The sequence below is a fragment of the Streptomyces sp. NPDC021562 genome, assembly GCF_040640875.1.
In the GTDB taxonomy this organism is placed as follows: domain Bacteria; phylum Actinomycetota; class Actinomycetes; order Streptomycetales; family Streptomycetaceae; genus Streptomyces.
Genome location: NZ_JBFACN010000023.1, coordinates 1 through 114,106, shown reverse-complemented (window position 1 = coordinate 114,106; position 114,106 = coordinate 1). Strand labels below are relative to the sequence as shown.

At 72.7% G+C, this 114,106-nt stretch carries 101 protein-coding genes and 1 pseudogene (1 of these 102 cut by a window edge); 32 read left to right on the top strand and 70 right to left on the bottom strand.

The window, feature by feature from the left end:
- Positions 1–1,114: the 5' portion of a hypothetical protein gene (locus AB0G52_RS30765; RefSeq protein ID WP_361340698.1), read on the bottom strand. 653 nt of this gene lie to the left of the window's left edge; 1,114 of the gene's 1,767 nt are visible here — the first part of the coding sequence; its start codon is at positions 1,112–1,114; the stop codon falls past the left edge of the window.
- A gap of 110 nt (positions 1,115–1,224) precedes the next feature.
- Entirely contained in the window at positions 1,225–2,196 is a 972-nt protein-coding gene (locus tag AB0G52_RS30760; protein WP_361340695.1) for a LysR family transcriptional regulator, read from the bottom strand.
- A 100-nt stretch (positions 2,197–2,296) separates the two neighbouring features.
- Between AB0G52_RS30760 and AB0G52_RS30755 the strand changes: the two genes are divergently transcribed.
- Together AB0G52_RS30755 and AB0G52_RS30750 are read left to right on the top strand one after the other, a co-directional pair.
- Positions 2,297–3,700 (top strand): MFS transporter, encoded by a 1,404-nt coding sequence (locus tag AB0G52_RS30755; RefSeq protein ID WP_361340692.1) that lies wholly within the window; start codon positions 2,297–2,299, stop codon positions 3,698–3,700.
- Between the two features lie 38 nt (positions 3,701–3,738).
- Positions 3,739–4,425 carry a siderophore-interacting protein gene (locus AB0G52_RS30750; protein WP_361340689.1) on the top strand — a complete coding sequence of 229 codons (687 nt, stop codon included), beginning with the start codon at positions 3,739–3,741 and terminating at the stop codon, positions 4,423–4,425.
- 104 nt (positions 4,426–4,529) lie between these two features.
- On the opposite strand, the gene AB0G52_RS30745 is transcribed toward AB0G52_RS30750, so the two are convergent.
- From AB0G52_RS30745 to AB0G52_RS30715, 7 genes are all read right to left on the bottom strand, one after another.
- On the bottom strand, positions 4,530–5,519 hold the full coding sequence (locus AB0G52_RS30745; RefSeq protein WP_132892922.1) for a malate dehydrogenase: 990 nt from the start codon (positions 5,517–5,519) through the stop codon (positions 4,530–4,532).
- Between the two features lie 299 nt (positions 5,520–5,818).
- Positions 5,819–6,883 (bottom strand): DUF2690 domain-containing protein, encoded by a 1,065-nt coding sequence (locus AB0G52_RS30740; protein WP_361340685.1) that lies wholly within the window; start codon positions 6,881–6,883, stop codon positions 5,819–5,821.
- Between the two features lie 181 nt (positions 6,884–7,064).
- On the bottom strand, positions 7,065–7,526 hold the full coding sequence (locus AB0G52_RS30735) for a helix-turn-helix transcriptional regulator (protein WP_361340682.1): 462 nt from the start codon (positions 7,524–7,526) through the stop codon (positions 7,065–7,067).
- A gap of 143 nt (positions 7,527–7,669) precedes the next feature.
- Positions 7,670–8,347, bottom strand: coding sequence for a response regulator transcription factor (locus AB0G52_RS30730; RefSeq protein ID WP_132892928.1), 678 nt, complete (start codon positions 8,345–8,347; stop codon positions 7,670–7,672).
- Complete coding sequence (locus tag AB0G52_RS30725) at positions 8,344–9,507, bottom strand: sensor histidine kinase (RefSeq protein WP_361340678.1); 1,164 nt, start codon at positions 9,505–9,507, stop codon at positions 8,344–8,346. The genes AB0G52_RS30730 and AB0G52_RS30725 overlap by 4 nt, the downstream gene beginning before the upstream one ends.
- 186 nt (positions 9,508–9,693) lie before the next feature.
- Positions 9,694–10,164, bottom strand: coding sequence for a DUF3017 domain-containing protein (locus AB0G52_RS30720; protein WP_132892931.1), 471 nt, complete (start codon positions 10,162–10,164; stop codon positions 9,694–9,696).
- On the bottom strand, positions 10,154–11,008 hold the full coding sequence (locus tag AB0G52_RS30715) for a bifunctional methylenetetrahydrofolate dehydrogenase/methenyltetrahydrofolate cyclohydrolase (RefSeq protein WP_132892933.1): 855 nt from the start codon (positions 11,006–11,008) through the stop codon (positions 10,154–10,156). The genes AB0G52_RS30720 and AB0G52_RS30715 overlap by 11 nt, the downstream gene beginning before the upstream one ends.
- 230 nt (positions 11,009–11,238) lie before the next feature.
- On the opposite strand from AB0G52_RS30715, the gene AB0G52_RS30710 reads away from it, so the two are divergent.
- A complete protein-coding gene (locus AB0G52_RS30710; protein ID WP_132892935.1) occupies positions 11,239–11,838 on the top strand; it encodes an RDD family protein in 600 nt (199 codons plus the stop codon).
- A gap of 88 nt (positions 11,839–11,926) precedes the next feature.
- On the opposite strand, the gene purH is transcribed toward AB0G52_RS30710, so the two are convergent.
- Both purH and purN read right to left on the bottom strand, forming a co-directional pair.
- Positions 11,927–13,510, bottom strand: a complete 1,584-nt coding sequence (gene purH / locus AB0G52_RS30705) for a bifunctional phosphoribosylaminoimidazolecarboxamide formyltransferase/IMP cyclohydrolase (protein WP_361340674.1) — start codon at positions 13,508–13,510, stop codon at positions 11,927–11,929.
- The gene (gene purN, locus AB0G52_RS30700) at positions 13,507–14,136 is read right to left on the bottom strand and encodes a phosphoribosylglycinamide formyltransferase (RefSeq protein WP_132892938.1); all 630 of its coding nucleotides are present in this window, start codon (positions 14,134–14,136) and stop codon (positions 13,507–13,509) included. Before purN ends, purH begins: the two co-directional genes overlap by 4 nt.
- A gap of 374 nt (positions 14,137–14,510) precedes the next feature.
- Here purN and AB0G52_RS30695 point away from each other — a divergent pair, with 374 nt between their 5' ends.
- Positions 14,511–15,272 (top strand): hypothetical protein, encoded by a 762-nt coding sequence (locus AB0G52_RS30695; protein ID WP_361340671.1) that lies wholly within the window; start codon positions 14,511–14,513, stop codon positions 15,270–15,272.
- 78 nt (positions 15,273–15,350) lie between these two features.
- Here the strand turns inward: AB0G52_RS30695 and AB0G52_RS30690 are convergent, their stop codons facing one another.
- The gene (locus tag AB0G52_RS30690) at positions 15,351–16,922 is read right to left on the bottom strand and encodes a DUF6350 family protein (RefSeq protein WP_361340669.1); all 1,572 of its coding nucleotides are present in this window, start codon (positions 16,920–16,922) and stop codon (positions 15,351–15,353) included.
- Between the two features lie 111 nt (positions 16,923–17,033).
- Here AB0G52_RS30690 and AB0G52_RS30685 point away from each other — a divergent pair, with 111 nt between their 5' ends.
- Positions 17,034–17,879: a sigma factor-like helix-turn-helix DNA-binding protein gene (locus tag AB0G52_RS30685; protein WP_361340661.1), complete on the top strand. Its 846-nt coding sequence runs from the start codon at positions 17,034–17,036 to the stop codon at positions 17,877–17,879.
- Positions 17,880–18,032: 153 nt separating this feature from the next.
- On the opposite strand, the gene sucD is transcribed toward AB0G52_RS30685, so the two are convergent.
- From sucD to AB0G52_RS30650, 7 genes are all read right to left on the bottom strand, one after another.
- Complete coding sequence (gene sucD / locus AB0G52_RS30680) at positions 18,033–18,917, bottom strand: succinate--CoA ligase subunit alpha (protein WP_046733150.1); 885 nt, start codon at positions 18,915–18,917, stop codon at positions 18,033–18,035.
- 27 nt (positions 18,918–18,944) lie between these two features.
- Positions 18,945–20,126 (bottom strand): ADP-forming succinate--CoA ligase subunit beta, encoded by a 1,182-nt coding sequence (gene sucC / locus AB0G52_RS30675; protein ID WP_046733149.1) that lies wholly within the window; start codon positions 20,124–20,126, stop codon positions 18,945–18,947.
- A 420-nt stretch (positions 20,127–20,546) separates the two neighbouring features.
- On the bottom strand, positions 20,547–20,966 hold the full coding sequence (locus AB0G52_RS30670) for a hypothetical protein (RefSeq protein ID WP_132892946.1): 420 nt from the start codon (positions 20,964–20,966) through the stop codon (positions 20,547–20,549).
- Between the two features lie 221 nt (positions 20,967–21,187).
- Positions 21,188–22,078 (bottom strand): hypothetical protein, encoded by an 891-nt coding sequence (locus tag AB0G52_RS30665; protein ID WP_132892948.1) that lies wholly within the window; start codon positions 22,076–22,078, stop codon positions 21,188–21,190.
- A gap of 203 nt (positions 22,079–22,281) precedes the next feature.
- Positions 22,282–23,484, bottom strand: a complete 1,203-nt coding sequence (locus AB0G52_RS30660; RefSeq protein ID WP_132892949.1) for a VWA domain-containing protein — start codon at positions 23,482–23,484, stop codon at positions 22,282–22,284.
- Positions 23,481–25,931, bottom strand: coding sequence for a DUF5682 family protein (locus AB0G52_RS30655; protein WP_361340655.1), 2,451 nt, complete (start codon positions 25,929–25,931; stop codon positions 23,481–23,483). The genes AB0G52_RS30660 and AB0G52_RS30655 overlap by 4 nt, the downstream gene beginning before the upstream one ends.
- Complete coding sequence (locus AB0G52_RS30650; RefSeq protein WP_361340652.1) at positions 25,928–27,046, bottom strand: AAA family ATPase; 1,119 nt, start codon at positions 27,044–27,046, stop codon at positions 25,928–25,930. Before AB0G52_RS30650 ends, AB0G52_RS30655 begins: the two co-directional genes overlap by 4 nt.
- A 132-nt stretch (positions 27,047–27,178) precedes the next feature.
- On the opposite strand from AB0G52_RS30650, the gene AB0G52_RS30645 reads away from it, so the two are divergent.
- Entirely contained in the window at positions 27,179–28,534 is a 1,356-nt protein-coding gene (locus AB0G52_RS30645) for an SWIM zinc finger family protein (protein ID WP_361340649.1), read from the top strand.
- Between the two features lie 50 nt (positions 28,535–28,584).
- Positions 28,585–30,201, top strand: a complete 1,617-nt coding sequence (locus AB0G52_RS30640; protein WP_132892957.1) for a DUF5691 domain-containing protein — start codon at positions 28,585–28,587, stop codon at positions 30,199–30,201.
- A 92-nt stretch (positions 30,202–30,293) separates the two neighbouring features.
- Here the strand turns inward: AB0G52_RS30640 and AB0G52_RS30635 are convergent, their stop codons facing one another.
- Positions 30,294–30,710: a cobalamin B12-binding domain-containing protein gene (locus tag AB0G52_RS30635; protein ID WP_132893081.1), complete on the bottom strand. Its 417-nt coding sequence runs from the start codon at positions 30,708–30,710 to the stop codon at positions 30,294–30,296.
- 245 nt (positions 30,711–30,955) lie between these two features.
- Between AB0G52_RS30635 and AB0G52_RS30630 the strand changes: the two genes are divergently transcribed.
- Together AB0G52_RS30630 and AB0G52_RS30625 are read left to right on the top strand one after the other, a co-directional pair.
- Entirely contained in the window at positions 30,956–31,855 is a 900-nt protein-coding gene (locus AB0G52_RS30630) for an alpha/beta fold hydrolase (RefSeq protein WP_361340645.1), read from the top strand.
- A 185-nt stretch (positions 31,856–32,040) separates the two neighbouring features.
- Entirely contained in the window at positions 32,041–33,429 is a 1,389-nt protein-coding gene (locus AB0G52_RS30625; RefSeq protein WP_361340642.1) for a M23 family metallopeptidase, read from the top strand.
- Positions 33,430–33,486: 57 nt separating this feature from the next.
- On the opposite strand, the gene pcrA is transcribed toward AB0G52_RS30625, so the two are convergent.
- Complete coding sequence (gene pcrA, locus AB0G52_RS30620) at positions 33,487–35,973, bottom strand: DNA helicase PcrA (RefSeq protein ID WP_132892962.1); 2,487 nt, start codon at positions 35,971–35,973, stop codon at positions 33,487–33,489.
- A gap of 479 nt (positions 35,974–36,452) precedes the next feature.
- Between pcrA and AB0G52_RS30615 the strand changes: the two genes are divergently transcribed.
- Positions 36,453–37,619: a C40 family peptidase gene (locus tag AB0G52_RS30615; protein WP_132892964.1), complete on the top strand. Its 1,167-nt coding sequence runs from the start codon at positions 36,453–36,455 to the stop codon at positions 37,617–37,619.
- 67 nt (positions 37,620–37,686) lie between these two features.
- On the top strand, positions 37,687–38,655 hold the full coding sequence (locus AB0G52_RS30610; protein ID WP_361340637.1) for a tellurite resistance/C4-dicarboxylate transporter family protein: 969 nt from the start codon (positions 37,687–37,689) through the stop codon (positions 38,653–38,655).
- A 16-nt stretch (positions 38,656–38,671) separates the two neighbouring features.
- Here the strand turns inward: AB0G52_RS30610 and AB0G52_RS30605 are convergent, their stop codons facing one another.
- Complete coding sequence (locus AB0G52_RS30605; RefSeq protein ID WP_132892968.1) at positions 38,672–39,025, bottom strand: hypothetical protein; 354 nt, start codon at positions 39,023–39,025, stop codon at positions 38,672–38,674.
- 424 nt (positions 39,026–39,449) lie between these two features.
- Between AB0G52_RS30605 and AB0G52_RS30600 the strand changes: the two genes are divergently transcribed.
- Complete coding sequence (locus AB0G52_RS30600) at positions 39,450–40,520, top strand: NlpC/P60 family protein (protein WP_361340634.1); 1,071 nt, start codon at positions 39,450–39,452, stop codon at positions 40,518–40,520.
- Positions 40,521–40,535: 15 nt separating this feature from the next.
- Here AB0G52_RS30600 and AB0G52_RS30595 read toward each other — a convergent pair whose 3' ends face one another.
- A complete protein-coding gene (locus AB0G52_RS30595; protein ID WP_361340631.1) occupies positions 40,536–40,736 on the bottom strand; it encodes a DUF397 domain-containing protein in 201 nt (66 codons plus the stop codon).
- Positions 40,733–40,975: a Scr1 family TA system antitoxin-like transcriptional regulator gene (locus AB0G52_RS30590; protein ID WP_361340628.1), complete on the bottom strand. Its 243-nt coding sequence runs from the start codon at positions 40,973–40,975 to the stop codon at positions 40,733–40,735. The genes AB0G52_RS30595 and AB0G52_RS30590 overlap by 4 nt, the downstream gene beginning before the upstream one ends.
- Before the next feature lie 54 nt (positions 40,976–41,029).
- Here AB0G52_RS30590 and AB0G52_RS30585 point away from each other — a divergent pair, with 54 nt between their 5' ends.
- Positions 41,030–41,344, top strand: a complete 315-nt coding sequence (locus tag AB0G52_RS30585) for an ATP-binding protein (RefSeq protein ID WP_361340625.1) — start codon at positions 41,030–41,032, stop codon at positions 41,342–41,344.
- Between the two features lie 7 nt (positions 41,345–41,351).
- On the opposite strand, the gene AB0G52_RS30580 is transcribed toward AB0G52_RS30585, so the two are convergent.
- Entirely contained in the window at positions 41,352–42,065 is a 714-nt protein-coding gene (locus AB0G52_RS30580; protein ID WP_361340622.1) for a response regulator transcription factor, read from the bottom strand.
- Positions 42,062–43,354: an ATP-binding protein gene (locus tag AB0G52_RS30575; protein ID WP_132892977.1), complete on the bottom strand. Its 1,293-nt coding sequence runs from the start codon at positions 43,352–43,354 to the stop codon at positions 42,062–42,064. Before AB0G52_RS30575 ends, AB0G52_RS30580 begins: the two co-directional genes overlap by 4 nt.
- 231 nt (positions 43,355–43,585) lie before the next feature.
- Here AB0G52_RS30575 and AB0G52_RS30570 point away from each other — a divergent pair, with 231 nt between their 5' ends.
- Positions 43,586–45,016, top strand: coding sequence for a PspC domain-containing protein (locus AB0G52_RS30570; RefSeq protein WP_361340618.1), 1,431 nt, complete (start codon positions 43,586–43,588; stop codon positions 45,014–45,016).
- Entirely contained in the window at positions 45,003–45,227 is a 225-nt protein-coding gene (locus AB0G52_RS30565) for a hypothetical protein (RefSeq protein WP_132892981.1), read from the top strand. The genes AB0G52_RS30570 and AB0G52_RS30565 overlap by 14 nt, the downstream gene beginning before the upstream one ends.
- Positions 45,228–45,233: 6 nt before the next feature.
- Here the strand turns inward: AB0G52_RS30565 and AB0G52_RS30560 are convergent, their stop codons facing one another.
- Together AB0G52_RS30560 and AB0G52_RS30555 are read right to left on the bottom strand one after the other, a co-directional pair.
- The gene (locus tag AB0G52_RS30560) at positions 45,234–45,767 is read right to left on the bottom strand and encodes a DoxX family protein (protein WP_132892983.1); all 534 of its coding nucleotides are present in this window, start codon (positions 45,765–45,767) and stop codon (positions 45,234–45,236) included.
- A 184-nt stretch (positions 45,768–45,951) separates the two neighbouring features.
- Positions 45,952–47,229: a hypothetical protein gene (locus tag AB0G52_RS30555; protein WP_132892985.1), complete on the bottom strand. Its 1,278-nt coding sequence runs from the start codon at positions 47,227–47,229 to the stop codon at positions 45,952–45,954.
- Positions 47,230–47,417: 188 nt separating this feature from the next.
- Between AB0G52_RS30555 and AB0G52_RS30550 the strand changes: the two genes are divergently transcribed.
- Positions 47,418–48,305, top strand: coding sequence for a DUF4429 domain-containing protein (locus AB0G52_RS30550; RefSeq protein ID WP_361340614.1), 888 nt, complete (start codon positions 47,418–47,420; stop codon positions 48,303–48,305).
- 11 nt (positions 48,306–48,316) lie between these two features.
- On the opposite strand, the gene AB0G52_RS30545 is transcribed toward AB0G52_RS30550, so the two are convergent.
- Positions 48,317–49,111, bottom strand: a complete 795-nt coding sequence (locus AB0G52_RS30545; protein WP_361340611.1) for a class II aldolase/adducin family protein — start codon at positions 49,109–49,111, stop codon at positions 48,317–48,319.
- Positions 49,112–49,250: 139 nt separating this feature from the next.
- Between AB0G52_RS30545 and AB0G52_RS30540 the strand changes: the two genes are divergently transcribed.
- On the top strand, positions 49,251–49,730 hold the full coding sequence (locus AB0G52_RS30540; protein WP_361340608.1) for a pyridoxamine 5'-phosphate oxidase family protein: 480 nt from the start codon (positions 49,251–49,253) through the stop codon (positions 49,728–49,730).
- A gap of 27 nt (positions 49,731–49,757) precedes the next feature.
- On the opposite strand, the gene guaA is transcribed toward AB0G52_RS30540, so the two are convergent.
- Positions 49,758–51,338: a glutamine-hydrolyzing GMP synthase gene (guaA, locus tag AB0G52_RS30535; protein ID WP_132892992.1), complete on the bottom strand. Its 1,581-nt coding sequence runs from the start codon at positions 51,336–51,338 to the stop codon at positions 49,758–49,760.
- A 284-nt stretch (positions 51,339–51,622) separates the two neighbouring features.
- Between guaA and AB0G52_RS30530 the strand changes: the two genes are divergently transcribed.
- A complete protein-coding gene (locus AB0G52_RS30530; RefSeq protein ID WP_361340604.1) occupies positions 51,623–51,943 on the top strand; it encodes a chorismate mutase in 321 nt (106 codons plus the stop codon).
- Between the two features lie 732 nt (positions 51,944–52,675).
- Positions 52,676–53,701: an LAETG motif-containing sortase-dependent surface protein gene (locus tag AB0G52_RS30525; RefSeq protein WP_361340602.1), complete on the top strand. Its 1,026-nt coding sequence runs from the start codon at positions 52,676–52,678 to the stop codon at positions 53,699–53,701.
- Positions 53,702–53,773: 72 nt separating this feature from the next.
- On the opposite strand, the gene AB0G52_RS30520 is transcribed toward AB0G52_RS30525, so the two are convergent.
- The 3 genes from AB0G52_RS30520 to AB0G52_RS30510 all read right to left on the bottom strand — a co-directional run bounded on the left by AB0G52_RS30520 (position 53,774) and on the right by AB0G52_RS30510 (position 58,331).
- Entirely contained in the window at positions 53,774–55,594 is a 1,821-nt protein-coding gene (locus AB0G52_RS30520) for a GMC family oxidoreductase (protein WP_132892998.1), read from the bottom strand.
- Positions 55,595–55,676: 82 nt separating this feature from the next.
- A complete protein-coding gene (locus tag AB0G52_RS30515; RefSeq protein WP_132893000.1) occupies positions 55,677–57,302 on the bottom strand; it encodes a succinic semialdehyde dehydrogenase in 1,626 nt (541 codons plus the stop codon).
- 105 nt (positions 57,303–57,407) lie between these two features.
- A complete protein-coding gene (locus AB0G52_RS30510; protein WP_361340597.1) occupies positions 57,408–58,331 on the bottom strand; it encodes a serine/threonine-protein kinase in 924 nt (307 codons plus the stop codon).
- A 133-nt stretch (positions 58,332–58,464) separates the two neighbouring features.
- On the opposite strand from AB0G52_RS30510, the gene AB0G52_RS30505 reads away from it, so the two are divergent.
- The gene (locus AB0G52_RS30505) at positions 58,465–60,378 is read left to right on the top strand and encodes a glycosyltransferase family 2 protein (protein WP_361340594.1); all 1,914 of its coding nucleotides are present in this window, start codon (positions 58,465–58,467) and stop codon (positions 60,376–60,378) included.
- Positions 60,379–60,409: 31 nt separating this feature from the next.
- On the opposite strand, the gene AB0G52_RS30500 is transcribed toward AB0G52_RS30505, so the two are convergent.
- The 5 genes from AB0G52_RS30500 to AB0G52_RS30480 all read right to left on the bottom strand — a co-directional run bounded on the left by AB0G52_RS30500 (position 60,410) and on the right by AB0G52_RS30480 (position 71,172).
- The gene (locus tag AB0G52_RS30500; RefSeq protein ID WP_132893005.1) at positions 60,410–62,002 is read right to left on the bottom strand and encodes a serine/threonine-protein kinase; all 1,593 of its coding nucleotides are present in this window, start codon (positions 62,000–62,002) and stop codon (positions 60,410–60,412) included.
- A 93-nt stretch (positions 62,003–62,095) separates the two neighbouring features.
- Positions 62,096–63,820 (bottom strand): serine/threonine-protein kinase, encoded by a 1,725-nt coding sequence (locus AB0G52_RS30495; protein WP_361340590.1) that lies wholly within the window; start codon positions 63,818–63,820, stop codon positions 62,096–62,098.
- Positions 63,821–64,001: 181 nt separating this feature from the next.
- The gene (locus tag AB0G52_RS30490; protein WP_361340587.1) at positions 64,002–67,031 is read right to left on the bottom strand and encodes a protein kinase; all 3,030 of its coding nucleotides are present in this window, start codon (positions 67,029–67,031) and stop codon (positions 64,002–64,004) included.
- 137 nt (positions 67,032–67,168) lie between these two features.
- The gene (locus tag AB0G52_RS30485) at positions 67,169–69,322 is read right to left on the bottom strand and encodes a serine/threonine-protein kinase (protein WP_361340737.1); all 2,154 of its coding nucleotides are present in this window, start codon (positions 69,320–69,322) and stop codon (positions 67,169–67,171) included.
- Positions 69,323–69,465: 143 nt separating this feature from the next.
- Positions 69,466–71,172, bottom strand: coding sequence for a glycerol-3-phosphate dehydrogenase/oxidase (locus AB0G52_RS30480; RefSeq protein WP_132893011.1), 1,707 nt, complete (start codon positions 71,170–71,172; stop codon positions 69,466–69,468).
- Positions 71,173–71,420: 248 nt separating this feature from the next.
- On the opposite strand from AB0G52_RS30480, the gene AB0G52_RS30475 reads away from it, so the two are divergent.
- A complete protein-coding gene (locus AB0G52_RS30475) occupies positions 71,421–72,629 on the top strand; it encodes a nucleotide sugar dehydrogenase (RefSeq protein WP_132893013.1) in 1,209 nt (402 codons plus the stop codon).
- 122 nt (positions 72,630–72,751) lie between these two features.
- Here the strand turns inward: AB0G52_RS30475 and AB0G52_RS30470 are convergent, their stop codons facing one another.
- The 4 genes from AB0G52_RS30470 to AB0G52_RS30455 all read right to left on the bottom strand — a co-directional run bounded on the left by AB0G52_RS30470 (position 72,752) and on the right by AB0G52_RS30455 (position 77,114).
- Positions 72,752–73,876, bottom strand: a complete 1,125-nt coding sequence (locus AB0G52_RS30470; protein WP_132893015.1) for a GuaB3 family IMP dehydrogenase-related protein — start codon at positions 73,874–73,876, stop codon at positions 72,752–72,754.
- A 104-nt stretch (positions 73,877–73,980) separates the two neighbouring features.
- Entirely contained in the window at positions 73,981–75,483 is a 1,503-nt protein-coding gene (gene guaB / locus AB0G52_RS30465) for an IMP dehydrogenase (protein ID WP_132893017.1), read from the bottom strand.
- Between the two features lie 154 nt (positions 75,484–75,637).
- Entirely contained in the window at positions 75,638–76,198 is a 561-nt protein-coding gene (locus AB0G52_RS30460; RefSeq protein WP_358981769.1) for a sigma-70 family RNA polymerase sigma factor, read from the bottom strand.
- A 304-nt stretch (positions 76,199–76,502) separates the two neighbouring features.
- The gene (locus AB0G52_RS30455) at positions 76,503–77,114 is read right to left on the bottom strand and encodes a response regulator transcription factor (protein WP_003948568.1); all 612 of its coding nucleotides are present in this window, start codon (positions 77,112–77,114) and stop codon (positions 76,503–76,505) included.
- A 382-nt stretch (positions 77,115–77,496) separates the two neighbouring features.
- Between AB0G52_RS30455 and AB0G52_RS30450 the strand changes: the two genes are divergently transcribed.
- Complete coding sequence (locus tag AB0G52_RS30450; RefSeq protein ID WP_132893021.1) at positions 77,497–77,826, top strand: WhiB family transcriptional regulator; 330 nt, start codon at positions 77,497–77,499, stop codon at positions 77,824–77,826.
- A 96-nt stretch (positions 77,827–77,922) separates the two neighbouring features.
- Here AB0G52_RS30450 and AB0G52_RS30445 read toward each other — a convergent pair whose 3' ends face one another.
- Positions 77,923–78,831 carry a LysR family transcriptional regulator gene (locus AB0G52_RS30445; protein ID WP_361340583.1) on the bottom strand — a complete coding sequence of 303 codons (909 nt, stop codon included), beginning with the start codon at positions 78,829–78,831 and terminating at the stop codon, positions 77,923–77,925.
- A gap of 79 nt (positions 78,832–78,910) precedes the next feature.
- Between AB0G52_RS30445 and AB0G52_RS30440 the strand changes: the two genes are divergently transcribed.
- The 3 genes from AB0G52_RS30440 to AB0G52_RS30430 all read left to right on the top strand — a co-directional run bounded on the left by AB0G52_RS30440 (position 78,911) and on the right by AB0G52_RS30430 (position 81,245).
- On the top strand, positions 78,911–79,579 hold the full coding sequence (locus AB0G52_RS30440; protein ID WP_361340580.1) for an MOSC domain-containing protein: 669 nt from the start codon (positions 78,911–78,913) through the stop codon (positions 79,577–79,579).
- Between the two features lie 97 nt (positions 79,580–79,676).
- Positions 79,677–80,450, top strand: coding sequence for an SDR family oxidoreductase (locus AB0G52_RS30435; RefSeq protein WP_360517679.1), 774 nt, complete (start codon positions 79,677–79,679; stop codon positions 80,448–80,450).
- An 87-nt stretch (positions 80,451–80,537) separates the two neighbouring features.
- Complete coding sequence (locus tag AB0G52_RS30430; RefSeq protein ID WP_132893028.1) at positions 80,538–81,245, top strand: ester cyclase; 708 nt, start codon at positions 80,538–80,540, stop codon at positions 81,243–81,245.
- An 87-nt stretch (positions 81,246–81,332) separates the two neighbouring features.
- Here the strand turns inward: AB0G52_RS30430 and groL are convergent, their stop codons facing one another.
- From groL to AB0G52_RS30410, 4 genes are all read right to left on the bottom strand, one after another.
- Positions 81,333–82,958 carry a chaperonin GroEL gene (gene groL, locus AB0G52_RS30425; RefSeq protein ID WP_132893030.1) on the bottom strand — a complete coding sequence of 542 codons (1,626 nt, stop codon included), beginning with the start codon at positions 82,956–82,958 and terminating at the stop codon, positions 81,333–81,335.
- Positions 82,959–83,095: 137 nt separating this feature from the next.
- Entirely contained in the window at positions 83,096–83,404 is a 309-nt protein-coding gene (gene groES, locus AB0G52_RS30420; RefSeq protein WP_004955293.1) for a co-chaperone GroES, read from the bottom strand.
- A gap of 215 nt (positions 83,405–83,619) precedes the next feature.
- Positions 83,620–84,330 (bottom strand): polysaccharide deacetylase family protein, encoded by a 711-nt coding sequence (locus tag AB0G52_RS30415; protein WP_361340733.1) that lies wholly within the window; start codon positions 84,328–84,330, stop codon positions 83,620–83,622.
- An 89-nt stretch (positions 84,331–84,419) separates the two neighbouring features.
- Positions 84,420–85,340 carry a polysaccharide deacetylase family protein gene (locus tag AB0G52_RS30410; RefSeq protein WP_361340575.1) on the bottom strand — a complete coding sequence of 307 codons (921 nt, stop codon included), beginning with the start codon at positions 85,338–85,340 and terminating at the stop codon, positions 84,420–84,422.
- A 90-nt stretch (positions 85,341–85,430) separates the two neighbouring features.
- Here AB0G52_RS30410 and AB0G52_RS30405 point away from each other — a divergent pair, with 90 nt between their 5' ends.
- Entirely contained in the window at positions 85,431–86,636 is a 1,206-nt protein-coding gene (locus AB0G52_RS30405) for a class I SAM-dependent methyltransferase (RefSeq protein WP_361340572.1), read from the top strand.
- An 11-nt stretch (positions 86,637–86,647) separates the two neighbouring features.
- Here the strand turns inward: AB0G52_RS30405 and AB0G52_RS30400 are convergent, their stop codons facing one another.
- The 5 genes from AB0G52_RS30400 to AB0G52_RS30380 all read right to left on the bottom strand — a co-directional run bounded on the left by AB0G52_RS30400 (position 86,648) and on the right by AB0G52_RS30380 (position 92,091).
- Positions 86,648–87,916, bottom strand: a complete 1,269-nt coding sequence (locus AB0G52_RS30400) for an RNA polymerase sigma factor (protein WP_361340569.1) — start codon at positions 87,914–87,916, stop codon at positions 86,648–86,650.
- 43 nt (positions 87,917–87,959) lie between these two features.
- A complete protein-coding gene (locus AB0G52_RS30395) occupies positions 87,960–88,316 on the bottom strand; it encodes a YciI family protein (protein WP_132893037.1) in 357 nt (118 codons plus the stop codon).
- 141 nt (positions 88,317–88,457) lie between these two features.
- A complete protein-coding gene (locus AB0G52_RS30390) occupies positions 88,458–89,420 on the bottom strand; it encodes an LCP family protein (protein WP_361340730.1) in 963 nt (320 codons plus the stop codon).
- Between the two features lie 188 nt (positions 89,421–89,608).
- Entirely contained in the window at positions 89,609–90,955 is a 1,347-nt protein-coding gene (locus AB0G52_RS30385) for an endo-1,4-beta-xylanase (protein ID WP_361340566.1), read from the bottom strand.
- A gap of 104 nt (positions 90,956–91,059) precedes the next feature.
- Positions 91,060–92,091, bottom strand: a complete 1,032-nt coding sequence (locus tag AB0G52_RS30380; RefSeq protein WP_132893039.1) for a LacI family DNA-binding transcriptional regulator — start codon at positions 92,089–92,091, stop codon at positions 91,060–91,062.
- Between the two features lie 138 nt (positions 92,092–92,229).
- On the opposite strand from AB0G52_RS30380, the gene AB0G52_RS30375 reads away from it, so the two are divergent.
- On the top strand, positions 92,230–94,527 hold the full coding sequence (locus AB0G52_RS30375) for a glycoside hydrolase family 3 N-terminal domain-containing protein (RefSeq protein WP_361340563.1): 2,298 nt from the start codon (positions 92,230–92,232) through the stop codon (positions 94,525–94,527).
- Positions 94,528–94,542: 15 nt separating this feature from the next.
- Here AB0G52_RS30375 and AB0G52_RS30370 read toward each other — a convergent pair whose 3' ends face one another.
- From AB0G52_RS30370 to tsaB, 4 genes are read right to left on the bottom strand one after another with little or no spacing between them, the layout of a single operon-like run.
- Positions 94,543–94,806: a hypothetical protein gene (locus tag AB0G52_RS30370; protein ID WP_361340560.1), complete on the bottom strand. Its 264-nt coding sequence runs from the start codon at positions 94,804–94,806 to the stop codon at positions 94,543–94,545.
- On the bottom strand, positions 94,803–95,891 hold the full coding sequence (tsaD, locus tag AB0G52_RS30365; RefSeq protein WP_132893045.1) for a tRNA (adenosine(37)-N6)-threonylcarbamoyltransferase complex transferase subunit TsaD: 1,089 nt from the start codon (positions 95,889–95,891) through the stop codon (positions 94,803–94,805). The genes AB0G52_RS30370 and tsaD overlap by 4 nt, the downstream gene beginning before the upstream one ends.
- Complete coding sequence (gene rimI / locus AB0G52_RS30360; protein ID WP_132893093.1) at positions 95,884–96,405, bottom strand: ribosomal protein S18-alanine N-acetyltransferase; 522 nt, start codon at positions 96,403–96,405, stop codon at positions 95,884–95,886. The genes tsaD and rimI overlap by 8 nt, the downstream gene beginning before the upstream one ends.
- Positions 96,406–96,422: 17 nt before the next feature.
- Positions 96,423–97,079, bottom strand: a complete 657-nt coding sequence (gene tsaB / locus AB0G52_RS30355; protein ID WP_132893047.1) for a tRNA (adenosine(37)-N6)-threonylcarbamoyltransferase complex dimerization subunit type 1 TsaB — start codon at positions 97,077–97,079, stop codon at positions 96,423–96,425.
- Between the two features lie 169 nt (positions 97,080–97,248).
- Between tsaB and AB0G52_RS30350 the strand changes: the two genes are divergently transcribed.
- Positions 97,249–97,812: a hypothetical protein gene (locus tag AB0G52_RS30350; RefSeq protein ID WP_361340556.1), complete on the top strand. Its 564-nt coding sequence runs from the start codon at positions 97,249–97,251 to the stop codon at positions 97,810–97,812.
- A 16-nt stretch (positions 97,813–97,828) separates the two neighbouring features.
- On the opposite strand, the gene AB0G52_RS30345 is transcribed toward AB0G52_RS30350, so the two are convergent.
- The 8 genes from AB0G52_RS30345 to glmS all read right to left on the bottom strand — a co-directional run bounded on the left by AB0G52_RS30345 (position 97,829) and on the right by glmS (position 106,077).
- A complete protein-coding gene (locus AB0G52_RS30345) occupies positions 97,829–98,026 on the bottom strand; it encodes a hypothetical protein (protein WP_361340744.1) in 198 nt (65 codons plus the stop codon).
- A 130-nt stretch (positions 98,027–98,156) separates the two neighbouring features.
- A complete protein-coding gene (gene tsaE / locus AB0G52_RS30340) occupies positions 98,157–98,669 on the bottom strand; it encodes a tRNA (adenosine(37)-N6)-threonylcarbamoyltransferase complex ATPase subunit type 1 TsaE (RefSeq protein WP_132893050.1) in 513 nt (170 codons plus the stop codon).
- A complete protein-coding gene (locus AB0G52_RS30335) occupies positions 98,635–99,888 on the bottom strand; it encodes an alpha/beta hydrolase (RefSeq protein WP_132893052.1) in 1,254 nt (417 codons plus the stop codon). Before AB0G52_RS30335 ends, tsaE begins: the two co-directional genes overlap by 35 nt.
- A gap of 123 nt (positions 99,889–100,011) precedes the next feature.
- Positions 100,012–101,226, bottom strand: coding sequence for an alanine racemase (alr, locus tag AB0G52_RS30330; RefSeq protein WP_361340552.1), 1,215 nt, complete (start codon positions 101,224–101,226; stop codon positions 100,012–100,014).
- 69 nt (positions 101,227–101,295) lie between these two features.
- Positions 101,296–102,189, bottom strand: a complete 894-nt coding sequence (locus AB0G52_RS30325; RefSeq protein WP_361340549.1) for a L,D-transpeptidase — start codon at positions 102,187–102,189, stop codon at positions 101,296–101,298.
- 122 nt (positions 102,190–102,311) lie between these two features.
- Positions 102,312–103,748 carry an NAD(P)H-hydrate dehydratase gene (locus AB0G52_RS30320; RefSeq protein WP_361340546.1) on the bottom strand — a complete coding sequence of 479 codons (1,437 nt, stop codon included), beginning with the start codon at positions 103,746–103,748 and terminating at the stop codon, positions 102,312–102,314.
- Positions 103,749–103,841: 93 nt separating this feature from the next.
- A complete protein-coding gene (locus AB0G52_RS30315) occupies positions 103,842–104,213 on the bottom strand; it encodes a holo-ACP synthase (protein WP_361340543.1) in 372 nt (123 codons plus the stop codon).
- A 16-nt stretch (positions 104,214–104,229) separates the two neighbouring features.
- Entirely contained in the window at positions 104,230–106,077 is a 1,848-nt protein-coding gene (gene glmS, locus AB0G52_RS30310) for a glutamine--fructose-6-phosphate transaminase (isomerizing) (RefSeq protein WP_361340540.1), read from the bottom strand.
- 141 nt (positions 106,078–106,218) lie between these two features.
- On the opposite strand from glmS, the gene AB0G52_RS30305 reads away from it, so the two are divergent.
- The 3 genes from AB0G52_RS30305 (at position 106,219) to AB0G52_RS30295 (ending at position 108,622) form a co-directional block, all read left to right on the top strand.
- On the top strand, positions 106,219–106,593 hold the full coding sequence (locus AB0G52_RS30305) for a hypothetical protein (protein WP_361340537.1): 375 nt from the start codon (positions 106,219–106,221) through the stop codon (positions 106,591–106,593).
- Positions 106,594–106,659: 66 nt separating this feature from the next.
- A complete protein-coding gene (coaA, locus tag AB0G52_RS30300; protein ID WP_165939532.1) occupies positions 106,660–107,628 on the top strand; it encodes a type I pantothenate kinase in 969 nt (322 codons plus the stop codon).
- Positions 107,629–107,653: 25 nt separating this feature from the next.
- Positions 107,654–108,622: a DUF389 domain-containing protein gene (locus tag AB0G52_RS30295; RefSeq protein ID WP_132893066.1), complete on the top strand. Its 969-nt coding sequence runs from the start codon at positions 107,654–107,656 to the stop codon at positions 108,620–108,622.
- On the opposite strand, the gene glmM is transcribed toward AB0G52_RS30295, so the two are convergent.
- The 3 genes from glmM to rplM all read right to left on the bottom strand — a co-directional run bounded on the left by glmM (position 108,619) and on the right by rplM (position 111,155).
- Complete coding sequence (gene glmM, locus AB0G52_RS30290; protein ID WP_132893068.1) at positions 108,619–109,977, bottom strand: phosphoglucosamine mutase; 1,359 nt, start codon at positions 109,975–109,977, stop codon at positions 108,619–108,621. The genes AB0G52_RS30295 and glmM overlap by 4 nt on opposite strands.
- A 179-nt stretch (positions 109,978–110,156) precedes the next feature.
- On the bottom strand, positions 110,157–110,669 hold the full coding sequence (gene rpsI, locus AB0G52_RS30285; RefSeq protein ID WP_132893070.1) for a 30S ribosomal protein S9: 513 nt from the start codon (positions 110,667–110,669) through the stop codon (positions 110,157–110,159).
- Between the two features lie 42 nt (positions 110,670–110,711).
- Positions 110,712–111,155: a 50S ribosomal protein L13 gene (gene rplM / locus AB0G52_RS30280; protein WP_132893072.1), complete on the bottom strand. Its 444-nt coding sequence runs from the start codon at positions 111,153–111,155 to the stop codon at positions 110,712–110,714.
- Between the two features lie 347 nt (positions 111,156–111,502).
- Here rplM and AB0G52_RS30275 point away from each other — a divergent pair, with 347 nt between their 5' ends.
- Positions 111,503–112,381 (top strand): hypothetical protein, encoded by an 879-nt coding sequence (locus AB0G52_RS30275; RefSeq protein WP_132893074.1) that lies wholly within the window; start codon positions 111,503–111,505, stop codon positions 112,379–112,381.
- Positions 112,382–112,391: 10 nt separating this feature from the next.
- On the opposite strand, the gene truA is transcribed toward AB0G52_RS30275, so the two are convergent.
- The 3 genes and pseudogenes from truA to AB0G52_RS30260 form a co-directional block, all read right to left on the bottom strand.
- Positions 112,392–113,249 carry a tRNA pseudouridine(38-40) synthase TruA gene (gene truA / locus AB0G52_RS30270; RefSeq protein ID WP_132893076.1) on the bottom strand — a complete coding sequence of 286 codons (858 nt, stop codon included), beginning with the start codon at positions 113,247–113,249 and terminating at the stop codon, positions 112,392–112,394.
- A gap of 127 nt (positions 113,250–113,376) precedes the next feature.
- A complete protein-coding gene (rplQ, locus tag AB0G52_RS30265; RefSeq protein WP_132893077.1) occupies positions 113,377–113,880 on the bottom strand; it encodes a 50S ribosomal protein L17 in 504 nt (167 codons plus the stop codon).
- Positions 113,881–113,976: 96 nt separating this feature from the next.
- Positions 113,977–114,106: pseudogene (locus AB0G52_RS30260) on the bottom strand (DNA-directed RNA polymerase subunit alpha); the annotation flags it as partial.

Below are 114,106 nucleotides of genomic sequence, written 5' to 3'. Positions count from 1 at the left end.
GCGCGGTGTACGGCGCCTGGTCCCGGCTGCGCAGCCCGTCGACGGGCAGGAACACGCACTCGTCGATCTCCAGCTGGCGCAGCCGGTCGCGGGCGCCGGGTCCGGCGTACTCGGCCGGGACGCGCAGCTGTTCGAGCAGCGGGCGGACCCGCTCCAGGATCGCGCGGTTGCCGAGTGGCTGCCGCTCCTTCCTCAGCTCGTCCCGCTTCAGTTCGACGGCCAGCACCCAGCTGCTGTAGGCGGCACCGGCCCCGCAGAACGGGTCGGCCTCGTTGTAGATGATCAGCGGCGCGTCCTGTTCGAGCCGGATGCGCTGCTTGAGCCGCTGGAAACGCGGGTTCTCCGCCTTCTCGGCCGGGTCGTTCGCCGCGTCCGGGAAGCGCGCCGGGGACAGTTCGGCGGCCAGGACCCGGGTGAACCGGGTGCGCTGGGCGTGTTCGCACAGCGCGATGCCGGCGAGTACGACGAGGGTGAGCCAGGCGTGCCAGGGCCGCGCCAGCCCGCCGATGTCGCTGAGGCCCGGGACGAGCAGGTCACCCCAGCCGGGAGAGCCGGAGGAGCCGGAGTATCCGTCGTAGGAGTTGTAGGAGTTGTAGGAGTCGTAGGGCGACGAGCCGCCGTCCGAGCCGCCCCCGAACGCGACGACGAGGGTGAGGACGAGGGCGACGGCGAAGAACACCCGGCCCCACCAGCGCACCAGGAAGGCCGCGATCAGCCGGTACGGCGCGGGCACCACGGTGAGCCCGTCGATCCAGGGGGCGACGGCGAGGGCGATGCCGGGCAGCAGGAAGAACCCGAGCAGCCAGCCGCTGAGCGGCATCCCGACCGCCCACAGTCCGAGGATCGCGGCGGCCCAGGCCAGTTCCTGGCGGCGGGCGCGCAGCGCGTGGGCGAGGACGCGGGCCGCGTCGAAACCGAGCGAAGGAGCCGCGATCCGCTGTTCGTTGAGGTGGAGTTCCTCGATGACCCGGTCCCGGTAACCGGCGTCCAGATAGGTGCCTGCGCACAGCAGCCGGGTCGCCTCGCTGGCGTACGGCGGGGTGGGCGGCAGGGCGGGCGGCGCCCCGCCGGGCGCTCCCGGATGTGGCTGTTGTGGCACGTAAGCGGTGCTCACGCGATCCCCCGATGCGTGTGAAATGCGTTGTCATACGTCGTGTTGACAGACCATCAGCATAGAGGGGCGGCCGTGACCGGCGATACGGGTTTCACCGAAGACACCCCTGGTCAGCAGTCGGCCGGCGGTTCCTCCCGGACGCGTGCGGCGGTCAGCAGCTCCCGTACCCGGCCGCGCAGCCAGGCGTGGGCCGGGTCGGCGTCGTGGCGGGGGTGCCAGGCCAGCGCCACGTCGATCGGCGGCAGCGGGAGCGGCACCTCGAAGGTGACCAGGCCGAGCGCGGCGGCCAGCGGCACGCTCCAGGAGCTGACCAGGCCGATCAGGTCGGAGTCGCGGACCACGAAGAGGGAGGCGGGGAAGGTGCCGACGGTGCCCACCACCCGGCGCCGCAGGCCGAGTTCGGCGAGGGCCGCGTCCACCGGGCCGTGCAGCCGGCCGCGCCGCGACACGTTCAGGTGACCGGCCGCGGTCGCGAACCGCTCGGGCGTCGGCTCGCCGTCCAGCAGCGGGTGCCCGGCCCGTACGACGCCGAGCATGCGGTCCTCGTACAGGTGCTCCACGCGCACCTCGGGCAGGGTGGTGTCGACCACCCCGACCTCCAGGTCGGCGGTGCCGTGCCGCAGGACGGGGGCGTCGAGGTGGCTCTCGGCGAGGAAGCGGATGCGGATCCCGGGCGCCTCGGCGGCGGCGCGCGCGAACAGGGCCGGACCGAGGCTGCCGGCGATCGCGTCGTGCCCGATGATCGTGAGGGTCCGGGAGACGGTCCTCAGATCGGTGTCCCGGCCCGGCGCGAACAGCGCCCGTGCCCGCTCCACCACCGCGCTCACCTCGGCCCGCACGGCCAGCGCGTGCGGGGTGGGCACCATGCCGCGCCCGGCGCGCACCAGCACGGGGTCGCCGAGCGCCCTGCGGATCCGGCCGAGGGTGCGGCTCATGGCCGGTTCGGACAGGTGCAGCCGTCGGGCGGCGCCCCGCACGCTCTGCTCCTCCAGGAGCACGTCCAGGGCGGCCAGCAGGTTCAGATCGAGGCCACCGGGTCCGGGGGTGCCGTCCGTCCCCGGTCCGGCGGTTGATTGCGTCACGCGCAGACATCCCTTGCAGAAGTTGCACTGGAAAGCAGGTCGCGGCCGAGCCTACGGTGACGGGGCATCCCACACCACCCACCAGCTCCTGGGAGGAGCCGTGCCCCCGCACGCCCTGAAACGCCCTGTCCTGCTCGCCCTGTGCGCCTGCGTGCTGGTCGCCCAGAGCATGGTCGCCGCCGTCAACCTCCTCATCCCCGAACTCACCGCGTCCTCCTTGCACCCGTCGCACAGCGAGATCCTGTGGACCGTCGACGCGTACGTCGTCGCCTTCGCCGGCCTGCTGATCCCGGCCGGCGCGGCCGGTGACCGGTGGGGCCGCAAGGGCGCCCTGCTCACGGGCCTCGCCCTGTTCGCGGCGGGCGCCGCCACCAGCGCGCTCGCCCCCGCTCCCGCCGTGCTGATCGCGGGCCGCGCCCTGTCCGGCGCCGGGGCGGCCCTGATCACCCCGGCCACCCTGTCGGTCCTGGTCCAGCTGGCCGCCCCGGAGCACCGCGCCCGCGCCCTGGCCTCCTGGACGCTGGCGATCGGCCTGGGCGGCGCGGCCGGCAACATCGGCGGCGGGCTGGTCGGGCAGTTCCTGTCCTGGCGGGCCCTGTTCACGGTGATGGTGCCGCTCGCCGCCCTGCTCGTCCTGGCGGTCGCCGTCACGGTCCCGCGCACCGAGCGCTCCGCGCACGGCAACCTGGATCCGCTCGGCACCCTGCTCCTGACGGCGGGCCTGGTGGCGGTGCTGTTCGGCATCATCGAGGGCCCCCGGTACGGCTGGACGTCCGCCGCCGTCCTGGGCGCGTTCGCGGCGGGCGCCGCCCTGGCCGGGGGCTTCACGGCGCACGCCCTGCGCTCACCGGAGCCCCTCTTCGACCCGCGGGTGTTCCGCTCCGCCCGCCTGCGCTCCGCGACCCTCGGCACGGCCACCGGCTTCTTCGGCCTGTTCTCCCTGTTCTTCCTCAACTCCCAGTACCTGCAGGGCGTCAAGGGCTACGGCGCCGCCGTCACCGGGGTCGCGATCATACCGCTGACGATCGGCATGGCCCTGGTCCCGAGGCTCGCCGCCCGCTGGGCGGACCGGCCGCGTCCGGTCGTCGGCGCCGGACTCGCCCTGATCGGTCTCGGCCTGCTCGGCGCGTCCACCGTCGGCGCGGCCACCCCGTACTGGACGTACGCCTGCTGGCTGCTGGTCATCTCGGCCGGGACCGGGCTGTCCATGCCGGCCCTGACCCTCGGGGTCGTCACCTCGCTCCCGCCGCACCAGGCGGGCCTGGGCTCCGGTCTCGGCACCACGGCCCGCGAGACCGGCGCGGCCCTCGGGGTCGCGGTCACCGGCACCGTCCTGTCCGCCCACACCGACCTGGCCACGGGCATGGGACCGGCGCTGCGCACGGTCGCGCTGCTGGTGCTGGCGGCGACGGCGCTCGTGGTGGCCGGATACGACGGCCGGGCACGGACGCGCAGTATCGCGTCCAACCGCAGACGCGTACTGTCGCGTTCGTCCGACGTCTGAACAACTCCCTTCCCCACAAGGCCCGTCGAGGAGCCGCCGTGCCCGCCCTGCTGAACCCCGTCCTCGATCTGCTGACCCTGCGCGGCACCGTCACCGAGACCGAGCGGATCACCGCCTCGATGCGCCGCCTGCGCATCGACGGCGATCAGCTCGCCGGGCTCGACGTCCGCCCGGGGCAGCAGGTCCGGGTCCTGGTCACCGGTCTGACCCTGCGGACCTACTCCGTCTGGCGCTACGACCCTTCAGGCGTCGTCGAGTTGTGCGTGCTGGACCACCCCGAGGGCGGCCCGGGGGCCCGCTGGGGGCGCACCGTCGAACCGGGGGAACAGGTCAGGCTGCGCGGGCCCGAGGGCACGTTCACCCTGCGCCCGGACGCCGCCCACCACGTCTTCGTCGGCGACGAGACGGCCTCCGTCGCCTTCGGCGCGATGCTCGCGGCACTGCCCCCGCAGGCCGAGGTCTCCGGCTGCGTGGAGACCCGGACGGCCGCGGACCGGCTGCCACTCCCCGGCGCGGACCGGCTCGACTGGACGCTCCGGGGCGGCACCTCCCTTCCGGAGGCGGTACGCAGGCTCGCTCCCGAACCGGGCGGGGTGGCCTATGTCGCCGGGGAGGCGCGGGACGTCCAGGCGGTGCGCCGGGTGCTGGTCCAGGAGGCCGGCTGGGACCGGCGAGCGGTGCTCACCAAGCCGTTCTGGACACCGGGGAAGAAGGGAATGGAGTGACGCTCGGAGCCTCGCTCCGGGCTGCGCCCGACTAGCGGGACGGAGACGGGAACGGGCCCCGTTCCGGAGGAGTCCGGAACGGGGCCCGCGGGGTGCCGGGGGGCTCAGATGAGGCCGAGGGCGCGGACCGCCTCGCGCTCCTCCGTGAGCTCCTGCACCGACGCGTCGATGCGGGCGCGCGAGAAGTCGCTGATCTCCAGGCCCTGGACGATCTCGTACCGGCCGTCCTTGGTGGTGACCGGGAAGGAGGAGATCAGGCCCTCCGGGACGCCGTAGGAGCCGTCGGACGGGATGCCCATGGAGGTCCAGTCGCCGTCGGCGGTGCCGTTGACCCAGGTGTGGACGTGGTCGATCGCGGCGTTGGCGGCGGAGGCCGCCGAGGACGCGCCGCGGGCCTCGATGATGGCCGCGCCGCGCTTGGCGACGGTCGGGATGAACTCCTCGGCCAGCCACTTCTCGTCGTTCACGACCTCGGCGGCGTTCTTGCCGGCGACCGTGGCGTGGAAGATGTCGGGGTACTGGGTGGCGGAGTGGTTGCCCCAGATGGTCAGGCGCTTGATGTCGGCGACCGTCGAGCCCGTCTTCTTCGCGAGCTGGGTCAGCGCGCGGTTGTGGTCGAGGCGGGTCATCGCGGTGAAGCGCTCGGCCGGTACGTCCGGGGCGGCGGCCTGGGCGATCAGCGCGTTGGTGTTGGCCGGGTTGCCGACGACCAGGACCTTGATGTCGTCCGCGGCGTGGTCGTTGATGGCCTTGCCCTGGGGCTTGAAGATGCCGCCGTTGGCCTCCAGGAGGTCGCCGCGCTCCATGCCCTTGGTGCGGGGGCGGGCGCCGACGAGGAGGGCGACGTTGGCGCCGTCGAACGCGACGTTCGGGTCGTCGGAGATGTCGATGCCCTGGAGCAGCGGGAAGGCGCAGTCGTCGAGCTCCATCGCGGTGCCCTCGGCGGCCTTGAGCGCCGGGGTGATCTCCAGGAGGCGGAGCCGGACCGGCACGTCCGCGCCGAGCAGCTGGCCGGAGGCGATGCGGAAGAGCAGGGCGTAACCGATCTGGCCGGCCGCGCCGGTGACGGTGACGTTCACGGGAGTGCGGGTCATGGCGTTCTCCGTATGACAGCTGGCGGTGGGCGTCCTTGCCCTGGGTGCCCTGGGGTGCGGACGTACAAATGATCGATCTCTTGGTATCAAGAGATCCACCGGTCAGGCTATCGCGCATCGCCGATGCCGGAGGTGGAGGGGTGGGTGTGGCTCACCCCACAGCAAAAGAGGCGGCCGCCCGTCCGGGAGAGGGTGGGACAGGTCGGCCGCCATCCGGGGGTGCCGGTGACCGGACTCCCGTGGGGGTTACCGTTCGCCTGCCCGGGATCCGGCGCGGCAATCCCGGACGCCGCGGTTTTCTACGAGGTGCACGCCGTCCGCCCCGACGCCAGCGTGGCGCAGGCCTTCGCCGCCGTCGCGTCCCGCACCGCCACCATCGGCGTGTACGCGATGGTGTCGCCGGTGGCCGTGATGTCGCCGCGCTCCGTGACCGTACCGGCGGTGAGCCGGACCGAGTCGCCCCGGGCGGCGCCGGTGATACGGCCCCAGGCGGCACCGCAGGTCCTGCTGTACCGGACCTCCAGGGTGGTCGCGCCGACGGCGAGGGTCCGCACGGTGGTCGCGAGGTCACCGCTGCATCCCATGGCCTCCGCGTCCTTGCCGGTGCAGCCGGCGCCCGCGCACTTGACCCCGGCCGGCAGGCGGGTGCCCGCGGTCGCCGACGGGGCGGCGGAGGTGCCCGTGCCCTGGTTCTTCCTCCCGCCGTCGCCGTCGCCGGTGAGGAAGAGGACGCCGGCGACGACCACGGCCGCCCCGACGACCCCGGCGAGGAACATGGTCAGCCGCCGGCGCCTGTCCTCTCCCGGCGGCACCGGTCCCCGGGGCGCGGCCGGTCCCCGCGCGCCCGTCCCCCGCGCGCCCGTCCCCTGCCGGTCGCGGCGGTCGGCGTCGGGGGCCGTCGGCTGGGGCGGGATGGTGGGCGAGACCCCCGCGGGTCCGGCGATTCCCGACATCGCGACGGCGCCGCCCGCGCGCCGCGGCGCCCTGCCCCCGGCGGCGGGGCCGGACGTGGCCGGCGGCGCCCCGAACTCGCCGAGCGCGGCCCGCGCCTGGGAGATCCGGATCGCCTCCATGGTCATGTCGTGGCGCATCTCCGAACGGCTCCAGGCCCGCTCGGCCAGCTCCCACATGGTGGTCAGGTGGACGGGGTCGGTACCGGTGACCTCGGCGAGCGCGACGACCGCACCCTTGGGTGCCAGCAGCCGGCCGCCCAGGTACCGCTCCCAGGACGTCCTGCTGTAGCCCGTGCGGTCGGACAGTGCCGCGACACTCAGCCCGCCGCGGTCCACGAGCCGCCGCAGCTGGGTGGTGAACTCCTTGACCTGCGGATCGAGTTCATCCGGCAGGGCCTTCCACCGAGGCATTGCTCCCCCTCTGCACCGTCGCACGCCGACCCGCCCGGGTCCGACGGGCCTCCGGCCCGCCGCCCCCGCCTGGACACGTTAGCCCGGTCGCGAGGTGACACGGCGACCTGCCCGCCGATTTGTCAACACATCGACACAGCGGTCATCCGGTCGTGACCTCCCAGGTCACAGGGGCCTCGGTTCACCCGTGAACCACGACTGCGGTGACCGCCACCAGGAGCAGCACGAGCAACAGCACGATCGCGAGGAGCAGCAGCCGCACGTGCGGGTGCGCGGCGGGTTCCGGCTCCGGGCGGTCCCACCAGGGGAGGGTCGGGTCGTCCTCGTACTCCTCGGTGCCCGGCGGGCGGTCCGGCGCGGTCGCCGGGCGCGGCCAGGCCTGGACGGCCAGTTCCCAGCGCACGGCGTGCCGTTCGGCGTCCGCGCCGGCCAGGCCCGCGACCCGGCACAGCGCGACCACGGCCTGCCGCGGCGGCGGCTGGACGGCGTTGAGGTACCGCTGCCAGGAGGACTTGCTGTACGCGGTCCGGGCACCCAGCGCGACCAGGCTGAGTCCGGTGTCGTCCTTGAGGAGCCGCAGCTGCGCCACGAAGTGCCGCACCTCCGGCGGGAGCCCCTGGGGCAGCGGCTGCCAGCCGCCCATCACACACCTCCACGGCTTGCCTCGCCGCCAGTCCGTCGCGAGTACGTCACCCGTCCGGAGCGGGTGACGACGCCGGGCGCCTCAATGGTTCCCCACAGGCTGCCGCCGTGCGGACGGCCGGCGGGACGGGCCGCCGCGCGGTCTCAGCCACCGTGGCGGCCCGGCGTCACCAGTCCCGTCTCGTACGCCACCACCACCGCCTGCGCCCGGCTGCCCAGGTCGAGCTTGCTCATGGTGCGGTTGAGGTGGGTCTTCACGGTCGCCTCGCTGATGTAGAGCCGGTCGGCGATCTCCAGGTTGGACAGGCCGCGGGCGGTGAGTGTGAGGACCTCGATCTCGCGGGAGGTCAGCACCTGGAGGTCGGGCGGCGGTCCGGCGCCGGGGTCGGGGCCGCGCTGCCGGGCGAACGCCTCGACCAGGCGCCGGGTGACGCTGGGCGCGAACAGGGCGTCACCGCCGTCCACCGCGGTGACGGCGGCCAGCAGCCGTTCGGGGCCGGAGTCCTTGAGGAGGAATCCCGCGGCGCCGGCACGCAGGGCGCCGTACACGTACTCGTCGAGGTCGAAGGTGGTGAGCACGAGGACCCGGGGCGCCGGTCCGGTCGCCTCGGCGAGGATGCGCTCGGTGGCCTCGATGCCGTTCAGGCCCGGCATCCGGATGTCCATCAGGACCACGTCGGGCCGGGTCTCGGCGGCCAGCCGCACCGCCTCCGCGCCGTCCCCGGCCTCGCCGGCCACCTCGAACCCGGGAGCGGCCTCCAGCAGCCCCACCAGACCCGCGCGGATGAGGAACTGGTCGTCGACCACGAGCACTCTGGTCATCCGGTACGGTCGTCCCCCCGCCGTGCGAGTGCGGCCGAGGTCGGCAGGGTCAGCTCGACCGCGAAGCCGCCCTCGGAGCGCGGGCCGACACCGATCGTCCCGCCGTAGAGCTTGGCCCGCTCGCGCATGCCAATCAAGCCGTGGCCTGCGCCTGTTCGCACTCTGTCCGGATTCACCCCCTCCCCGTCGTCGAGGACGGACACGGTCAGCTCGTGTGGGTCGTACCGCAGCAGCACGCGCGCGTGCGCGTGGCCGGCGTGTTTGAGGACGTTGGTGAGCGCCTCCTGGACGACGCGGTAGGCGCACAGTTCGACGCCGGGCGGCAGCGGGCGGGGCTCGCCCTCGACGGTGTACGCGACGGACAGTCCGCCGCTGCGCACCCGTTCGACGAGTTCGGCCAGCCGCTCCAGGGTCGGCATCGGGGCCCGCTCGGCGGCCTCCGGGTCCTGTTCGCGCAGCACCTGGAGCATGCGCCGCAGCTCCTCCAGGGCCTCGCCGCTGGTGTCCGCGATGGTGCCGAGGGCGTCCCGTGCCTTGCCGGGGTCCGACTCGAAGACGAATCTCGCCAGCCCGGCCTGCACCGAGATCACCGACATGTGGTGGGCGACGACGTCGTGCAACTCCCGTGCTATCCGCCCGCGTTCCTCCGCCACCGCGCGCCGCGCCCGCTCGGCCTGCTCGGCCCGCAGCCGCCGGGTGAGTTCACCGGAGCGCTGGGCGAGGTGCCCGAACCAGAGCAGCACCGTGCAGTAGAGCAGCGCCTGCATGACGACGGAGGGCATCGAGGAGCGTGCGGTGACGAGCCCGCCGTACAGCCACGTCCCCGCCATGCACACGGCACAGCCGACGGCGATCCGCACCGGTCGCACGGACGCGACCGTGTACAGCGCCAGCATGGAACCGAAGCTGCACACCACGGGCCAGTAGCCGAAGCCGATGTAGACGATCGACGCGCCCTGCACGACGGCGAACACCTGGAGCGGCCACCGCCCCCGCAGCGCGGTGGGCAGATGCGCGAGACCGACCAGCGCGTAGGCGCGCGCGTCCAGCGGCGGCCAGCCCTGGGCGGGCGACTCCCGCCCCAGCAACACGGCCGTCACGACCGTCATGCACGCGATCAGCGTGTCGACGGCGAGCGGGGGCGGGGTGCGCGGTCGCATCGCCGCAGCGTAACGCGGGGCCCGAAGCGACCGAGTCAGTCGGCGGACGTACCGCGGAAGTTGTAGACGGTTCAATCGCGGGTGGGATTCGCCGGACCCGCCGGATCTCTACTTTCGAACCCGGGGGGAAGCAGGCCCGCACCCACCGGGGGAGGTGCGGGCCACGCCCTGGGTCCCCGACGGCCCCTAGCTCCTCATCGTGAAGTGCAGGGTGTCCTTCAGGTAGGGGATCACCAGCCACGGCTTCGGCTGCGCCATCAGCGCCAGCAGCACGATCACCAGCCCCAGCACCCCGTACGTCACGATGTCGGTGAACCGCGACCGGACGGCCAGCATCCCGACGCTCGGGAGCATCCACCGCATCACGCCCCCGGCCAGCAGCGCCGCCCCGATCAGCAGCGCCCCCACCCGGAACTGGTCCAGCGAGGTCAGCAGCAAACCGACCGCGACGGTCGCCAGCACGATCAGGATCGGCCACTGCCGGGCGGGCGCCGGCAGATCACCCGACGCGGCCCGGCCGCCCCCTTCGGGGCGTGCCGTGTCCCGGGTGAACAGCGGGAAGCGGCGCGTGGTCCGCCGGGGCCGCCCCTGCGCGTCCGGGGCGCTGATCGCGTCGCGGACGGTCAGCTCGTCGTCGTGCGCCTGCTCAGCCGACACTGCGCTCCGCCGCCTCGACCACGTTCACCAGCAGCTGCGCCCTGGTCATCGGCCCGACACCGCCGGGGTTCGGGGAGAGCCACCCGGCGACCTCGGCGACCCCGGGGTGGACGTCGCCGACGATCTTGCCGTCCGCGTTGCGGGAGACACCGACGTCGAGGACGGCGGCGCCCGGCTTGACGTCCTCGGGACGGATCAGGTGCGGGGAGCCGGCCGCGGCGACGATGATGTCCGCGCGCCTGAGGTGCGCCGAGAGGTCCCGCGTACCGGTGTGGCACTGCGTGACCGTCGCGTTCTCGCTGCGCCGGGTGAGCAGCAGCGGCATCGGACGCCCGATGGTCACGCCGCGGCCGACGACCACGACCTCGGCACCCTTGATCTCGACGCCGTGGCGGCGCAGCAGGGTGAGCACGCCGTTCGGGGTGCAGGGCAGCGGGGCGGGCTCGCCGAGCACCAGCCGGCCGAGGTTCATCGGGTGCAGGCCGTCCGCGTCCTTGTCCGGGTCCATCAGCTCCAGGATGCGGTTCTCGTCGATGCCCTTGGGCAGCGGCAGCTGGACGATGTAGCCGGTGCAGGCGGGGTCGTCGTTGAGTTCGCGGACGACCGCCTCGATCTCCTCCTGGGTCGCGGTGGCCGGGAGTTCACGCTGGATGGAGGCGAGGCCGACCTGCGCGCAGTCGCGGTGCTTGCCGGCGACGTACTTCTGGCTGCCGGGGTCGTCCCCGACCAGGATCGTGCCGAGGCCGGGCGTGACACCCTTCTCCTTCAGGGCCGCCACGCGGGCGGTCAGATCGGACTTGATCGCGGCTGCGGTGGCCTTGCCATCGAGAATCTGGGCGGTCATGGGTCCATCCTCGCGGATGCCGGTCTCCCGGTTCCAGTCGGGTGTGCGTTCATGATCGATGATGTTGCACTTGCACAACACCTCGCTAATCGGACTGGACAACCACTCCGCGGTACTTGACGATGAGCGGCGCAGTATCGCGGTCCGGTTGGGGGGCAAACCGCTCAGTTCATGACGTACCTCCGTCCCTGTCCGCGTCGTCCCCGCAGGTCCAACGGAGGAAGACCGCCATGAGTTTCGGCTCGCCCAACAACCCCTACGGTCAGCCGCAGAACCCGCAGCAGGGTCAGCCCGGCTACGGCTACCCGCAGCAGGGTCAGCCCGGCTACCAGCAGGCCCCGCAGGGCGTGCCGCCGCAGCAGGGCTACGGCTACCCCCAGCAGCAGCCCGGCTACCCGCAGCAGGGCGGCTACGGCTACCCGCAGCAGGGGTACGGCGCGACGCCGCCGTACGCGAACTGGGGCCAGCGCTTCCTGGGCACCCTGGTCGACGGTCTGGTCTTCCTGGTGCCGTACATCCTGGTGCTCTTCAGCAGCAAGGCGGCGGTGCTGGGCATCATCGGCGGCCTCGCGTTCCTGGGCCTCGCGATCTGGCAGCTGATCCAGGAGGGCCGTACCGGCCAGACGATCGGCAAGAAGGCGCTGGGCATCCGCCTGGTCAAGGAGGCCACCGGGCAGCCGATCGGCGTCGGCATGGCCTTCGTGCGCCGTATCGCGCACGTCCTGGACAGCCTCGCCTGCTACCTGGGCTGGCTGTGGCCGGCGTGGGACTCCAAGCGCCAGACGTTCGCCGACAAGGTCTGCGGCACGATCGTGATCCGCAGCAACTGAGCGGTCGTACGCACGTCGAGGGCCGTGTCTCCCGGGGGAGACACGGCCCTCGTGTGTCCGGCCGCGCGGTCGCGGCTCAGGCTCAGGCTCAGTGGAAGAAGTGCCGCGTCCCCGTGAAGTACATGGTGACGCCCGCCTTCTTCGCGGCCTCGACGACCAGTTCGTCACGGACCGAACCGCCGGGCTGCACCACGGCCTTGACGCCGGCCGCGGTGAGGATCTCCAGGCCGTCGGGGAACGGGAAGAACGCGTCGGAGGCGGCGTAGGAGCCGCGCGCCCGCTCCGCACCGGCCCGCTCGACCGCCAGCTTCGCCGAGTCGACGCGGTTGACCTGGCCCATGCCGACGCCCACCGAGGCGCCGTCCTTGGCGAGCAGGATGGCGTTGGACTTCACGGCCCGGCAGGCCCTCCAGGCGAAGGCGAGCTCGGCCAGCTCCTCGGGGGCGAGCGCCTCGCCGGTCGCGAGGGTCCAGTGGGCCGGGTCGTCGCCGTCGGCCTGGAGGCGGTCGGTGACCTGGAGCAGCACACCGCCGTCGACGGGCTTGACCTCGACGGGGTTCGCCGGGGCGCCCGGCGCCTTCAGGACCCGGATGTTCTTCTTCTTGGCGAGCGCTTCGAGGGCGCCGTCCTCGTAGTCGGGCGCGACGATGACCTCGGTGAAGATCTCGGCCACCTGCTCGGCCATCTCCCGGCTCACCGGCCGGTTGACGGCGATGACCCCGCCGAACGCGGACAGCGGGTCGCAGGCGTGCGCCTTGCGGTGCGCCTCGGCGACGTCCGAACCGACCGCGATGCCACAGGGGTTGGCGTGCTTGATGATCGCGACGCACGGCTCGTCGTGGTCGTACGCGGCACGGCGCGCGGCGTCCGTGTCCGTGTAGTTGTTGTACGACATCTCCTTGCCGTGCAGCTGCTCGGCCCTGGCGAGGCCGCCGCCGCTCGGGTCGACGTAGAGCGCGGCGGGCTGGTGCGGGTTCTCGCCGTAGCGCAGGGTGTTCTCGCGCTCCCAGGTGGCGCCCAGGAAGTCCGGGAACCGCGACTCGTCGACCGGCGCGTACTCCGAGGCGAACCAGGAGGCGACCGCCACGTCGTACGCCGCGGTGTGCTGGAACGCCTCGGCGGCGAGCCGCTTGCGGGTGGCGAGGTCGAAGCCGCCCTCGGCGACGGCGGCGAGGACGTCGGCGTACCGCCGCGGGCTGGTGACGACGGCGACCGAGGGGTGGTTCTTGGCGGCGGCGCGGACCATCGAGGGGCCGCCGATGTCGATCTGCTCGACGCACTCGTCCGGGGTGGCGCCGGAGGCGACGGTCTCGCGGAACGGGTAGAGGTTGACGACGACGAGGTCGAACGGCTCGACGCCGAGCTCCTCGAGCTGCTCGCGGTGGCTGTCCAGACGCAGGTCGGCGAGGATCCCGGCGTGCACCTTCGGGTGCAGGGTCTTGACCCGGCCGTCCAGGCACTCCGGGAAGCCGGTGAGCTCCTCGACCTTGGTGACGGGGACGCCGGCGGCGGCGATCCGGGAGGCGGTGGAGCCGGTGGAGACGAGCGCGACACCGGCCTCGTGCAGTCCACGGGCGAGCTCTTCGAGTCCGGTCTTGTCATAGACGCTGACGAGCGCGCGACGGATGGCCCGCTTGCCGCTCTCGGCCGTGACAGTGCTCTCGGCGGTCACTGGATAACTACCTTTCGTCCCTCAATGCGGTGGCCGTTGCGGGCGATCCGCCCCACGACCTCGACGAGCAGCCTTCGCTCGACGTCCTTGATGCGCTCGTGCAGAGCGCTCTCGTCGTCCTCGTCCCGGACCTCCACCACGCCCTGAGCGATGATCGGCCCGGTGTCGACGCCGTCGTCGACGAAGTGGACGGTGCAGCCGGTGACCTTGGCGCCGTACGCGAGCGCGTCGCGTACGCCGTGGGCCCCCGGGAAGCTGGGCAGCAGGGCGGGGTGGGTGTTGACGGTCCGCCCCCCGAACCGCGCCAGGAACTCCTTGCCGAGGATCTTCATGAACCCGGCGGAGACGACGAGGTCCGGCTCGTGGGCGGCGACGGCCTCGGCCAGCGCCCGGTCCCACTCGTCCCGGGTCGCGAAGTCCTTCACCCTGGTCACGAAGGTCGGGACGCCGGCGCGCTCGGCACGCGCCAGCCCCTCGATGCCGTCGCGGTCGGCACCCACGGCGACGACCTGGGCGCCGTAGGCCTCGACGCCGGTCTCGGCGATCGCGTCGAGCAGCGCCTGGAGGTTGGTGCCGGATCCGGAGACCAGCACGACGAGGCGCTTGGCCACGGGCTTGGCGGCCACGGCGGGGCCCTTTCTCGGGGGAGCGTCGGTACGGCGGCCGGTCTCGCAACGGTTTGTACATTCGTACGAGTGCTTCGCGCCCCGGGATACGGGGAAGTCTACGAAGCAGCCGACCGTCAGCAACGATACCGGCACACCGGGCGGCCCCCACGGGACGGGGGCGTGGCCGGAAGGTAGCGTCTGCGGGGGTGGCGCGGCGGGAACGCGTCCGGGGCACGACGCGTTCATCAGGTGACCGGCCGTTCGTCCGCCGCACTGCTCAGCCGTACCGAGCAGTGGTGTTCGTCGGTCGCACCCACCGGCCGTACGCACCACGCCGTACCCACCAGCTGTACTCACCAGTCGTAGTCGATCTAGGGGAAGACGCTCAGTTGATGCCGGACCGCAGCCAGGGACTTCGCATGCTCCCCCCGCAGTCGGTACAGGTCGGGACGCGTTCCGCCGTGCTGTTGCGGGAGCGGCCGGCCTCGCCGCCGGACGCGCCCTCGGACCGGCCGAAGGGCGATCAGCGGGACGACAACCCGTTCGCCCCGCCCCCGGAGGGCACACCGGACTCGCCGTGGCGGCCGCGCCGTCCCGCCGGCGAAGGTGACGGTGACGGTGAGGGCGGTCAGGGATCGCCCTGGGGCAGCCAGTGGAGCGACCGCCAGCCCGGACGGCAGTCCGGCGGCTTCGGTGACCGCCGTCCCGAGGGCGGCGGCCCCGGCGGGGGCGGTCAGGACGGCGGGCCCGGCGGCCCCGGCATGCGCTGGGACCCCACGGACCCGGTCCAGCGGCGTGCCCGCTACGCCCTGCTGTGCGGCATGTGGGCCTTCTTCTTCGTGCTCTTCGGCTGGCCGTACGTGGCCCTGCTGCTGGGGGCGCCCGCGGTCTACTGGGGCGTCAGCGCGCTGCGCGCGAAGCCGCGCGGCGCCGACGAGACCGCCGCCGGCCGCCCCCAGACGACGGCGGCGATCAGCGGCCTGGTCACGGCGTCCCTGGCGCTCGCCCTGGTGGCGGCGAACTTCACCGTCCAGATGGTCTACCGCGACTACTACACCTGCGTCTCGGACGCCCTGACCAACGAGGCCAGACAGTCCTGCGACCACCTGCTCCCCGAGCACCTCCGTCCCTTCCTGGGCAGCGCGAACAGCTGACCCAGCCGGGGCCCGCGGGCGCCGCGGCCGTGCGGTTCCGGGCTCCGTCCGCCTCCGCCCGGCGCACCCCGGCCGCTCTCAGCCGAGGGCCCCGCCTCCCTTCCGGGCGTCCTGCTCCTCTGCGGCCGGTTCGGGTGGGTCGGTGGAGGTGAGGGGCGCTCCGGCGACCGGACGGGGCGCGGGCGGGGGAAGGTGGTCGTCGGCGGGGAGGGGGTCGTCGGCGGGGAGAAGGTCGTAGGCGTCTTCGGGGTCCGGGGGCGGGACCGGTGCCGGTCTCGGGGCCGGGGCCGGCGCCGGGGCCGTCCTGCTGGTGGGGTCCGGCTGCGCGGAGCGCCGGCTCCGGACGCGCCACGCCCGCAGCGCCGACGCGGTGGGGATGCCCACCACGAGGAGCCAGGCTCCGGTCGCCGCGCCCGTCTGCCACCACAGGGGGCCGAAGCGGACGAGCGCCGCGACGCCCAGCGGACCGCCGGCCAGTTCGGCGAGCGCCGCCTGCAGCAGCCCGCACAGCACCGCCGCCAGCGCCACCACCCCGGCCGTGCGGCCGCCCGTCCATCCGCGCCGGACCGCCCTGCCCACCACGAACCACGCCACCGTCACCCCGGCCGCCACCGGCACCGCCACGGCCGGCCAGTCGGCCGGCGTGCCCGGCCCGGCGTCCGGCACCGCCGCCAGCAGCGGGAAGGGCGGCAGAAGCGGCGCCGGATGCGACGCCAGCGGGTTCACCACATGTCCGGCGCCGAGCGCGAAGCCGGGACCGACGGCGTACGACGCCGACCACACCGCCGCGTTGGGGATGAGGCAGACGCAGAGCAACAGCACCGCGAACCGGCCCGTCCACCCCTCCGTCAGCTGCAGGAACGAGGTCCGCGCCGCGTCCCCGTGCCCCACCAGCGACACCGCGAGCAACAGGGTCCCGCCGCCGAAGAACACGGCCGCCCCGGCGAGGGACGCGCGCACCGCCGTACCCCACCGCACCGTGGTGTCCCGGCCGCGCAGCCGCCGGAGCACCGGGCCCGGCAGCAGCGCGGCCAGGGCCAGCAGCGGCCCGCGCGGACGGCCGTACGCCGTCCACACCCCGCCGCCCGCCGCACCCGTGACGAGCAGCGGCAGACACACCGTCACCCAGCCCCACGCGGGCCGCAGTTCCCCGCCGGACGCGTAGAGCGCGGCGCACCCGCCCACGCCGAGGTAGCCGGTGACGACGCCGGCCCACGCGGTGGGGGCGCGGACCGGCGGCGGCGCGTCGGCGTCGTCGCCGTCCGTCGGGTCCGCCGCGTCCACGGCGTCCCGCGCCCCCCGGTACACGAGCAGCACCGGCACCGCCACCAGCAGCAACGGCGTGACGCCGACCGGGGCCGGGGCGCCGGAGAGGGTGCCGGTGCGGACCAGGTCGACGCCGTGGGCGAGCAGCCACAGGGCCGCCGCGACGTGCAGCGCGCCGCCCGGACCGCTGTCGGGATACGGCGAGCTGACCCACAGGGCGATCGCCAGTACCGCGAACGCGCCGAGCCCGAGCCCGGCCGCGAGCGCACCGGCCGCCAGGCTCGCCGCGAAGCCGGGGGAACGGTCGCGCACCCGGTCGCGGACCGGCCTGAGCAACAGGGACAACGACGGTCGGCGGGCGGTCATCCGAATCACGCTCGCCATGCTCCCAACGACACGCGCTTTTCCGGCGTAACAGGCGAACCACCGTAGTGTCGCTCAATATACGTTTATGTGTTTTTTTGGCAGATAGAGCAGATAGATAGGAAGATACGCATGGTGACGCGGAGTCCTGCCCCCACCGACGAGGCCGCCTCCTCCCCGGCCCTGACGCCTGCTCAGGCCTTCGACGCGCTCTACGCGTTCTGCGCCCCGGCCCTGGTACGGCAGACCTACCTGCTCACCGGGCGCCGGGAGCTGGCACAGGAGGCGGTCGAACGGGCCTTCCAAGTGGCATGGCAGAACTGGCCGGAGGTGGCCCGTGACCGGGACCCCGCCGGCTGGGTGCGGGCGGTGGCGCACGAGTGCGCGCTCTCCCCCTGGCACCGCTTCCGGCTGCGCCACCGCCACCCCGAGTCGCCGCCGGCCGACGCGGCCGACCGCGCCCTGCTGGACGCGCTGCTGAAGCTGCCGCCGACGTACCGCCGGACGCTGCTGCTGTACGACGGCATCGGCCTCGACCTGCCGGAGACGGCGGCGGAGACGGAGGCGAGCACACCGGCGGCCGCCGGCCGGCTGACCCGGGCGCGGCGGCTGGTCGCCGACCGGGTGCCGGAACTCGCCGACCCCGCCGCGCTGCACCGGCGGCTCGCCGAACTGGCCTCGGCCGAGCGCCTGGGGGCGGCCCAGCCGCCCACCGTGCGGACCTGCGCCGAACGCCGGACCCGCTTCTGGACCCGCTCCGCGCTCGCCTTCACGGCGACGATCATCGCGGCGACGACGTTGACGCTGCGGACGGCGCCGACCCACTACGAGGCGCCGATCGGCCCGGCCCAGGCGATCAGCGGGGTGCCGCCGGAGGCGGGGCTGGGGCCGCTGTCGGAGGGGGAGCTGGCGTTGCGGCAGAAGCTGCGGAGGGCGGTCGAGAAGGGGCCGGAGAGATTGGTGCCGGTGCCGAGGTAGTGCGGTCGGACGCTGCCCAGCCGCGGGCAGTCGTGCCGCTGGGGCGGCACGGGTGGGCGCGGGCGGCGCCCACTCGGCGTGGCCGGCGCAAACGCCGGTAGGCCCGCCCCCACCCCGGGGAACGGGCCTACCGGCGCACAGTCACGGAGTCGTTCAGCCGGCGAGGATCTCGCGCGCCAGCTTCGCCGTCTCCGTCGGGGTCTTGCCGACCTTGACGCCCGCGGCCTCCAGGGCCTCCTTCTTCGCCTGGGCGGTGCCCGACGAACCGGAGACGATGGCACCGGCGTGGCCCATGGTCTTGCCCTCGGGGGCGGTGAAGCCAGCGACGTAGCCGACGACCGGCTTGGTCACGTTCTTCGCGATGAAGTCCGCGGCCCGCTCCTCGGCGTCGCCGCCGATCTCACCGATCATGACGATCAGGTCGGTGTCGGGGTCGGCCTCGAACGCGGCGAGCGCGTCGATGTGCGTGGTGCCGATGATCGGGTCGCCACCGATGCCGACGGCGGTCGAGAAGCCGATGTCCCGCAGCTCGTACATCATCTGGTACGTCAGCGTGCCGGACTTCGAGACCAGGCCGATACGGCCCGGCTTGGTGATGTCGCCCGGGATGATGCCGACGTTGGACTGGCCGACGGTGATGATGCCGGGGCAGTTCGGGCCGATGATCCGGGTCTTGTTGCCCTTCTTGCCGGCGTACGCCCAGAACGACGCCGAGTCGTGCACGGCGATGCCCTCGGTGATCACGACGGCCAGCGGGATCTCGGCGTCGATGGCCTCGACGACCGCGTCCTTGGTGAACTTCTCCGGCACGAAGATGACGGAGACGTTGGCGCCGGTGGCCTCGATGGCCTCCTTGACGGTGCCGAAGACCGGTACCTCGGTGCCGTCGAAGTCGACCTTCTGACCGGCCTTGCGCGGGTTGACGCCGCCCACGACGTTGGTGCCGTCACCGAGCATGAGCTTGGTGTGCTTCATGCCAGTGGCGCCGGTCATGCCCTGGACGATGACCTTGCTGTCCTTGTTGAGCCAGATAGCCATGGTGTGTTGTGTCCTCGTCCTGAGTGCTTACTTGGCGGCGTGGGCCAGCTCGGCGGCCTTGTCGGCCGCGCCGTCCATGGTGTCGACGCGCTGCACCAGCGGGTGGTTGGCGTCGGTGAGGATCTTGCGGCCCAGCTCGGCGTTGTTGCCGTCGAGACGGACGACCAGCGGCTTGGAGACGTCCTCGCCGCGGTCCTCCAGGAGCTTCAGGGCCTGCACGATGCCGTTGGCGACCTCGTCGCACGCGGTGATGCCGCCGAAGACGTTGACGAAGACCGACTTGACGTCGGGGTCGCCCAGGATGATCTCCAGGCCGTTCGCCATGACCTGGGCGGACGCGCCACCGCCGATGTCGAGGAAGTTGGCGGGCTTGACGCCACCGTGGTTCTCACCGGCGTACGCGACGACGTCCAGGGTGCTCATGACGAGACCCGCGCCGTTGCCGATGATGCCGACCTCGCCGTCGAGCTTGACGTAGTTGAGGTTCTTCTCCTTGGCGGCGGCCTCCAGCGGGTTGGCCGCGGCCTTGTCGTGGAGCTCCTCCCAGTCCGCGTGGCGGAACTCGGCGTTGTCGTCCAGCGACACCTTGCCGTCGAGGGCGATGACGTCACCGGAGGCGACCTTCGCGAGCGGGTTGACCTCGACGAGGAGGGCGTCCTCCTTGATGAAGGTGTCCCACAGCCTGACCAGGACGTCGGCGACCTTGTCGGCGACCTCGGCGGGGAACTTCGCCGCGGCGACGATCTCCTTGGCCTTGGCCAGGTCCACACCGTCGATCGCGTCGATCGGCGTCTTGGCGACGGCCTCGGGGCGGGTGGCCGCCACCTCCTCGATCTCCATGCCGCCCTCGACGGAGGCGATGGAGAGGAAGGTGCGGTTGGCACGGTCGAGGAGGAAGGAGACGTAGTACTCCTCGAGGATCTCCGGGGCCGTCTCGGCGATCATCACCTTGTGGACCGTGTGGCCCTTGATGTCCATGCCGAGGATGTCCGTCGCACGGGCGACGGCCTCGTCCGCGGAAGCGGCCAGCTTGACGCCACCGGCCTTGCCGCGACCACCGACCTTCACCTGCGCCTTGACGACGGACTTGCCGCCCAGCCGCTCGGTGATCTCGCGCGCCGCCTCAGGCGTGTCGATGACTTCACCGGCCAGCACCGGTACATCGTGCTTGGCGAAGAGGTCCCTCGCCTGGTACTCGAACAGGTCCACGCGCTTCCGTCCCTATCAGTGATCTCGCGGTTCGTTGGATGCGTGGGCGTGCCGCGAAGGGCAACGTGACGTCCGCATGGGTCACAGGGGAAGCGCACACGGTGTCCGAGCGCGCGGCATGTCCGTCTCGCAGGTTATCGCCGCTTGCAGGGGGTCCCTAAATCGAGGGTCACACCTGAGCGGTGATACCTGTCACATGATGCCGGGTATCCCGGGTTTTCCTGGCACGGCGTGCCGTCTCGGCGGTGCTGTGCGAGGCCTCACCGGGTTGGGGTTGGCCCGGTGAGGCCTCAGCCCCCCTGCCTCAGGGGGTGGGCGGCCGGTCCCCGCCCAAAGGGACCGGCCGGCCCGTCCCGAGGGGCGCCCCGGCCCGGACGGACCGACGGCGTTCGGCCGTCCGGGCCGGGCGCCCCACGGAGATCAGAGGGAGCAGGTCCGGGCCCGCTGCGGCCCGTGGACGTACTCCGGGACGGCCGGGAACGCGAGCGGCCCGCCGGCCGCCGGGGCAGGCTGCCCGTCGCCACCGCCGAGGACCGGCCCGGCCAGGTCCTCGGCGTACGTCACCACGTCCCCGGAGGCAGCGGTGGGTGTGGGGGGCTGGGTCGCTGCTGCGGCCGCAGCCGCAGCAGCGGCCGCGGCCTTTGCCGCGCGGGCGGCTCGGGCTCCGTTGATGGCCTCGGCGCCCCTGATCCTTGCGGCGACGGCGCCACGGGCCGGGTCCGTGCCGGTGGCCGCGGTCCCGGTGGCGCGCGGGCCCGGCCAGGGGGCGGCCCGCACGGTGCGCCTCGCACCGAAGACGTCGGTGGCCGTCACCACGGGACGGTCGATGTTCCTGTTCATACGTGCGTCAGTCCTTCAGGGCTCCGATGCGCTCGGCAGGCGTGCGCGGGAGCCGGGAGGGCTTCCGGTGCGTCCGGAAGCGCGGCTGGGGACAAGGCCGTCCGGAGGAGTCGCGAGGGGCCAGAGAGAGGGGGCCTCGGAAGTCCTCGGGGTCCGGACGGACGGGCAGACCTGTTCCGCCCCCGCGCGCCAGGTCTGTGCGGGGAAGGGGGCCGCCGGTCCTAGCCGGGGAAGACGGGGATGTCCCGGTACCGCTCCGGGGTCGCGGTCGCGTCGACGCGCGCGACGGCACCGGGCACGAGCCGCAGCGGCGCCCGGTCGACGAAGGTCACGGCGTACATGTCACCGTGCCGGGAGGAGGTGCCGTCCGCCGCCGACTTGCCCAGCGCACCGTCCGGATCCCCGGTGGGCGCGGGACGTTCGGGGGCCCCGCCGGCCGGGGCGGCACGATGACCGGCGTGGTGCGCCACCCGCTCCGCGGCGGCGGGCACGGCGCCGTACCGCGGCCCGTACGACCCTGCACCGGCCGCCGCCACCGGCGTCGTCCGGGACTTCTCGGGCCCGGCGGCGTGCGCGACCGGCTGCCGTGGCTCGACAGGGTGCGGCACCGAGGTGACCGGTGCCGGGGGCGACGACCCCGGTGCCCCGGAGACGACGGGCGGCTCCGGCACCTGCACCACCGGCGTGGCGGGGAGCGTGACAGGCGGCGTGACAGGGAGCGTCGGCAGCCGCGTGGGCAGCTCGGACACCTGCTCCAGGGTGTCGCCGAGCGTCTGGGTCAGTGTCGAGGCAACCGAACCGGTCACCGTCCGCACCGCCTCGCCCACACCGTCCACCACCGGCACCACGGGCACCACCGGCACGCTGCCGGTGACGGGCTTCCGTGGTGGCGGGGTCGCCCGGTGCGGCGTCAGGAGCTCGGCCAACGGCGCCTTCTGCGTCACGACCGACGTCGACGACGGCGTCCCCTCGGCCGCCTGCGCCCGCCCCCCGCAGAGGAAGCCGAGCGCGAGCAGTCCGCCGACCAGCAGCGCCAGGTGCAGCGCACGCCGTCCCGCCGCCGTGCGCAGCACACGCACGGCGGCACCGGACAGAACTGCTGGCGAGGTCAAGACGGGGAGGACCCTCCCGTGCGGCGGAACAGAGCAGAGGTCACGCAAGGCGTGAAGACCGGTGAAAGACCGGTGGAGACTTCGATCCTCGCACGGGACTCCGGCGGTCGCGCAAGCCCCCTGTTACCGATGGGTACTCATGTCCCGTTTGATGCCGGGAGACTGCTGTCACCGAGTCGACAAGTCCCCCGCGGGATCCGGCCTCACGCGGTGTCCGGAACCGGTAGGGGCCGCTTCTCGATCGCCGCCGCCATCACCTCGGGGAAGAGGTCGGGCGTGCACGCGAACGCCGGTGCGCCCAGCGCAGCGAGTGCCGCCGCGTGCTCCCTGTCGTACGCCGGCGCCCCCTCGTCGGACAGCGCGAGCAGCGCCACGAACTGCACCCCCGACGCCTTCATCGCCGCCACCCGCTTGAGCATCTCGTCGCGTATGCCGCCCTCGTAGAGGTCGCTGATGAGCACGACGACGGTCTCCGCGGGCCGGGTGATCCCCGCCTGGCAGTAGGCCAGCGCCCGGTTGATGTCGGTGCCGCCGCCGAGTTGGGTGCCGAACAGCACGTCCACCGGGTCGTCCAGCTGGTCGGTGAGGTCGACCACCGCGGTGTCGAAGACGACGAGCCGGGTGTCGATCGACCGCATGGACGCCAGCACCGCCCCGAACACCGACGCGTACACCACCGAAGCCGCCATCGATCCGGACTGGTCGATGCAGAGCACGACTTCCTTCTTCACCGACTGCGACGCCCGCCCGTACCCGACGAGCCGCTCCGGCACCACCGTCCGGTACTCCGGGAGGTAGTGCTTGAGATTGGCCGAGATCGTGCGGTTCCAGTCGATGTCGTGGTGGCGGGGCCGGTTGATCCGGGCGCTGCGGTCGAGGGCGCCGGTGAGGGTGGCCCGGGTGCGGGTGGCGAGCCGCTTCTCCAGGTCCTGGACGACCTTGCGCACGACCGCCCGTGCCGTCTCCTTCGTGGTCTCCGGCATCGCCTTGTTGAGCGAGAGCAGCGTGCCGACCAGGTGGACGTCGGCCTCCACCGCCTCCAGCATCTCCGGCTCCAGGAGCAGCGAGGCCAGCCCCAGCCGGTCGATGGCGTCGCGCTGCATGACCTGGACGACGGAGGACGGGAAGTACGTCCGGATGTCGCCGAGCCAGCGCGCCACCGACGGCGCCGACGCCCCCAGCCCCGCCGACCGTTCCCGCCCCGACTGCGGTCCCTCCCCCTTCCCGTACAGCGCGGCCAGCGTCCCGTCCATCGCCGCGTCCCGCCCCGACAGCGCACAGCCGGTGCCGTCCGCGGCCTCGCCCCCGAGCACCAGCCGCCACCGCCGCAACCGCTCCCGCGCGGGGTCGTCGCCCCCCGGCCCGGTACCCGCTCCGGTGCCGGTGTTCGTCGCGTCCGTGGTCATCTGCCCGCCCCCACAAGGTCGTCGTCCGAAGTCGTGTCGTCGAGGCCGAGCAGCAGCCGCAGCACCGGCAGTACGGCGTCGGCCCGCCCGGCGTCCGGCTCGGCACCGAACCCCGGGGTCCCGCCGGTCCGCCCCGGCCCCCGCAGCCGGTCCCCCGGTTCCCTGCGCACCAGTTCGCCGATGGTCCTGCGCACCCCCGGCTCGTACGCCGAGAACGTCCGCCGCAACAGAGGCAGGACGTCCGTGAACGCCTCCGCCGGTACGCCGGTCAGCCAGGCGTCGACCAGACCGAGCAGCCGCTCGTCGTGCACGAGCAGCATCCCGCCCCCGCCGCCGCCCCCGACGAACCCCTCGATCCAGGCGGCCGCGTCCGAAGGAGGCGTCCCCGGCGAGAGCACCAGCCCCATCAGCCGGGCCGCCTCCTGCGGTCCCAGCTCCCCCTCGTCCAGCAGGAGCCGCACCGCCCGTCCGCGCAGCACCCCGGGCACACTGTCCCGCCCGCACAAGGTCCGCAGCACGGCCCGCCAACGCCGCCGAAGCCCACGAGGCCCAGAACCGCCCCCCACCGCGCTCCCAACCGGCGCCCCGGGCACCGCCCCCGCCCCGGCCCCCGCCGCAGTCGCAACCGGCGCCCCCGTCGCCGTCTCCGCCCCCGCCGCCGCCCCCGTGCGCGTCTCGCCGAGCAGCCCCACCGCCGTGTGCACCGCGTCCACGTGCCCCCGCATCTCCTCGGCCGCGTCGGCGTCGAGGGCGGCGCAGGCCGGGGGGAGTCCGACGAAGACCCGTTCCGCGAGGCCCTCGGCGACCTCGGCGAGGGCTCCGACGTCGGTCCCCCGGACGTCGCCGTAGCGCAGGGAGCGGACCAGCGCGGGCAGGGCCTGAGCCAGTCGGCCGACGTCCGTGTCCAGGGCGGCCCGGTCGGCGAGCGTCCGCATCACCACCGGCAGCGCCTCCGAAAGCCCGGCCAGCAGGCAGTGCTCGGCGAGCGCGGTGACCTCGGCGAGCGCGGTCGCGCCCACCGCGTCGGCCTCGGCCCTGGCCGTCGCCGCGCCGTGCACCGTCGTCCCCCACACGCCGGCCTCGGCCACCCGCACGGACAGTTCCGGCTCCCAGCACAGCCGCCAGGTCTCCCGGAACGTGCCCGTACTCCCCCGGGACCGCACCTGCTCCCCCCATCCGACGCCGAGCAGCCGCAGCCGGTGCAGCAGCCGGCTGCGCCCGGCGTCGGTCTCCTTGCGCAGGTCGAGATCGAGTTCCCGCTCCAGCGCCTCCGGCTTGAGCCTGAGCCGGCGTTGCTCCCGGGCCAGGTCCCGCTGCAAGGGCACCGCGGGCGCCGACTCCGGCACCTCCCCCAGCACGTCCCCCACCACCAGCCGGTCGTGCACCAGCGCCAGCGGGACGTCCGAGCCCTCGCACAGCACCGCCCGCACCGCGTCGGTCGTCTCGCCCAGGCCGGGCAGCGGGCGCCCGCGCAGCACCGCCAGGGCCTCGGCCAGCCGCACCGCCTCGATGACATGGGCCGAGGAGACGATCCGGTCCTCCTCACGCAGCAGTCCGGCCACCCTGGTGAGCCAGCGCTCGACGGGCCGGTCAGGGGCGCGGAACAGGTGCCCGTACCAGCCCGGCGAGTCGATGCCCGCGCCGTATCCGCTCGCCCGGGCCAGCCGGCGGTTGGTCCACGGCACCCAGGTCATGTCCGTCCTGATCCTGGGCAGCCCCTTGAGCAGTTCCCGGTCGGCGGCGCCGGAGCCCCTCGCACGCAGCGCCGGCACGTGCCAGGCGCCGCACACCACGGCGACCTCGTCACCGAACTCCCGCCGTGCCGCGCGCAGTCGGATCCGCATGTGGGCCTCCCGCACGAGGTCGCGGTCCCGCCCCCCGCCCCCGTACGTCTCCCGCAGCGCCGTCATCGCCTCCTCCACCGCGGCGAACGGCGCGAACACGTCCCGTCCCCCGGCCCCGCCCCGGTGTTCGACGACGTCCTCCCACCAGCGCTCGGGGTCGTCGTGACCGGCGGCCTCGGCGAGGGCGCCGAGGGGGTCGACGCGCACCCGTGGTCCGGCGCCGCACTCGTCGGCGTCGTCGGCCGCCTCCTCCGCGGCCTTCCGCAGCGCCAGCGTGTGCGTGGCCGGCAGGTCGATGAAACGGGCCGGGACCTCGTGCTCCAGGGCCCAGCAGACGGCCACCCACTCGGGGCTGAAGTCGGCGAACGGCCAGAACGCCGAGCGGCCGGGGTCGTCCACGGCGTGCGCGAGGAGCGCGACCGGCGGCCGCATCCGCGGGTCGGCGGCCAGCGGGATCAGCGCGTCCGCCTCGGGCGGCCCCTCGATCAGCACCGCCTTCGGCCGGGCGGCCGCCAGCGCGGCCCGCACCGCCCGCGCGGAGCCGGGCCCGTGGTGCCGCACCCCCAGCAGCAGCGGACCGGGCCGCCGCGCGGTGTCGCTCACGCGCTCACCTCCCGGCAGGCGCGGTAGAAGTCCTTCCAGCCGTCGCGCTCGCGGACGACCGTCTCCAGGTACTCCTGCCAGACGAGCCGGTCGGCCGCCGGGTCGCGGACGACCGCGCCGAGGATGCCGGCGGCGACGTCACCCGCCCGCAGCACACCGTCCCCGAAGTGGGCGGCGAGCGCGAGGCCGTTGGTGACGACGGAGATCGCCTCGGCGGTGGACAGCGTGCCGCTCGGCGACTTCAGCTTGGTGCGGCCGTCGGCGGTGATGCCGTCGCGCAGCTCGCGGAAGACGGTGACGACCCGGCGGATCTCCTCGATGCCGTCCGGTGCGGCCGGCAGGTCGAGGGAGCGGCCGATCTGGTCGACGCGGCGCGCGACGATGTCGACCTCGGCCTCCGGGCTGTCCGGAAGCGGCAGCACCACCGTGTTGAAGCGGCGGCGCAGGGCGCTGGAGAGGTCGTTGACACCCCGGTCGCGGTCGTTGGCCGTGGCGATCAGGTTGAAGCCGCGGACCGCCTGCACCTCCTGGCCCAGCTCGGGGATGGGCAGGGTCTTCTCGGACAGGATCGTGATCAGCGTGTCCTGGACGTCGGCCGGGATCCGGGTCAGCTCCTCCACTCTCGCCGTCATGCCCTCCGCCATGGCCCGCATCACCGGGCTGGGCACCAGGGCGCCCCGGCTCGGGCCGTGGGCCAGCAGCCGCGCGTAGTTCCAGCCGTAGCGGATCGCCTCTTCGGGGGTGCCCGCCGTGCCCTGCACGAGCAGCGTCGAGTCGCCGCTGACGGCGGCGGCCAGGTGCTCGGACACCCAGGTCTTGGCGGTGCCGGGCACGCCGAGCAGAAGCAGGGCGCGGTCGGTGGCGAGGGTGGTCACGGCGACCTCGACGATGCGGCGCGGGCCGACGTACTTCGGCGTGATCACCGTGCCGTCCGGCAGCGTGCCGCCGAGGAGATAGGTGGCCACCGCCCACGGCGACAGCTTCCAGCGGGCCGGGCGCGGCCGGTCGTCCTGCGCGGCCAGTGCCGCCAGTTCGGCGGCGAAGGCGTGCTCGGCGTGCGGTCGCAGCGCACTCTCGACGGTCGTCGGATCGGTCGGTTCCACGGACACAGTCATGGCTGAGGCCCCCTCCAGCTCGGCCGGTTCGGATCTGGTGTCCACCGTGCACCACGCCACTGACAATCGCTCTGACCTGCGAAAACACTCTCGTCGAGGCGATTGTCAGTGGCGGGATCTACCTTCGATGGCATGACTCAGCAGGGGGTGCGCTGGAGTGCGGACCAGGTGCTGGCCCTGGCGCCTGACACCGCGTCACGCAAGGCGGGAAGCAAGCTCGGGGCGGCCGGGCCGTGGTCCGGGGCGGGGAGCAGCGAGGAGGGGGCGGTATGGGGACTGTGCAAGGGCAGCGGCAGCAAGCCGTACCAGACGATCGTGGATCTGGCGGACCCGGCGGGGGCCGCGTACAAGTGCAGTTGCCCGAGCCGGAAGTTCCCCTGCAAGCACGCCCTCGGACTGCTCCTGCTGTGGACGGGCGGGGACGACACGGTGCCCACGGTGGCGCGGCCGCCGGACTGGGCCGAGCAGTGGCTCGCGGGCAGACGGCAGCGTGCGGAGGACAAACGCCCGGCGGGCGGCGGGAGTTCCGCGGCCGCCGGGGACCCCGAGGCGGCCCGGCGGCGGGCGGAGAAGCGGGCCGAGCGGGTCACGGCGGGGGCGACGGAGCTGGAGCAGCGCCTGTCCGACCTGCTGCGCGGCGGTCTGGCCGCGGCCGAGCAGGCCGGGTACGGGCTGTGGGAGGAGACGGCGGCCCGCATGGTCGACGCCCAGGCCCCCGGACTGGCGGCAAGGGTCCGCGAGTTGGGCTCGATACCGGCCTCCGGCCCCGGCTCGCCCGTGCGGCTGCTGGAGGAGTGCGCGCTGCTGCACCTCCTCGACCAGGGCTGGCTGCGCCGCGAGCGGCTGCCGGAGGAGCTCGCGGCCACGGTCCGCTCCCGGATCGGCCTGCCCACGGCCGCGGACGGCCCGCCGGTGCGTGACCGCTGGCTGGTCCTCGCCCAGTACGACACGGTGGACGCGAAGCTGACGACCCGCCGGATCTGGCTGCACGGCGCGGACTCGGGCCGGACGGCGCTGCTCCTCTCCTACGGCGCTGCGGGCCGTGCTCCCGAACTGGCGCTGCCGGTCGGCCTCGCCCTGGAGGCGGAGCTGAGCGCCTACCCGGGGGCGGCTCAGCACCGGGCGGCGCTGGGCGAGCGGTTCGCCGCGCCCGCGCCCCTGCCGATACGGCCGCCGGGCGTGACCACGGCACAGGCGGCGGCCCGGTACGGGGAGGCGCTGCGCGAGGACCCCTGGCTGGAGTCGGTGCCGGTGACGCTGGACCGGGTCGTCCCCGTCCCGGACGGGGACTCCTGGCAACTGGCGGACGCCGCACACGAGTCGGCGCTGCCGCTGACCCCCGCCGCCCGCGCCCGGCCGGGTCTGTGGCGCCTGGTCGCGCTCTCGGGCGGCGCCCCGGTCACCGTCTTCGGCGAGTGCGGCCACCGCGGCTTCACCCCCCTGACGGCCTGGCCGCAGGGAGCGGGCGAGGCGGTGCCGCTGTGCTGACCCGACCGCATTCCGGCGACGACCGGCCCGACTCGCACAAGGGGGACCCCGTGACCGCTTGGGAAGATCTCGTCACCACGGCCCTGTTGGGCACGGACCGGCGGCCGGCCGTCACCGGCGGGCCCGGCCGGGAGGCCCCGGTGGCCCTGCTGGACGAGGCCGCCGTCGCGACCGTACGACGACGGGCAGGGCTGCGCCCGGCGCCGGCCGCGCAGCGCCTGGAGCCGGCCCCCGAGGACCCGCGCCCCGCGCTCCCGGCCGCCGCGGCACGCAGACTGACGATGCTGCTCTCCGACCGTCCCGGCACCGGGACCGGCGGACGACGGGGCACCTCGCCGGACCTGCTGGAGTTGCTGCCGCAGTGGCTGGCGGCGGCCCACGCGCGCGGGTTCGCGGCACCTCCGGGGACCCTGCCCGCGCTGCTGGACGCGGCCCGGGGCCGTACCGACCTGCGGCCCGCCGCGCTGGCCTTCGCCGGGCCGCGCGCCCTGTGGCTGGCCCGGCTCAACCAGGACTGGCGGTTCGCCCTGCGTGCGGCGCCGGGCGGTGGCGCGGCTCTGCCCGGCCCCGAGGACGCCGCCGCGGTACGGCGGTTGTGGCAGGAGGGGCTGTTCGCCGAGCGGGTCGCACTGCTCTCGGCGCTGCGCGCCCGCGATCCCGAGGGGGCGCGCGAGTTGCTGGCCGGGACCTGGGCGACGGAGCGGGCCGAGGATCGGCTGATGTTCCTCGACTCGCTGCGCACGGGACTGGCCGCAGGGGACGAGCCGTTCCTGGAGCAGGCGTTGTCGGACCGGAGCCGTAACGTGCGGGCGACGGCGGCGGAGTTGCTGTCCGCGCTGCCCGGCTCGGCGCTGGCCGGGCGGATGGCGGTGCGGGCCGCGGCGTGCGTGGCGGTCGAGCACACCGGAGACGGGCCGGTGCTCGCGGTGGAGGCACCGCCGGAGTGCGATCCCGGGATGGAGCGCGACGGGGTGGTGGCCAGGCCGCCGACCGGGCGCGGGGAACGGTCCTGGTGGCTGGGCCAGTTGGTGGAGGCGGCCCCGCTCGCCACCTGGGCGGCGCGGCTCGGTGGGCGCACGCCCCAGGAGATCGTGGCGCTGCCGGTGGCGGACGGCTGGCAGGGCGAGTTGCACGCGGCCTGGTGCCGGGCCGCGGTACGGCAGCGGGACGGCTCGTGGGCGCGTGCGCTGCTCGGGGCGCCGGCCGCGCCGGAGGCGGGCGGTCCGGGGGCGGTGTCCCTGGCCGAGCGGGCCAAGCTGCTGGGCACGCTGACGGCGGAGGAGCGGGCCGACTGGGTGGCCGGCTTCATCGCCGCGCATGGTCTGTCGGAGGCGTTCCAGTTGCTCGGCATGTGTGCCCTGCCGTGGTCCGCGCCGCTCGGGCGGGCCGTGGTGGACGCCCTCAACATCGCGCGGGACGCGGGGAGTTACCCGTGGAGCTTCAGCGGGGTGATGGGGCTGGCCGAACGCTGCCTGGACCCCGCGGAAGCCGGCCGTCTTGACGCGCTGCTGGCGATACCGGACGAACGGGAGGACGCGGCACCGGGGGCCGGCGGGTACTGGGCCGAGGCGTTCCAGCGCCTGGTGACGACACTGAGGCTGCGGGCGACGATGCTGGCGGAACTGGACGGCACCTCATCGACGAACGCACGAACCAGCGCCCCCTGAGGGGCGCGGGGAACTGCGCGACGAGCCACGACGGCGCCGCACTCGACCACACACCCCAGCCGTCTGAAAGCCGGCCCACCGCGGACGCGGAACTACGCCTCCGTCGGCTGCCGGACGTTCGCCCGGACCCACTCCACGATGGACGCCGTGGTCGCGCCCGGCGTGAAGATCGCGGCGACACCCTTCTCCTTGAGGGGGGCGATGTCGTCCTCGGGGATGATGCCGCCGCCGAACACCAGGATGTCCTCGGCGTCGCGCTGCCGGAGCAGGTCGAGGACCGCGGCGAAGAGGGTGTTGTGGGCGCCGGAGAGGATGGAGAGGCCGATGGCGTCGGCGTCCTCCTGGATGGCCGTGTCGACGATCTGCTCGGGCGTCTGGTGGAGCCCGGTGTAGATGACCTCCATACCGGCGTCGCGCAGCGCCCGCGCGATCACCTTGGCGCCGCGGTCGTGACCGTCGAGCCCCGGTTTGGCCACCACCACGCGGATCGGACCGGCTGCCACACCCATCACTGCCTCCATGACCAGAAGTGAACGAACGTTATCTCCAGCATCCCGCAACCGGCTGTTTCGCGGAGGTTACCGAGGGGGAAATCACACACAGTGGGACACGTCAGGGAGCCGCAGCGTGGTCCGCGGGGGCGACAGGGGCACGCGACGCGGGCTGCCGTCGTACCCGCGTGACCTCCGCCCGCCTCCCGCGAGGGCATACGGGGGACGGAGCCGCTCTCCGCGTGTCGACAGGAGGTCGGCCGATGAAGGTCACCGGGGTCTTCGAGCCCTTTCTCCCGCTCTGCCGCCGCCTCCTGCCGGGGGGACTCGCCGGACTGTCGGTGGCCCTGCTGAAGTCGACCGCCCTGGAGGCGGCGATCCTCGCCGGGCACCTGCTGCTCTACCCCACCGGCCTCACCCCGGAGCGCCGCCCGCCCGTTCCCGCCACTCCCGGCGCTCACGCCACTCCTGCCGCTCCTGCCGCTCCGCCCGCGGAGCGCGACGGCACCGCCCGGCTGCCGGTCCGCACGGTCCCGCCGGTCGTGCTGCTGCACGGCTTCATCGACAACCGCTCGGTCTTCGTCCTGTTGCGCCGCACTCTCGCCCGGCACGGCGGCCAGCGCGTCGAGTCGCTCAACTACTCCCCGCTGACCTGTGACATCCGCACCGCGGCGGAACTGCTCGGCAGGCACATAGAGGAGATCTGCGAGCGCACGGGCAGCCCCCGGGTCGACATCGTCGGGCACAGCCTCGGCGGACTGATCGCGCGCTACTACGTCCAGTGTCTCGGCGGCGATCTGCGCGTGGGCACCCTGGTGACGCTCGGCACCCCGCACTCCGGCACCCGGGTGGCACCGCTCGCCGACGCGCACCCGATCGTGCGCCAGATGCGCCCCGGTTCCGAGGTGGTCGAGGAGCTGGCCCGCCCTGCGCCCGGCTGCCGCACCCGGTTCGTGAGCTTCTGGAGCGACCTCGACTCGCTGATGGACCCGGTGGAGACGGCCCGTATCGAGCATCCGGACCTCGTCGCGACGAACGTGCGCGTGACCGGGATCGGCCACCTCGCCCTGCCCGTCCATCCGGCGGTCGCCGTCGGCATAAGGGAAGCCCTCGACGAGGCGCGCTCGGAGGAGCGGACGGCCGGTGGTCTGACGGTGGCGTGACCGGCCCAGCCTCGAACATTCCTCGAACACAAGGCCAAACCCACGCCCGCCGTCCCCCGAAACACGGCCGAATGCCCCTTTCCCGCAACCACGAAACCTGTTGAAGATTGTCGCGCCCGTATACCGCCGGGTACAGTCGCCGCACTGCTCTGCCAGCCCCTGTTGTCGAGGCGAAAGAGAAGTTGGTGAACGACCGTCACCCGTCGGGGACCATGACCACCCCGGCTCCGGCTTCCGACGCCGGCCCGGCGCACTACGCGTCGTACGGCACCGAGGAAGCCCAGTACGGGGACTTCACCACGTACGGCGACCACACCGCCACCGCGTTCCACAGCGACCCGCTCTTCGGCAACCTGCCCGACCAGGGCCAGGGCACCGGCGCGTACGACACCACGCACTGGCATACCGCCGACGACCGGACACCCCACTACGACGCGTACGCGGCCCAGCACCACGCCGCCTACGACTCCGGTGCCTACGACAGCACCGCCTGGACCGTCCCGGCACAGGGCACGCAGGAGACGGTCACCGACACCGGCGGTCACTGGGACGCGAGCGCGTGGCTCCAGCCCGACCAGTCGGGCATGGCCGGCGCCACCCAGCAGTGGGAGTGGGGCACCCAGGCCTTCGACACCGGCGCGTACGACGCCACGCAGTGGAACTCCGACGGCACCCCGGCGCAGGCCGCCGAGCCGGCGTACGACGAGGCCCCTGCCGCCGAGGAGGAGTTGTCGGCGACCGGTGAGCTACCTGAAGTAACGCCACTGCTGGAGGAGCAGGAAGAGGTCACCCCGGCGGTCGCGGCGTCCGCGACACGCGCCGGCTCCCGTGCGGGGGCGCGTTCCCGTCGCCGTACGCCCCCCAAGCGGTCCGCGCTGCTGACCGTCGCCGTGCCCTCGGCCTGCGTGATGGGGGTCGCCGGGATCGCGGTCGCCTCGGTCGGGGGTCTGACCGACGACGGCAAGGACACCACGGCCTCGGCCTCCGACGCGCAGACGGTGAAACCGTCCGCCGCCAACAGCACCCTGGACGCACAGCTCAGGACCCTCTCGGCAGGCGCCGACGACTTCGCCGACCGAGCCAGCCGGACCCAGGAGCGCATCGACCTCAAGGCCCAGCAGGAGGCCGAGAAGAAGAAGGCGGCGGCGGAGGCGGCCCGCAAGGAGCGGCTGCGCCCCAAGTACGTGCTCCCGGTCACGCAGCGGGGGCTCAGCGCCTACTTCGGCCAGGCCGGCGTCAACTGGATGTCCGTCCACACGGGCATCGACTTCCCCGTCTCGTACGGCACGACGGTGATGGCCGCGACCGACGGCGTCGTCTCCACCAAGTGGAACAGCGCCTACGGCAACATGATGATCGTGACGGCGAAGGACGGCACGGAGACCTGGTACTGCCACCTCTCCTCGTACCGCGTCGCCTCCGGTACGACGGTGAAGGCCGGCGATCCGATCGCGTACTCCGGGAACTCCGGGAACTCGACCGGCCCGCACCTGCACTTCGAGGTGCGGCCTGCGGGCGGCGCCGCCATAGACCCGCTGCCGTGGCTGCGCAGCCACGGGCTGGATCCCACCTGATCGCCCGCTGAGCCCCCGCCGACGGCGGGGGCTCAGGCGCCTACGGCTTCTCGGCGTCTACAGCTTCTCCACCGGCGCGTACCGCAGCAGCAGGCGCTTCGGCTTGTCGTCGCCGAAGTCGATCGTCGCCTCCGCGTTCCCGCCGGTGCCCTTCACCGCGACGACCGTGCCGAGGCCGAACTGATCGTGGGTGACCCGGTCGCCGACGGCCAGCGAGACCACCGGCTTCTCCGAGGTCCGCCGGGTGGCGAAGCCCGAGGCGCCCGACGCCGAGGAGCGCGAGCGGGTCGAGGAGAGCGAGGCGGCCACGCCCGACGCCGGCCCGGAGGACACCGGCGCCATCGCCCCGGTCCGCTTCCACTCCAGATAGGCGCCCGGGATCTCCTCCAGGAAGCGGGAGGGCGGGTTGTACGACGGCTGGCCCCAGGCGCTGCGCATCGACGACCGGGTGAGGTACAGCCGCTCCCGCGCGCGCGTGATGCCGACGTACGCGAGACGCCGCTCCTCCTCCAGTTCCTTGGTCTGCCCGAGAGCCCGCATGTGCGGGAAGACGCCGTCCTCCATGCCGGTGAGGAACACCACCGGGAACTCCAGGCCCTTGGCGGTGTGCAGGGTCATCAGGGTGATGACGCCGTCGCCGTTCTCGTCGTCGTCCGGGATCTGGTCGGAGTCCGCGACCAGGGCGACCCGCTCCAGGAAGTCGGCGAGCCCGCCGGTCGCCTCGCCCGCCTCGGACTCCTGCTCGAACTCCAGAGCCACGGAGGCGAGTTCCTGGAGGTTCTCGATACGGGTCTCGTCCTGCGGGTCCGTCGAGTTCTGCAACTCGGCCAGGTACCCGGTGCGTTCGTAGATCGCCTCCAGGACCGTGGCCGGTCCGGCGCCGGACTCCACGACCGTACGGAGTTCCTCCATCAGCGTGTTGAACCGCTTGACCGCGTTCGTCGACCGCGCGGCCATGCCGTACGCCTCGTCGACGCGCCTGAGCGCCTGCGGGAAGCTGATCTTCTCGCGCTGGGCGAGGGCGTCGATCATCGCCTCCGCGCGGTCGCCGATCCCGCGCTTGGGAACGTTGAGGATCCGGCGCAGCGGGACGGAGTCCTCCGGGTTGGCCAGCACCCGCAGGTAGGCGAGGACGTCCCGGACCTCCTTGCGCTCGTAGAAGCGGACACCGCCGACGACCTTGTAGGGCAGGCCGACACGGATGAAGATCTCCTCGAAGACGCGGGACTGGGCGTTGGTGCGGTAGAACACCGCGACGTCGCCCGCCTTCGCCTCGCCCGCGTCCGTCAGCCGGTCTATCTCGTCGGCGACGAACTGGGCCTCGTCGTGCTCGGTGTCGGCGACGTAGCCGGTGATCTGCGCGCCCGCGCCCGCGTTGGTCCACAGGTTCTTCGGGCGGCGGGACTCGTTGCGCTCGATGACCGCGTTGGCGGCGGAGAGGATCGTCTGCGTGGAGCGGTAGTTCTGCTCCAGGAGGATCGTCGTCGCGTTCGGGTAGTCCTCCTCGAACTGGAGGATGTTGCGGATCGTCGCGCCCCGGAAGGCGTAGATCGACTGGTCGGCGTCACCCACCACGCACAGTTCGGCGGGCGGCAGGTCGTGCTCGGCGGGCGGTACGTCCTCGGCGTGCGCACCCGTGCCGACCAGCTCGCGCACCAGGGCGTACTGGGCGTGGTTGGTGTCCTGGTACTCGTCGACCAGGACGTGCCTGAAGCGGCGGCGGTAGTGCTCGGCGACGTCCGGGAAGGCGCGCAGCAGGTTGACCGTCGTCATGATCAGGTCGTCGAAGTCGAGGGCGTTCGCCTCGCGCAGCCGCGACTGGTACAGGGCGTAGGCCTGGGCGAGGGTCTTCTCGAAGCCGTCGCTCGCGCGGGCGGCGAAGTCCTCCTCGTCGACCAGCTCGTTCTTCAGGTTGCTGATCTGGGCGCTGAAGGACTTCGGCGGGTAGCGCTTGGGGTCGAGGTCCAGGTCGCGGCAGACCAGGGCCATCAGGCGCTTGGAGTCGGCCGCGTCGTAGATCGAGAAGGAGGAGGTGAAGCCGAGCTTCTTGCTCTCCCGGCGCAGGATCCGCACGCAGGCGCTGTGGAAGGTCATCACCCACATCGCGTTCGCGCGGGGGCCGACGAGCTGCTCGACGCGCTCCTTCATCTCGCCCGCGGCCTTGTTGGTGAAGGTGATCGCGAGGATCTGGCCAGGGTGGACGTGGCGCTCGCCGAGCAGGTGGGCGATGCGGTGGGTGAGCACGCGCGTCTTCCCGGAACCGGCGCCGGCGACGATGAGCAGGGGGGAGCCGGCGTGCACGACGGCCGCGCGCTGGTTCTCGTTCAGCCCCTCCAGGAGGGCGGCCGCGTCCAGGGCGGGGCGGGCGGCGCCGTCGCGGTAGTAGGCGTCCCGGTCCGGGGGCGTGTCGAACCGCCCGCCGAACAGGTCGTCGGGAACCGGCTCGGGTCCCGGCTCGTCCTCGGGCGGCGGCGGGGGTTCCTCCTCGTGGCCGCGCGGGGGCTGGAGGCTCGCCAGGAAGCTGTCGTCAAAGAGGCTGCTCATCGCTCTACGAGTCTAGGGCGCCCCACCGACAACCGGTCCCCGCCCCGGAAACTCGCCCCGGCCACCCGAAGGACTCGGCCCCTTACCGTCAGTGATTCCGTCAGGTCACCACATATCACCGCGAACCGCCCACAGCCGGGGGACTTAACACTCAGGTCACGAAAATGTATCGGGCATATCGCACACCAACCTTCACACGGAGCACACGAGTTGGCTACCGTGCCGGGCAGGCCGCACGACCCCCACCGGCGAACGTCGCCGGGTCGCGCGGCCTCCGCCGAGTCCGGGGTGCCGCCACGCATCCGGAGCCGGGGACCCACACCGATCCCGGGGTGAATCGGTCCCACCTCCTCTCCGGGGGAGGACCGTAGGGCAACCCTTCCGAACCACCCGCCCGAACCCTCCCCCAGAGCCTTAAGGGCCTGGGGGTGCCCCCACCGCTAACCCGGTAGGCGGACCACTGGAAGGAGTCGCCTCCGTTGGCGTCGCACCGCAGATCCCGCTCCTCCGCACCGCGCGCGGCGGGCATACGCACCCCCGCCCTGGCCACCGCCGCCCTCACCTCCGTGGCCCTGCTCTCCCAGACGGCGAACGCGGCGCCCTCCGAGGACGGCAGGCCGAGCCTGGAGGAGGTGGAGAAGAAGGTCGACGACCTCTACCGGCAGGCGGAGTCGGCGACTGAGAAGTACGACGCGGCCAAGGAGCGGACCGGCAAGCAGCGCAAGCGCGTCGACACCATGCTCGACGACGTGGCGCGGCGCACCGACCGGCTGAACCGGGCCCGTGAGGAACTGGGCTCGTTCGCCGCGGCGCAGTACCGGACCGGGACGGAGGTCCCCCGGACGGCGACCTTCCTGCTCGCGGACGACCCGCAGGACTACTTCGACCAGTCGCAGCTGATGAACCGGCTGACCTCGCGCCAGAAGGACGCGGTCGACGACTACGTCACTCAGCAGTCCGCGACCATGAGGAAGCGGCAGGAGGCCGCGAGGAGCCTGGAGACGCTCACCGAGACCCAGGACGGCCTCAGGACCGCCAAGGCCACCGTCCAGTCGAAGCTGGCCGCCGCGCGGCAGCTGCTGTCGAAGCTGACGGCCGAGGAGAAGGCACGCCTCGCGCAGCTCGAGCAGCGGAGGCAGGAGGAGGCGACGCGCAAGGCGGCGGAACTCGCGAAGCAGCAGGCGGCCGCCGCCCAGCGGGAGGCCGCGCCGTCACCGGCCGACGGCTCCTCGTCCTCTCCGTCCGCGTCCTCCCCTTCGTCCTCGCCCTCCTCCGACTCCGCCTACGCCACGAAGGCCGCCAAGGCGATCGCCTTCGCCCGTGCGCAGATAGGCAAGCCGTACGTCTGGGGCGCGACCGGCCCCGGTTCCTACGACTGCTCCGGCCTCTCCCAGGCCGCCTGGAAGGCCGCCGGCGTCTCCCTGCCGCGCACCACCTACGACCAGGTGAACGCCGGCACCACCGTCTCCCTCACCGACGCCCTCCCCGGTGACCTGGTCTTCTTCTACGGCGACATCAGCCACGTCGGTGTCTACATCGGCAACGGGATGATGATCCACGCCCCCAAGCCCGGCGCGTACGTCCGGGAGGAGTCGATCTACTACGGAGGCGAGTCGATCATCCACAGCGTGGTGCGACCGGCCTGAGGAACCCGCTCACGCGCCTGCGCGTGGCCCGCTCGCACGGCGCCCGGTGCTCCTTAGCATCGGCACCATGTCCGGCATCTCCTCCGTGCGCGCCTGGTGGGCGCGGCGTCCGCCGGCGGCCGGGGCCGCCGTGATGGCCACCGGCATCGTGTCGGTGGGGTTGCAGCAGGTGGGAGCCGGGACCCTGTCCTGGATCGCGCTGGTGGCGGCCGGTGCCGCGTGGGCGGGACTGGCCGCGGACTTCGCCGTACGGCTGCTGACCGACCGCCGACGGTGGCTGACGGAGGCGCGGAGGCCGAGCGCCCTCACGGCCGTGGCGGCGACGAGCGTCCTGGGGACGCGGTTCTCCCTGCTGGGCCGGCAGCCTCTCGCCGAGGCGCTGCTGGCCCTGGCGACGCTGCTGTGGCCGCCGCTGCTCTTCCTCGTCGTGGGGCACTGGAAGAAGCGGATGCCCGGCTCCGTGTTCCTGGGCTGCGTGGCCACCGAGGGGCTCACCGTGCTCGGCGCGACGCTGGCGGCGGCCCTGGGCGCGGCGTGGCTCGCGCACCTGGCGCTGGTGCTCTTCTGGCTGGGGCTGGCGCTGTACGGGCTCGCGGTGCCGCACTTCGCGTGGCGGCAGGTCGTCGTGGGGCCCGGCGACCAGTGGGTGGCCGGTGGCTCCTTGGCGATCTCGGCGCTGGCCGGGGCGAAGCTGCTGGCCGCCGACAGCGCCCGGCTGTACCTGTGGAACGACGACGACCAGGGCGTCCTGCGCACGGTCACCGTGGCGCTGCTGGTCCTGGCCCTGGCCTGGTACGTCGTCCTGCTGGCCGCGGAGGTGGCCCGGCCCCGGCTCCGTTACGACGAACGGCGCTGGGCGACGGTGTTCCCGATGGGGATGACGGCGGCGGCCGTGCTGTCGGTCGCGACCGGCTTCGGTGTCCCGTGGCTGGCCTGGCCGGGGCGGGTGCTGGTGTGGATCGCGGTGGCGGCCTGGCTCGCGGTGGCCGCCGGGGCGGCGGTGACGGCCCGCGCCACCCTCGGGACGGCGTCCTGAGAGGGCTCCGGAGCGGTCACGTCCACAGCACGGCGATGAAGATGTTCGCCATGGTCAGGGCGCCCACCAGCCCGAAGGCGTTCTTCGCCACCTTCTCCTCGTCGCGCTGCACGTAGACCAGCCCGAGGATCACGATCAGCAGGGCGAGCTTCACGCCGATCTTGACGGTGTTGACGTGGTGGCCGTCGGCCTCGTTGAGACCGACCAGGATCACGCCGGTCGCGAGCATGGTGAACGCGCCGTGCAGCATCCCGGGGACGAACCGGGCCGTGCCCCGGCCCATCGCCTTCATCTGGGTGAGGAAGCCGCCGAGCAGCGCGGCGATGCCGATGATGTGCAGGCCGACGAAGAGATGGGTGAGTACGTCCATGGTTCCGGAGCCTAATCAGGGCCCCGGACGGCGCTGACCCCGGCCCGGCCTGCGTGCCGTCGGCACGCCTCCCCCGGGTCTCGCATATATGCACCCCATAGCAGCCCGGGGTCCCCGCTGGCCCCGGAACCGCCGCTTCGGTCATCCCGCCCCGCGAAGCCGACGGCTCCGGATCGGAACTCTGGCCACATACCGTCGGGTAACGATCCGGTCACGCCAATTCCGTGCATCGCGTTACCGGGCCGACACATCCGGGCCTAGCGTCCTCCCCCAGGTGACCGACTCCCCACCGCCGCCCGGACCAGGGGCGGCCGTCGGGCACCACCGCCGAAAGCGTCCGGCGGCGGCCCGCTCCCCTGTGCGGCCCGCCGCCGGACGCGCACCCGCTCCCCCACGGCCGTACGAAAGGACGTGAACAGCTCAGGTGGCAGCGCACCGCAAGCCCCGGCAGAGTCCCCTCAGCGGTCACACGGCCCGCGCGGCCGTCACCCTCGCCCTTGCGGGCGCGGCCACCGCGACGGGTTTCGACGGGACCGGACACGCCGAACCGCGACTGACACCCGCGCAGGTGAAGGCCGAGGTGGACCGGCTGTACCAGGAGGCCGAGGCGGCCACCCAGAAGTACGACGGTGCGAAGGACCAGGCGGACGCGGCCCAGCGACGGCTGAAGTCGCTGCAGGACCAGACCGCCCGCCGCCAGGAGCAGCTCAACTCCGCCCGGGACGCGCTCGGTGCGACGGCGGCGGCGCAGTACCGCGACGGCGGTATCGATCCGGCCTGGCAGCTGGTGCTGTCCAGCGATCCCGAGCGGTACCTGGACGACGCCGCGTTCGCCGAACGGGCCGGTGACCGGCAGGCCGCCGCGGTGGCGCGGGTGCGCGGGCAGCTGCGCGAGATCGAGCAGCTGCGCGGTGCGGCGCGCGTCGTGCTGACGGGACTGCGGTCCCGGCAGGCCGAGCTGAAGCGGCAGAAGGCCACGGTCGACGCCGAACTCGGCGAGGCCCGGCGGCTGCTGTCCGGCCTGTCGCCCGAACAGCGGGCGGCGGTCACGGCGGACGGCACCGGGGCCGACGGCAGCGGCCGCGCCTCCCGCTCGGCCTCCGACGGGCGCGCCCCCCTGACCCAGGGCGCCGTCGCCGCCCCCGACGCCCGCGCCGCTGCCGCCGTGGCCTACGCCTACTCGAAGCTCGGCAGTCCCTACGTGTGGGGCGCGACGGGCCCCGACGCCTTCGACTGCTCGGGCCTGGCCCAGGCCGCCTACCGCTCCGCCGGGGTGTCCATCCCGCGCACCACCTATGCCCAGATCAACGCCGGCCGCCGCGTCTCACGCTCCGAACTCCAGCCGGGCGACCTGGTGTTCTTCTACTCGGGCATCAGCCACGTGGGCATCTACATCGGCAACGGCCAGATGATCCACGCCCCCAACCCGTCAGCACCGGTGCGCGTCGCCCCCGTCGACGAGATGCCGTTCGCAGGGGCGACGCGGGTGGCGTGAGAGGTCCCTCGAAGCTCAAGCGCCGGTACGGGCGTAGCCGAGGAACGCGGCCCAGGAGCCCCCGCCGACGGCGAAACAGGGGCTTCCGGAACCGAGCTTCGAGTCCCGGACGTGGACGGTGTGGGGTCGCTTACGCCAGGTGAGAGCCACTTCGAGGCAGTTGCTGCCCTCACTGTCGCTGTAGCTCGACTTGAACCATATGAGGCGGTCGCTCACTGCTTCTCCGCCACCCTTCTGATGAAATCGGCGGACTCCTCGACACTGAGAGAGTGCATGCGGATCATGTCATGCTTGCGCGTCAGCGAACTGACCTTGCTCGGGCTCGCATAAAGGACACTCGTGCCCTGCCCCTCGGCAAAGGCAAAGAGCTCGTGCTCCTCGGTCTCCAGCAGCACGATCGGGCCGTTCAGAGCAACTCCGCCGCAGCGTCCGAACGGCAGGATCTGGATCGACACGTTGCGAAGGCTGCCGACCTCCAGCAGGCGGCGTCCTGGGGCCTGCCTCAGGGGGTGACCGACACGGCGGAACTTCTCCTGAGCGAGCTGATGACGAACGCGTACCGCCACGCGAAGGTCCCGGTCGGCCGCGAGATCCGGGCCCGCTGCGTGGTCACGGACGACCGGGTCCGTGTGACGGTGACCGACGCGAGCGACACTCTCCCGGCACCGGGCACGGCACCCCTGGAAGCCGAGTCGGGCCGGGGGCTGACCCTGGTGGCGGCTCTGGCGGCTGACTGGGGTGCGCAGAGGAGGGGGTGCGGGGTCGGGAAGGAGGTGTGGTTCGAACTGTCGCTGGGCCCGGCGGATGATCGTCGGCACGCCTGACGGACGGTCACACCAGGCGGCGCGCCGTCGCCCAGCGGGTCAGCTCGTGCCGGTTCGACAGCTGCAGCTTCCGCAGCACCGCCGAGACATGGGACTCGACCGTCTTGACGGAGATGAACAGCTGCTTGGCGATCTCCTTGTAGGCGTAGCCGCGGGCGATGAGGCGCAGCACCTCGCGCTCGCGCTGGGTGAGGCGGTCGAGGTCCTCGTCCACCGGCGGGGCGTCGGTGGAGGCGAAGGCGTCCAGCACGAACCCGGCGAGCCGTGGGGAGAAGACCGCGTCGCCCTCCTGGACCCGGAAGATCGAGTCGACCAGGTCGGTGCCGGTGATCGTCTTGGTGACGTAGCCTCGGGCGCCGCCGCGGATCACGCCGATCACGTCCTCGGCCGCGTCCGACACGGACAGCGCGAGGAAGCGCACCGGCTGCTCGGCGTCCGCCATCAACGGGGCGCAGCGGCGCAGCACTTCGACCCCGCCGCCGCCCGGAAGGTGCACGTCGAGAAGGACCACCTCGGGCCGGGTGGCGGTGATCACGGAGACCGCCTGGTCGACGTCGGCGGCCTCGCCGACCACCTGGACGCCGGTCAGCTCGGTCTGGCCGATCTCGGCCTGGACACCCGTACGGAACATCCGGTGGTCGTCGACGAGGACCACCCGCACCCGGCGGCCGGCCTTCTCCGCGCCCTCCGCCGGACCCTTCGCCTCGGTCGCGTCGCTCATGACGTGTTCTCCACCCTCTCCATCTCCAGCTCGACCTCCGTGCCGCCGCCCGGTACGGACCGCAGACGTGCCGTGCCGCCGTGGCGCTCCATCCGGCCGATGATCGATTCTCTGACACCCATGCGGTCGGCGGGTATCGCGTCGGGATCGAAACCGGGTCCGCGGTCGCGGACGGACACGAACACGGTTCTTCCCTCGACTTCGGCGTAGACCTGGACGGCACCGCCCTCGCCACCGTACTTGGCCGCGTTGACCATCGCCTCGCGTGCGGCCTGCATCTGTGCGCCGGTCCGTTCGTCGAGCGGACAGTCCCCGACCACCACGACCTCGATGGGGACGCCGTGCTTGTCCTCGACCTCGGCGGCGCTGCGGCGGACCGCGTCGGCGAGGGTGGTGGGTTCGTCGGCCTCGTCCTTGCCGGTGCCCTCCGGTTTGTAGAGCCAGGTGCGCAGGTCGCGTTCCTGGGCGCGGGCGAGCCGGCGCACCTCGCCCGCGTTCTCCGCGTTGCGCTGGATCAGGGTGAGCGTGTGCAGCACGGAGTCGTGGACGTGGGCGGCGACCTCGGCCCGCTCCTGGGCGCGGATGCGCATCAGCCGCTCCTCGGAGAGGTCCTGGGTCATCCGCACCAGATACGGTCCGGCGAGCAGGGTGATGCCGACGACCACGGCGAGCGCGGCCTGGAGCACCGCGCCGATGTGCGCGGCGGAGCCCTGCATGAGGAAGACGCCCGTGACGCCCGCGGTGACGAGCAGGACTCCGAAACCCGCCCGCAGCAGGCTCAGCGTCCGCCGCCGGCTGCCGACCTCGACCCAGCGGGCCCGGCGGGCGTTGTCCGCCTGGCGCCAGACGAGGGCGACACCGGCGGCGACCAGGACCGCGGGCAGGAGGTAGGCCTTGGCGCCGTTGGTCAGGTTGACGCTGCCCACGAACACCAGGGACACGACGACCATGAGGAGCAGGGCGACGATCTGGCCCCGGTCCGGTCTGCGGGCGACGAGGCGGCGGCGGCCGTCCGCCGAGGTCTCGGTGGCCACCAGGGAGGGCGGCCTCTGACCGCCGACCCCGCCCACGCCGAGCGGCACGAAGAACCAGAACGCCGCGTACAGCAGTGCGCCGAGGCCGTTGGCCATGAACAGGCCGACGAAGACGAGCCGGACCCAGACGACGGGCAGGCCGAGATGCCCGGCGAGGCCCCGCGCCACTCCGCCGAGCCAGCGGCCGTCGCTGCTGCGGTAGAGCTTGCGCGGCGGCCGCGGGTCGTCGAGGGGCACTGCTGCGGCTTCCGGCATGCCATCGATGTTCACACGCTCGCAGGTGCGGAGCATCAGGGTCGACCCCCGAGACTCCCCTGATCTTCGGATTTCTCCCGGCTGATCTTCGGTTTCCACCGCGGCGACGCCCGCTTCCCACGGCTCCGGGACCTTTCGAACGCTTCCCGGTCCGGTCTCGGGGCGGATTTCAGGGTTGGGCCAGGGTCATCCCGACTGCCACCGGGGCGGCACGGCCGTCACCATGGACTCATGACTGATCACGAGCACGCCGCGACGGGTCCGGGACCCGGCCCCGGCCCGCGGCCCGCCCCGGGCTCCGGACCGCCGGATGCCGCGCCCGCCGCGACGGACACCGCGGCGCCGGGAGCCGACGCCGGTGCGTCGGCGCGGACCGCCGGCGAGGCGTTCCCCCGGTTCCGGCGGGACCGCGGGCACAAAATGATCGCGGGCGTGTGCGCGGGGCTCGGGCGCCACACCGACCTGGACCCGGTGATCTTCCGCATCACCCTGGCGGTGCTGGCGGCGACCGGCGGCATCGGCCTCCTCTTCTACGGCTTCGCCTGGCTCTTCGTGCCGTACGAGGACGACGAGGAGAACGAGGTCCGCAAGCTGCTGACCGGCCGGGTCGACGGGCAGGCCCTGGCGGCCGTGCTGTTCGCCCTGGTCGGCTGCGGAGTGCTGCTCACGATGATCAGGAACGGCGGGGTGCTGGCCTTCGCGGTCGTCCTGTCCGTGCTCCTCGCGGGCGCCGGGTACTGGTCACGGCGCCGGGGCGCCCCCGACCCCGATCCGCTGGCCGCCCAGGCGGTCGCCGACGCCCCGCCCGAGGCCCAGGCACCGCCGATCCCGGTCTCCTTTCCCTCGTGGTGGCGCGACCCGATCGTCAAGGACGGCACCCATGTCGGGGGGACCGGTTACCTGTGGGGGCCGGCCGACGTCCGCGGCCCCGACGCCCCGGGGTTCGACTTCCGGCTGGGCACCCCCTGGGTCCACGGCCAGGACGTCTCCGCGCGGCGCGGCTCACCCCCCGGTCCGCGCGGGCCCCACGGACCGCACTGGATCGGCGGCTGGATCTTCCTGCTCGCGCTGCTGGTGGGCGTCCTGGGCACGAGCCTGACGTGGGGCACGCACCCGCTGGGCACCAGCCTCCAGACGGGTCTGGCCGGTGCGCTGATCGTCTTCGGGCTGGGCACGGCCCTCAGCTCCTTCCTGGGACGCACGGGAGCGGGCTCGCTGTTCCTGGCGCTCCTCACGGCGGTGCTGCTCGCGGGGGCGACTGCCCTGCCGTCCGACATCAGCACGCACTGGAAACGCGTCGCCTGGACGCCGGCCACGGCGGCGCAGGTGGCCCCGGCGTACGAACTGGGGACCGGCGTCGGCACCCTGGACCTGCGGCACATACGCGTGGCCGAGGGGCGGACGGTGTCGACGTCGGCCGAGGTGGGCGCGGGCCGGCTGAGGATCGTCGTGCCGGCGGACGTGACGGTGCGGATGAGCATCGACGTGGGGGTGGGCGACATCCAGTTGCCCGGTGACGACAAGAAGGACGTGGACGTGGAGCCGGGCAGGCACAAGGACGTGACTCTGGCGCCGGTGGGCGGCGCGAAGCAGGCGGGCACCCTGGACCTGGACCTCCAGGTCGGCGCCGGACAGGTGGAGGTGACCCGTGCTGCGGCATGAGTTCCAGCCGGGGCGGCTGATCGTCGGTGTCTTCCTGACGGCCGCGGGGATCGCCTACGCCGGTGACGCGGGGGGCCTGTGGAAGACCGAGTGGTTCGCGGTCATCCCCGTGATGGTCACCGGCCTCTTCCTGGCGGCGGTGACGGCGTCCCTGACCCGGGCGATACGCAGACGCCGCCGCCCGGCCGGGCGACCGGACGGGACGTCCTAGGCCGGCTCAGTGGCCCAGTCCCCCGGATCGCTGTCGTCGCCGGGCTCGGAGCATCGCGTCCAGGGAGAGGTAGGGGGCGCCGGCGAGGACCAGGGGAAGCCAGGCCATCAGGTAGGCGAGGTCGTTTCCGTAGTAGTACGGGGAGTTGGCCCAGCTGACGGTCAGCCAGAGGCTGAGCGAGATCAGCGCGCCGCCGAGGGCGGCGAGGCGGGCCAGCAGGCCGAAGAGGGTGCCGAGGCCGACGGCCACCTCGCCGATGGCGATGGCGGTGCCGAAGCCGACCGGGTTCTTCAGGGCCAGGTCGACCAGGGCCGGGATGGCCGCGGTGTCACGGACGGCGCGCATGGTGTCGCCGATGGAGCCGGAGCCGCCGGACTTCAGGAAGGCGCTGTCGGTCAGTTTGTCCAGTCCGGCGTAGATGAAGGTGACGCCGAGGAAGATCCGCAGGGGAAGGAGGGCATAGCGGGTGGCGATGTCCCGCAGGCCTCGGTCACCGTCGAGATAGGAGGAGTGCGTGTCCGTACGAATGCTGTGAGTCATCGCCAGTAGCCGCCTCTCGCCGCTGTGCCCGGGCCCTCGACAGACCATACGTACGACATCAGCGCCCGGCTCAATCCTTTCCCGGACGTTTTTCCGATTTTCGGCTGGTCTCCGTCACCCAGGACAGGGGGGAAAGGTGGGCACGACGGGTCAGAGGTGAGGGTGCCCGCCGATCCGCTCGTTCTCAGTCTGCCACCTCGACCACGCACCGGTTCGTGGCCACTCCGGCCGCCGTGACCACCTGGACCTCCACCGCTCCCGGCTCCACCTCGGCGGGTACGGGGACAGTGAGGACGTCGTCCGTGGGGTTGCTGAAGCCTCCGGTGACGGGGACCAGCGGGACGTGGACGTTGACGGCGCCGATGCGGACGACCATGCGGGAGAGGCGGTCGGCCGTCTGGGCACCGGGCGGCACGAAGCCGGTGCCGCGGATCTCGATGTCGTCTCCGGTGCGGATCGGGGCGTCCAGGTCACCGGCCTCGCGGGAGCGGACGACGGAGAGGATGACCGGGCGGCCGCCCTCGGCGTACTTGCCGGCCAGGTAGGTCGCGGCGGAGATCAGGACCACGGCCGCGAGGCCCCAGGGCAGGTCGGGGAGCTGGTCGGGGCGGCGGGCGAGACGTACGGCGGCGAAGACCAGGGCGACGGCGCTGATCACGACGTACTGGATGTCGGCGAAGGCGCCCCGGCCCGCGTCGTCGGTGAGCAGGTCGGCGGCGCGGGGGCGGTGGGCGCGGACCTTCTGCAGGCGCTGGCCGAGGATCCGCAGCCCGACCACCCGGCGCACCAGGACGGCGATGCCGCTGACCGCGGCGAGGACGGTCACCACGCCGGCGCCACGGGCCAGGTCGAGGCCGGAGACGAGGGCGTCGCGTTCGGCGGGAGAGGAGGCGGCGGCCAGGCGGGCGGCCAGGACGAGGACGGCGTAGGCGACGAGGAGAACCCAGGAGGCGGCGACGGTGCGGGAGGTGGACATGCGGTTGTCCTCGCCGATGACGGGCGCGAGCACCCCGCCGCGCGCCCGGTGGAACCAGGAGGCGGCGGTGACGGCGAGGGCCACGGTCACGGCGGCGAGCAGTCCTGCGGTCCGGGCACTTGTCCAGCCCGCGCCGATCGCGGTGAGGGCCTGGACGAGGAGCAGTGCCAGGACGGCGCCCCACACGGCGGCCACGGTGCGCAGCCAGAGGCGGGCGAGCCAGGCCTCGCCCTCGGCCCGGCCGCGGTCGGCGACGGCCTCGGCGGACTGGGTCAGTTCCTCCGAGACCCATTGCCGGGAGGCGGAGACCGAGTGGGCCACCGCCGCGGGCAGCCCCTGGCCGGCCGCGAACTCGTCACGTTTGAGGAGGAATGCGGCGACCGCCCGCCGGTGCCCCTCGCGGGCCCCGTGCGGGCAGTCCCCGCACGTGCAGCCGCCCGTGTGGGCACCCGGACCGGTGCCCTGCCTCGCCTCCTGCACCGCCACGCCCGACGCCCGCCTTCCCCACGCCCGGGGCACGGCGCGCACGGCCCTCCCCGGGGCCGGGCGACGCCGTGCAACTCCCTTGTGTCGAGAGCGAATTGTGCCCTACGCCGGGGCGTTTTCGGTCAGTGGGCTGGTCACGACGAGTGAAGGTACGGAAGACAGGTTGACCCGGCTGCCAGAATTCCCCCATGGCCGAGATCATCCAGCGGGACGGGACCTGGGCCTTCGACGGCAGCACGATCCGGATCACGCCGGGACGCCACCGCTCCGTACCGCTGTTCCGGCAGACCTACGGAGAGATCGCCGTACCCCTGGAGGCGGTGTCCGCAGTGGCGTACGAGCCCGAGCGCAGGCGGGGGCGGCTGAGGATGCGGCTGCGCGAGGGCGCGGACCCGTTGCTGCAGGCGACCGGTGGGCGGCTGCCGGAGGCCGCGGATCCGTACCGGCTGACGGTGGACGGGGACCGGTCCGGGGTGGCCGAGTACGTGGTGGCGGAGATCCGGCAGTCGCTGCTGCTGGACCAGGTCCCCACGGAGCCGACGAAGGGGTACCTGCTGCCGGGGCCGCCGGTGCCGGTGTCGGTGCGGTCCTCGGACGGGACGGTGTCCTTCGACGGTACGCAGGTCCGGATCGACTGGGCGGACACCTCGGACCGGGTGAAGCGGGCGACCGGGCCGCGGATCATCGGCGTCGGCGACCTGGTACGGGTGGAGTGGCTGCCCAACACCGGTTACGAGGACGGCCGGCTGCGGTTCGTGACCCGGGAGACGGTGTTCTCGAAGCTGCCGGCCGAGCGCGACCCGTACGCGCTCGACCTGTGGGGCAGTGTCCGGCGCGATCTGCTGACGGCGCTGGTCGCGGCGGCGGTCACGGCCCGGCTGCCGCATCCGTCGACCCGGCCGGGCGCGCCGTGCGCCGACCGGGACCGGCCGCCGGTGGCCGCGCCGCGCAGGCCGACAGACCACCACGACCTGCTGCTGCGCCGGCTGCGGGAGCTGGGCGAGCTGCACCGGGACGGGGTGCTCACGGACGAGGAGTTCGTGCGGACGAAGGCGGCGGTGCTGAGGGGTTTCTGAGCGGGGGGTGGTCAGCTGAGCAGGTCCGGTTCACTGCGGCTGATGTCCTGCCACAGGGGCTGGTAGTTGATCCAGGCCACCAGGTCGCCGCCGAGCTGTTCGCGGGTGGCGACGGCGAGCTTGTGGTCGATGAGCAGCGGACGGCCGGCCGCCTTCGCGGCCAGCTGGACCTGCGCCGAGCGTTCCATGGACAGGAACCACCAGGCGGCCGCGTCCACCGAGTCGCCGACGGTCAGCAGGCCGTGGTTGCGCAGCACCAGCGCCTTGTGGGAGCCGAGGGCGGCGGCGATCCGGCGGCCCTCCTCGGCGTCGACGGCGACCCCGGTGTAGGCGTCGTAGAGGGCGTGGTCCTCGTAGAAGGCGCAGCTCTCCTGGCTGATGGGGTCGAGCAGGTCGCCGAGGGCGGACAGGGCGCGGCCGTGCACCGAGTGGCAGTGGGCGACGGCGACGACGTCCGGGCGGGCCGCGTGCACCTGGGCGTGGACGGTGAAGGCGGCCTGGTTGACGTGGTAGCGGCCCTCGATGACCTGGCCGTCCTGGTTGGCCAGGACCAGGTCGCTGACGGTGACGTGCCGGAACGGCATGCCGAAGGGGTTGACCCAGAAGCAGTTCGAGTACTCGGGATCGCGGGCGGTGATGTGTCCGGACACCCCGTCCTCGAACCCGGCCCGGCCGAAGATCCGCAGCGCGCCCGCGAGCCGCTCCTTGCGGTGCCGGCGCTCGTCGTCGAGCGAGTCGTGCATCGGCGGCATCGCGAACCGGAGCTGATCGGTGGGCAGCGGCAGGGGCGGGGTCGGCCCGTGCATAGGTCCTCCAGCACTGGGGGTGCGTTACGGGCGGAAGTTACCGCCGGTCAGTGCAGGAAAACAGAGCTGTTCCGTAAAGATGACGCACGCGAGCAATTCACGACAGAAGATGTCGGGTATCGCCACGAGACTGGCACTCATGACGCGTACGAACTGGGCTGCCTTCGCCGCCGCCGCGCCCGAGCTGGCGCACATCGCACAGGAGCGCTTCGCCCCCTACCGCCACCATGTCCTCGCCACGCTCCGCAAGGACGGCTCCCCCCGCACCTCGGGTCTGGAGGTGCAGTTCCTGGACGGGGAGCTCCGGTTCGGCATGATGCCGGGCTCGGTGAAGGCGCTGGACCTGTTGCGGGACCCGAGGTTCGCGCTCCAGGCCAACCCCGGGGAGGGCACCGCGATGGGCGGCACCGGGGACGTGCGGATCAGCGGCCGGGCGTACGAGGTGACGGACCCGGCGGTGAAGGAGCCGTACGCGGAAGAGGTGAAACCGCCCGAGGGGCCGTTCCACCTCTTCCGTACCGAGCTGACGGAGGTCGTCCGGACCTACGTCGAGGACCCGTACCTGGTCGTCGAGACCTGGCGGCCGGGCGGGCCGGTGCGCACGGTCAAGCGCACCTGAGCCCCGGGAAACCCCGCAAGGCGGGGCCTACTCCCACTCGATGGTGCCCGGCGGCTTCGAGGTGACGTCGAGGACGACGCGGTTGACGTCACGGACCTCGTTGGTGATCCGGGTGGAGATCTTCGCGAGGACGTCGTACGGCAGGCGCGACCAGTCGGCCGTCATGGCGTCCTCGGAGGAGACCGGGCGCAGCACGATCGGGTGGCCGTAGGTGCGGCCGTCGCCCTGGACGCCGACGCTGCGGACGTCCGCGAGCAGGACCACCGGGCACTGCCAGATGGAGCGGTCGAGGCCGGCGGCGGTGAGCTCCTCGCGGGCGATCGCGTCGGCGTCGCGCAGCAGGTCCAGGCGCTCCTTCGTGACCTCGCCGACGATCCGGATGCCGAGGCCGGGGCCGGGGAACGGCTGGCGCTGGACGATCTCCTCCGGCAGGCCCAGCTCCTGGCCGACCATCCGGACCTCGTCCTTGAAGAGCTTGCGCAGCGGCTCGATCAGCTTGAACTCGAGGTCTTCCGGCAGGCCGCCGACGTTGTGGTGCGACTTGATGTTCGCGGTGCCGGTGCCGCCGCCGGACTCCACGACGTCCGGGTAGAGGGTGCCCTGGACCAGGAACTCCACGGCCGGGCCCGCGTCCGCGATGATCTCGGCCTGGGCCTGCTCGAAGACCCGGATGAACTCGCGGCCGATGATCTTCCGCTTCTGCTCCGGGTCGGAGACCCCGGCCAGCGCCTCCAGGAAGCGCGCCTCGGCGTCGACCACGACCAGCTTGACGCCGGTCGCGGCCACGAAGTCCTTCTCGACCTGCTCGGTCTCGCCCTTGCGCATCAGACCGTGGTCGACGTACACGCAGGTCAGCTGGTCGCCGATGGCGCGGGCGACGAGGGCGGCGGCCACGGCGGAGTCGACGCCGCCGGACAGCCCGCAGATCGCGCGCTTGTCGCCGACCTGCTCGCGGATCGCCGCGACCTGCTCCTCGATGACGTTCCCCGTGGTCCACGAGGGGGTGAGCCCCGCGCCGCGGTACAGGAAGTGCTCCAGGACCTGCTGGCCGTGCGTGGAGTGCATGACCTCGGGGTGGTACTGGACGCCGTAGAGCTTCTTCTCGTCGTTCTCGAAGGCGGCGACCGGGACCACGTCCGTGGACGCGGTGACGGCGAAGCCCTCGGGCGCGGCGGAGCAGGCGTCGCCGTGCGACATCCACACGTGCTGCTCGGCGGGGGTGCCCTCGAACAGGGTGGAGGCCGACTTGGAGACGTGCAGGTCGGTACGGCCGTACTCGCGGGCGCCGGTGTTGTCGACGGTGCCGCCGAGGACCTGGGCCATCAGCTGGAAGCCGTAGCACATGCCGAAGACGGGGACGCCGGCCTCGAAGAGCTCGCGGTCCAGGCGGGGGGCGCCCTCCTCGTACACGGACGAGGGGCCGCCGGAGAGGATGATCGCCGCCGGGTTCTTGGCGAGCATCTCGGCGACCGGCATGGTGCTCGGCACGATCTCGCTGTAGACCCGGGCCTCGCGGACGCGACGGGCGATGAGCTGGGCGTACTGCGCGCCGAAGTCGACGACCAGGACGGTGTCGGGAGCGGCGGCAGCGGGAGTCGCTGATGACACGGGGTGCCTTCCGGCGGTCTGGGCGGGGGTCTGTGCCATCGATTCTAACGGGGCACGGTGGGACGGCTCCCGGATCGGGGTTCTGTGGCATACTCGCCCCCATGCTCACCCAGACGACCTTCCTGTTTACCTATGGCGACCGGCCCACCGGCTGCCATGGTCGTGCTGCTTGAGCAACTGACAAGCGACTTCCCCAGGCGCCCCGGGCCGACAAGGTCCGGGGCGCCTGGTGTTTCTCCGGATCGTGCCGGTCCGGGGCCGTCCCGCAGACGAGGAGCCCCGACATGACCGCCACCGCCACGACCGCCACCACCGCCACCGCCAAGACCGCTCTCGATGTGACCGGAGCCCGTACCCCGGAGGCCGCCGGTGTGATCAGCGGCGCGCGCGAGCGCATCGACGCGCTCGACGACCGCATCATCGGCCTGATCCAGGAACGGATGGCCGTCTCCGCCGTCGTCCAGGAGGCCCGGATCGCCTCCGGCGGCCGGCGCGTGAACCTCTCCCGGGAGATGGAGATCCTCAGTCACTGGAGCGACGCTCTCGGCAAGCCCGGCACGACCCTCGCGATGACGCTGCTGGAGCTGTGCCGTGGCCGCGTCTGAACCGGCCGGAACTGAGTTCGGTACGGCTCTCACCCGTACGGCGCGTGACCGGCACCCCGGCCGCCTCGTTGGTGGGGTGTCCGTGCCAGCCAGGGGCGGGCCCGAAAGAACCACGCGTGGCTCGCTGGGGCGATGAGACGTACGGAACGTGCCGTGCGTCGTGGGACCTCGCTCCAGTCAAGTGACCGGACGGCAGGGGACAGCAGCCCGGTCACCCAAAGACGGCCGGCTCCGGGGACGCCCGGGGCCGACCGGCGGAAAATTGCAAAAATGCACAAGGGCTGGGTCAAACGGTTGCGGAGGCCGCGGACATCCAGCACGATGCAGAGAAGGCCACCGAGGCCTTCGTGGTTCCCAAGTCCCAGTCCAGGCAACGGTATTGCCGTGTGCCGGCCGTCCGCCGAAGGTCGGGACCTGCCGTACGTCCCGAGTGCGCCGGGGCGCCGACCCGAGTACGGACGGTGGTACAGGACACAGAGACCAGCGGCGCAACCCCCCGGCGCCGCTTCCAGGCACCGGCGCTGCCCTGACGTCGGTGCTGACCGCAGAAGGGCCCCGCGGCTCCGTCCCGCGGGGCCCTTCGCCTGTGCGCGGAGACCCGCACCGGCCTTGTGACGGCCGTCACATAAAAATTCTGTGAATGTGGAGGCAACCATTCACAGGATTCACCGGTCACATCACCGGAACCAGCGGTTACATCCGCCCGCCGCACCTGAGTCAACGGGGTCCTTCATGAAGCTTCGTCGCGCCATGGCCGCGGCAGCCGCCACGGCTGCCCTCGCACCGCTCGCCCTGCTGTCCGCACCGGCCGCGTTCGCGGAGGACACCGCATCGCCGACGGCGTCGGAGAGCGCGCCCAGCGAGATACCCGGCGACCCCGCGTCGCCCACCCCGTCCGACTCCGCCGCCCCGAGCGACAGCGCGTCGCCGTCCGAGTCCGCGTCGCCCTCCGCCCAGCCCAGCGGCAGTGCGAGCCCCAGCGCATCCGCCTCCGCGTCCGCCTCGACGCAGCCCTCCGAGTCGGCCGAGCCCAGCGAGGACCCGTCCGACCCGGACGTGCCCTACTGCGAGGACCTCGACGAGAACTTCGGCAACGCCAAGGTGTCCGCCGACATCAAGGGCCTGCCCGGCAAGATCGTCGCGGGCGACGGCTACCACGCCTTCAAGCTGACCGTGACGAACGAGTCGAAGGCCGACGTCGACGGCGTCGCCTTCTACGCCGAGATCGAGAACTACGAGCTGGACGAGTCGAAGTACCTCAGCCCGTACGTCGAGCTGGAGTTCAAGAACCCCGACAGCGGCACCTGGGACCGGATCGGCAGCGACGACTGGGCCGGCGACTACTTCTTCTACGTGGAGAAGCTGAAGTCGGGCGCGAGCAAGTCGGTCGACCTGCGCGTCGCCATCGACGCCAAGGCGCCCGCCGGTGACGCCTACTCCTTCGGCTCCGGTGCCTACCTCGACAAGGTCGACGGCCAGGACTGCATCGCCGAGGGCTGGGCGCAGTACGACTTCACGGTCCTCAAGGCCGGCTCGTCCAACCCCGACCCGGGTACCGCCAAGCCGGGCGACGACGGCGGCAAGGACTCCGTGAAGAAGCCGCAGGGCAACGTCGCCGACCTGCCGACCGGCAACCTCGCGGAGACCGGCTCCAGCTCGGCGCTCCCGGTCATCGGCCTGGTCGGCGGGGCCGCCGTGGTGGCCGGCGCGGCCGCGGTGTTCGTGGTGCGGCGCCGCAAGGCGGGCGCCGACGCATAGGCAAGGTCGCGCCGACCGCCGCGGCGCGGCGGTCGCGCACCGATGAAGAGGGACCTGGGCTCGGAGGGGGGCTCAGGTCCCTTTTCGCTGCCCGGCCGCCCCGCTTCCCGGCGGCTGCTTCTTCGGGGGGACGGCCGGGATGCCGAGGAACGGCAGGCGCAGGGCGCCGAACGCCCCGGCCGGGACCGCCGGTTCGCGCGGTTCCACCGGGCGCAGGCGCCGGTACGCCTCGCCCTGCGGCGGACGCGGGTCCGGCTCGCCCTTGTTGGGCCAGTACGACATCGCGCGCTCGGCCTGCGCCGTGATGGTGAGGGACGGGTTCACGCCCAGGTTCGCGGAGACGGCGGCGCCGTCCACGACCGAGATGCCGGGGTGGCCGTACAGCCGGTGGTACGGGTCGATGACCCCGGTCTCGCGGGAGTCGCCGATCGGGCAGCCGCCGAGGAAGTGGGCGGTGAGCGGGGTGCCCATCAGCTCGCCGACGTTGCTGCCGGGGAAGCCGTTGATCTCGGCGGCCAGCACGGCGGCCGCCTCCGAAGCGGCCCTGATCTGCTTGGGGTTGGGTGCGCCGTGGCCCTGCCGGGCGGTGAGCAGGCCCTTGCCGACGCCGTCCGGTTTCAGGTACGTGGTCAGGGAGTTGTCCAGCGACTGCATGACCAGGCCGATGATGGTCCGCTCCGACCAGCGCCGGTTGGAGAGCGAGCGCAGCACGAGGAGCGGGTGGCGGGCCGCGTTCGCCAGCCAGCCGAGGACCCGGGAGGTGCCCTCCGCGTAGGGCACCTGGAGGATCGACAGGCCGCCCATCGCGTTCGACCCCTTGCCGTACCGGACCGGCTCGATGTGCGTGTTCTCGTCCGGGTGGATGGAGGACGTGATCGCGACGCCCTTGGTGAAGTCGGCCCGCGGGACGCCGTGCGCCCTGCGGTAGCGGCGGTCGTCGGTCTGGGCGCCCACCAGGGCCTCGGAGTTGGTGCGGGTGAGGTCGCCCAGCCGGTCCGAGAGGTACGGCAGCCGGCCGCTCGCCTTCATCCGGTGCAGGAGGGTCTGGGTGCCGTACGTGCCTGCGGCGACGACGACCCGGCGCGCCGTGAAGACCCGGCCCTTCGCCTTCCTCCGGTCGTCCGTGGGGAGGGTCGCGACCGCGTAGCCGCCCCGCGAGTCGTCGGTGACGGAGACGACGGTGGTCATCGGGTGGACGACCGCGCCGGCCCGTTCGGCGAGGTGCAGGTAGTTCTCGTTGAGGGTGTTCTTCGCGCCGTGCCGGCAGCCGGTCATGCACTCGCCGCACTCGGTGCAGGCGTTGCGGGCGGGACCGGCGCCGCCGAAGTAGGGGTCGGCGACCTGGTCGCCGGGTGCCGCCTTGGCCTCGCCGTCGGCGTCCTTGCCGTCGCCGAAGAAGACGCCGACCGGGGCGAGGTGGAAGGTGTCGCCGACGCCGAGCTTCTCCGCGGCCGCCTTCAGGTGGACGTCGGAGGGGGTCGTCGTCGGGTTGAGCCGGACGCCGAGCATGCGCCGGGCCTGGTCGTAGTACGGCGCCAGCTCCTCCTGCCAGTCCGTGATGTCACGCCACTGGGGGTCGTCGAAGAAGGGCTTCGGCGGGACGTACAGGGTGTTGGCGTAGTTGAGGGAGCCGCCGCCGACGCCTGCGCCGGCCAGGACCATGACGTTGCCGAGGAGGTGGATGCGCTGGATGCCGTAGCAGCCGAGCCGGGGGGCCCAGAGGTAGTTCCTGATGTCCCAGGAGTTCTTGGGGAGGGTGTCGCGGGTGAAGCGGCGGCCCGCCTCCAGCACACCGACCTTGTAGCCCTTCTCGGTGAGGCGCAGGGCGGTGACGGAGCCGCCGAAGCCGGAGCCGACGACCAGGACGTCGTAGTCATAGGTGTCCTGAGACAACGTGCCATCTCCCCTTTGAGTGTGCGCTGCGGGTGCTCGGTGGCTGGTCGCGCAGTTCCCCGCGCCCCCAAAGACAGGTCGGCTATCGCAGCCTCAGTGCCTTCATCACCTTCAGACTCGTGCTCATGAACTGGGCGTACTTCTCGTCGTCCATGCCCAGTGCGGGGGCCATCGGGAGCAGGCGCTGCTGGGCGACCGTCTGCGCCTCCGTGTACTTGAGGATGCCCTCCGAGCCGTGGCGGCGGCCGAGGCCCGAGTCCTTCATGCCGCCCATCGGCGACTGGACGCTGCCGTACGCGGGGGCGTAGCCCTCGTTGACGTTGACCGTGCCGGTGCGCAGGCGGGCGGCGACGGCGCGGCCGCGGCTGCCGTTCTTCGTCCAGACGGAGGAGTTGAGGCCGTACGGCGTGCCGTTGGCGTGCTCGATCGCCTCGTCGTCCGTCCTGAAGCGGTAGATCGAGACGACCGGGCCGAAGGTCTCCTCCGTGCAGACGGCCATCGCCTCCTCGACGCCGTCGAGGATGGTGGGCTCGTAGAAGTAGGGGCCGATGTCGGGGCGGGCGGTGCCGCCGGCGACGACGGTCGCGCCCTTCTCGACGGCCTCCGCCACGTGCCGGGTGACCGTCTCCAGCTGCCGTTCGCCGACCAGGGAGCCCATGTCGGCGCCGTAGGCGAGGGACCGGCCGAGACGCATGGCTCTGGTGCGGGCGGCGAAGCGCTCGACGAACGCGTCGGCGATCGACTCGTGGACGTAGAGCCGCTCGATGGAGATGCAGAGCTGGCCGGCCGAGGAGAAGCAGGCCCGGACCGCGCCGGCGGCCGCCTTCTCGATGTCGGCGTCGTCCAGGACCAGCATCGCGTTCTTGCCGCCGAGTTCGAGGGAGACGCCGACCAGGCGGGCGGCGGCGCCCTGGGCGACCTCGCGGCCGGTGCGGGTGGAGCCGGTGAAGGAGACGTAGTCGGCGTGCCGGACGACCTCGGGTCCGACGACCGGGCCCTCGCCGAGCACCACCTGGAAGACGTCCGCGGGCAGGCCGGCCTCGATGAGCAGGTCACGCGCCCACAGGGCGGTCAGGCAGGTCTCGGTGTCCGGCTTCATGACGACCGCGTTGCCCGCGACGAAGGCGGGGAGGGCGTCGCCCACGGAGAGTTCGAGGGGGTAGTTCCAGGGGGCGATCTGGCCGACGACACCGCGCGGGTGGCGCAGTTCGGTGACCTTGGTGAGGGTCGGCATGGCGCCGGCGTGCCGCTTGGGCCGGAGGTAGGAGGGGGCCTTGCGGCCGTAGTGGCGGGCGGCGACGGCGACGGCCTGCACCTCCTCGTGGGCGTGCAGCCGGGCCTTGCCGGTCTCCAGCTGGATGAGGTCGAGGACCTCGGCCTGGCGCTGGAGGACCAGGTCGTGGAAGCGGAGCAGCACGGCGGCGCGCTGCCGGACCGGCACCTTCGCCCACACGGCCTGGGCGGCGCGGGCCGCTTCATAGGCCTTCGCCACGTCCTCGGGGGTGGACTCGGGCAGGTCGGCCAGCTTCTCGCCGGTGAAGGGCGTGTGGTTGGCCGTGCGTCCGGAGCCGACGACGCCCTTGGTGAGCTGGGCGACCAACTCGGGCGTGACCACGTCGGCGGCCGTTCTGGCCCCTGCGGGGGCGGGGGCGAGGGGGTTCGTGCCGGTGGGGGCCGGTGCGTGCGCCGGGGCCTGCGAGTCCGTCATGTGCCGCAGGGTATGCGGCGGCGGGGGCCTTTGGGTACCCGTGGGTAACCCGGTTTCCCGGCGACCACCCACCCCGCCAGCGATCACTGGCAGCGAATGCGCTGATCAGGAGGTGGGACGGGGACGATCAGCGCGCTCCGGTTTTTTGGCGAGGAGCAGGCCGAGGGCGGCGAGGGGGGTGAGGCGGCGGGGTTCGGCGGCCTCGGGGTCCGGCGCGGCCGGGGGCTCCGGGGCGGGGTCCGGGGCCGGTGCGGGCGCCGCCGGGGGCTCGGTGACCCACTGCGGGAGGTCCACTCCGGCGGCCCGGGCCAGCACCTCGGCGGCGTCCGCGGCCGCCGGGCGGGCCTCGGGGTCGGGCGCGAGGAGTCGGTCGAGCAGCGCCCCGAGGGCGCCGTCCGCGCCGTCCGCGCCGCCGACGGCGGCACGGAGCAACGCGCCCAGCGACCACAGGTCGGAGGCCGGCCCGGCGGCCCCGCGCTCCTCGCCGTGCTCCGGGGCGGCGAAGCCGCCGAGTCCCTGCCCCGATCCGGTGCCGAAGTCGGTGACGACGACACGCTCGCCGTCCGCCGCGAGGAGCACGTTGGACGGCTTGAGGTCCCGGTGCACGATCCCGACGCAGTGGGCGGCGTGCAGGGCGCCGAGCACGGCGAGCCCGACGCGGGCGGCCTCGGGGGCCGGCAGCGGCCCGTCGGCGGCCAGAACCTGGTCGAGGGACCGCCCGGCCACCAACTCCATGACGGTCCAGGGCACTTCGCCGTCGAGGAGTACGTCGTGAATGGCGACGACGGCCGGATGGTCGACGCGGGCGGCGGCGCGGGCCTCGTGCAGCAGGCGGTGGGCGGCGCGCCGCCGTTCCTCGTCGTCCACGCCGTCGGGCAGCCGCGGCTCCTTGACGGCGACGTCCCGCCCGTCCTGCTCGTCACGCGCGCGCCACACGGTGCCGGCCGGCCCGGAGCCGATGGGCCCGGCGAGCCGGTAACGCCCGCCGATCAGACGTCCCTCGACCGGCTGTTCGCCGTCTTCGCTCATGCCACATGAGTACCTTGCGCACCATGCCCTTGTCGAAGCGGCGCGGTCAGCGGGCCGTGGGCCGACGCGGGCGCCGCCACCACCGCACGAGGCGCCCCGACCCGTGCCGCGGCCGGCCGGTAAAGTCCCGTGAATGCCGAGAGTCAAGGTCAGCGTCATCGTTCCCACCTACAACACCGGGAAGTACGTCGACGAGTGCGCGCCGTCGCTGCTGGGGCAGAGCCTGCCCGCCGACGAGTACGAGGTCATCTACGTCGACGACGGCTCGACCGACGACACACCGGCCCGGCTGGAGCGGATCGTCGGCGAACACCCCAACGTCCAGGTGCACACCCGGCCCAACTCCGGCTGGCCCGGCGCCCCCCGCAACCTCGGGATGCGGCACGCCAAGGGCGAGTACATCCAGTTCGTCGACCACGACGACACGCTCGGACCCGAGGCCCTGGAGCGGCTGTACGAGCACGCGAAACGCAACGACGCCGACGTCGTGCTCGGCAAGATGTCCAGCACCATGGTCCGGCCCCGCCGCCTCTTCCGGCACACGATCGACGCCTGCACCATCGAGAACGACGAGCTGATGCAGAGCATGTCGCCGCACAAGATGTTCCGGCGGGCCTTCGTCGAGGAGCACGGCCTGCGCTTCCCCGAGGGGCCCTGGATCCTGGAGGACCTGCTCTTCGTCAGCGCCGCCTACCTCAAGGCCGAGCGCATCTCCGTGCTCGCCGACTACCCCTGCTACTACTGGATGAAGCGGGACGACGGCGGCAACAACACCCAGCACCGCTTCAACCCGCGGCACGGCTTCTGGGCCAACGCCCGCACCATCGTCCGCCAGATCAAGGACGGCACCCCGCCCTCCGACGACCTCGACGCCCTCCAGAACCGTCTCCTGCACCGCCTGTACCACGTCGAGGTCCTCTCCCGCACCCGCGAGCCGGAGATCCTCCGCGAGGACCCCGCCGAGCAGCGCCCGCGTTTCGAGGCGGCCCGCGAGCTGGCGGTGACGGAGTTCCCCGCGGCCGTCCGCGAGGGGCTGCCCGCGGTCTCCCGGCTCCGTGCCGACCTCCTCGAACGCGGTGACTTCGACGGCGCCGTCGCCCTCGCCGAGCGCGTCCGCCAGGTCACGGCGCGCTGCGAGGTCGGGACGCCGGCCTGGGAGGACGGCCGTCTCGTCGCCGACGTCACCCTCGGCCTCGTGCGCGGCGACGGCGAGCCCCTCGTCCTCGTCGAACGGGACGGGAAGCGGTGGCTCGACCCGGAGCTGCTGGCCGGGGTGCCGGGGACCGAGGACGGCTGGGAGGTCCGCGATCCCTTCCGGCTGGCCTACGCGGAACTGGTGGTCAAGGACCGGGACCGGGAGGACTGGTGGTACCCGGAGGGCGAGCTGGAGGTGGGGCTCCGGCCGCTCGGCGACGGGCGCGGTCAGCTCGTCGCGGCCGGGCGGCTGCGCCTCGATCCCGAACGGCTCGCCGGCGGGCGGCCGTTGGAGCGCGGGGTGCACGACGTGTGGGCGTACGCGCAACTGCTGGGCATCGACCGGATGGTCCGGGTGACGGGCGGCGGCACGCCGGGGACCCCGGCCGCCGGTCCCGCGGTGACCGGCGGCCGGCTGGCGCTGCCGTACTGGACGGGGAGCGGCCAGCTGGCCCTGGACATCGACCAGCGGCAGCGGAAGGTGGGGGCGGACACGGCTCGGGCGGCGGCCGCGAACCCGGCGCGCGGGGAGGGGGCCTCGCTCGCGCTGCCCTACGTCGCGGCGGCGAACGGCGCCCCGGCCCGGGTCAAGGTCGGCGTGGGCACGGTGACGGTGCAGGCCGAGCTGGTCCCCGAGGCGGGGACGGCCCGGCTGCGGCTGCCCGCGCGCCTGCAACTGCCCACCGGCCGGCATCCGGTCACGTTCCCGAAGGCGTCGGCGCCGGTCGCGTACGCGGTGGTCAGGGGCGGTGCGGTGCGGCGCCTGGAGGGTCCGGCGTACCGGCCCCGCCCGACGCGGCGGCTCATGGACGCGGCGACGGACGGGCTGCGGCGCGTGCGGCGCACGCCCTGAGCGGCCTGGCCCCCTGTTCCGGCCCCCGCGCTCACCCCGCCGCGAACGTGTCCACCGCGACGTCGAAGTACTCCCGCGCCTCCCGCACCTTGCCGACCGGCGCCGACACCCACACGTCGTACAGCCGTCCGCTCTCCTCCCAGCAGAGGTCGTAGGTGTGCCGGGGGCCCTCGGCCGCGCTGAAGCCCTTCCAGGTGAACTCCCAGAAGGCGGCCGGGTGTCCGGAGTGGGTGGTGTCGGTGACCCGGCCGTCGTGGTAGCCGGGGTTGGTGCTCGGCCCCTCGGCCGCCGCCCGCCGCAGCACCGTCCCCGGACCGCCGGTCACCGGTTCGGACACCTTGATGCCGAGCCGGAAGGTCTGCCCCGGCGACAGGTAGAAGACGCGCTCGCCCTGCGGATCGCGGGTGAAGCCCTCCGGCACGGCCAGCGAGAAGCCGGCCGGGTCCTGCGCGAAGCGGTAACCGGAGGGCGCGGTGCGGTTGCCGGAGGCCGAGAGGGTGGGGGAAGCGGGCGACGGGGCGGGTGCGGACGTCGACGTGGAGGAGGCGGAGACGGCCGTCGTGGCGCCGGGTCCCGGCGTCCCGCCGTGCCCGCCGCCGTGGAACAGCAGCGTCGCCGCCGACACGCCCGCCCCGGCCATCGCGGCGACCAGTAACGCGGCCACCAGCAGCCCGCGCGTGGCGGAGGACTGCGGCTGGGCGCCCGGCGCCGGCGGCCGCGGCACGTCCCGCTGGGTCGGCGTGTACGACGCCGCGCCGGCGCCGCCCGTCGCGGCCGGCGCCGCCACGGCCCCCGTGTCCAGGTACTCGCGCAGCATCCGCTCGGCCTCCGCCGCGCCCAGCCGCCGCTCCGGATCCCGCTCCAGCAGCCCTCGTACGACCGGCAGCAGCGGCTCCGCCTGGGCCGGTGGCCGGATCTCGTCGGAGACCACGGCGTGCAGGATCCCGCCGAGCGAGTCGCGCCGGAACGGCGACTCGCCGCTGAGCGCCGCGCACAGCAGCGCCCCCAGCGACCACAGGTCGGACGCCGGGCCGGACCGGGAGCCGGACATCCGCTCCGGCGCGGTGTACTCGGGCGAGCCGACGAAGGAACCGGTCTCGGTGAGCGTGGTGGCGCCCGCCACCTGGGCGATGCCGAAGTCGGTGAGCACGACCCGCCCGGTGCCGGTCTCGACGAGCACGTTCGCGGGTTTGATGTCCCGGTGCAGCACGCCGGCCTCGTGCGCCGTGCGCACCGCGCCGAGCAGGGCGACGCCGATCCGCGCGGCCTCGGCGACGTCCACCGGGCCGCCCCGGGAGATCCGGTCGGCGAGCGAACCGCCGTCGATCAACTCCATGACGATGTAGGGCCGTCCGCCGTCCTCCACCACGTCGTGGACGACGATGATGTGCGGGTGGTGCAGCTGGGCGACCGCCTGCGCCTCGCGCAGGGTGCGGTCGCGGCGCAGCCGGGCCTCGTCGTCGGAGAGGGTGTCGTCGACGGTGAGCTCCTTGACGGCGACCTCCCGCCCCAGGAGCTGGTCGGTGGCCCGCCACACGACGCCCATGCCCCCGCGCCCGAGCCGCGCTCCCAGGCGATACCGCCCCGCGACCAGCCGTACGGCGTCGTCCCCCGGATTCACCATGCGCCCCATGATGCCGCACCGGACGCCCGGCTTCCGGACCGCGACCGGCCAAGACGCACGGCCGGGGCGCACGGGCGGGCGCCCGGGGGCGGCTCAGCCCGACGTCCCCGGATCCCAGGTCTGCAGGACCCACTTGAACTGCTTGCTCGCCGTCGCCCAGTCCTTCGCCGGCGACGACATGTAGATCGCGTACTCGACGCCGTCCCGCGAGTAGTAGGTCTCCTCGATCGCGCGGCGCGGTCCCGGCACGTAGGGCGGGTCCTTTTTCAGCGCGGTCCAGGTGTACTCCCACACCGCCCCGGGCCGGTCCCGGTACAGGTTCTTCTCCATGGTCACGCGGCGGTAGTCGACCAGTTTGTGCAGCTGCTGCTCCAGGTCCTCCTGGTGGGCGAGCGCGTCGGAGAAGTCGGGTGAGCTGTCGACGGCGATGCGCACGAAGTGCTTGCCGTCGTCGGGCGTGTAGTCGATCTGTTTGAGGTCGCCGTCGATGCCGTACACGCTGCGCTTCCAGCCCTTGGGCAGGGAGAGGCTGAAGCCGAGCGGGTCGTGCTTGGTCACCCAGTCGGTGGGGACCGCGCCGTCCGGAGCCGAGGTGGCCCCGTGCGTGGCCGAACCGGACGTGGCCGGCGCGACGTTGCCGGAGGCATGCTGCCGCTGTCCGGAGTCCCACTTCTGCACTGCCACGGCCGCACCGCCGCCGATCAGCGCGGCCAGGGCCACGACGAGCGCGAGGGTGCGCAGCCGACGCCGCCGGGGCTGCGCTGCGGCAGGCACGGGCGCCCCGCCGACGGCCGTCGGCCCGTTCACGGAGCTGCCGCCGACGGGCGGCCGGACCTCGTAGGAACCGCCGTAGTGACCGCCGCCGTACGAATCGCCGGGGAAACCTCCGAGGGAACCGCCGGACGCCCCGTCGTAGGACGACGCCCCGGCCTTCCCCGGGTCCCGCCGGGTACCGCCGCTGAGCTGCGACTGCGTCGGCACGTACGCCTGGGCCGCGCTGGGCCGACGGCCCTCCGCCGCCTCGGCGAGCATCTGCTCGGCCTCTTCGGGGGTCGGCCGCTGGGCCGGTTCCTTGCGCAGCAGCGCGGTGATGACCGGCTCCAGCGGGCCCGCCGCCCGCGGCTCGGCGGCCTCGTCCTCGACGACCGCCTGCATGGTGGTCAGCGGCGAGGTGCGGCGGAACGGCGAGCGGCCCTCGACCGCCGTGTACAGCGTCGCGCCCAGCGCCCACAGGTCGGAGGACGGCCCGGGGTCGTGCCCGCGCACCCGCTCCGGTGCGAGGTAGTCGACGGAACCGACGACCTCCCCGGTCCGGGTGATGGTCGTGTCGCCCTCGATCTGCGCGATGCCGAAGTCGGTGAGGAGGACCCGGCCGTCCCGGCCGAGCAACACGTTGCCCGGCTTGACGTCCCGGTGCAGTACCCCGGCGCTGTGCGCGGCGCGCAGGGCGCGCAGCACCCACAGCCCGATCCGGGCGGCCTCCCGCGGCTCGATGCGCCCCTGCTCCTTGACCGCGTCGGCCAGCGAGTGGCCCTCGACCAACTCCATGACGATCCACGGCCGGCCGTCGTGTTCGAGCACGTCGTGGACGGTGACGACGGCGGAGTGGTTGATGCGCGCCGCGGCGCGGGCCTCCGCCCGGGTACGGGCCAGCAGGACGGCCTGGTCGGCCTCGGAGACGTAGAGCGCAGCCGTCAACTCCTTGATGGCGACCGCCCGGTGCAGCACTTCGTCATGGGCGCGCCACACCCGGCCCATGCCGCCGCTGCCGATGGTGTCGGCGAGCCGGTAGCGGCCCGCTATGAGCAGGCCCTGCATCTGATTCACGTTGCCCCGCAATGCTCTTGTCAGGGCCAGACTAAGGACCGGCCTGCGGTCATGGAACCAGTGGGGTCCCACGGAGACAGCACTGTGACGGTTTTCGCCTTCCTTACGGGATGTGAACGAAATCCCCTCACCGTGGCGGGAACCGATCGGCCCGGGACGGCGTTGACGCGGCTCAGCGCGTGTACGTGTACGACGACGAGGCCTGCTCGTACAGCTTGGTGACCTCGTCCCGGTCGGACTCCGGGCCGCGCACCTGCACGATGTGGTAGCGCCCGCCGATCAAAAAGACCATGTTGCGTACGAACAGGTCGCCCTGCCCGCTGTCCGTCCAGGTGAACTGGCCTTCGGCGGACACCTGCTGACCGACCGTGATGGTGCGCAGACCGCCGGCCGTGGCCCAGCTGGAGTCCCGGTACGGCTGCAGCTCCGGCTCCTTGTCCCGCTGGTACGCCATCGGGTCGCTGCCGTAGGTCGCCGCGCTGTCCCGGCCCGCCACCACGATCAGCTCGAACCTGCCCTGTGAGTAGATCACCTGGCCGGCGCTGTTCTTCGGGGTGCGGGTCCAGCCCTTGGCGACGGCGATCCGGAAGCCGTTCGGGTCGTTGCGCAGGGTGAAGCCGTCGCCCACGGAAGCGCCGTCCGTCGAGCCGGCGGTGGTCTGGGTCTCCGTGGACGGAGTCGCCGTCGGGCTGGGGGTGGGGGTCGCGCTGGAGCCGGGCGCGGTGCTGACCGTCCCCGCCGATCCCGTCCGTTCGCCGCCGTTGTCGTCCGTGGCGCCCTTCTTCGGCAGGAACAGCATGGCGTACGCGACCGCCGCGGCCAGCAGGAGCAGGACCAGCAACAGCAGCGTACGGCCCAGTCTCCGCGGGGACCTGGCCTCCTCCCGGGCCCGCTTGTGCCGGCCGTGGGTCGCCGGGAGCCCGGCCCTGCGCCTGCGCACCAGCTCACCGCGGCGCCGGACGATCGGCAGCCGCCTGGGGTCGGGCGGGGCGGCGACGACATGGGTACCGGCGTCCGGCTCGGGCGCGGAGCGCACCAGCGAGCGCAGCCAGCCGCGCAGCTCCTCGAAGTCCGGGCGCTCGGTGGGGTCCTGACGCAGCAGCGACTCCACGACCGGCCTGAGCGAACCGCACTCCTCCGCGAAGGCGGGCGGCTCCGAGCACACCAGCTGCACCAGTTCGGCGGTCGACTCCTCCGGGTACGGTGCGTGTCCCTGCACCGCCCGGAACAGCAGCGCGCCCAGCGCCCACAGGTCGGTGGCCGGTCCGATGGGCGCCGCCAGCTGCCAGTTCTCGTGCACGGGAACGGCCTGCTCCGGCGCCCAGCGCTCGGTCACCGGCCCCACCACGGTCATCCGCACCTGACGGGCCCGTTCGGCGGCCAGCGCGGTCGCGGGCCCCCGCCGGCCGGGGACGGCGGCACCGGCCTCGTCCCAGCGGGGGGCGGGACCGGTCCCCCGCGCGGGTACGACGGCGGGCGGGCCGCCCTGAGCGCCGGGGAGTTCGGTTCCGGGGCCGCCGGCGCCGGGAGCGGCGGGCGGTAGCGCGGACCGTTCCCGCCCGGCGGCCGCCGGGGCCGCTCCGGGTTGCGGGCGCGGCGCGGCCCCGTGCCAGGGCGCGGGCGCGCCGCGCACCCCGTAGGGATCGGCGATCCGGCCCCGGGCCACCCCGCCGGCACCCCGCTCTCCGGCCCCCGCATCCGGCCCCTGCGCCCACCCGTTGCCGTACGGCGACTGCGCCTCACCGCCGGCCTGCCCCGGGAGGTACGGCGAACCACCCACGGCCCCAGAGCCGTACTCCGACTGAACCGCCCCGTTGGCGTGCCCTTGCCCGTACGGCGACTGGGACGCCCCGTCGGCCGACCCGGGCCCGTACCCCGGCTGAGCCGCCCCATTGGCCTGCCCGGGGCCATACGGCGGCTGGGACGCGCCGTCGGCCTGGCCCTGGCCGTACGGCGGTTGGAGCGCCTCGTCGGCGTGCCCGGGGCCGTACACCGGCTGTGCCGCGCCGTTGGCGTGTTCCCGGCTGTGCGGCGGGAGTGTGGCGGCACCGGACTGACCCGGGATGTGGGGTGCGGGGGGCCTGGTGCCGCCCTCGGTGGGTGGCCGGGCGCCGGGCAGGGCGGCCCGGCCGCTCTGCTGGGCCTCCTGGACCCGGGCGGCGGCCCTGGCCCCCGCCTGGTACGCGGCGATCGCCCCGGCCCGGGCGGCCCGGATGTCCGCGCCGGTCTCCACGGCACGCCGCTCCACCGCGCCCGTACCGGTGCCGCCCGGCCCCTCGTCCGGTCCGGCCCCCGGCAACCCGTTGGCCGCCCGCGCCTGTATCGCGGCGCGCCGCGCGGCCTCGGGATCCGTCTGCGACGCGCCGGGCGCCGCCTGTGCGCCGCCTGTACCACCGAACGCACCACCACTGCTTCCCGTGCCTCCGACGGCAACGGCTCCCGAACCGCCGGAACCACCCGAACCGGGCAGACCGGGCGGCACGACAGACAGGGGCGAGCCGCCGGGCGTGCCCGGCGCGCCGGAACCTTCCGCCTGCCCGAGACCCCGCGGACCCCCCGCCCCCTCGCCGCCCTCCTCCTCGGGCAGCGGCACCGGGTCGTACCCGCTCAGCGCCTCCTCCGCGGCCCCGACCGCGAGGCCGGTCAGCAGCACGCGGCCGTCGTCGCAGACGAGGACCGTGCGGGCGGTGATGTTGCGGTGCACCCAGCCGTGTGCGTGCAGGACCCGCAGCGCCATCAGCAGGTCGGAGGCGACCTCGGCCGCCCGGTACGGCGTCAGCGGCTGCTCGGCCAGCAGCGCCGCCAGCGGCCGCGCGGCGACGAACTCGCTGACGATCCAGAGCGAACCGCCCTCGGCGAACACGTCGAAGACCTGGTCGAGGCGGGGGTGGTCGGGGATCCGGGCGGCGGCCTGCGCGGCCTCCACGGCGCGCCGCACCGCCGGATCGCTGGGCCGGCGTGTCGCGGTCCTGGCCGACGGCGGCCGGCGCCCGCCACGGTCACGGGCTGTGAACCCGTCGGGCAGTCCCTCGGCGTCGAGCACCTCGGCCTCGACCACCTCCGGCAACGGCACCTGGCGGACGAGGACTTCCTGCCCGCTGTAGGTGTCGAAGGCGCGGCTCTCGGTGAGTTCGTACTCGTCGGAGGGGGGCAGGGGCAGGCGGTAGCGGTCGGCGAGCACCCGACCCGCATAGTCGTCCACGTTGCCTCCCCCGGCCGCCCGGTCGGTCAAATCCGTTCGTTGGGCGGCCCGTTCCGCGTGCATACCGGCATGCGTACGGTCCGCAACCACTCACGATACGTGCCGGAGGCAATTCGCATTGTGGGGATGCGAATTTGTCACTTCGGCTCGAAGGACGCGGCGAGCGTCTTCCAGGTGTCCCGGCGCAGCTCGCTGCTCCAGTCGTCGTCCTTCGCGGTGTACATCAGCGCGTACCCCTGATGGGAGTTGACGACGAACCCCCGGTCGATCGTGTGGTACTTGGTCCCGTCCTCGACGTAGGTGAACTCCCAGTCGGCGGCGTTCCAGCCCCGGTAGCCCACCGCCGCTATGCGGATCTTCTGGTATTCGGAGCGCACCATGTAACGCTCCTGGCTCCTCCAGTCCGCCACCGGGTCGTCCTTGGGGGTGCTCGTCCAGGCGATCAGCAGCTTCTGCCCGTCGGGACCGGTGAACCGGTCCCCGGCGGAGCTGCTGGTCTGGAACTTCCAGCCCTTGGGCAAGCCGATCGAGTACCCCTGGCCGCCGGTGTACTTCTTCACCACCGGCACGCCGTCGTCGCCGCTGCCACTGGAGTTCGACGTGGCGGAACTGTCGTCGCCCGGCGCGCCCGCGCCCGAGGTGCTCCCGGTGCTCGCGGACGCCGACGTGTCACCGTCCGTCCGGGTGCCGCCGCTGGTGTCCTCCTTGGTGGAGGGCCCGCTGCCGGACTTCGCACCGGAGCCGCTGCGCGCGCTCGCCCCCGAACTCGCCACCGCCTTGGCACCGCCGCTCCTGCCGCTCCCCCGGGCGTCCCCGTCGCCGCCGCCCAGCGTGAGGGCGAGCACGGTACCGAGCACCGCGAGCACCACCACCAGGGCGATGATCACCAAGGTGCGCTTGGGCACCACGTCGGTGAGCGGCGCCCGGGGCACCGGCCGCGGCGGCAGGTCCAGGTCCGGCGGCGGCACCACGGGCCACCCCGAACTCACCTTGCCGGTGGCCGGCTTGGTCCGCGCCGGGCCGCCGGTGGAACCGGGTCCGCCACCGACACCCACCGAGGCCGAGCCCACGGAGGCCGAACCGACGGAGTCCGAACGCTTGCTCCCGCCCGGTGCCGGAACGGACCCCGAACCGGGCCGGGTGCCGGCTCCCGCACCGGAACCGGAACTGGAACCGGTGCCGGCGGCGATCCCGCTGCCCGCGCCGCCCGAGCCGCCCCCCGCCCCGCCCGTGCCACCGCTCTTCACCTTGGTCGCGGCCGAGGCACTCGCCGCCCCCGCGACCTTGCGCACGGAACGCAGCGCCCCGCGCAGCTTCTCCCCGGCCTCCTCACCGCGTTTGGCCGCGCCGCTCCTCTCCACCTCCGGCGCGTCGGGCTGCGGCGGCAACGGCACCACCCGAGTGGCGTCCGCCGGTGCCTCCGCCGGCATGTTGACGACCGCGTTGAGCATCGCCCGCGCACCCGCGTCGTCCAGCCGCTGGGCCGGATCCTTGGTGAGCAGCCCGTAGATGACGTCCTTGAGCGGCCCCGCGTTCTTGGGCTCCTCCAGCGGTTCGGTCATCACCGCGGTCAGCGTGGCGATCGCCGACCCCTTGTCGTAGGGCGGCGTGCCCTCGACCGCCGCGTACAGCAGACCGCCGAGCGACCACAGGTCGGCCGCCGGGCCGGGCTTGTGACCTCGGGCCCGCTCCGGGGAGATGTAGGAGGGGGCGCCGACGAGCATGCCGGTGGAGGTGATGGACGGGTCGCCCTCGACCTGGGCGATGCCGAAGTCGGTGAGCACCACCCGGCCGTCGTGCTCGGAGATCAGCACGTTGGACGGCTTCACGTCCCGGTGCAGGATGCCCTCGCGGTGCGCGGACCGCAGCACGTCGAGGATCGCGAGACCGACCTCGGCCGCGCGCTTCGGGTCCAGGAGGCCGTCCTCACGGATGACCTCGGCCAGCGACTTGCCCTCGACCAGCTCCATCACGATCCAGGGCCGGTCGTCCTCCTCGACCACGTCGAAGACCGTCACCGCGCTGTTGTTGCGGATCCGGGCGATCGCCTTGGCCTCGCGCAGGGTGCGCGTGATCAGACGTCGTTTCTCGTCCTCGTCGATGTTCGACGGGAACCGCAGCTCCTTGACGGCCACCGTCCGGCCGAGGGTCTCGTCCTCGGCGCGCCACACCGTGCCCATGCCGCCGCGGCCGAGCACTCCCCCCAACCGGTACCGCCCGGCGAGAAGACGCTCACTGTTGTCCTGACGAGTCCCCTGACGAGGAGTACCCGCCCGCTCCGCCTCCGACATGCGTCCCCTCATGCAACCCGCCCTGACAGAGCCTCCATTGTCCCTCACCCGACAAGTGCCCAACGCCCAGGGGGCCCCTGACCGTGCATCGGGCGGGACCGGGGGCCGCCGCCGGGGACACCGCCGCCCAAACCGCCCCTGCCCTACAACGGCACGATGTCCGGCGCTCCCAGCCGTGCCGCGTCCGCCGTCTGGTCGTCGGGCTGGAGCTGGGACTCGCGCTCCGCCTCCACCCGCTTCTCGTAGTGCTCGACCTCCCGCTCCATCTGGCCCCTGTCCCAGCCGAGGACCGGTGCCATCAGCTCGGCCGCCTCGCGGGCACTGCGGGTGCCGCGGTCGAAGGTCTCGATGGAGATGCGGGTGCGGCGGGTCAGGACGTCGTCGAGGTGGCGGGCGCCCTCGTGGGAGGCGGCGTAGACGATCTCGGCGCGCAGGTAGTCGTCGGCGGCCGGCATCGGCTCTCCGAGGCGCGGGTCCGCGGCGACGAGGTCGAGGATCTCCTCCGCGTACGAGCCGTACCGGTTGAGCAGGTGCTCGACGCGCACCACGTGCAGGCCGGTGCGGGCGGCCGTCCGCGCCCGCGCGTTCCACATCGCCAGGTACCCCTCGGCGCCGATCAGCGGGACGTCCTCGGTGACGCACGGGGCGACCCGCATGTCGAGCCCGTGCACGGCCTCGTCGACGGCGTCCTTGGCCATCACGCGGTACGTCGTGTACTTGCCGCCGGCCACGACCACGAGGCCGGGCACCGGGTGCGCGACCGTGTGCTCGCGCGACAGCTTGCTGGTGGCGTCGGACTCGCCGGCCAGCAGCGGGCGCAGACCCGCGTAGACACCCTGGACGTCGTCGCGGGTCAGCGGCACCGCCAGGACCGAGTTGACGTGGTCGAGCAGGTAGTCGATGTCGGCGCTGGAGGCGGCCGGGTGGGCCTTGTCGAGGTTCCAGTCGGTGTCGGTGGTGCCGACGATCCAGTGCCGGCCCCAGGGGATGACGAACAGCACCGACTTCTCGGTGCGCAGGATCAGGCCGGTCGTGGAGTGGATGCGGTCGCGCGGGACGACCAGGTGGATGCCCTTGGAGGCGCGGACGTGGAACTGGCCGCGCTCGCCGATCAGTCCCTGCGTGTCGTCGGTCCACACCCCGGTCGCGTTGACGACCTGCTGGGCGCGGATCTCGTACTCCCCGCCGCCCTCCACGTCCTGCACGCGCGCCCCGACGACGCGCTCGCCCTCGCGCAGGAACCCGGTCACGCGGGCCCGGTTGGCGGCCTTCGCGCCGTAGGACACCGCGGTGCGCACCAGGGTCGCCACGTAGCGGGCGTCGTCCATCTGCGCGTCGTAGTACTGGATCGCGCCGACCAGGGCGTCCTTGCGCAGCGCGGGGGCGACGCGCAGGGCCTGACCGCGGGTCAGGTGGCGGTGCGCGGGCAGGCCCCGGCCGTGCCCGCGGGCCATGGACATCGCGTCGTAGAGCGCGACACCCGACCCCGCGTACAGGCGCTCCCAGCCCTTGTGCTGGAGCGGGTAGAGGAACGGCACCGGTTTGACCAGGTGCGGGGCGAGGCGCTCCAGCAGCAGGCCGCGTTCCTTGAGGGCCTCGCGGACCAGGGCGAAGTCGAGCATCTCCAGATAGCGCAGGCCGCCGTGGACCAGCTTGCTCGACCTGCTGGAGGTGCCGGAGGCCCAGTCACGGGCCTCGACGATGCCGGTGTTCAGGCCCCGTGTCACCGCGTCCAGCGCGGTGCCCGCGCCGACCACTCCGCCGCCCACCACCAGCAGGTCCAGCCCGCGTTCGGCCATGGCCGCCAAGGACTCCGCACGCTGCTCGGGCCCCAGTGTCGCTGTCCTCACCGCTGCCTCCCGCTCCGCCGCCGTCGGTCATCGCGCCCATGCCCAGATTCTGACCGGGTTGCCCGACTTCGGCCACCACTCACCCCCAGCCTGTGGACAACCGTCACCGAACCCACGGAAGACACATGAACACAATCCCACATAACGGTCATATTTACTCCTAGTCTGACATTGCGCTCCGCTCATCCTGTCCACAGGGCTTGCGCACCTGTCCCGCTTCGGTTACTGGGAAGGACGGCCCACACGCCATGCCCGCAGACCTCGCCGTCATCGGACTCGGTCCCTACGGCCTGCCCCTCGCCCAGGCCGCCGTGGCCGCCGGCGTCTCCACGATCGGCTACGCCACCGGCCCCGAGGCCGGCTCGCTCAGCCCGGCCGAGCTGCGCCGGATGCTCTCGGGGGGCTTCCGGACAGCCGAGGACCCGGCCGAGCTGGGGCGGGTGCGCACGGCCGTCATCTGCGCGCCGACGCCGCGCGGCGCCGACGGCGGGCTCGACCTGGGCCAGGTGGAGACCGCCGCCCGCACCCTGGCCGCCCGGCTGCGCCCGCACACGACGGTGATCCTGGAGTCGCCGGTCCACCCGGGGACGACGGAGGACTTCCTGCGGCCCCTGCTGGAGAAGGGCTCGGGTCTGCGCGCGGGGCGCGACTTCCACCTCGCCTACTCCCCCAGCCGGGTGGACCCCGGCAACCGCGAGTTCACCCCGGCCAACACCCCGAAGGTCATCGGCGGTCTCACGCCCGCGTGCATGGAGTCGGCGGCCACGTTCTACGGGCGGCTCACCGACAAGGTGGTACGCGCGCGCGGCCCGCGCGAGGCCGAGACCGTGCACCTCCTGGAGACCAACTTCCGGCACGTCAACATCGCCCTCGTCAACGAGATGGCGGTCCTCTGCCACGACCTGGGCGTCGACCTGTGGGACGTCATCCGCTGCGCGGAGACCAAGCCCTTCGGCTTCCAGGCCTTCCGCCCCGGCCCCGGCGTCGGCGGCCACGGCGTCGCGCTGGACATGTCCGGCCTCGCGAGCCGCGGCCTGCGCATGGTGGAGCTGGCCCAGCAGGTCAACAACCGGATGCCCGGTTACGTCGTCCAGCGGGCCGCCGCCCTCCTCAACGAGCACGGCAAGTCGGCCCGCGGCGCGCGCGTGCTGCTGCTCGGCGTCACCTACAAGGCGGACCTCGCCGACCAGCAGGACACCCCCGCCCAGGAGATCGCGATCCGCCTCATGGAACTCGGCGCGTCCGTCAGCTACCACGACCCGCACATCGCGTCCTGGAACGTCCTGAACCGCCCGGTCCCCCGCGCGGACTCCCTCTACGAGGCCGCCGCCGACGCAGACCTGACCATCCTCGTGCAGCAGCACCGCACGTACGACCTGCAGGGCCTGTCGGTGAAGGCCCAGCTGCTCCTGGACACCCGAGGCGCCACCCCGACAGGCGCAGCCCACCGCCTCTGACCGGCGCACGGGCACGAAGGGGGGCGCACGGATGGCCGACGTCGGGCGGCCGGTCCGTCTGGACGGCATGCGAAAGGCCGGGCGCCCGCTCGGGGGGACCGGCCTTTGCTTGTCGGGGGGGGCTACCGCTTGTGCTGGGAGTCCGCGACCGTCACCTCGACGCGCTGGAACTCCTTCAGCTCGCTGTAGCCGGTGGTGGCCATCGCACGGCGCAGGGCGCCGAAGAGGTTCATCGAGCCGTCGGGGGTGTGGGACGGACCGGTGAGGATCTCCTCGAGGGTGCCGACCGTGCCGAGGTCGACCTTCTTGCCGCGCGGCAGCTCCTCGTTCACGGCCTCCATGCCCCAGTGGTGCCCCTTGCCGGGCCCGTCGGTCGCGCGGGCCAGCGGGGAGCCCATCATGACCGAGTCGGCGCCGCAGGCGATCGCCTTGGGGAGGTCGCCGGACCAGCCGACACCGCCGTCGGCGATGACGTGGACGTAGCGGCCGCCGGACTCGTCCATGTAGTCGCGGCGGGCCGCGGCCACGTCGGCGACCGCGGTGGCCATGGGGACCTGGATGCCGAGCACGTTGCGGGTGGTGTGGGCGGCGCCGCCGCCGAAGCCGACCAGGACACCGGCCGCGCCCGTGCGCATCAGGTGCAGGGCCGCCGTGTAGGTGGCGCAGCCGCCGACGATCACCGGGACGTCGAGCTCGTAGATGAACTGCTTCAGGTTCAGCGGCTCGTGCGAGGACGAGACGTGCTCCGCGGAGACCGTCGTACCGCGGATGACGAAGATGTCCACGCCCGCGTCCACGACCGCCTTGGAGAACTGCGCGGTGCGCTGCGGGGAGAGCGCGGCCGCTGTGACCACACCGGAGTCGCGCACCTCCTTGATGCGCGCGCCGATCAGCTCCTCCTTGATGGGGGCGGAGTAGATCTCCTGGAGACGGCGGGTGGCGGTGTCGGCGTCCAGCCCGATGATCTCGTCGAGCAGCGGCTGCGGGTCCTCGTGCCGGGTCCACAGACCTTCGAGGTTGAGCACGCCGAGGCCGCCGAGCTCGCCGATGCGGATCGCGGTGGCCGGGGAGACGACCGAGTCCATGGGGGCGGCCAGGAACGGCAGCTCGAAGCGGTAGGCGTCGATCTGCCAGGCGATCGAGACCTCCTTCGGGTCCCGCGTACGGCGGCTGGGGACGACGGCGATGTCGTCGAAGGCGTACGCCCGGCGGCCGCGCTTGCCGCGCCCGATCTCGATCTCAGTCACGTCTGTGGCCTTTCCCTCTGCGTTTCAGCGTCTTCCAGTATCGCCGACGGGCACGGCGAGGGCGGCCCCGGATGCTCCGGGACCGCCCCTGGTACGCCTGACGTCTACTTGCTGCTGTAGTTCGGCGCCTCGACCGTCATCTGGATGTCGTGCGGGTGGCTCTCCTTGAGGCCCGCGGAGGTGATGCGGACGAAGCGGCCCTTGGACTCCATCTCGTCGACGGTGGCCGCGCCCACGTAGCCCATGGTCTGGCGCAGACCGCCGACGAGCTGGTGCAGCACGTTGGCCAGCGGGCCGCGGTAGGGCACCTGGCCCTCGACGCCCTCGGGGACGAGCTTGTCGTCGGAGGAGACCTCGGCCTGGAAGTAGCGGTCCTTCGAGTACGACCGGCCCTGGCCGCGCGACTGCATGGCGCCCAGCGAGCCCATGCCGCGGTACGACTTGAACTGCTTGCCGTTGATGAAGAGCAGCTCGCCGGGCGACTCCTCGCAGCCGGCGAGCAGGCTGCCGAGCATCACGGTGTCGGCGCCGGCCGCGAGGGCCTTGCCGATGTCGCCTGAGTACTGCAGGCCGCCGTCTCCGATGAGCGGGATGCCGGCCGGGCGGGCGGCGAGCGAGGCCTCGTAGATGGCGGTGACCTGCGGGACGCCGATGCCGGCGACCACGCGGGTGGTGCAGATCGAGCCCGGGCCCACGCCGACCTTGATGCCGTCGACACCGGCGTCGATCAGTGCCTGCGCGCCGTCGCGGGTGGCGACGTTGCCGCCGATCACGTCGACGCCCACGCTCGACTTGATCTTCGCCATCCAGCTGAGGGCGTTGCTGTTGTGGCCGTGCGAGGTGTCGACGACCAGGAAGTCCACGCCGGCCTCGGCGAGCGCCTGGGCCCGCTCCAGGGCCTCGGGGCTGGCGCCGACGGCGGCGCCGACGAGGAGGCGGCCCTCGGCGTCCTTGGCGGCGTTCGGGTACTTCTCGGCCTTGACGAAGTCCTTGACCGTGATCAGGCCCTTGAGGACACCGGAGTCGTCGACCAGCGGCAGCTTCTCGATCTTGTGCTTGCGCAGCAGCTGCATGGCCTCGGTGCCGGAGATGCCGACCTTGCCGGTGACCAGCGGCATCGGGGTCATGACCTCGTGCACCTGACGGCTGCGGTCGGACTCGAAGGCCATGTCGCGGTTGGTGACGATGCCGAGCAGCTTGCCTGCCGGGTCGGTGACCGGCACACCGCTGATGCGGAACTTGGCGCACAGCGCGTCGGCCTCGGCGAGGGTCGCCTCCGGACGCACCGTGATGGGGTCGGTGACCATCCCGGACTCGGACCGCTTGACCAGGTCGACCTGGTTCACCTGGTCCTCGACGGAGAGGTTGCGGTGCAGCACGCCCACGCCGCCGAGCCGGGCCATGGCGATCGCCATGCGGGACTCGGTCACCTTGTCCATGGCCGCCGACAGCAGCGGGATGTTGACCCGGACGTTGCGTGAGATGCGGGACGAGGTGTCGACCGCGTTGGGGAGCACCTCTGATGCGCCCGGCAGCAGCAGCACGTCGTCGTAGGTCAGCCCGAGTGTCGCGAATTTTCCGGGCACTCCGTCGACGTTTGCAGTCATGACACCTTCCCCAAATGGCCTTGAACGGTGCGGATGCCCATGCTAACGGGAAGCGGGGGCCCCGAATTCCACGGTACGACTCAGCCCGGGGCTTCGTATGTTCGTACGGAAACGGGCGTGCGCCTGTTCATCGGGGGTGGTTGCACCCGTTCGGCTACTGCTCCGCCAGTGCCCGCAGCCGGCTGAGCGCGCGGTGCTGGGCGACCCGGACGGCGCCCGGTGACATTCCCAACATCTGCCCCGTCTCCTCCGCGGTCAGGCCGACGGCGATGCGCAGCAGCAACAGTTCGCGCTGGTTCTCGGGGAGGTTGGCCAGCAGTTTCTTGGCCCATTCGGCGTCGCTGCTGAGCAGCGCGCGCTCCTCGGGGCCGAGGGAGTCGTCGGGGCGCTCGGGCATCTCGTCGGAGGGGACGGCGGTGGAGCCCGGGTGGCGCATCGCGGCCCGCTGGAGGTCGGCGACCTTGTGGGAGGCGATGGCGAAGACGAAGGCCTCGAAGGGACGGCCGGTGTCGCGGTAGCGGGGCAGGGCCAGGAGGACCGCCACGCACACTTCCTGCGCGAGATCCTCGACGAAGTGCCGGGCGTCGCCGGGCAGGCGGGACAGGCGGGTGCGGCAGTAGCGCAGTGCGAGGGGGTGGACATGGGCGAGCAGGTCGTGCGTGGCCTGCTCGTCCCCGTCTACGGCGCGGTGGACGAGAGCACCGATCGGCCCCATGGCAGTGGCTGCCTCGTCCTCGCGCATCGGACCATGGTGCCCTGCTGCCTCCGGCTGGGTGGCACCGCGTCCGTCGTTGTGCACCGAAGCGTTATGAGCAGGTGCGCCGGAACTCATCTCCTGCGCCCTCCCCTTCCGCTCGAACGACTCGTCCCCGAGAGACTCCACACCTCAAGGATGCGGCATCCGCGCCGAAACGAGCAGCGGCACTGCGCCGATCCGTCTTGCGGACCCCGCCCACCATGCGGTAGGCGGGAGCGTCCGGCCGGTGCGCGGTCCCGCTGCGGCGCAGCTCAGCGCGGCATCAACGGACCAGGCCCCAACGGAAGCCGAGGGCCACCGCGTGGGCGCGGTCGGAGGCGCCGAGCTTCTTGAACAGGCGCCGGGCGTGCGTCTTGACCGTGTCCTCGGAGAGGAACAGCTCGCGGCCGATCTCGGCGTTGGAGCGGCCGTGGCTCATGCCCTCCAGGACCTGGATCTCCCGTGCGGTGAGGGTGGGCGCGGCGCCCATCTCGGCCGAGCGCAGGCGCCGGGGTGCCAGCCGCCAGGTGGGGTCGGCGAGGGCCTGCGTGACGGTCGCGCGCAGTTCCGCGCGCGAGGCGTCCTTGTGCAGGTAGCCGCGGGCACCGGCGGCGACGGCCAGGGCCACCCCGTCCAGGTCCTCGGCGACCGTGAGCATGATGATGCGGGCGCCGGGGTCGGCGGACAGCAGCCGGCGCACGGTCTCGACGCCGCCCAGTCCGGGCATGCGCACGTCCATCAGGATCAGGTCGGAGCGGTCGGCGCCCCAGCGGCGGAGGACTTCCTCGCCGTTGGCAGCCGTCGTCACGCGCTCGACGCCGGGCACGGTCGCGACCGCGCGGCGCAGCGCCTCTCGGGCAAGCGGGGAGTCGTCGCAGACGAGGACGGATGTCATGACCGCCCTCCGCAGCTGATGCGCGTCACCTTGAGCCTCCAGGCTGGTACGGAATCGTCACCTGTGCGGTCGAACGTCTCGGACGCCTGCCCGAGCGCTGATTGCTTCAACCGCCACCGCCCTCTCAACGACGGTCACTCGAAAGAGTTACGGGGCCGCGTGCTGTCTTCGGCACTCTACGTGAGGGCGCGGACACGGTGCAGACATGGACGTCAGACCCTCAACTTTTCATCACAACCAATGCCCCATTTAGACCTTTTTCTTCCTGTTTCACGGTGTCTGGAGCTAGATTGCCAATGAGTCATATTTTCATCTCTCTAGACCGGAGATGTACGGTCGGTTGGCACCGTATCCGCCCAGAACGGCTACAAGGGGTCACGTAATGGCAGATTTCTCCCGCCTTCCCGGACCGAACGCGGACCTGTGGGACTGGCAGCTCCTGGCCGCCTGCCGCGGGGTCGACAGCTCGCTCTTCTTCCATCCCGAGGGCGAGCGCGGGGCGGCTCGGAGTGCCCGTGAGAACTCGGCCAAGGAGGTCTGCATGAGGTGCCCGGTCCGCGCCGAGTGCGCGGCGCACGCACTGGCGGTCCGCGAGCCGTACGGCGTGTGGGGCGGCCTGACCGAGGACGAGCGCGAAGAGCTCATGGGGCGGGCGCGCAACAGGCTGGTCTCGGCCTCGACGACCAGCGGCGACTCCGCCTCGGACCATTGAAAGAACGTTTCTTCAATAGCTTGAAGACCGGTTGACGATCTGTTCCGGACCGGGCGCGCGCGTGCCCGGCTCAGCCCCTCACGCCTGTCGCGCCCCTCACGCCCGCCGGGCCGCCCGGCCCAGTTGCTCCAGCGTCGCCGCCACCGCCGGCACCTGTGCCAGGTCGGGCAGGGTGAGAGCGACGATCTCCCGCCGCACCGCCGGCTCCAGCGCCACCGTGCGCGCGCCCCTCGGCCGTACCGACTCGACCGCCAGCCGGGGCAGCACGGCCACGCCCAGACCCGCGCCCACCAGGCCGACCACCGCCGGGTAGTCGTCGGTGGCGAAGTCGATGCGCGGGGTGAAGCCCGCGCTCTCGCACGCCTGGACGAGCTGCCCCCGGCAGCGCGGGCAGCCCGCGATCCAGGACTCGTCGGCGAGCTCCCCGAGGGCGACGGACTCCGCGCGGGCGAGCCGGTGCCCCTCGGGGACCAGGCCGACGAGACGGTCCACGAGCAGCGGCCGCACCACCAGGTCGGCCCACTCCTCGGCACCCCCCGCGTCCGCCGCGCCCCCATATCGGAAGGCCAGCGCGATGTCGCAGTCGCCCTCGCGCAGCAGGTCCACCGACTTCGGGGGCTCGGCCTCCTCCAGCGAGACCCGGGTGCCGGGGTGGGCGGCGCGCAGGGCGGCGAGGGCGGTGGGGACCAGGGTGGAGCTGCCGCTCGGGAAGGAGACCAGCCGGACCCGGCCGGCCCGCAGACCGGCGATCGCGGCGACCTCCTCCTCGGCGGCGGTGAGCCCGGCGAGGATCCCGGAGGCGTGCCTCACCAGGGCCTCGCCGGCCTGGGTGAGGCGCATCTCGCGGCCGGTGCGCACCAGCAGCGGGGTGCCGACGGAGGTCTCCAGGGCCTTCATCTGCTGGCTGACGGCGGGCTGGGTGCAGCCCAGCTCACGGCCGGCCGCCGAGAAGGAACCGGTGGTGGCGACGGCGCGCAGGACGCGGAGATGACGTGCTTCGATCACCCTCCGAGCATAAGGCGGTCTTGGGCATCGCCCCCGATAACGCGTCGACACTTTGAGAGGCGTCCCTTACCGTCGGAGCATGCAGCTTCTCTCGGTGAACCTCGGCCGCCCGACGCCGTCTCCCCACACCGACCAGGTGGACGGCGTGACCGGCATCGACAAGCGGCCCGTGGACGGGCCGGTGCGGGTGGCGGCGCCCGGACCGAAGGGCGTCGCGGGCAGCGGCCTGGCCGGGGACGCGGTGTGCGAGCTGCGCCATCACGGCGGTGACGACCAGGCCGTGTACGCGTTCGCGCGCGAGGACCTCGACGACTGGGAACGGGAGCTGGGCCGCGCCCTGGGCAACGGCTGTTTCGGGGAGAACCTCACGACGGTCGGCCTGAACGTGTCCGGCGCGCTGATCGGCGAACGCTGGCGGGTCGGCTCCGAGGTCGTCCTGGAGGTCACCTCCGGGCGCGTCCCGTGCCGCACGTTCCAGGGCCACCTGGGCGAACGGGGATGGGTGAAGAGGTTCACGCGGAAGGGTGCGACCGGTGCCTACCTCCGGGTGATCGAACCGGGCGAGATCAGGGCCGGCGACCCGATCGAGATCGTGCATCTGCCGGACCACGGGGTGACGGCGGCGATGGAGTTCCGGGCCACCACGACCGAGCGGGAGCTGCTGCCGCGGCTGCTCGCGGCCGGTGCGGCGCTGCACCCGGAGGCGCTGGCACGGGCCCGGAAGTACGTGGCGGCGGGGACCGGCTGAGAGGACGTCACGCCCGGCGCGTTCACCGGCGCTTCACCGTTCGGGAGAGCTGGTGCGCACAGCGGACTCCGGCGGTCCGGGTAACTACCCTTGGGCCATGACAACGGCTCTGATTACGGGATCGACCGCGGGGATCGGTGCCGCGTTCGCGCGGCGGCTGGCGGCGGACGGGCACAACCTCGTCCTGGTGGCGCGGGACACCAAACGGCTGCGCGAACAGGCGACCGAGCTGCACGACCGGCACGGCATCGAGGCGGAGGTGCTCACCGCCGACCTCGCCGAGGACGCCGGCATCGAGTCGGTCGCCGCCCGGCTCGGCGACCGCAGGAACCCGGTCGACCTGCTGGTCAACAACGCCGGGTTCGGCAACAAGGGCCGGTACCTGGACGTCTCGATGGCCGACGAACTGCGCATGCTCAAGGTGCACTGCGAGGCGGTGCTGCGGCTGACGTCGGCGGCGGCCGAGGCGATGCGCGAGCGCGGGCGCGGCGGTGTCGTCAACGTGGCGTCGGTGGCCGCGTTCGTGCCGCGCGGTACGTACGGCGCCTCCAAGGCGTGGGTCGTGCAGTTCACCCAGGGCGCGGCGCGCGACCTGGCGGGGACCGGGGTGCGCCTGATGGCGCTGGCCCCCGGGTTCGTGCGTACGGAGTTCCATGAGCGGGCCGGGATGGGCACGGACAACATCCCCGGCTGGATGTGGCTGGACGCCGACAAGCTGGTCGCGGCGGCCCTCGCCGACCTCGCTCGCGGCAGGACGCTGTCGATCCCGGACCCCCGCTACAAGGTGCTGACGGGCCTCGCGAAGGTGGCCCCGCGCGGCCTGGTGGGCGGCATCAGCTCGAAGACGGGACGCAAGTACGGGCCGCAGTAGGAGCACGGGCCGCGGGAGGAGCGGACGGCCGGGCGGTGGGAAAATGGCCGTGACGGTACCGGACCCAGGGGGGCCGGAGGCGGCGGTATGACGTTCATGCAGGTCATCGAGTGCAGGACCAGCCGGTTCGAGGAGATGGACCGGCTGTTGGACCGATGGGTCGAGCAGACCAAGGGCAAGCGGACGGCGACGCACGCGGTGGTGGGCACGGACCGCTCGGACGCGTCGCACATCGTCGAGATCGTGGAGTTCCCGTCGTACGAGGAGGCGATGCGCAACTCCCGGCTTCCGGAGACCGACAAGGTCTTCCACGAGCTGCTGGCGCTGTGCGACCAGATGCCGAGGTTCACCGATCTGGACGTGGTGCGCGACGAACGGATGTACGCCGACACCGCGCGGCGGTTCTTCGAGACGTTCGCCGCGGCCGGTCCGCTGGCTCCGCTGGACGGCCTGGTCGCCGAGAACTACCACGGTCACGATCCGGCCGACGACCAGGACACCATCGGCATGGACGCGCTGCGGCGCGAGCTCGGGATGTGGCGGGACGCCTTCGACTTCACGTTCCTGATCGAGGACCAGATCGCCCAGGAGGACCGGGTGTGCAGCCGGTGGATCCTGTCGGGAGTGCAGAAGGGCGAGTTCCTGGGGCTGCCGAACACCGGACGGCGGATCGCCATGACCGGCACCACGGTGCACCGCTTCGACGCCGGCGGGAAGATCGCGGAGGCCTGGTGGCAGTACGACCGGCTCGGTCTGCTGAGCCGGCTCGGAGCACTGGACGCGCTGGAGAACTGAGCCCACAGTGAAAGCCCGCGAGGGGCGAAGCCCCCGCTCCCGGCGGACGACCGGGGACGGGGGCTTCGTGCAGCGCCGAGGCGGTGCTCAGTGGGCGTGGCCGTGGGAGTGGCCGGCCGCCGCGGGCTCCTCCTCTTCCTTCTTCTCGACGACCAGGGTCTCGGTCGTGAGGAGCAGGGAGGCGATGGAGGCGGCGTTCTCCAGGGCGGAGCGGGTGACCTTGACCGGGTCGATGACGCCGGCCTTGACCAGGTCGCCGTACTCGCCGGTGGCGGCGTTGTAGCCGCTGCCCTTCTCCAGCTCGGCGACCTTGGAGACGATGACGTAGCCCTCCAGGCCGGCGTTCTCGGCGATCCAGCGCAGCGGCTCGACGGCGGCCTTGCGGACCACGGAGACACCGGTGGCCTCGTCGCCGGTCTTGCCGAGGTTGTCCTCCAGGACCTTCACGGCGTGGACGAGCGCGGAGCCACCACCGGAGACGATGCCCTCCTCGACCGCGGCGCGGGTCGCGGAGATGGCGTCCTCCAGACGGTGCTTCTTCTCCTTCAGCTCCACCTCGGTGGCGGCGCCGACCTTGATCACGCACACGCCGCCGGCCAGCTTCGCGAGGCGCTCCTGGAGCTTCTCGCGGTCCCAGTCGGAGTCGGTGTTCTCGATCTCGGCCTTGATCTGGGCCACGCGGCCCTGGACGGCGGCGGAGTCGCCGGCGCCGTCGACGACCGTGGTGTCGTCCTTGGTGACGGTGACACGGCGGGCGGAGCCGAGCACGTCCAGGCCGACCTGGTCGAGCTTGAGGCCGACCTCCTCGGAGATGACCGTGGCGCCGGTGAGGATCGCCAGGTCCTGCAGCATCGCCTTGCGGCGGTCACCGAAGCCGGGGGCCTTGACCGCGACCGCGTTGAAGGTGCCGCGGATCTTGTTCACCACGAGGGTGGACAGGGCCTCGCCCTCGACGTCCTCGGCGATGATCAGCAGCGGCTTCGAGGCGTTGGCCTGGATGACCTTCTCCAGCAGCGGCAGCAGGTCCGCGATGGAGGAGATCTTGCCCTGGTTGATGAGGATGTAGGGGTCCTCCAGGACCGCCTCCATGCGCTCCTGGTCCGTCACGAAGTACGGCGACAGGTAGCCCTTGTCGAAGGCCATGCCCTCGGTGAAGTCCAGCTCCAGGCCGAAGGTGTTGGACTCCTCGACGGTGATGACACCGTCCTTGCCGACCTTGTCCATCGCCTCGGCGATGAGCTCGCCGACCTGCTGGTCCTGGGCGGACAGCGCGGCGACGGCGGCGATGTCGGACTTCTCGTCGATCGGGCGGGCCGACGCGAGCAGGTCCTCGGAGACGGCGGCGACCGCGGCGTCGATGCCCTTCTTCAGGGCGGCCGGGGAGGCACCGGCGGCGACGTTCTTCAGGCCCTCGCGGACCAGCGCCTGGGCCAGCACGGTGGCGGTGGTCGTACCGTCACCCGCGATGTCGTTGGTCTTGGTCGCCACCTCCTTCACCAGCTGCGCGCCGAGGTTCTCGTACGGGTCGTCGATCTCGACCTCGCGGGCGATCGTGACACCGTCGTTGGTGATGGTGGGGGCGCCGAACTTCTTGTCGATGACGACGTTGCGGCCCTTGGGGCCGATCGTCACCTTCACCGTGTCGGCAAGCTTGTTGACGCCGCGCTCAAGGGCGCGACGGGCGTCCTCGTCGAACTTCAGGATCTTCGCCATGGCAGCGGGAGCCCTCTCGGAATTCTCGGGTGAACAAGACTGCGCCCCGGGCGCCCGGCTTCTTAAAGGATCGCGGGAACCAGGGGCGCAGCTTCAAACGGATTCAAGCGGAGTGCTTGAGGTGGTAAGTCGCAGGCTTACTTCTCGATGATCGCGAGCACGTCGCGAGCCGAGAGGACGAGGTACTCGTCGCCGTTGTACTTCACCTCGGTGCCGCCGTACTTGCTGTAGAGCACGACGTCGCCGACCTTGACGTCGAGCGGCAGGCGCTCGCCGTTCTCGAACCGGCCCGGGCCCACGGCGAGGACGGCGCCCTCCTGGGGCTTCTCCTTCGCGGTGTCCGGGATGACCAGGCCGGAGGCCGTGGTCTGCTCGGCGTCGAGCGGCTGGACCACGATGCGGTCCTCAAGCGGCTTGATGGCAACCTTGGAGCTGGCGGTCGTCACGATCCGACCTCCCCCTTCGGAGATCTCACGGGGTTAACTGTCTGAGGTGGCGACCAGGTGGATCCGTCGTCGCGGGTGCCGGACCTGCCCGTCGCGTTGTTGGCACTCTCATCTGCCGAGTGCCAGAGCCGAGACTATGACCGCGATTAGCACTCGGTCAAGCGGAGTGCCAATCAGGTCCGGCGCGGCGTCGAAAATTCGACGTCTCGCACCCTTCAGAGGTAGTCCTCAAGACGCCCCACCGTCAGGCCGCTCGCCTGGACCCGGCGCAGCAGCCGGGCCGTGCGCTCCCGCAGGGTCGGCCCCATGGCCTCGTCCGGGCCCACCAGGATGATGTCGCCGGGACGCAGCTGCCTGTCCTTGCTCCGGTAGGTGATGCCGTCCGGGGTCATCGCCGCCCGCCACAGCACCACCGCCGTCACCCCGCAGTCGGCCGCCGCGCGCAGGGTGGTGCGGTCGTAGGTGCCGTAGGGCGGGCGGAAGAGGCGGGGGCGGATGCCGAAGCGGGACTTCAGCTTCTCCTGCTGGCCGCAGATCTCGGCGCGCTGGCCGGCGTAGGGCAGGCCGGGCATGGCCGGGTGGTCGAGGGTGTGGTTCTGGACGCTGGCGCCGACGGACTGGAGGCGGGCGAAGTGGCCGTAGCCGGGGCCGACCACGCTGTCCGTGAGGAAGAGGCTGACCGGGAGGCGCAGTTCGCGGACCATGTCCACGAAACGGGGGTCCTTCTCGGCGCCGTCGTCGTAGGTGAGGAAGACGACCCGGTCGGCGGTGGCGACGTGGTCGACGACCGGGGGCAGGGCCGCCCGGAAGGAGAGCGGGTGGGACGGGGGGCGCGGGGGCGGGGAGAGCGGTGCGCTCAGGCCCCAGCGGCGGTACGGCTGGGCGCCGGCCGGGCCGTGCGGCCGTACCCGGTCGGCCGCTTTCATGCCCAGCCGTTCGATGGGGTCGACGGACGGCGCGCAGGCCGCCAGGAGGAGGGCGGCGGTCAGCAACGCGGCCGTCGCCCTCGGTCGGCTCACAGGTAGTCCTCCAGGCGCGCCACCGCGTAGCCGTCACGGGTGACCTTGTTCAGGAAGCGGCGCATGTCGTCGACCATCGTGCCGTCCCAGTCGTCCCGGCCCCGGAAATGGGTGAGCACGATGTCGCCGGGGTGCAGGCTGCGGTCCCACTCGCGGTACTCCCAGTGGTCGACGAACACCTCCTCGTCCCAGATCGGCGCGTACTTGATGCCGCAGGCCTTGGCGGCGCGCAGGGTGTCGCCGTTGTAGTTGCCGTAGGGCGGGCGGAAGACCGTCGGCGCCCTGCCGAACTGCTTCTTCATGATCGTCTGCATGCCGCAGATCTCGTGCTTCTGCTCGTCGTAGGACAGACCCGGCAGGTAGGGGTGGGTCAGGGTGTGGTTGTTGAGGGTGTGTCCCTCGGCCTGCATGGTGCGGAAGAACCCGTAGTCGTCCTTGACCAGGTAGTTGCTGAGGAACGCCGAGTAGGGGATCTTCAGCTCGCTCATCATCCGCAGGAAGTCCGGGTCCTTGTTCGCGCCGTCGTCGATGGTGAGGAAGACGACCTTCTGCCGGGTCGGGATCGTGGTGAAGACCGGCGGCAGGTCGTCCTCCACCTGGCCGTCCACCTCGAATCCGTCGCGAGCGGTGATCCTCGGCTTGTGCGTAGGCGGGGCCGGGGGCCGCAGCGGGACCGCGTCAAGGCCCCAGCGCCGGGCGGCGGCGACCAGGGCGGCGTGGGAGTCGGGGGCGGGAGCGGGGGCCGCCGGGTGGGCCTGCCGCCCGGTGGCGGGGCGGACGTCGGGACTCTCCCCGGTCCCGGCGCAGCCGCACACCACGGCACCGGCGCAGAGGACGAGTACGGAGAGCAGCACCGTGCTCCTCCGCCCCCCACCCCTCTTCGACCTATTTTTGTCATTTTGTACGACTGCTCGCATGGCGTCGGATCCTTCCAGGCCCCCGCCCGGATCCGGGGCAGACACCGCCGTCGGAGGCGAACCATCCACCGACTGGCCGACAATGACCCGGTGAACGACCTCCTCACCCCCCTCCTCACCCCCGAGGGCCGCGCCCTCCTCGACGAGGTCCGCGGCACCGCGCCCGCCGACGAACTCGCCGTGGCCACCCGGTTGCGCCGCGGGCACCCGGCCGAGCTGGTGTCGGCGGCGCTCGCGCAGGCCCGGCTGCGGCAGCGGGCGGCGGCCAAGTTCGGCGAGGCGGACGCGGAGCGCATGTTCTTCACCCCGAACGGGGTCGAGCAGTCGACGCGGGCGAGTGTCGCGTCGTACCGGGCGGAGCGTTTCCGGGCCTCGGGCATCCGTTCCGTCGCCGACCTGTGCTGCGGGATCGGGGGTGACGCGATCGCCTTCGCGCGGGCCGGCATCCGGGTGCTCGCCGTGGACCGGGACCCGGTGACGGCGGCCACCGCCCGCGCCAACGCCGCGGCGCTCGGGCTCGCGGACCTGATCGAGGTCCGGGAGGCCGACGTCACGGAGGTGGACACGGCCGGCCACGACGCCGTCTTCGTCGACCCGGGCCGCCGCGGCGGCCGCGGCCGCGTCTTCGACCCGGAGGCCTACTCACCGCCGCTGTCCTGGGCGGTCGAGGCGGCCCGCGCGGCACCGCGAGCCGCGCTGAAGATCGCACCCGGCATTCCGCACGAGGCGATCCCCGCGGACGCGGAAGCCGAGTGGGTCTCCGACGCGGGCGACGTCAAGGAGGCCGTGCTGTGGTTCGGCGCGGGCGTGACCCCCGGAGCGCGCAGGGCGACGCTGCTGCCGACGGGAGCGGCCCTCTGGGCCTCCCCCGAGACCATGCTGCCGGACCCCGGGGTCCGTCCCGTCGGCCGCTACCTGTACGAGCCCGACGGCGCCGTCATCCGCGCCCACCTGGTCGCCGAGGTGGCCGCGGAGCTGGACGGCGGCCTGGTCGACCCGACGATCGCGTACATCACGGCCGACGGCCTGCACGCCACCGCCCACGCGACGCCGTACGAGATCACCGACGTGCTGCCCTTCAACGTGAAGAAGCTGAGGGCCCTGCTGCGCGAGCGCGAGGTCGGGAACCTGACCGTGAAGAAGCGCGGGTCGGCCGTGGAGCCGGAGGAACTGCGCAGGAAGGTCAAGCCGCAGGGCCCGAACGCCGCGACCGTGTTCCTGACCCGGGTGGCAGGAGCCCCGACCATGCTCGTCGGCGGCCCCGCCCGCCCGGCCACCGGAGCCGGGCCGTCCTGAGCGCCGTCAGGTCAGGGAGCGCACTCTCCGGCCCGGGCCAGCAGCAGCTCGCGCTCGCGTTCGTTGCGGGCGAGGGCCGCCGCGCGTTCGAACTCCGTGCGGGCCTCGGCCGTGCGGCCGAGGCGGGCGAGCAGGTCGCCGCGCACGCTCGGCAGCAGGTGGTAGTCGCGCAGGGCGGGTTCGGCGGTCAGCGCGTCCACGAGGGCGAGGGCCTGCTCCGGTCCCTGCGCCATCGACACGGCCACCGCGCGGTTCAGCTCGACGACCGGGGACGGGGACCGGGCGGCGAGCAGCCGGTACAGGGTGGCGATGGTCTGCCAGTCGGTCTCCTCGTAGGTGTACGCGTGCGCGTGGCAGGCCGCGATGGCCGCCTGCAGGGCGTACGGCCCGGGGGCGCCCGTCGCCGTGGCGTCCGCGCGGGCCAGGGCCCGGATGCCGCGGGCGATGAGCATGCGGTTCCAGCGGCGGCGGTTCTGGTCCCTGAGCAGGACCGGCGCGCCGTCGGGTCCGGTGCGGGCGGCGGCCCGGGAGGACTGGAACTCCAGGAGCGCGGTCAGGGCGTGCACCTCCGGCTCCTTCGGCATCAGGCCGGACAGCAGGCGGGCCAGCCGCAGCGCGTCCTCGCACAGCGACGGGCGCAGCCAGTCGTCGCCCGCCGTGGCCGCGTACCCCTCGTTGTAGATCAGGTAGATGACGTCCAGGACCGAGCCGAGCCGGGCCTCGCGGTCGGGTCCGTACGGCACCTCGAAGGCGATGTTCCTCGTCGCCAGGGTGCGCTTGGCGCGGACGACGCGCTGGGCGACCGTCGGCTCGGGGACGAGGAAGGCGCGGGCGATCTCGGCCGTGCTCAGGCCGCCCAGCAGGCGCAGGGTGAGGGCGGTGCGGGCCTCGGGCGACAGCACCGGGTGGCAGGCGGTGAAGACCAGGCGGAGCAGGTCGTCGTCGATGTCGTCCGGGTCGGCGGGCTCCTCGGGCGGGACGGCCGGCTGCGTGCCGCGGCCGATCTCCGCGAGCTTGCGGGCGTAGTTCTCGCGGCGCCGGACCAGGTCGACGGCACGGTGGCGGGCGGTGGCCATGAGCCAGGCGCCCGGGTTGTCGGGCACGCCGTCCCGGGGCCACTGCTCCAGCGCGGCGACCAGCGCGTCCTGGGCCAGCTCCTCCGCGATGCCGACGTCCCGGACGATCCGGGCCACGCCGGCGATCACGCGGGGCGACTCAAGCCGGAAGACGGTCTCGATGGCGTGGCGGGCGTCGGCCTCGGCGGGGGGCTGTGTGCTCACAGCCCCCCATGCAACACCCACCGCCGGGCGTACGCCAGGACGGTCAGCCCTCGGCGATCTCCCGCACCTCGCAGGTCACCGTCCAGAACTCCTCGTGGACCTTCAGGAACCGCTTGGTCCACTCCAGGGCCTCGGCCTTGTCCTTGCACTGCATGATCGCGTAGCCGCCGACGACCTCCTTGGCCTCGGTGAACGGCCCGTCGGTGACGGAGATCTGCCCGCCCTCCCAGCGGACGCGGGTGCCGTCGGCGGTGGGCGTCAGCCCGGCGGTGTCCAGCATCACGCCGGCCTTGGTGATCTCCTCGATCAGCTCGCCCATCCGCTGCATCAGCTCCTGGCTGGGGCCCTCGGCGGGGGCGGAGTTCTCGTCGATCCGCACGAGCGACAGGTAACGGGGCATGGTGACTCCTCGGGGTCGGACGACAGGGTGTTTCCCTGCCTCTCACCCTTGCGTCGAACGGCCCGCGCCCGGATCGACACGCCCGCGGAAATTTCCCGTGGTTTTTTCGGCCCCGTGAGTCCCGTCAGCCCTGCCGAGGTTCTAGCGCAACGACTTCCACAGCTCGCTCGCCGCGGGCTCCTTCGCGATCACCCGGTTGGGGTCGGAGGGCGCGGTCACCACGGGCATCATCACGGTCCTGACGTTCTGGGAGGTCAGCCCCTTCAGGCTCTGCCCGAGGCGCATCAGCTCGGTCAGCGAGTCCAGGCCGGTGTCGGTGGTGAGGGACGCGGTGACGGCGTCGGCGACCTCGTAGAGCCTGGCCGGGTCGCCGAGGAGGCTGATGGAGGCCATCCGGTCGAGGAGGGCCTTGACCAGCTTCTGCTGCAGGCCTATCCGGCCGAGGTCGCTGCCGTCGCCTATGCCGTGCCGGGTGCGGGCGAGCGCCAGGGCCGTCCTGCCGTCGAGGTGGTGGGTGCCCTTCCTCAGGTGCAGATGACTGTCGTCGTCGTCGATGTCCTGGCCGGTGGTGACGGTGACCCCGCCGAGCGCGTCCACCAGCTTGGCGAAGCCCGAGAAGTCGATCTCCAGGTAGTGGTCCATCCGGACACCGGTGATCGACTCGACCGTCTTGACCGCGCACACCGCCCCGCCCACCGAGTAGGCGCTGTTGAACATCGAGTCGTGGGCGAGGGCCGTCGAGCCGCCGGAGGGCAGCGGGCAGGAGGGGCGGGTGACCAGGGTGTCGCGCGGGATGCTGACGACGGTGGCCGAGGTCCGGCCGGCGTCGACGTGCACCACCATCGCGGTGTCGGACCGGGCGCCGGAGCTGCTGCCCCCGCCGAGCTTCTCGTTCTCCTTGCCGCTGCGCGAGTCCGAGCCCAGCACCAGGATGTTCACCGATCCGGTGGGCAGCGGTGACGCGGCGGCGGACGCGGCGGCCGTCGGTGTCGTGACCGCCTTCGCCGGCCGGTCGTCCCCGAGCGCGCTGTTGATGTCGACGCTCTTGATGTTGTCGTCGAGGTGCACGTAGACCCACCCCGCGGCCGCGATGCCGAGCGTCATGACGCCCGCCAGGGTGAGACCGACGATCTTCAGCGTTCTCGACCGCCGGTCCACCCGTCTGACCGCGTCGTCCTGCTCCTCGTGTCCCGTCACAAGGCAGGAACGTAGGTCCGAATTATTAGGGGAGTGTTAGTGGAAGCGCGGTGAAGAGGTTTTCTTCGCAAAATCTCACGCTTCTCAGTCCCTGCTCACCCAAGGGTCACCGTGGGCACGGGATTGCTGCCGCTCCAGGACGCGTTGAACCCGAAGGTCACCGAACTCCCGTCCGCGACGGTCCCGTTGTAGGGGGCGTTCGCACAGGACACGGCCGCCCCGGACTGGGTGCAGGTGGCGTTCCAGGCCTGCGTGATCTGCTGTCCGGCGCCGAAGGTCCAGTTCACCTTCCAGGACGACAGCGAGGCGCCCGAGCAGGAGACGGTCACCTGGCCCGTGAACCCGTTGTTCCACTGGCTGCCGACGCTGTAGGCGGCGGTGCAGGCACCCGTCGGCGGCGGTGGGGTCGTGGTCCCGCCGAGCGCCTCAGCGATGCCGTAGTAGGCCGGTTTCGGCGTGTAGTTGGCATCGTACGGAGTCGCCGCCCCGTACCCCGGGAACGTGCTGTCCACCCAGGAGTCGGAGTCGGCGAAGCCCCACACGGTGACGTTGACGCAGCGGCTCACGGCCACGCAGGCGGCCACCACCGACGTGAAGTCCGCCTTCTGCTGGGCGAGTTTGGCGCTGTCTGCGGGCAGCGCCATCCGGACGTCGAGTTCGGTGATCGCCACGTCGACGCCCAGGTCGGCGAAGCGCTGGATGTTCTGCTGGAGCGTGGCCGGCACCTGGCCGAGGATCAGGTGCGCCTGCAGGCCCACCCCGTCGATCGGGACTCCCGCCGCCTTCAGTGACTTGACCAGGTTGTACAGGGCGGTGCTCTTCGCGTTGACGCCTTCGACGTTGTAGTCGTTGATGTACAGCTTGGCGGCCGGATCGGTCTCGTGCGCCCAGGTCAGGGCGTTGGCGATGTAGCCGGAGCCGAGGCCGTTGTACCAGATCGTGGACCGGTAGCTGCCGTCCTCGTTGAAGGGCTCGTTGACGACGTCCCAGGCGGCGATCTTCCCCTTGTAGCGGCCGACCTCGGTGCTGATGTGGTTCTGCAGCAGGCTGCCGAGCTGGGCGGAGGTCCAGCTGCCGTTCGTCAGCCAGCCGGGGTTCTGGCTGTACCAGACCAGGGTGTGGCCGCGCACCTGCTGGTGGTGGGCCTGGGCGAAGGCGACGATCTGGTCCGCCTCGGTCCAGTTGAAGGTGCCCTGGGCGGGCTCGACCGTCTCCCACTTCATGGCGTTGCCCGGGGTCAGCGAGCTGAACTGACTGCCGGCGAGGTCCCCGTAGGTACCGGTGAGCTTGGAGCCGGTGACCGCGGTGCCGATCAGCTTGCCCTTGGCGGCCGCGAGATCGCGCAGCGGGGTGTCGGCGGCGTGCGCCGCGGGCGCCGTGAACAGCAGGGCGGCGCCGGTGACGAGTGCCGCCAGGGACAGGCCTGTTCTCAGAGATCTCATCGCAGAAGCCTCCGAAAGTTTCGGTCGTACAACCGATTGGCTTCGGAGGAGTGTGGGGGCGCTGGCACCACCCGTCAATACGTCACCTTCCGGCCAGGGACGCCTCAGCCGGAGGCGGGCGGCGCCGTACTGGACCGCACCACCAGACTGGTCGCCAGCTCCACCCGGGTCGCGGTCGTGGCGTCCTGCGCGCGCCCCATCTCCAGCACCAGCCGCGCCGCCGCCTCGGCCATCTCGGTCAGCGGCTGCCGTACGGTCGTCAGCGGCGGCCCCACCCAGCGGGCCACCGGCAGATCGTCGAACCCGACGATGCTCACGTCCTCCGGAATGCGCAGCCCCAGCTCGCGCGCGGCCTCGTACAGCCCGAGCGCCTGGAGGTCGTTGCCGGTGAACACCGCGGTGGGCCGGTCGGGCATCCGCAGCAGCTCCAGGCCGAGCCGGTAGCCGGCGTCGTGGTGGAAGTCGCCGGCCTTGACCAGCCCCAGGTCCACGGGGAGCCCGGCGGTCTCCAGCGCGGCCCGGTACCCGTCCACCCGGGCCCTGCTGCACATCATCCGGGACGGTCCGCTGATGGCGCCGATGCGCCGGTGTCCCAGCTCGACGAGGTGCCGGGTGGCGGCGAGCCCGCCCTGCCAGTTGGTGGCCCCGATGGACGGCACGTCCGGCCCGGGGTCCCCCGCCGGGTCCATCACCACGAACGGGATGGACCGGCTCAGCAGCAGCGCCCGCTGCGACTCGTCCAGCCCCGACAGCACCAGCACCACCCCGTGCGGCCGGCGGGCCGCCACCTGGTCCGCCCAGGTCCGCCCGGGGGTGAGCCGCCCGGCGGACTCGGACAGGACGACGCTCAGGCCCGCGTCCCGGGCCACGTTCTCCACCCCGCGGATGACCTCCATCGCCCAGGCGCTCTCCAGCTCGTGGAAGACCAGGTCGATCAGCGGGGAACGGGAGGCCTCGGCGCGGCGCCGCCGGTAGCCGTAGGCGCGCAGCAGTTCCTCGACCCGGGTGCGGGTCGCCGGGGCCACGTCGGCGCGCCCGTTGAGGACCTTCGAAACAGTCGGAGCGGACACGCCGGCCTCACGGGCGATTTCGGCGAGCGTCGCCGTCTGCGTTTCTGCGGGCTTCGAAGGCGTCATGCCCGCGATCGTATCCCCACGCTCCCCCTTGACGAAGACCTGAGCACGCCATAGGTTCCCGGAACATTCGGTGTTTGGTACGAAACATTCGTAGCAGCGTTCCAGGCAGGAGCCGCAGAAAGCGAAGACGGGAGTTTCATGACCACCGCTCCATGGCGAGACCCCGCACTGCCCGCCGCCACCCGGGTCGACGACCTGCTCTCCCGGATGACCCTGGAGGAGAAGACCGCCCAGCTCTACGGCGTGTGGGTGGGCGCCGCCACGGACGGCGACGGAGTCGCCCCGCTGCAACGCGAGATGACCGCCGACCACGACTGGGAGGAGCTGATCACGCTCGGCCTCGGCCAGCTGACCCGTTCCTTCGGCACCGCCCCGGTGGCCCCGGCGCTGGGCGCGCGAGCACTGGCCCGCGCCCAGCGCCGGATCACCGCGGCCGGCCGCTTCGGTATCCCGGCGATCGCCCACGAGGAGTGCCTGGCGGGGTTCACGGCCTGGCAGGCGACGGCGTACCCGGTCCCGCTCGCCTGGGGCGCCTCCTTCGACCCGGCGCTCGCCGAGGAGCTGGGCCGGCACATCGGCCACGACCTCCGCTCGGTCGGGGTCCACCAGGGTCTGGCCCCGGTCCTGGACGTGGTGCGTGATCCGCGCTGGGGCCGGGTCGAGGAGACGATCGGCGAGGACCCCTACCTGGTGGGCACGATCGGCACGGCCTACGTGCGGGGCCTGGAGTCGGCCGGGATCGTCGCCACCCTCAAGCACTTCGCCGGCTACGCCTCCTCCGCGGGCGCCCGCAACCTGGCGCCGGTCCGCGCCGGGGTCCGGGAGTTCGCGGACGTCACCCTGCCCCCGTTCGAGATGGCGGTGCGCGAGGGCGGGGCCCGGTCGGTGATGGCCGCGTACAACGACACGGACGGTGTCCCGGCCTCCGCGGACCCACGCCTGCTGACCGAACTCCTGCGGACCGAATGGGGATTCGAGGGCACGGTGGTCTCCGACTACTTCGGCATCGGCTTCCTGGGGACGCTGCACCGGGTGGCGGGCACCGAGGCGGAGGCGGCGCACCTGGCGCTCGCGGCGGGCGTCGACGTCGAACTGCCGACGCTGCAGTGCTACGGCCGCCCCCTGGTGGCCGCGGTCCGGGAAGGCACCGTCCCGGAGTCCCTGGTCGACCGGGCGGCCCGCCGGGTGCTGCTCCAGAAGTGCGAGCTGGGCCTGCTGGACGAGGACTGGGAGCCCGCGCAGGAGGGCCCGGTCGACCTCGACTCGACGGCCAACCGCGCCCTGGCCCGCCGGCTCGCCGAGGAGTCGGTGGTCCTGCTGGACAACCCCGACGGCGTGCTCCCCCTCGCCCCCGGCACCCGCGTCGCGGTGGTGGGCCCCCGGGCCGCCGACGCGCTCGCCATGCTCGGCTGCTACTCCTTCCCGTCCCACGTCCTCACCCACCACCCCGAGGTGGATCTGGGCGTCTCCATCCCCACGGTCCTCGACTCCCTGCGCACCGAACTCCCGGACGCGAAGGTGACGTTCGCCGAGGGCTGCGACGTCTCGGACCCGGACACCTCGGGTTTCGAGGAGGCGGTGGCCCGCGCCTCGGAGGCGGACGTGTGCGTGGCGGTCCTGGGCGACCGGGCGGGCCTGTTCGGACGAGGCACCTCCGGCGAGGGCTGCGACGTCACGGACCTCGCGCTGCCCGGCGTCCAGGGCGGTCTGCTGGACGCGCTGGTCGCCACCGGGGTCCCGGTGGTCCTGGTCCTGCTCACCGGGCGCCCGTACGCGCTGGGCCGCTGGCACGGCCGGCTGGGCGCGGTGGTGCAGGCGTTCTTCCCCGGGGAGGAGGGCGGCCCGGCGGTGGCGGGCGTGCTGTCGGGCCGCGTCAACCCCTCGGGAAGGCTGCCGGTGAGCGTCCCGCGGGTGCCCGGCGGTCAGCCCTGGACCTATCTCCAGCCGCCGCTGGGCCTGGCCGGCGAGGTCAGCAACCTGGACCCGACCCCGCTGTACCCCTTCGGACACGGCCGCTCCTACACGGCGTTCGCCTGGGACCTCGTCTCGCCGGACACGGCCGAGATCACCACGGACGGCACCCATGACGTCACCCTGACGGTCCGCAACACGGGCGAGCGGGCGGGCGCGGAGGTCGTCCAGCTGTACCTGCACGACCCGGTGGCCTCGGTGACCCGCCCGGACGTGCGGCTGATCGGCTACCAGCGGGTCGAGCTGGCCCCCGGCGCGTCCCGGCGGGTCACCTTCCGGTTCCACGCGGACCTGTCGGCGTTCACCGACCGGGAGGGGGCGCGGGTGGTGGAGCCGGGGGCGCTGGAGCTGCGGGTGGCGGCGTCGAGCGCGGAGGTGCGGGCCGCGGTACGGCTCCGGCTGACCGGCCCGGTGCGGCGGCCGGGGCCGGACCGGGTGCTGCGCTGCGCGACGGAGGTGGTGTGACCGGCGGCCCGCCGGTCAGCGGCCGCCGCCGTCGACCGACTCGAAACGCCAGCGGTGGACCGGGCGGGTGACCAGGTCGCCGGGCGGGTCGGGGAGTTCGGGCAGGTCGGCGTCGTACTCCCCCTCCCACCAGGTGATGACCAGCACCCGGTCCTGCGGCGCCCGGAACGTCTCGCGGCGCAACGGGGCCCTGGCAAGGCCCTGTGCCCGCGCCCACGCGAGCAGGTCGTCGCCCCTGCCCTGCGCGGCCCGCGCCTCCCACATCGACGCGACCGTCACGAGTAGAGGTTCTCCTTGCTGACCTCGTGCACGTGGTCGTGGTCGCCGGGCACGTGCGGGTCCGTCACCGGCAGGGAGCTGTCCGCGGAGAGGTCCCAGCTCGACGCCGTCCGGTTGCGGGCGACCATCTCCGCGCCCAGGGCGGCCACCATCGCGCCGTTGTCCGTGCACAGCTTGGGGCGGGGAACGCGCAGCCGGATGCCGGCCGCCTCGCAGCGCTCCTGGGCGAGGGCGCGCAGCCGGGAGTTGGCGGCCACCCCGCCGCCGATCATCAGGTGGTCGACGCCCTCGTCCCGGCAGGCGCGGACGGCCTTGCGGGTCAGGACGTCGACGACGGCCTCCTGGAAGGACGCGGAGACGTCACGGACCGGGACCTCCTCGCCCGCCGCCCGCTTCGCCTCGATCCAGCGGGCCACCGCCGTCTTGAGACCGGAGAAGGAGAAGTCGTACGCCGGGTCGCGGGGGCCGGTCAGGCCGCGCGGGAAGGCGATCGCCTCCGGGTCGCCCTCCTTCGCGTAGCGGTCGATGACCGGGCCGCCGGGGAAGCCCAGGTCCAGCACCCGGGCGATCTTGTCGAAGGCCTCGCCGGCCGCGTCGTCGATGGTCGCGCCGAGCGGCCGCACGTCGGAGGTGATGTCCGAGGACAGCAGCAGGGAGGAGTGGCCGCCGGAGACCAGCAGGGCCATCGTGGGCTCGGGCAGCGGGCCGTGTTCCAGCTGGTCGACGCAGATGTGGGAGGCGAGGTGGTTCACCCCGTACAGCGGTTTGCCCAGCGCGTAGGCGTACGCCTTCGCCGCCGAGACGCCGACCAGCAGCGCGCCGGCCAGGCCGGGGCCGGCCGTGACCGCGATGCCGTCCAGGTCCCGGGCGCTCACGCCCGCTTCCTTCAGGGCCCGCTGGATCGTCGGGACCATCGCCTCCAGGTGCGCGCGGGAGGCGACCTCGGGGACGACCCCGCCGAAGCGGGCGTGCTCGTCCACGGACGAGGCGACGGCGTCGGCCAGCAGGGTGGTGCCCCGGACGATGCCGACGCCGGTCTCGTCGCAGGAGGTCTCGATCCCCAGGACCAGGGGTTCGTCAGCCATTGATCTCGGTTCCTTGTTCGGAGGTGGATCCGTCGGCGGAGCCACTGTCGGGTTTCGTCGTCAGCCGCATCACCAGGGCGTCCACGTTCCCCGGCTGGTAGTAGCCGCGGCGGAACCCGATGGGCTCGAAGCCGAACCGTTCGTAGAGCTTCTGGGCGCGGAGGTTGTCGACCCGGCACTCGAGCATGACCTCGGCGCACTCGAAGGCGGTCGCGGCCCGCAGCAGCTCGGTGAGCAGCTCCCCGCCGAGACCGGTGCCCCACTGGTCGCGTCGTACGGCGATGGTCTGGATGTCGCCCACGGGGGCGGCGCCGCCCTCGGCCCCGGCGCCCTGCGCGGCCAGCCCCGCGTACCCGACGATCCGGTCGTCCTCCAGGGCGACCACGTACCGCCGGGACGCCTGCGGTCCCCTCGCGTGCGCCAGCTCGGACCAGAACATGCCCCGGGACCAGGCGTCCTCGGGGAACAGGTCCTTCTCCAGCTCCAGGACCGGGTCGATGTCCCACCAGCGCATCTCGCGCAGCTGTGCGGTCACTTGGGTGTGACCACCTTGTAGTTCTTGGGCACCTGGGCGTCCGGCCGGCGCAGGTACAGCGGCCGGGGCGCGGGCAGCTCCTCGCCCGCGGCCAGCCTGGCGGCGGCGAGGGAGGCCAGGGCCGCGGCCGAGACGTGCTCGGGTTCGTGGGCGGCCGGGAAGGTGTCCGGGTAGAGCAGCGCGCCGGCACCGACCGCCGGCATCCCGGCGACCCGCTCGGCGATGTCGGCGGGCCGGTCGACGGCCGGGTCCGTGAGCCGGGTGCGCGAGTCGGCGTACGTCGCCCAGTAGACCTCCTTGCGGCGGGCGTCGGTGGCCACGACGAACGGGCCCTTCTCGATGTCGGCCGCGTAGGCGAGGGCGTCGAGCGTGCACACGCCGTGCACGGGCACCCCGAGCGCGAGCCCGAAGGTGTCGGCGGTCATCAGACCGACCCGCAGGCCGGTGTAGGGACCGGGTCCGACGCCTACGGCGATCCCGGTCACGGCGTCCAGCTTGACCCCGGCCTCGGCGAGGACGCGGTCGACGGCCGGCAGCAGCAGCTCGCCGTGCCGGCGCGCGTCCACCTGGCTCGACGAGGCGATGACGGCCGTACCGTCGTGCAGCGCGACGGTGACGGCGGGGGTGGCGGTATCCAGAGCGAGCAAGAGCACGCGAACAGCCTACGGCTCCGGCGGCGCGAGCACGGCCGTCCGGAGCGGACCGTCACTGACTGCTACGGTTCGTACGAAGTACGACATATACGGCCAGTCGTACACGAGTCGTCCACGCGACGTGCGCGAGTCGCACGGCAGGGCATCCGGCTAGACAGAGGTGGCACACGTGTCAGGGACCAGCTCGGGAATCGTGGCGGGCCTCACCGCGGCGGCCGTCGGCGCGGTCGGCCTCCTCGCCTACCAGGCCTCCGCCACCGTTCCGCCCGGCCTCGGCGGCCGGGCGGCGGCGAGCGCCGCGCCCGGGGCGACGGCGTCCAGGGCGCACCGGGACCGGCGCCATCCGGACGCCCTTCCGAACAACTCCGGCACGGGTGAACGGGTGGTGTACTCGGTGGACGACGACCGGGTCTGGCTCGTCAACGAGCAGGGCCGCCTGGAGCGCACCTTCAAGGTGAACCCGGGGACGATCGACCCCGTCCCGGGCGTCTACTGGGTGACCTCCCGCTCGAAGGCCGTCACGGGCACGGACGGGCTGCCCATCGAGCACGTGGTCCGCTTCGCGACGACGAAGGACGGCTCGGCGATCGGCTTCAGCGCCGCCACCGGCGGCGGCTCCGCGGAGACCCCCGACCCGACGGTGAAGACGGGCGGCATCCGCGAGACCCGCGCGGACGGCGAGGCGATGTGGCGGTTCGCGACGATCGGCGTGAAGGTGATGGTGATCCGCTGAACGACAGGCTGGGGCCCTAGGCCGCCTGGCGGGTCCGCGCGCCCGGCTGCGGCGTCGGCCGCGCCGCCGGTTGCGGCAGCGGCCCGGAGGCCGGGTCCGGACGTCTCGGCGGCCTCGACACCGCGTCGGCGGCCGCGCAGGACGCCAGCAGTGCGCGCATGGAGACGTCGGCGGCCGGGACCGGTCGCCGCTCCTCGGACTGGGACACGGACACTGGCGCCTCCTGACGTACGGGGGCGGACGTGGTTAGGCAGACCTAACTACGGACTGGATACCATGTGACCACGCCCGATGTGCCCGGCGCAACATTTTCCCGACGCCTTGTCGGAACGTTCACACGGTCCTCAGGCGGACAGCGCGCCCAGCTCCACCGCGGCCCACCGCTCCCCTAGCCCCGTCAGGGTGACGTGCCGGACCTCGTCCGTGGTGTCACCGACGGCCCGGTGGATGCCCACGACGAGCCGGTCCTCGGTCAGCTCCTCGACCTTGCCCTCGCCCCACTCCACGACGATCACGGACTCGGGCAGCGAGACGTCGAGGTCGAGGTCCTCCATCTCGTCGAGCCCGCCGCCGAGGCGGTACGCGTCGACGTGGACGAGCGGCGGCCCGTCGCCGAGGGAAGGGTGGACGCGGGCGATGACGAAGGTCGGCGAGGTGACGGCGCCGCGCACCCCGAGCCCCTCGCCCAGGCCGCGCGTCAGCGTCGTCTTGCCGGCGCCGAGCTCCCCGCTGAGCATCACGAGGTCACCGGCGCGCAGCAGCTTGGCCAGTCGGCGGCCCAGCTCCCGCATCTGCTCGGGGGAGGTGATGATCAGCTCGGTCTCAGCCGGGTCGTGCCGTGCTGCTGGTGCTTCCATAGCCACTTACCGTAGCCCCTGCCGGCACCGCGCCCGCGCGGGTGAGGAGGTCGGCGAGCCGGTCGGTGACCACTTCCGGGTGCTCCAGCATGACCAGGTGACCGGCGTCCGGGACGAGCACCAGTTCGGCGTCGGGCAGCAGGTCGGCGATGACCTCGCTGTGCTCGCTGGGCGTGACCAGGTCCTGCACCCCGGCCAGCACCAGCACCGGCAGCTTCTGGAAGTGGGCGAGCGCGGCGGTCTTGTCGTGGTCGGTGAAGGCCGGGTAGAACTCGGCGACCACGTCGATCGGGGTGGACTCGATCATCCGTTCGGCGAACCGCTCGACGGCCGGGTCGATGTCCCGGCCCGCGAACGAGTACCGCTTGATGATCCCGGCGAACAGGTCGGCGGTGATCTGCCGCCCCTTCTCCACCAGCGCGGCCTGGGTGCCCAGCGCCTTCAGCACTCCGGGCAGCACCCGGCGCACCGCGTTGACGCCGGCGACCGGCAGCCCGAAGTTGACCTCGCCGAGCCGCCCGGACGAGGTGCCGACGAAGGCGGTGGCGACGACCCGCTCCCGGATCAGCTCCGGGTACTGCGCGGCCAGCGCCATCACGGTCATGCCGCCCATGGAGTGACCGACCAGCACGATCGGCCCCTCCGGGACGGCCGCGTCGAGGACGGCCTTGAGGTCCCGGCCCAGCTGGTCGATGGTGACCGCCGCGCCGTCCTCGTGCTGGGCGACGCCCCGTCCGGAGCGGCCGTGGCTGCGCTGGTCCCAGTGCACGGTGCGGACGACGCCGCGCAGGGCCGCGCGCTGGAAGTGCCAGGAGTCCTGGTTGAGGCAGTAGCCGTGGCTGAAGACGACGGTGACGGGTGCGGGCGCCTTGCGGCCGAAGAGCCGGCGGCGGCGCGGGGAGACGGCGGTGCCGGTGTCGGGTTCGGTCTCGTCGACCTCGTAGTACAGCTCGGTGCCGTCGTCGGCGGACGCCTTGCCCGGGGTGCCGCGCAGGGTGCCGTAGGGTCCCGCGGAGTCCAGGGCCAGCCGGGCCTTGCGGCGCATCCCGCGGCCCACCGTCATCCGTTCCAGGGCGACCCCGGCCGCCGCCCCGGCGGCGAGTACGCCTATGGCGGCCCCGGCGATACCGGTCACCTTGCGCCAGCTGGCGTCCACCCCCGTGGCGGAGACGACGGCCGCCGCGGCGTCCGCTACGGCCTCCGCACTGCTCTCGCTCACGTACCGCTCCTCTTCGCCGTACTGCAGTTCGCCGGTTCGGCGGTTCGGGTGACGCCGACGACATGACTCATGCTGCTGCTACAGGTGTAACCGGGTTGCGGCGGCGCCGAACCAAGGAGAAGGTCAGTCGCCGTCCCTTGGTTCCTGCCCATTCGCTTCCTCGTTCACATAGACGCGAGGAACCCGGGTTCCGATGCGCGTGACGATTTCGTAGGCGATGGTGCCGGCGGCCTGGGCCCAGTCCTCGGCGGTGGGCTCGCCGCGGTCGCCCGGCCCGAACAGCACGGCCTCGGAACCGGTTTCGGGCTCGTCGCCGCCGAGGTCGACGACGAACTGGTCCATGGCGACGCGTCCGGCGACCGTCCGCCACTTGCCGCCGACCAGCACGGGTCCGCTGCCGGAGGCGTGCCGCGGGACGCCGTCCGCGTAGCCGACGGGGACCAGCCCGAGGGTGGTCTCGCCGGGCGTGACGTACTGGCGTCCGTAGCTGACGCCGTGTCCGCCCGGGACGTGCTTCACCAGGGCGAGGGAGGCGGCCAGGGTCATCACCGGGCGCAGGCCGAAGTCGGCCGCGCTGCCCAGCTCGGGGCTGGGCGACAGGCCGTACAGCGCGATGCCGGTGCGGACGAGGTCGAAGTGGGACGCGGGGAGGGTGAGGGTGGCCGGCGAGTTGGCGATGTGCCGCACCTCGGGGCGCACGCCCTGCTCCTCGGCGTACGCGAGCAGTTCACGGAAGAGGGTGAGCTGGGCGGCGGTGGCGGGATGGCCGGGCTCGTCGGCGCAGGCGAAGTGCGACCAGAGTCCCGTGATCCGGACCCGGCCCGCCGCCTCGGCCCGCAGCGCCTCGCCGACCAGCTCGGGCCAGTCGGCGGGCTGGCAGCCGTTGCGCCCGAGCCCGGTGTCCGCCTTGAGCTGCACACGCGCGGGGCGGCCGGCCAGCCGCGCCGCCTCGACGACCTCGCGCAGCGCCCACAGGTCGCTCACCGACACGTCCAGGTCCGCCTCGACGGCCTCGCGCCAGGGCCCGCCCGGCGTCCACAGCCAGCACATGATCCGCACGTCCGCCGGCAGCCCCGCGTCCGCGCGCAGTGCCAGGGCCTCCTCCGGAGTGGCCGTACCCAGCCAGGCCGCGCCCGCCTCGACGGCGGCCCGGGCACACCGGAGGGCGCCGTGGCCGTACGCGTCGGACTTCACCACGGCCATCAGGGCGGCGCCCGGCGCGAGGGCGCGCAGGGTCCGCACGTTGGCCCGCAGGGCGGCCAGGTCGATCTCGGCGCGGGCGCGCAGGGGCGCGGTCGGCGCAGTCCGCGCAGTCGGTGCAGTCGGTGTGTCACTCATCGCGCCCCCAGTGTCTCAGAGGCCCCGGCCGGCCCCCCGGCGCAGGCCCTCGTACGAGGTCCGGACAGCTCAGGTACCCGTCCGGTGCCCCCACACGTACACCTTGTCCCCCTTTTTCAGCACGTCCCACAGCTTCCTGGCGTCGCCGAGCTTCAGGTTCACGCAGCCCCAGGAGCCGACGGTGGTGTAGATGGAGCCGTACACGGCGTGGAAGGCCTGCCCGCCGTCGAAGAACTGGGCATACGGCATGGGCGAGTTGTACAGGGTCGACCAGTGGTTCTTGTGCCGCCAGTACACGGCGTGCCAGCCGGCCCTGGTCGCGTAGCCCTTGCGTCCGCTGCGCATCTGCACCGGCCCGTAGATCACCTTGCTGCCCTTCTGCACCCAGGTGACCTGCCGGTTGAGATCCACGCAGGCGACCCGGTACGACCGCACGGGGCAGTTCTTCGCGGCGTTCGGGTTCTTCCGCGCCGACAGCAGCATCATCTGGTACCAGGTCACCGGTCCCGCGAACCCGATCGCCGGCTTGACCCCGTACCGCTTCTGGAACGTCCGGATGGCCTTGCAGTCGGCCGCGGACTGCCTGCCGTCCGCCTTCAGCCCCAGCCACTGCTCGATCTGCCTCTGGTACGGGCCGGTGAGCTTGGAGCAGCTCACCTTGGAGACGGCGTCGCTGAGCGGCACGTACTCGACGAGGTCGTACGTCCCCGGTGGCGCCGCCTTCGGCTCGACGGCGTCCTCCTGGGCACCGGGCGTGTACACCTTCGGCGGCAGCACCTGGTCGGGGGTGTCGAGTGTCCAGGGCAGGCCGGGGCCGGGCGCGACCCCCGGCACCAGTTCCGACTCGGGAACGACGGCCGGCGGCTTGGGGGCACCGGTGCCGGCGGCGGCGCTCCCGGCCCCGAGACAGAGCACGGCCAGAGCGACGACGAGAACTCCGGCACTTCCCCGCCGTCTACGCATGATTCGTCCACTAATCATGCGATCAGACAACCCCGCCCCCGTGGCGATTCCAGGAAGCCGCGCGGCGAGGTCACCCGAGGGATGCAGACGCCCTGGGCCGCAGCGCCCCCTTCAGCGGCCCCTCACCCCGTCGGGAAAACACCCCGCCACGCCGACGGCAACTCCGCGGCGACCTCGTGCGCGACCACCGGCGCCCCCCGCGCGGCGAACCTCCCCGCGAGCCCGTGCAGATACGCCGCCACACTCCCCGCGTCCCGCCCGTCCAACCCCGCCGCGAGCAACGACCCTCCGAGCCCCGACAGCACGTCCCCGCTCCCGGCGGTGGCCAGCCACGGCGTCCCCGTCGCGTTGACCCGGACCGCTCCTCCCCCGGCCGCCGCCACCAACGTCGTCGACCCCTTCAGCAGCACCGTCGCCCGGTACGCCGCCGCCAGTTCCCGCACCGCCGCGAGCCGGCCGGCCTCGACCTCCTCCCGCCGTACCCCGAGCAGAGCGGCCGCCTCCCCGGCGTGCGGCGTCATCAGCGTGGGTGCCGTACGGCCGCGCACCGCGTCCCGGTCGGCGAGCCGCAGCCCGTCCGCGTCGAGCAGCACCGGCACCTCCTCCTCCAGCACCTCGGCGACCACCCGGGCGTCGTCACCGGCGCCCGGCCCGACCACCCACGCCTGCACCCGGCCGGCCTTGCGCGGCCCCCCGTCCGAGACCAGCGTCTCGGGAAAGCGCGCCAGCACCTCGTCCTTGGCGGGCCCGGCGTACCGTACGGCCCCGGCGCCGCCCCGCAGCGCACCCGCGACGGCGAGCACGGCCGCGCCCGGATAGCGCGCCGACCCGGCGGCGATGCCGACCACTCCCCGCCGGTACTTGTCGCTCTCCGCCGACGGCGCCGGCAGCAGCCGCGCCACGTCGACGTCCTGCAACGCCTCCAGCTCGGCCTCCTCGGGCAGTTCGAGCCCGATGTCGACCAGCCGTACCGAACCGGCGTACGCCCGCGCGGGATCGACCAGCAGCCCCGGCTTGTGCGTCCCGAAGGTGACGGTGAGGTCGGCCCGTACGGCCGCCCCGCGCACCTCGCCGCTGTCCGCCTCGACCCCGCTCGGCAGGTCCACGGCGACCACGGCGGCCCGCGACCGCTCCACCACGGCCACCAGCGCGGCCGCGTCCGGGCGCAGCCCGCCCTTCCCGCCGATGCCCACGATCCCGTCGACGACGAGATCGGCCCGCAGGATCGCCGCGTCGGCACGCCCGGGGTCCGCCACCCTGCCGCCGGCCCGGCGCAGCGCCGCCAGCCCGTCCGCGTGCGCGCGCTCCGGCGTGAGCAGCACGGCCGTGACGCCCGCGCCCCTGCGGGCCAGCCGCGCCCCCGCGTACAGCGCGTCCCCGCCGTTGTCCCCGCTGCCGACGAGCAGCACCACCCGGCTGCCGTACACCCGTCCGAGCAACTCGGCGCAGGCGGCGGCCAGCCCGGCGGCCGCCCGCTGCATCAGCGCCCCTTCCGGCAGCCGCGCCATCAACTCCCGCTCGGCCGCCCGTACCGTCTCCACGCTGTAAGCAGTCCGCATGCCCCGAGTCTCTCCCGTAACCCCCGGACCACGCATCCGCCGCCGCTCGGACGTCACACCCGGAGCACTCCCGGGGCACTCCCAGGGGTCGGGTCACCCCTCGGCGATCACCACCGCCGAGGCCACCCCGGCGTCGTGACTGAGCGACACATGCCACGACCGGACGCCGAGTTCCGCCGCGCAGGAGGCCACGCTGCCCCGTACCCGCAGCCGTGGCCGCCCGCTGTCCTCGACGACGACCTCCACGTCCGTCCAGAGCAGCCCCGGCGGCGCACCCAGCGCCTTGGCCAGGGCCTCCTTCGCCGCGAACCGCGCCGCGAGCGAGGCGGCGCCGCGCCGCTCCCCGCTCGCCAGATACAACTCCCGCTCCACGAACAACCGCCCGGCCAGCCCGGGAGTACGCTCCAGCGACTCCCGGAACCGGTCGATCTCGGCGACGTCGATCCCGACCCCGATGATGCTCATGACGGGCAGCCTACGGTCACTCCACGGTCACGGACTTCGCCAGGTTGCGCGGCTGGTCCACCTCGTTGCCGCGGGCGGTGGCCAGTTCGCAGGCGAAGACCTGGAGCGGGACCGTGGCCACCAGCGGCTGGAGGAGGGTCGGGGTGGCCGGGATGCTGATCAGGTGGTCGGCGTACAGCACGACCGCCTCGTCGCCCTCCTCCGCGATCACGATGGTCCGCGCACCGCGCGCCCTGATCTCCTGGATGTTGGACACGATCTTGTCGTGCAGCACCGAACGGCCGCGCGGCGAGGGCACGACCACGACCACCGGCAGGTCCTCCTCGATCAGCGCGATCGGCCCGTGCTTCAACTCGCCCGCCGCGAAGCCCTCGGCGTGCATGTACGCCAGTTCCTTGAGCTTCAGGGCGCCTTCCAGGGCCACCGGGTAGCCGACGTGCCGGCCGAGGAACAGCACCGTCTTCTTGTCCGCCAGCGACCGCGCCAGCGCCCGCACCGGCTCCATGGTCTCCAGGACCCGTTCGACCTCGCCGGAGATCTGCGAGAGGTCCCGGATCACCGCGCCGATCTCGTCGCCCCACTTGGTGCCCCGCACCTGGCCGAGGTAGAGGGCGACCAGGTAGCAGGCGACCAACTGGGTGAGGAACGCCTTGGTCGAGGCGACCGCGACCTCCGGGCCGGCGTGGGTGTACAGCACCGCGTCCGACTCACGGGGGATCGTCGAGCCGTTGGTGTTGCAGATGGCGAGCACCTTCGAGCCCTGTTCCCGCGCGTGCCGCAGCGCCATCAGGGTGTCCATGGTCTCGCCGGACTGCGAGATGGCGATGACCAGCGAACGCGAGTCCAGGATCGGGTCCCGGTAGCGGAACTCGCTGGCCAGCTCCACCTCGCACGGGATGCGGGTCCAGTGCTCGATGGCGTACTTGGCGATCAGTCCGGCGTGGAAGGCCGTACCGCAGGCGACGATGACGACCTTGTCGACCTCGCGCAGCTCCGCCGCGCCGATCCGGACCTCGTCGAGGGTCAGCGAGCCGTTCGTGTCGATACGGCCCAGGAGGGTGTCCGCGACCGCCTTGGGCTGCTCGGCGATCTCCTTGAGCATGAAGTAGTCGTAGCCCCCCTTCTCCGCCGCCGACGCGTCCCAGTCGACGTGGTACGAACGGACGTCCGCCGGGGCGCCGTCGAAGCCCGTCACCGTCACGCCGTCCCGGCGCAGCTCCACCACCTGGTCCTGGCCCAGCTCGATCGCCGACCGCGTGTGGGCGATGAACGCGGCGACGTCCGAGGCGAGGAACGCCTCGCCCTCCCCCACGCCCACCACCAGGGGGGAGTTCCGGCGGGCGCCCACGACCACGTCCGGCTCGTCGGCGTGCACCGCGACCAGGGTGAACGCGCCCTCCAGACGGCGGCACACCAGCCGCATCGCCTCCGCGAGATCGGCGGTGCCGGAGAACTCCTCGGCGAGCAGGTGCGCCACGACCTCGGTGTCCGTCTCGGACGCCAGGTCGTGCCCGCGCTCCGCCAACTCGGCGCGCAGCGCGGCGAAGTTCTCGATGATCCCGTTGTGGACGACGGCGACCCGGCCGGCGTTGTCGAGGTGCGGATGCGCGTTGGCGTCCGTCGGGCCGCCGTGCGTGGCCCAGCGGGTGTGCCCGACGCCGGTGGACCCGGTCGGCAACGGCCGCTCCGTCAGCTCCTTCTCCAGGTTGACCAGCTTCCCGGCCTTCTTCGCCGAGGCCAGCCCGCCGTCCGCCAGCACGGCGACACCGGCCGAGTCGTACCCGCGGTACTCCAGCCGCTTCAGCCCGGCCACCACGACATCGAGCGCCGACTGCGCCCCCACGTATCCCACGATTCCGCACATGAGCGGCAGCCTAAGTGCGGATCCGGGCCCGAACACGGCTCAGCGTGCCCGAAATCAGAAATCACGTCGCGGACCGGAGCCGGTCGTGCCACTCTCCGAGCACCCCTCGCCTGTCGGCCACCGGACCATGAAAGGGAAGCGATGACGAAGCTCGTGTCACTGCCCTGCGGGGCATCGGAGGAGGAGGATCTCGCCTGGTTCGCCACGTCCGCGCTCTTCGAGGACGTGGCCGCTTTCATCCTCCGGCACGTGACGGACGACCAGGCGAGGCGTGCGGTCACCGCGGGTGTCGCGTCGGGCTATGTGTTCGTCGGGTCGCTTCCCGAGCCCGACCGGACGAACGTCCTCACCGCGTTGCGCGACACGTTCGCCCAGCACGTCGATGCCGAGATCTATCCACCGCGGGTCACGGCCAGGATGGACAACCCGGACATCTTCGTCACGCGCGCCAAGTCCCTCGGGCACCTGGCAGCCGAGAGCCTCGCCTCCCGCGGTCGCGGCCGCAGCCCCACGTGACGGACCCCACCCGCCGTCCCGTTCAGACTCCGTTAACAATGGAATGTGATCTCTCCGGTCTCCCCGATGCCCCGGAGCGCCCACCGGCACAGGCCGGAGGCGACTCCCTACGTCGACCTCACCCGCGCCGAGTGGAGCGCGCTGCGTGACAAGACGCCCCTGCCGCTGACCGCCGAGGAGGTCGAGAAGCTGCGCGGGCTCGGTGACGTCATCGACCTCGACGAGGTGCGGGACGTCTACCTGCCGCTGTCCCGGCTGCTCAACCTGTACGTCGGCGCCACGGACGGCCTGCGGAGCGCCCTGAACACCTTCCTCGGCGAACAGGGTTCGCAGTCCGGCACCCCGTTCGTGATAGGCGTGGCCGGTTCGGTCGCCGTCGGGAAGTCCACCGTCGCCCGGCTCCTGCAGGCCCTGCTCTCCCGCTGGCCCGAGCACCCGCGCGTCGAGCTGGTGACGACGGACGGGTTCCTGCTCCCGACCAGGGAGCTGGAGGCGCGCGGCCTGATGTCGCGCAAGGGCTTCCCCGAGTCGTACGACCGCCGGGCCCTGACCCGCTTCGTCGCCGACATCAAGGCCGGCAAGGACGAGGTCACCGCCCCCGTCTACTCCCACCTCATCTACGACATCGTCCCGGACCGCAGGCTCACCGTCCGGCGCCCCGACATCCTGATCGTCGAGGGCCTGAACGTCCTGCAGCCCGCGCTGCCCGGCAGCGACGGCCGCACCCGGGTCGGTCTCGCGGACTACTTCGACTTCAGCGTGTACGTCGACGCCGGCGAGGAGGACATCGAGCGCTGGTACCTCAACCGGTTCCGGAAGCTCCGGCAGACCGCCTTCCAGAACCCCGACTCGTACTTCCGCAAGTACACCCAGGTCTCCGAGGAGGAGGCCCTGGACTACGCCCGCGGTCTGTGGCGCACCATCAACAGGCCGAACCTGGTGGAGAACATCGCCCCCACCCGCGGCCGCGCCACCCTGGTGGTGCGCAAGGGCCCGGACCACAAGGTGCAGCGCCTGAGGCTGCGCAAGCTCTGACACCCGGGCCTGTTAGAAAGGCGCCATGCTGCATCTGCGCCTGATCACCCCGGCCGACCGCACCGACGACGTGGTCCGGCTGATCGAGACCACCGTCGGCACCACCCACCTCGTGGTCCTGCCGGGCGCCGCCCGCAACCCGGCGGGGGACGTCGTGATGTGCGACGTGGCCCGGGAGGCGGGCGACGAACTCATCGGCGCGCTCAGGGCGGCGGGCCTGGACGAGACCGGCTCGATCGCCGTGGAGGACATCGACCTGACGCTGTCCCGCCGGGCCGACGAGGCCGAGGCCGAGGCGCCGGGCGAGGGCGCGGACGCGGTGCTGTGGGAAGGGCTGACGGAGGCGACCCACGAGGAGTCGACGCTGTCGGTCACCTACGTCGCGTTCATCACGCTGGCCACGATGATCGCGGCCTGCGGTGTCGTCCTGGACAACGCGATCCTGATCGTGGGCGCGATGGCGGTGGGCCCGGAGTTCGGCCCGCTGGCCGGCATCTGCACGGCGGCCGTGCGACGCCACCCCCGCCTCGCCCTGCGCTCCGTGATCGCGCTGCTCGTCGGCTTCGCGGTGGCGATGCTGGTGACGGTCGGCTTCACCTACTTCATGGACGGCGCCGGCCTGTTCAGCAGGGTGCAGTTGGAGGCCGAACGCCCGAACACCAACTTCATCTACCGCCCGGACGCGTTCTCGTTCGTCGTCGCGGTCCTGGCCGGCATCGCCGGCATACTCTCGCTGACCTCGGCGAAGTCCGGCGCCCTGGTCGGCGTGGCCATCTCGGTGACGACGGTCCCGGCGGCGGCGAACGCGGCGGTGGCCTTCTCGTACAGCGAGTACCGGCAGGCGTGGGGTTCGACGGAGCAGCTGCTCCTGAACCTGCTGGGCATCGTCCTGGCGGGCACGGCGACCCTCATCGCCCAGAAGCACCTCTGGAGACAGCAACGCCGACAGCCCCAGGGGGCGCCCACGGCACCCCCTGCCCGCAGGACGAGCTAGCCGAGCGCCGACTTCACGGCGTCGGCCAGCCGGCCCGCCACCGACCGCGCCTGCTCGATGTCGGCCGCCTCCACCATCACCCGCACCAGGGGCTCGGTCCCGGAGGGGCGGAGCAGCACGCGGCCCGTCTCCCCCAGTTCCCGCTCCGCCTCGGCCACGGCCGCCGCCAGGTCCCCCGAGGTCCCCACGCGCGACCGGTCGACGTCCGGCACGTTGATCAGCACCTGGGGCAGCCGCTCCATCACCCCGGCCAGCTCCCGCAGGGACTTCCCGGTCTCCGCGACCCGCGCCGCCAGCAGCAGCCCGGTCAGCGTGCCGTCGCCGGTCGTCGCGTGGTCGAGGATGATGACGTGCCCGGACTGCTCGCCGCCGAGGGCGTACCCGTGCTCCTTCATCTCCTCCAGGACGTACCGGTCGCCGACCGCGGTCTGCACGAGGTGCAGCCCCGCCCGCTCCAGCGCCAGCTTGAACCCGAGGTTGGACATGACGGTGGCGACGACGGTGTCGGCGCGCAGCGCGTCCCGCTCCCGCATCGCGAGCGCGAGCACGGCCATGATCTGGTCGCCGTCGACCTCCTCGCCGGTGTGGTCCACGGCCAGGCACCGGTCCGCGTCGCCGTCGTGGGCGATGCCGAAGTCGGCGCCGTGCTCGACGACCGCGGCCTTCAGCGGTCCGAGGTGGGTCGAGCCGCAGCCGTCGTTGATGTTGAGACCGTCCGGCTCGGCTCCGATGGTGACGACCTCGGCACCGGCCCGGCGGAACGCCTCCGGCGAGACCCCCGCGGCCGCGCCGTGCGCTTCGTCGAGAACGATCTTCAGGCCGTCGAGCCGGTTGGGCAGGACGGACAGCAGGTGGCCGACATACTGCTCGGAACCCTCGTCGTACGACCGCACCCGGCCGACGCCCGCACCGGTCGGCCGCTCCCAGGGCTCGCCGTGCCGGTGGGACTCGTACACCGCCTCGATGCGGTCCTCCAGCTCGTCGTCGAGCTTGTGGCCGCCGCGGGCGAGGAACTTGATGCCGTTGTCCGGCATGGCGTTGTGGCTGGCGGAGAGCATGACACCGAGGTCGGCGCCGAGCGCGCCGGTCAGGAAGGCCACGGCCGGGGTCGGCAGGACGCCCACGCTCAGGACGTCGACGCCGGCACTCGCGAGGCCCGCGACCACGGCCGCCTCCAGGAACTCCCCGGACGCGCGCGGGTCCCGTCCGACGACCGCCTTCGGCCGGTGGCCCTCGAACGTTCCCGCCTCGGCCAGCACGTGCGCCGCCGCGACCGACAGGCCGAGCGCCATCTCGGCGGTCAGGTCCGCGTTGGCGACACCGCGCACGCCGTCCGTGCCGAAGAGTCGTCCCACTTGTCCTCCTGAGGAAGCGTCCTTGCTGCCAGAAAATGATGGCAGGCGCTTAGTCATGCGATCACACCAGCTGTTGAGCGTCTTGTGTCGTTATACGCCCTTGCCTGGGATAAACGAACGCCCCGGCGGCACATGTGGCGTGCCGCCGGGGCGTTCGGAGTACGTGCAGGCGACTGAGATTAACGCTTGCTGTACTGCGGGGCCTTGCGGGCCTTCTTGAGACCGGCCTTCTTGCGCTCGACCGCACGGTCGTCGCGCCGGAGGAAGCCGGCCTTCTTCAGCGGGCCGCGGTTGTTGTCGACGTCGGCCTCGTTCAGCGCGCGGGCGACACCGAGACGGAGCGCACCGGCCTGACCGGAGACACCGCCACCGGCGATGCGGGCGACGACGTCGTAACGGCCTTCGAGCTCCAGCACCTTGAAGGGCTCGTTGACTTCCTGCTGGTGCACCTTGTTCGGGAAGTAGTCCTCGAGGGTGCGACCGTTGATCTTCCACTTGCCGGTGCCCGGGATGATCCGGACGCGGGCGATGGCGTTCTTGCGACGGCCCAGGCCGGCGGCCGGCTGCGGGTCGCCGAAGCGGGACGCGAGGGACTCGGAGGTGTACTCGCCCTCGACGGGGACGTCCGACTCCGTGGTGTAGCTGTCGATGTCAAGCTCTTCGAGCGGCTGCTCGGCAGTGGTCTCGGCCACGATTCTCCTCAGATTCTCTTCAGTCTTAGGGGGTGGCCGGACTTACTGCGCGACCTGGGTGATCTCGAACGGCACCGGCTGCTGCGCAGCGTGCGGGTGCACGTCACCCTTGTAGACCTTCAGCTTCGAGAGCATCTGACGGCCCAGCGTGTTCTTGGGGAGCATGCCCTTGACGGCCTTCTCGATGGCCTTCTCGGGGTTCTTGTCGAGCAGCTCGTCGTAACGGACGGAGCGCAGACCACCCGGGTAACCGGAGTGGCGGTACGCCATCTTCTGGGTCCGCTTGTTGCCGGACAGGTGCACCTTGTCGGCGTTGATGATGATGACGAAGTCACCGGTGTCGACGTGGGGCGCGTAGATCGGCTTGTGCTTGCCGCGGAGAAGGGACGCGGCGGTGGTGGCGAGACGGCCCAGGACGACGTCCCGAGCGTCAATGACGTGCCACTGGCGAGTCACATCGCCGGGCTTGGGGCTGTACGTACGCACTTCGCAGCCTTCTTCTTCAGTGGATGGGTGCTGACACATGGCATCACTGAAGCGATCGTGCAGCTGGGGACGACAGTGCCGGGGACGCTGCCCGTATGCCGCCCACTGGTAACTGCTCCAGGGAACCTAGGTAGAGGCCGCTCCCGTGAGAATGAGCGAGCCAATACACAACGAGGAGTCAGCCTACCGGGACGCCCCCGGACGGGTCAAAACGAGCCCTCGGCGACACTCCCTGGACATCGGAGGCCCCCGGCGGTACCGGGATGCTCCCCGGTGCCCCAAAGGTCCACTATCACCGTTCGTACTGTCGCACCGGCACCCCGCTTCCCCCGTCTAAGATGCGCCCCATGAGTTATGGGCAGGGGGGACCCCAGTCCCAGTGGGATCCCTGGAAACCGCAGTCTCAGCAACCGTGGAGCAGCGGCAACGACCAGACCCCGGACTGGGCGGCGCTGGCCGAGGCCTCGGAAACGCGGAACAAGCGGCGCAGAGTGCTGTTCATCGGCGGTGGCGTGGTCGCCACGCTGGCGATCGGCACCGCCGTCGCGATGGCCGTGGTGTCCGCGAACGGCGACGACAAGGCCTCCGGCACGCCCACCAACCTGCCCGCGAGCGCCTCGCTGCCCAGCGAGTCAGCGGACTCGGTGCCGTCCTTCGCGCCGACCAGCGCGCCCCCGCCGCTGGACCCGCAGGACTTCATATCCAGCGTGCAGAAGGACACCGCACCGCTCAGCGCCGAGACCCTCTTCCCGGGCACCCAGCTGACCATGGGCGAGACGGTCTACAAGAAGGGCGCGACGGCCGACACCAAGAACTGCGCCTCGGTCGCCAAGGGCACCCTGGTCAACGTCCTCACCAAGAACAACTGCACCCGGCTGCTGCGCGTCACCTACAGCAAGGACGGCGTCGCGGTCACGGTCGGCGTGGCCGTCTTCAACACCGAGGCCCAGGCCGGCAAGGCCAAGAGCGAGGCCGACAAGAAGGGCTTCGTCAGCTCCCTCGCGGGCGCCGGCGTGCCGGCCTTCTGCAACTCCGGGGTCTGCCGTACGACCGTCAACTCCTACGGCCGCTACGCCTACTTCACCACCACCGGCTTCACCAGCGGCAAGGACGTCACCACCAAGGACACCAAGGTCTTCCGGACCGGTGACGACCTGGCGGAGTTCACCTTCCGCCAGATCCGCCGCCGCGGCGAGGCCCAGGCCTCGGCAGCGGCGAACCGGTGACCACGCGCCCCTAGCAGCACCCGGCGGACGGCAGCGAGCGCTTGTTGCGCGCCTCCTTGTTGCGCGCGGCGAGGAGCTCGTCCGCCGGGTAGCCGACCTCCTCGAGGGTCAGGCCGTGCGGTCGTACGACGTGCACGGCCGAGTCCCTGACGCCGGCGGCCAGCACCTTGCCCGGCCACTCCGGGCCCCGGTGCCCGTCCCCCACGAACAGCAGCGCGCCGATCAGGGACCGCACCATGTTGTGGCAGAAGGCGTCGGCCCGCACGGTCGCCGTGACGATCCCGTCGGGCCCCCGTTCCAGGCTCAGCTCCTGGAGGGTCCTGATGGTCGTCGCTCCCTCCCGCCGCTTGCAGTACGCCGCGAAGTCGTGCTCCCCCAGCAGCCGCGCGGCCGCCTCGTTCATGGCCGCCACGTCGAGCGGCCAGTCGTGCCACAGCACGTGGTTGCGCAGCAGCGGGTCGACGCCGCCCGGGTTGTCGGTCACCCGGTACGCGTAGCGGCGCCAGACGGCCGAGAAACGGGCGTTGAAGCCCTCCGGGGCCGCCGTGAGCGACCACACCCGGACATCCTTAGGGAGCCGCCCGGCCAGCCGCTTCAGCAGCTTCTCGCCCTGCTCCTCCCACAGCGCGGCCGGCAGGTCGACGTGCGCCACCTGTCCGCGCGCGTGCACCCCGGCATCGGTCCGCCCGGCGACGGTCAGCTCGTACGTCGTCTCCTGCGACCGCGTGACGACGCGCAGCGCCTCCTCGATCTCCCCCTGCACGGTCCGCTTCCCACCGGCCTGCTTGGCCCAGCCGTGAAAGCCGGTCCCGTCGTAGGACAGGTCAAGACGGATACGCACATGGCCGGGCTGAACTTCGTCACTCACAGGAGCATCCTCTCAGGGCAAGAGAAGCGGGCCCGTCCCTGGGAAGGAACGGGCCCACTGAGGCGCCCCGTGAGGGGCGCGGGGAACTGCGCGAGCAACCAGAACGGCGCCGCAGCCAAAGGACGGCTTACGCCTCCTTCGACTCCTCGGACTCCGGCTTGGCGTCCTCGGCGACCTCGTCGGCCTTGGTCTCCTCGACCTTGGCCTCCTCGGCCTCCTTGACCGCACGCTTGGTGGCGGCCTCGGCCTCGCCGGTCGCCTGCTGCGCGACCGTCAGCGCCTCGACCAGCTCGATGACAGCCATGGGCGCGTTGTCGCCACGGCGGTTACCGATCTTGGTGATGCGGGTGTAACCACCCGGACGGTTCTCGTAGCGGGGGCCGATCTCGGTGAAGAGCGTGTGCACGATGCTCTTGTCCGTGATGACCTGGAGCACCTGACGGCGGTTGTGAAGGTCGCCCTTCTTCGCCTTGGTGACCAGACGCTCGGCGTACGGGCGCAGGCGGCGGGCCTTCGCCTCGGTGGTGGTGATGCGGCCGTGCTCGAAGAGCGACTTCGCGAGGTTCGCGAGGAGCAGCTTCTCGTGCGCGGCGCTGCCGCCCAGACGGGCACCCTTGGTGGGCTTCGGCATGGTTCTTCTCCTGTGTGTCTGCCCCGGCCGTGTCAGGTACCGGGGTCAGGAACCCGGTGAGCGGATGCCCACCGGCAACGACCGGTCAGGTACTGATCAGTACTGCTCGGTCTCCACGAAACCCGCGTCCGCGTCGTCGTCGGCGCCGAAGGCGTCGGCAGCGGCCGTGGGGTCGAATCCGGGCGGGCTGTCCTTCAGGGCCAGGCCCATGCCGGCCAGCTTCGCC

Coding starts and splice junctions, on each gene's coding strand:
- AB0G52_RS30380 (WP_132893039.1), bottom strand. CDS start 92,091: ATGACGCCTTCGAAGCCCGCAGAAACGCAGACGGCGACGCTCGCCGAA.
- sucD (WP_046733150.1), bottom strand. CDS start 18,917: ATGGCTATCTGGCTCAACAAGGACAGCAAGGTCATCGTCCAGGGCATG.
- AB0G52_RS30710 (WP_132892935.1), top strand. CDS start 11,239: ATGAGTTTCGGCTCGCCCAACAACCCCTACGGTCAGCCGCAGAACCCG.
- AB0G52_RS30410 (WP_361340575.1), bottom strand. CDS start 85,340: ATGCGAGCAGTCGTACAAAATGACAAAAATAGGTCGAAGAGGGGTGGG.
- AB0G52_RS30485 (WP_361340737.1), bottom strand. CDS start 69,322: ATGTCGGAGGCGGAGCGGGCGGGTACTCCTCGTCAGGGGACTCGTCAG.
- AB0G52_RS30315 (WP_361340543.1), bottom strand. CDS start 104,213: ATGAGCATCATCGGGGTCGGGATCGACGTCGCCGAGATCGACCGGTTC.
- AB0G52_RS30695 (WP_361340671.1), top strand. CDS start 14,511: ATGCCGGACCGCAGCCAGGGACTTCGCATGCTCCCCCCGCAGTCGGTA.
- AB0G52_RS30540 (WP_361340608.1), top strand. CDS start 49,251: ATGACGCGTACGAACTGGGCTGCCTTCGCCGCCGCCGCGCCCGAGCTG.
- AB0G52_RS30325 (WP_361340549.1), bottom strand. CDS start 102,189: ATGCGTAGACGGCGGGGAAGTGCCGGAGTTCTCGTCGTCGCTCTGGCC.
- AB0G52_RS30505 (WP_361340594.1), top strand. CDS start 58,465: ATGCCGAGAGTCAAGGTCAGCGTCATCGTTCCCACCTACAACACCGGG.
- AB0G52_RS30530 (WP_361340604.1), top strand. CDS start 51,623: ATGACCGCCACCGCCACGACCGCCACCACCGCCACCGCCAAGACCGCT.
- AB0G52_RS30430 (WP_132893028.1), top strand. CDS start 80,538: ATGACGTTCATGCAGGTCATCGAGTGCAGGACCAGCCGGTTCGAGGAG.
- AB0G52_RS30545 (WP_361340611.1), bottom strand. CDS start 49,111: ATGCACGGGCCGACCCCGCCCCTGCCGCTGCCCACCGATCAGCTCCGG.
- tsaE (WP_132893050.1), bottom strand. CDS start 98,669: ATGGAAGCACCAGCAGCACGGCACGACCCGGCTGAGACCGAGCTGATC.
- AB0G52_RS30390 (WP_361340730.1), bottom strand. CDS start 89,420: ATGACGCTCGGCATCGCGGCCGCGGGGTGGGTCTACGTGCACCTCGAC.
- AB0G52_RS30570 (WP_361340618.1), top strand. CDS start 43,586: ATGACTGATCACGAGCACGCCGCGACGGGTCCGGGACCCGGCCCCGGC.
- AB0G52_RS30745 (WP_132892922.1), bottom strand. CDS start 5,519: ATGACCCGCACTCCCGTGAACGTCACCGTCACCGGCGCGGCCGGCCAG.
- AB0G52_RS30580 (WP_361340622.1), bottom strand. CDS start 42,065: ATGAGCGACGCGACCGAGGCGAAGGGTCCGGCGGAGGGCGCGGAGAAG.
- AB0G52_RS30305 (WP_361340537.1), top strand. CDS start 106,219: ATGACGAAGCTCGTGTCACTGCCCTGCGGGGCATCGGAGGAGGAGGAT.
- groL (WP_132893030.1), bottom strand. CDS start 82,958: ATGGCGAAGATCCTGAAGTTCGACGAGGACGCCCGTCGCGCCCTTGAG.
- glmS (WP_361340540.1), bottom strand. CDS start 106,077: ATGTGCGGAATCGTGGGATACGTGGGGGCGCAGTCGGCGCTCGATGTC.
- AB0G52_RS30550 (WP_361340614.1), top strand. CDS start 47,418: ATGGCCGAGATCATCCAGCGGGACGGGACCTGGGCCTTCGACGGCAGC.
- rimI (WP_132893093.1), bottom strand. CDS start 96,405: ATGCGCTGGTGGGACATCGACCCGGTCCTGGAGCTGGAGAAGGACCTG.
- AB0G52_RS30395 (WP_132893037.1), bottom strand. CDS start 88,316: ATGCCCCGTTACCTGTCGCTCGTGCGGATCGACGAGAACTCCGCCCCC.
- tsaD (WP_132893045.1), bottom strand. CDS start 95,891: ATGGCTGACGAACCCCTGGTCCTGGGGATCGAGACCTCCTGCGACGAG.
- alr (WP_361340552.1), bottom strand. CDS start 101,226: ATGAGTGACACACCGACTGCACCGACTGCGCGGACTGCGCCGACCGCG.
- AB0G52_RS30415 (WP_361340733.1), bottom strand. CDS start 84,330: ATGAAAGCGGCCGACCGGGTACGGCCGCACGGCCCGGCCGGCGCCCAG.
- AB0G52_RS30575 (WP_132892977.1), bottom strand. CDS start 43,354: ATGCCGGAAGCCGCAGCAGTGCCCCTCGACGACCCGCGGCCGCCGCGC.
- AB0G52_RS30730 (WP_132892928.1), bottom strand. CDS start 8,347: ATGACCAGAGTGCTCGTGGTCGACGACCAGTTCCTCATCCGCGCGGGT.
- AB0G52_RS30740 (WP_361340685.1), bottom strand. CDS start 6,883: ATGCCTCGGTGGAAGGCCCTGCCGGATGAACTCGATCCGCAGGTCAAG.
- coaA (WP_165939532.1), top strand. CDS start 106,660: ATGCCCCGGAGCGCCCACCGGCACAGGCCGGAGGCGACTCCCTACGTC.
- AB0G52_RS30610 (WP_361340637.1), top strand. CDS start 37,687: ATGTCCGGCATCTCCTCCGTGCGCGCCTGGTGGGCGCGGCGTCCGCCG.
- AB0G52_RS30685 (WP_361340661.1), top strand. CDS start 17,034: ATGGTGACGCGGAGTCCTGCCCCCACCGACGAGGCCGCCTCCTCCCCG.
- AB0G52_RS30295 (WP_132893066.1), top strand. CDS start 107,654: ATGCTGCATCTGCGCCTGATCACCCCGGCCGACCGCACCGACGACGTG.
- AB0G52_RS30690 (WP_361340669.1), bottom strand. CDS start 16,922: ATGGCGAGCGTGATTCGGATGACCGCCCGCCGACCGTCGTTGTCCCTG.
- guaB (WP_132893017.1), bottom strand. CDS start 75,483: ATGACTGCAAACGTCGACGGAGTGCCCGGAAAATTCGCGACACTCGGG.
- AB0G52_RS30725 (WP_361340678.1), bottom strand. CDS start 9,507: ATGCGACCGCGCACCCCGCCCCCGCTCGCCGTCGACACGCTGATCGCG.
- AB0G52_RS30735 (WP_361340682.1), bottom strand. CDS start 7,526: ATGGGCGGCTGGCAGCCGCTGCCCCAGGGGCTCCCGCCGGAGGTGCGG.
- AB0G52_RS30525 (WP_361340602.1), top strand. CDS start 52,676: ATGAAGCTTCGTCGCGCCATGGCCGCGGCAGCCGCCACGGCTGCCCTC.
- AB0G52_RS30635 (WP_132893081.1), bottom strand. CDS start 30,710: ATGGGTGTGGCAGCCGGTCCGATCCGCGTGGTGGTGGCCAAACCGGGG.
- AB0G52_RS30645 (WP_361340649.1), top strand. CDS start 27,179: ATGACTCAGCAGGGGGTGCGCTGGAGTGCGGACCAGGTGCTGGCCCTG.
- AB0G52_RS30650 (WP_361340652.1), bottom strand. CDS start 27,046: ATGACTGTGTCCGTGGAACCGACCGATCCGACGACCGTCGAGAGTGCG.
- AB0G52_RS30275 (WP_132893074.1), top strand. CDS start 111,503: ATGAGTTATGGGCAGGGGGGACCCCAGTCCCAGTGGGATCCCTGGAAA.
- AB0G52_RS30605 (WP_132892968.1), bottom strand. CDS start 39,025: ATGGACGTACTCACCCATCTCTTCGTCGGCCTGCACATCATCGGCATC.
- AB0G52_RS30460 (WP_358981769.1), bottom strand. CDS start 76,198: ATGGGGCCGATCGGTGCTCTCGTCCACCGCGCCGTAGACGGGGACGAG.
- AB0G52_RS30515 (WP_132893000.1), bottom strand. CDS start 57,302: ATGACGGACTCGCAGGCCCCGGCGCACGCACCGGCCCCCACCGGCACG.
- AB0G52_RS30320 (WP_361340546.1), bottom strand. CDS start 103,748: ATGCGGACTGCTTACAGCGTGGAGACGGTACGGGCGGCCGAGCGGGAG.
- AB0G52_RS30475 (WP_132893013.1), top strand. CDS start 71,421: ATGCCCGCAGACCTCGCCGTCATCGGACTCGGTCCCTACGGCCTGCCC.
- AB0G52_RS30500 (WP_132893005.1), bottom strand. CDS start 62,002: ATGGTGAATCCGGGGGACGACGCCGTACGGCTGGTCGCGGGGCGGTAT.
- AB0G52_RS30510 (WP_361340597.1), bottom strand. CDS start 58,331: ATGAGCGAAGACGGCGAACAGCCGGTCGAGGGACGTCTGATCGGCGGG.
- AB0G52_RS30450 (WP_132893021.1), top strand. CDS start 77,497: ATGGCAGATTTCTCCCGCCTTCCCGGACCGAACGCGGACCTGTGGGAC.
- rplQ (WP_132893077.1), bottom strand. CDS start 113,880: ATGCCGAAGCCCACCAAGGGTGCCCGTCTGGGCGGCAGCGCCGCGCAC.
- AB0G52_RS30660 (WP_132892949.1), bottom strand. CDS start 23,484: ATGACCACGGACGCGACGAACACCGGCACCGGAGCGGGTACCGGGCCG.
- AB0G52_RS30495 (WP_361340590.1), bottom strand. CDS start 63,820: ATGCAGGGCCTGCTCATAGCGGGCCGCTACCGGCTCGCCGACACCATC.
- AB0G52_RS30440 (WP_361340580.1), top strand. CDS start 78,911: ATGCAGCTTCTCTCGGTGAACCTCGGCCGCCCGACGCCGTCTCCCCAC.
- AB0G52_RS30455 (WP_003948568.1), bottom strand. CDS start 77,114: ATGACATCCGTCCTCGTCTGCGACGACTCCCCGCTTGCCCGAGAGGCG.
- AB0G52_RS30670 (WP_132892946.1), bottom strand. CDS start 20,966: ATGAACAGGAACATCGACCGTCCCGTGGTGACGGCCACCGACGTCTTC.
- AB0G52_RS30715 (WP_132892933.1), bottom strand. CDS start 11,008: ATGACCGCCCAGATTCTCGATGGCAAGGCCACCGCAGCCGCGATCAAG.
- AB0G52_RS30385 (WP_361340566.1), bottom strand. CDS start 90,955: ATGAGATCTCTGAGAACAGGCCTGTCCCTGGCGGCACTCGTCACCGGC.
- AB0G52_RS30435 (WP_360517679.1), top strand. CDS start 79,677: ATGACAACGGCTCTGATTACGGGATCGACCGCGGGGATCGGTGCCGCG.
- AB0G52_RS30630 (WP_361340645.1), top strand. CDS start 30,956: ATGAAGGTCACCGGGGTCTTCGAGCCCTTTCTCCCGCTCTGCCGCCGC.
- AB0G52_RS30560 (WP_132892983.1), bottom strand. CDS start 45,767: ATGACTCACAGCATTCGTACGGACACGCACTCCTCCTATCTCGACGGT.
- AB0G52_RS30375 (WP_361340563.1), top strand. CDS start 92,230: ATGACCACCGCTCCATGGCGAGACCCCGCACTGCCCGCCGCCACCCGG.
- pcrA (WP_132892962.1), bottom strand. CDS start 35,973: ATGAGCAGCCTCTTTGACGACAGCTTCCTGGCGAGCCTCCAGCCCCCG.